Annotated in this window: 114 protein-coding genes and 1 riboswitch (2 of these 115 only partly in view); of the genes, 59 read left to right on the plus strand and 55 right to left on the minus strand. The window is 69.2% G+C overall.

Annotated elements, in window-relative coordinates; translation table 11 throughout:
- Positions 1-797: the 3' portion of an enoyl-CoA hydratase/isomerase family protein gene (locus ILP86_RS01865; protein WP_193761246.1), read on the plus strand. Its footprint begins 265 nt before the window's first position; 797 of the gene's 1,062 nt are visible here — the last part of the coding sequence; the start codon falls outside the window, past its left edge; its stop codon occupies positions 795-797.
- A gap of 79 nt (positions 798-876) precedes the next feature.
- Here the strand turns inward: ILP86_RS01865 and ILP86_RS01870 are convergent, their stop codons facing one another.
- Positions 877-1,263, minus strand: a complete 387-nt coding sequence (locus ILP86_RS01870; protein WP_308431870.1) for a GntR family transcriptional regulator — start codon at positions 1,261-1,263, stop codon at positions 877-879.
- The gene (locus tag ILP86_RS01875) at positions 1,260-2,339 is read right to left on the minus strand and encodes a hypothetical protein (protein ID WP_193761247.1); all 1,080 of its coding nucleotides are present in this window, start codon (positions 2,337-2,339) and stop codon (positions 1,260-1,262) included. The genes ILP86_RS01870 and ILP86_RS01875 overlap by 4 nt, the downstream gene beginning before the upstream one ends.
- A gap of 264 nt (positions 2,340-2,603) precedes the next feature.
- Here ILP86_RS01875 and ILP86_RS01880 point away from each other — a divergent pair, with 264 nt between their 5' ends.
- Positions 2,604-4,331, plus strand: coding sequence for an ABC transporter ATP-binding protein (locus ILP86_RS01880; protein ID WP_193761248.1), 1,728 nt, complete (start codon positions 2,604-2,606; stop codon positions 4,329-4,331).
- On the plus strand, positions 4,328-6,589 hold the full coding sequence (locus tag ILP86_RS01885) for an ABC transporter ATP-binding protein (RefSeq protein ID WP_058631686.1): 2,262 nt from the start codon (positions 4,328-4,330) through the stop codon (positions 6,587-6,589). The genes ILP86_RS01880 and ILP86_RS01885 overlap by 4 nt, the downstream gene beginning before the upstream one ends.
- A 79-nt stretch (positions 6,590-6,668) precedes the next feature.
- On the opposite strand, the gene ILP86_RS19865 is transcribed toward ILP86_RS01885, so the two are convergent.
- Complete coding sequence (locus ILP86_RS19865) at positions 6,669-8,327, minus strand: D-alanyl-D-alanine carboxypeptidase family protein (RefSeq protein WP_193761249.1); 1,659 nt, start codon at positions 8,325-8,327, stop codon at positions 6,669-6,671.
- Positions 8,328-8,408: 81 nt separating this feature from the next.
- Positions 8,409-8,518, plus strand: a riboswitch (TPP riboswitch).
- On the opposite strand from ILP86_RS19865, the gene ILP86_RS01895 reads away from it, so the two are divergent.
- The 3 genes from ILP86_RS01895 to ILP86_RS01905 all read left to right on the plus strand — a co-directional run bounded on the left by ILP86_RS01895 (position 8,511) and on the right by ILP86_RS01905 (position 11,397).
- Positions 8,511-9,167: an ECF transporter S component gene (locus ILP86_RS01895; protein WP_046747499.1), complete on the plus strand. Its 657-nt coding sequence runs from the start codon at positions 8,511-8,513 to the stop codon at positions 9,165-9,167. It overlaps the preceding riboswitch by 8 nt.
- Before the next feature lie 2 nt (positions 9,168-9,169).
- Positions 9,170-10,621, plus strand: coding sequence for an ABC transporter ATP-binding protein (locus tag ILP86_RS01900; RefSeq protein WP_374706388.1), 1,452 nt, complete (start codon positions 9,170-9,172; stop codon positions 10,619-10,621).
- Positions 10,618-11,397 carry an energy-coupling factor transporter transmembrane protein EcfT gene (locus tag ILP86_RS01905; protein WP_113680161.1) on the plus strand — a complete coding sequence of 260 codons (780 nt, stop codon included), beginning with the start codon at positions 10,618-10,620 and terminating at the stop codon, positions 11,395-11,397. The genes ILP86_RS01900 and ILP86_RS01905 overlap by 4 nt, the downstream gene beginning before the upstream one ends.
- Here ILP86_RS01905 and ILP86_RS01910 read toward each other — a convergent pair.
- From ILP86_RS01910 to ILP86_RS01935, 6 genes are all read right to left on the minus strand, one after another.
- Complete coding sequence (locus ILP86_RS01910) at positions 11,394-11,738, minus strand: CHY zinc finger protein (protein WP_230977790.1); 345 nt, start codon at positions 11,736-11,738, stop codon at positions 11,394-11,396. The genes ILP86_RS01905 and ILP86_RS01910 overlap by 4 nt on opposite strands.
- A complete protein-coding gene (locus ILP86_RS01915) occupies positions 11,735-12,460 on the minus strand; it encodes an aminoglycoside 3'-phosphotransferase (RefSeq protein ID WP_058631683.1) in 726 nt (241 codons plus the stop codon). Before ILP86_RS01915 ends, ILP86_RS01910 begins: the two co-directional genes overlap by 4 nt.
- A gap of 33 nt (positions 12,461-12,493) precedes the next feature.
- Complete coding sequence (locus tag ILP86_RS01920) at positions 12,494-13,447, minus strand: cytochrome c oxidase assembly protein (RefSeq protein WP_227750892.1); 954 nt, start codon at positions 13,445-13,447, stop codon at positions 12,494-12,496.
- A complete protein-coding gene (locus ILP86_RS01925) occupies positions 13,444-13,980 on the minus strand; it encodes a signal peptidase II (protein WP_193761250.1) in 537 nt (178 codons plus the stop codon). Before ILP86_RS01925 ends, ILP86_RS01920 begins: the two co-directional genes overlap by 4 nt.
- Entirely contained in the window at positions 13,970-14,368 is a 399-nt protein-coding gene (locus tag ILP86_RS01930; RefSeq protein ID WP_193761251.1) for a hypothetical protein, read from the minus strand. Before ILP86_RS01930 ends, ILP86_RS01925 begins: the two co-directional genes overlap by 11 nt.
- A 245-nt stretch (positions 14,369-14,613) precedes the next feature.
- Positions 14,614-15,135, minus strand: coding sequence for a hypothetical protein (locus ILP86_RS01935; protein WP_193761252.1), 522 nt, complete (start codon positions 15,133-15,135; stop codon positions 14,614-14,616).
- A 169-nt stretch (positions 15,136-15,304) separates the two neighbouring features.
- Between ILP86_RS01935 and ILP86_RS01940 the strand changes: the two genes are divergently transcribed.
- Both ILP86_RS01940 and ILP86_RS01945 read left to right on the plus strand, forming a co-directional pair.
- A complete protein-coding gene (locus tag ILP86_RS01940) occupies positions 15,305-16,063 on the plus strand; it encodes an SDR family NAD(P)-dependent oxidoreductase (protein ID WP_046747505.1) in 759 nt (252 codons plus the stop codon).
- A 47-nt stretch (positions 16,064-16,110) separates the two neighbouring features.
- Positions 16,111-16,941, plus strand: a complete 831-nt coding sequence (locus ILP86_RS01945) for an NAD(P)-dependent oxidoreductase (protein WP_058631678.1) — start codon at positions 16,111-16,113, stop codon at positions 16,939-16,941.
- Between the two features lie 206 nt (positions 16,942-17,147).
- Here ILP86_RS01945 and ILP86_RS01950 read toward each other — a convergent pair whose 3' ends face one another.
- From ILP86_RS01950 to ILP86_RS01965, 4 genes are all read right to left on the minus strand, one after another.
- Positions 17,148-17,897, minus strand: a complete 750-nt coding sequence (locus ILP86_RS01950; RefSeq protein ID WP_113680157.1) for a sulfite exporter TauE/SafE family protein — start codon at positions 17,895-17,897, stop codon at positions 17,148-17,150.
- Complete coding sequence (locus ILP86_RS01955; RefSeq protein ID WP_227750893.1) at positions 17,894-18,481, minus strand: ankyrin repeat domain-containing protein; 588 nt, start codon at positions 18,479-18,481, stop codon at positions 17,894-17,896. The genes ILP86_RS01950 and ILP86_RS01955 overlap by 4 nt, the downstream gene beginning before the upstream one ends.
- Before the next feature lie 174 nt (positions 18,482-18,655).
- Positions 18,656-19,294, minus strand: a complete 639-nt coding sequence (locus ILP86_RS01960; protein WP_141368413.1) for a bifunctional 4-hydroxy-2-oxoglutarate aldolase/2-dehydro-3-deoxy-phosphogluconate aldolase — start codon at positions 19,292-19,294, stop codon at positions 18,656-18,658.
- A 62-nt stretch (positions 19,295-19,356) separates the two neighbouring features.
- Positions 19,357-19,896, minus strand: a complete 540-nt coding sequence (locus ILP86_RS01965; RefSeq protein WP_193761254.1) for a ribosomal protein L7/L12 — start codon at positions 19,894-19,896, stop codon at positions 19,357-19,359.
- A gap of 70 nt (positions 19,897-19,966) precedes the next feature.
- Between ILP86_RS01965 and rlmN the strand changes: the two genes are divergently transcribed.
- The gene (gene rlmN / locus ILP86_RS01970) at positions 19,967-21,253 is read left to right on the plus strand and encodes a 23S rRNA (adenine(2503)-C(2))-methyltransferase RlmN (RefSeq protein ID WP_193761255.1); all 1,287 of its coding nucleotides are present in this window, start codon (positions 19,967-19,969) and stop codon (positions 21,251-21,253) included.
- Here the strand turns inward: rlmN and ILP86_RS01975 are convergent.
- Complete coding sequence (locus ILP86_RS01975; protein ID WP_193761256.1) at positions 21,202-21,879, minus strand: NAD(P)H-dependent oxidoreductase; 678 nt, start codon at positions 21,877-21,879, stop codon at positions 21,202-21,204. The genes rlmN and ILP86_RS01975 overlap by 52 nt on opposite strands.
- Positions 21,880-21,944: 65 nt before the next feature.
- Between ILP86_RS01975 and ILP86_RS01980 the strand changes: the two genes are divergently transcribed.
- Together ILP86_RS01980 and ILP86_RS01985 are read left to right on the plus strand one after the other, a co-directional pair.
- A complete protein-coding gene (locus ILP86_RS01980) occupies positions 21,945-22,508 on the plus strand; it encodes a TetR/AcrR family transcriptional regulator (RefSeq protein WP_193761257.1) in 564 nt (187 codons plus the stop codon).
- 132 nt (positions 22,509-22,640) lie between these two features.
- Positions 22,641-24,281 carry a DUF4407 domain-containing protein gene (locus ILP86_RS01985; RefSeq protein ID WP_061015089.1) on the plus strand — a complete coding sequence of 547 codons (1,641 nt, stop codon included), beginning with the start codon at positions 22,641-22,643 and terminating at the stop codon, positions 24,279-24,281.
- A 36-nt stretch (positions 24,282-24,317) separates the two neighbouring features.
- On the opposite strand, the gene ILP86_RS01990 is transcribed toward ILP86_RS01985, so the two are convergent.
- A complete protein-coding gene (locus ILP86_RS01990; RefSeq protein ID WP_193761258.1) occupies positions 24,318-24,575 on the minus strand; it encodes a hypothetical protein in 258 nt (85 codons plus the stop codon).
- 77 nt (positions 24,576-24,652) lie between these two features.
- Here ILP86_RS01990 and ILP86_RS01995 point away from each other — a divergent pair, with 77 nt between their 5' ends.
- Complete coding sequence (locus ILP86_RS01995) at positions 24,653-25,147, plus strand: hypothetical protein (protein WP_227750894.1); 495 nt, start codon at positions 24,653-24,655, stop codon at positions 25,145-25,147.
- Positions 25,148-25,201: 54 nt separating this feature from the next.
- Positions 25,202-26,215, plus strand: coding sequence for an aldo/keto reductase family protein (locus ILP86_RS02000; RefSeq protein ID WP_046747514.1), 1,014 nt, complete (start codon positions 25,202-25,204; stop codon positions 26,213-26,215).
- Between the two features lie 103 nt (positions 26,216-26,318).
- Here ILP86_RS02000 and ILP86_RS02005 read toward each other — a convergent pair whose 3' ends face one another.
- From ILP86_RS02005 to ILP86_RS02020, 4 genes are read right to left on the minus strand one after another with little or no spacing between them, the layout of a single operon-like run.
- A complete protein-coding gene (locus ILP86_RS02005) occupies positions 26,319-27,239 on the minus strand; it encodes a carbohydrate ABC transporter permease (RefSeq protein WP_197077676.1) in 921 nt (306 codons plus the stop codon).
- Positions 27,236-28,198: a carbohydrate ABC transporter permease gene (locus ILP86_RS02010; RefSeq protein WP_193761259.1), complete on the minus strand. Its 963-nt coding sequence runs from the start codon at positions 28,196-28,198 to the stop codon at positions 27,236-27,238. Before ILP86_RS02010 ends, ILP86_RS02005 begins: the two co-directional genes overlap by 4 nt.
- A 3-nt stretch (positions 28,199-28,201) precedes the next feature.
- A complete protein-coding gene (locus tag ILP86_RS02015; RefSeq protein ID WP_193761260.1) occupies positions 28,202-29,512 on the minus strand; it encodes a sugar ABC transporter substrate-binding protein in 1,311 nt (436 codons plus the stop codon).
- A gap of 60 nt (positions 29,513-29,572) precedes the next feature.
- A complete protein-coding gene (locus ILP86_RS02020) occupies positions 29,573-30,808 on the minus strand; it encodes an aminotransferase class V-fold PLP-dependent enzyme (protein ID WP_193761261.1) in 1,236 nt (411 codons plus the stop codon).
- Between the two features lie 165 nt (positions 30,809-30,973).
- On the opposite strand from ILP86_RS02020, the gene ILP86_RS02025 reads away from it, so the two are divergent.
- Positions 30,974-31,651: a FadR/GntR family transcriptional regulator gene (locus ILP86_RS02025; protein WP_046747518.1), complete on the plus strand. Its 678-nt coding sequence runs from the start codon at positions 30,974-30,976 to the stop codon at positions 31,649-31,651.
- Positions 31,652-31,769: 118 nt separating this feature from the next.
- Here ILP86_RS02025 and ILP86_RS02030 read toward each other — a convergent pair whose 3' ends face one another.
- Genes ILP86_RS02030 through ILP86_RS02050 form a run of 5 tightly spaced genes read right to left on the minus strand, consistent with a single transcriptional unit; the run spans position 31,770 to position 35,606 of the window.
- A complete protein-coding gene (locus ILP86_RS02030; protein WP_046747674.1) occupies positions 31,770-32,285 on the minus strand; it encodes a glycine cleavage system protein R in 516 nt (171 codons plus the stop codon).
- A 23-nt stretch (positions 32,286-32,308) separates the two neighbouring features.
- Complete coding sequence (locus tag ILP86_RS02035) at positions 32,309-33,367, minus strand: PLP-dependent cysteine synthase family protein (RefSeq protein ID WP_058633088.1); 1,059 nt, start codon at positions 33,365-33,367, stop codon at positions 32,309-32,311.
- 21 nt (positions 33,368-33,388) lie between these two features.
- Positions 33,389-34,201 (minus strand): GntR family transcriptional regulator, encoded by an 813-nt coding sequence (locus ILP86_RS02040; RefSeq protein WP_046747520.1) that lies wholly within the window; start codon positions 34,199-34,201, stop codon positions 33,389-33,391.
- On the minus strand, positions 34,201-34,605 hold the full coding sequence (gene rbsD, locus ILP86_RS02045; RefSeq protein ID WP_113681631.1) for a D-ribose pyranase: 405 nt from the start codon (positions 34,603-34,605) through the stop codon (positions 34,201-34,203). The genes ILP86_RS02040 and rbsD overlap by 1 nt, the downstream gene beginning before the upstream one ends.
- A gap of 38 nt (positions 34,606-34,643) precedes the next feature.
- On the minus strand, positions 34,644-35,606 hold the full coding sequence (locus ILP86_RS02050; protein WP_058633091.1) for a ribokinase: 963 nt from the start codon (positions 35,604-35,606) through the stop codon (positions 34,644-34,646).
- Between the two features lie 118 nt (positions 35,607-35,724).
- Here ILP86_RS02050 and ILP86_RS02055 point away from each other — a divergent pair, with 118 nt between their 5' ends.
- Positions 35,725-36,387: a transaldolase family protein gene (locus ILP86_RS02055; protein WP_193761262.1), complete on the plus strand. Its 663-nt coding sequence runs from the start codon at positions 35,725-35,727 to the stop codon at positions 36,385-36,387.
- Between the two features lie 18 nt (positions 36,388-36,405).
- Here the strand turns inward: ILP86_RS02055 and ILP86_RS02060 are convergent, their stop codons facing one another.
- Positions 36,406-37,083, minus strand: a complete 678-nt coding sequence (locus ILP86_RS02060) for a FadR/GntR family transcriptional regulator (protein ID WP_046747524.1) — start codon at positions 37,081-37,083, stop codon at positions 36,406-36,408.
- Positions 37,084-37,130: 47 nt separating this feature from the next.
- On the opposite strand from ILP86_RS02060, the gene ILP86_RS02065 reads away from it, so the two are divergent.
- Positions 37,131-38,042: an amidohydrolase gene (locus ILP86_RS02065; RefSeq protein WP_061017502.1), complete on the plus strand. Its 912-nt coding sequence runs from the start codon at positions 37,131-37,133 to the stop codon at positions 38,040-38,042.
- 87 nt (positions 38,043-38,129) lie between these two features.
- On the opposite strand, the gene ILP86_RS02070 is transcribed toward ILP86_RS02065, so the two are convergent.
- On the minus strand, positions 38,130-38,912 hold the full coding sequence (locus ILP86_RS02070; RefSeq protein ID WP_113681628.1) for an SDR family NAD(P)-dependent oxidoreductase: 783 nt from the start codon (positions 38,910-38,912) through the stop codon (positions 38,130-38,132).
- Positions 38,894-39,754 carry a fumarylacetoacetate hydrolase family protein gene (locus ILP86_RS02075; RefSeq protein ID WP_046747527.1) on the minus strand — a complete coding sequence of 287 codons (861 nt, stop codon included), beginning with the start codon at positions 39,752-39,754 and terminating at the stop codon, positions 38,894-38,896. Before ILP86_RS02075 ends, ILP86_RS02070 begins: the two co-directional genes overlap by 19 nt.
- A gap of 123 nt (positions 39,755-39,877) precedes the next feature.
- Between ILP86_RS02075 and ILP86_RS02080 the strand changes: the two genes are divergently transcribed.
- Genes ILP86_RS02080 through ILP86_RS02090 form a run of 3 tightly spaced genes read left to right on the plus strand, consistent with a single transcriptional unit; the run spans position 39,878 to position 42,609 of the window.
- Positions 39,878-41,173 carry an L-fuconate dehydratase gene (locus ILP86_RS02080; protein WP_193761263.1) on the plus strand — a complete coding sequence of 432 codons (1,296 nt, stop codon included), beginning with the start codon at positions 39,878-39,880 and terminating at the stop codon, positions 41,171-41,173.
- Entirely contained in the window at positions 41,160-42,158 is a 999-nt protein-coding gene (locus ILP86_RS02085; RefSeq protein WP_193761264.1) for an aldo/keto reductase, read from the plus strand. The genes ILP86_RS02080 and ILP86_RS02085 overlap by 14 nt, the downstream gene beginning before the upstream one ends.
- A 31-nt stretch (positions 42,159-42,189) precedes the next feature.
- Positions 42,190-42,609, plus strand: coding sequence for an RbsD/FucU family protein (locus ILP86_RS02090; RefSeq protein WP_058633097.1), 420 nt, complete (start codon positions 42,190-42,192; stop codon positions 42,607-42,609).
- A 40-nt stretch (positions 42,610-42,649) separates the two neighbouring features.
- Here the strand turns inward: ILP86_RS02090 and ILP86_RS02095 are convergent, their stop codons facing one another.
- The gene (locus ILP86_RS02095; protein ID WP_193761265.1) at positions 42,650-43,651 is read right to left on the minus strand and encodes a LacI family DNA-binding transcriptional regulator; all 1,002 of its coding nucleotides are present in this window, start codon (positions 43,649-43,651) and stop codon (positions 42,650-42,652) included.
- A 221-nt stretch (positions 43,652-43,872) separates the two neighbouring features.
- On the opposite strand from ILP86_RS02095, the gene ILP86_RS02100 reads away from it, so the two are divergent.
- From ILP86_RS02100 to ILP86_RS02120, 5 genes are all read left to right on the plus strand, one after another.
- Positions 43,873-44,742 carry a sugar phosphate isomerase/epimerase gene (locus tag ILP86_RS02100; protein WP_061015291.1) on the plus strand — a complete coding sequence of 290 codons (870 nt, stop codon included), beginning with the start codon at positions 43,873-43,875 and terminating at the stop codon, positions 44,740-44,742.
- Between the two features lie 179 nt (positions 44,743-44,921).
- Entirely contained in the window at positions 44,922-46,424 is a 1,503-nt protein-coding gene (locus ILP86_RS02105; RefSeq protein ID WP_046747533.1) for a sugar ABC transporter ATP-binding protein, read from the plus strand.
- Positions 46,424-47,458: an ABC transporter permease gene (locus ILP86_RS02110; RefSeq protein ID WP_179515770.1), complete on the plus strand. Its 1,035-nt coding sequence runs from the start codon at positions 46,424-46,426 to the stop codon at positions 47,456-47,458. Before ILP86_RS02105 ends, ILP86_RS02110 begins: the two co-directional genes overlap by 1 nt.
- Before the next feature lie 158 nt (positions 47,459-47,616).
- Positions 47,617-48,618: an ABC transporter substrate-binding protein gene (locus tag ILP86_RS02115; RefSeq protein ID WP_058633100.1), complete on the plus strand. Its 1,002-nt coding sequence runs from the start codon at positions 47,617-47,619 to the stop codon at positions 48,616-48,618.
- A gap of 156 nt (positions 48,619-48,774) precedes the next feature.
- A complete protein-coding gene (locus ILP86_RS02120) occupies positions 48,775-49,356 on the plus strand; it encodes a glyoxalase/bleomycin resistance/extradiol dioxygenase family protein (protein WP_058633101.1) in 582 nt (193 codons plus the stop codon).
- A 13-nt stretch (positions 49,357-49,369) separates the two neighbouring features.
- On the opposite strand, the gene ILP86_RS02125 is transcribed toward ILP86_RS02120, so the two are convergent.
- The 7 genes from ILP86_RS02125 to ILP86_RS02155 all read right to left on the minus strand — a co-directional run bounded on the left by ILP86_RS02125 (position 49,370) and on the right by ILP86_RS02155 (position 55,599).
- On the minus strand, positions 49,370-49,666 hold the full coding sequence (locus ILP86_RS02125) for a putative quinol monooxygenase (RefSeq protein ID WP_242868693.1): 297 nt from the start codon (positions 49,664-49,666) through the stop codon (positions 49,370-49,372).
- A 74-nt stretch (positions 49,667-49,740) separates the two neighbouring features.
- Positions 49,741-50,712: a phosphotriesterase gene (locus ILP86_RS02130; RefSeq protein WP_046747536.1), complete on the minus strand. Its 972-nt coding sequence runs from the start codon at positions 50,710-50,712 to the stop codon at positions 49,741-49,743.
- Positions 50,712-51,671, minus strand: coding sequence for a shikimate dehydrogenase (locus ILP86_RS02135; protein WP_179515771.1), 960 nt, complete (start codon positions 51,669-51,671; stop codon positions 50,712-50,714). Before ILP86_RS02135 ends, ILP86_RS02130 begins: the two co-directional genes overlap by 1 nt.
- Positions 51,668-52,639, minus strand: a complete 972-nt coding sequence (locus tag ILP86_RS02140) for a phosphoglycerate dehydrogenase (protein ID WP_218867285.1) — start codon at positions 52,637-52,639, stop codon at positions 51,668-51,670. Before ILP86_RS02140 ends, ILP86_RS02135 begins: the two co-directional genes overlap by 4 nt.
- Complete coding sequence (gene xylB / locus ILP86_RS02145) at positions 52,639-54,129, minus strand: xylulokinase (protein ID WP_179515773.1); 1,491 nt, start codon at positions 54,127-54,129, stop codon at positions 52,639-52,641. The genes ILP86_RS02140 and xylB overlap by 1 nt, the downstream gene beginning before the upstream one ends.
- 8 nt (positions 54,130-54,137) lie before the next feature.
- A complete protein-coding gene (locus ILP86_RS02150; protein WP_046747538.1) occupies positions 54,138-54,713 on the minus strand; it encodes a glucose-6-phosphate isomerase family protein in 576 nt (191 codons plus the stop codon).
- A 187-nt stretch (positions 54,714-54,900) separates the two neighbouring features.
- Positions 54,901-55,599 carry an alpha/beta hydrolase gene (locus ILP86_RS02155; RefSeq protein ID WP_113680580.1) on the minus strand — a complete coding sequence of 233 codons (699 nt, stop codon included), beginning with the start codon at positions 55,597-55,599 and terminating at the stop codon, positions 54,901-54,903.
- A gap of 107 nt (positions 55,600-55,706) precedes the next feature.
- On the opposite strand from ILP86_RS02155, the gene ILP86_RS02160 reads away from it, so the two are divergent.
- Positions 55,707-56,765, plus strand: coding sequence for an AraC family transcriptional regulator (locus ILP86_RS02160; RefSeq protein WP_193761266.1), 1,059 nt, complete (start codon positions 55,707-55,709; stop codon positions 56,763-56,765).
- Here ILP86_RS02160 and ILP86_RS02165 read toward each other — a convergent pair.
- Complete coding sequence (locus tag ILP86_RS02165) at positions 56,738-57,274, minus strand: CGNR zinc finger domain-containing protein (RefSeq protein WP_046747541.1); 537 nt, start codon at positions 57,272-57,274, stop codon at positions 56,738-56,740. The two genes, ILP86_RS02160 and ILP86_RS02165, sit on opposite strands and share 28 nt — an antisense overlap.
- Positions 57,275-57,313: 39 nt before the next feature.
- Here ILP86_RS02165 and ILP86_RS02170 point away from each other — a divergent pair, with 39 nt between their 5' ends.
- The 6 genes from ILP86_RS02170 to ILP86_RS02195 all read left to right on the plus strand — a co-directional run bounded on the left by ILP86_RS02170 (position 57,314) and on the right by ILP86_RS02195 (position 64,212).
- Complete coding sequence (locus tag ILP86_RS02170; RefSeq protein WP_193761267.1) at positions 57,314-58,300, plus strand: DMT family transporter; 987 nt, start codon at positions 57,314-57,316, stop codon at positions 58,298-58,300.
- A gap of 40 nt (positions 58,301-58,340) precedes the next feature.
- Positions 58,341-59,006, plus strand: a complete 666-nt coding sequence (locus ILP86_RS02175) for a GntR family transcriptional regulator (protein WP_061017003.1) — start codon at positions 58,341-58,343, stop codon at positions 59,004-59,006.
- 3 nt (positions 59,007-59,009) lie between these two features.
- Positions 59,010-60,536 carry an MmgE/PrpD family protein gene (locus tag ILP86_RS02180; RefSeq protein WP_193761268.1) on the plus strand — a complete coding sequence of 509 codons (1,527 nt, stop codon included), beginning with the start codon at positions 59,010-59,012 and terminating at the stop codon, positions 60,534-60,536.
- Positions 60,536-61,438, plus strand: a complete 903-nt coding sequence (gene prpB / locus ILP86_RS02185) for a methylisocitrate lyase (protein ID WP_058632947.1) — start codon at positions 60,536-60,538, stop codon at positions 61,436-61,438. The genes ILP86_RS02180 and prpB overlap by 1 nt, the downstream gene beginning before the upstream one ends.
- A gap of 2 nt (positions 61,439-61,440) precedes the next feature.
- The gene (locus tag ILP86_RS02190) at positions 61,441-62,574 is read left to right on the plus strand and encodes a bifunctional 2-methylcitrate synthase/citrate synthase (RefSeq protein ID WP_193761269.1); all 1,134 of its coding nucleotides are present in this window, start codon (positions 61,441-61,443) and stop codon (positions 62,572-62,574) included.
- Between the two features lie 156 nt (positions 62,575-62,730).
- A complete protein-coding gene (locus ILP86_RS02195) occupies positions 62,731-64,212 on the plus strand; it encodes an MFS transporter (protein WP_141368455.1) in 1,482 nt (493 codons plus the stop codon).
- 8 nt (positions 64,213-64,220) lie between these two features.
- Here ILP86_RS02195 and ILP86_RS02200 read toward each other — a convergent pair whose 3' ends face one another.
- The 3 genes from ILP86_RS02200 to ILP86_RS02210 form a co-directional block, all read right to left on the minus strand.
- Positions 64,221-64,724: a ClbS/DfsB family four-helix bundle protein gene (locus tag ILP86_RS02200; RefSeq protein WP_113680576.1), complete on the minus strand. Its 504-nt coding sequence runs from the start codon at positions 64,722-64,724 to the stop codon at positions 64,221-64,223.
- Positions 64,724-65,152, minus strand: coding sequence for a hypothetical protein (locus tag ILP86_RS02205; protein ID WP_211368704.1), 429 nt, complete (start codon positions 65,150-65,152; stop codon positions 64,724-64,726). The genes ILP86_RS02200 and ILP86_RS02205 overlap by 1 nt, the downstream gene beginning before the upstream one ends.
- 98 nt (positions 65,153-65,250) lie before the next feature.
- Complete coding sequence (locus ILP86_RS02210; RefSeq protein ID WP_046747548.1) at positions 65,251-65,835, minus strand: antibiotic biosynthesis monooxygenase; 585 nt, start codon at positions 65,833-65,835, stop codon at positions 65,251-65,253.
- Between the two features lie 414 nt (positions 65,836-66,249).
- Between ILP86_RS02210 and ILP86_RS02215 the strand changes: the two genes are divergently transcribed.
- From ILP86_RS02215 to ILP86_RS02230, 4 genes are all read left to right on the plus strand, one after another.
- Positions 66,250-67,752: a CoA-acylating methylmalonate-semialdehyde dehydrogenase gene (locus ILP86_RS02215; protein WP_193761270.1), complete on the plus strand. Its 1,503-nt coding sequence runs from the start codon at positions 66,250-66,252 to the stop codon at positions 67,750-67,752.
- A gap of 41 nt (positions 67,753-67,793) precedes the next feature.
- Positions 67,794-68,996 carry an acyl-CoA dehydrogenase family protein gene (locus tag ILP86_RS02220; RefSeq protein WP_046747550.1) on the plus strand — a complete coding sequence of 401 codons (1,203 nt, stop codon included), beginning with the start codon at positions 67,794-67,796 and terminating at the stop codon, positions 68,994-68,996.
- Positions 68,993-69,898 carry a 3-hydroxyisobutyrate dehydrogenase gene (gene mmsB, locus ILP86_RS02225; RefSeq protein ID WP_193761271.1) on the plus strand — a complete coding sequence of 302 codons (906 nt, stop codon included), beginning with the start codon at positions 68,993-68,995 and terminating at the stop codon, positions 69,896-69,898. The genes ILP86_RS02220 and mmsB overlap by 4 nt, the downstream gene beginning before the upstream one ends.
- Before the next feature lie 111 nt (positions 69,899-70,009).
- Complete coding sequence (locus ILP86_RS02230) at positions 70,010-70,786, plus strand: enoyl-CoA hydratase-related protein (protein WP_046747679.1); 777 nt, start codon at positions 70,010-70,012, stop codon at positions 70,784-70,786.
- A gap of 96 nt (positions 70,787-70,882) precedes the next feature.
- On the opposite strand, the gene ILP86_RS02235 is transcribed toward ILP86_RS02230, so the two are convergent.
- The 3 genes from ILP86_RS02235 to ILP86_RS02245 are packed head-to-tail and all read right to left on the minus strand — an operon-like array spanning position 70,883 to position 72,331.
- A complete protein-coding gene (locus tag ILP86_RS02235) occupies positions 70,883-71,326 on the minus strand; it encodes a YdeI/OmpD-associated family protein (RefSeq protein WP_061017017.1) in 444 nt (147 codons plus the stop codon).
- The gene (locus ILP86_RS02240; protein WP_230977796.1) at positions 71,323-71,835 is read right to left on the minus strand and encodes an SRPBCC family protein; all 513 of its coding nucleotides are present in this window, start codon (positions 71,833-71,835) and stop codon (positions 71,323-71,325) included. Before ILP86_RS02240 ends, ILP86_RS02235 begins: the two co-directional genes overlap by 4 nt.
- On the minus strand, positions 71,795-72,331 hold the full coding sequence (locus ILP86_RS02245; protein ID WP_045264412.1) for a MarR family winged helix-turn-helix transcriptional regulator: 537 nt from the start codon (positions 72,329-72,331) through the stop codon (positions 71,795-71,797). Before ILP86_RS02245 ends, ILP86_RS02240 begins: the two co-directional genes overlap by 41 nt.
- Positions 72,332-72,488: 157 nt before the next feature.
- On the opposite strand from ILP86_RS02245, the gene ILP86_RS02250 reads away from it, so the two are divergent.
- Genes ILP86_RS02250 through ILP86_RS02270 form a run of 5 tightly spaced genes read left to right on the plus strand, consistent with a single transcriptional unit; the run spans position 72,489 to position 77,613 of the window.
- Positions 72,489-73,265 (plus strand): electron transfer flavoprotein subunit beta/FixA family protein, encoded by a 777-nt coding sequence (locus ILP86_RS02250; RefSeq protein WP_058632939.1) that lies wholly within the window; start codon positions 72,489-72,491, stop codon positions 73,263-73,265.
- Between the two features lies 1 nt (position 73,266).
- Positions 73,267-74,238 carry an electron transfer flavoprotein subunit alpha/FixB family protein gene (locus ILP86_RS02255; RefSeq protein WP_058632938.1) on the plus strand — a complete coding sequence of 324 codons (972 nt, stop codon included), beginning with the start codon at positions 73,267-73,269 and terminating at the stop codon, positions 74,236-74,238.
- Between the two features lie 2 nt (positions 74,239-74,240).
- Entirely contained in the window at positions 74,241-75,965 is a 1,725-nt protein-coding gene (locus ILP86_RS02260; RefSeq protein ID WP_193761272.1) for a cytochrome b/b6 domain-containing protein, read from the plus strand.
- 4 nt (positions 75,966-75,969) lie between these two features.
- Positions 75,970-76,428, plus strand: coding sequence for an ASCH domain-containing protein (locus tag ILP86_RS02265; RefSeq protein ID WP_193761273.1), 459 nt, complete (start codon positions 75,970-75,972; stop codon positions 76,426-76,428).
- Positions 76,429-76,461: 33 nt separating this feature from the next.
- Complete coding sequence (locus tag ILP86_RS02270; RefSeq protein WP_193761274.1) at positions 76,462-77,613, plus strand: acetyl-CoA C-acetyltransferase; 1,152 nt, start codon at positions 76,462-76,464, stop codon at positions 77,611-77,613.
- Positions 77,614-77,689: 76 nt separating this feature from the next.
- On the opposite strand, the gene ILP86_RS02275 is transcribed toward ILP86_RS02270, so the two are convergent.
- Positions 77,690-78,199 (minus strand): GNAT family N-acetyltransferase, encoded by a 510-nt coding sequence (locus tag ILP86_RS02275; protein ID WP_045264712.1) that lies wholly within the window; start codon positions 78,197-78,199, stop codon positions 77,690-77,692.
- A gap of 131 nt (positions 78,200-78,330) precedes the next feature.
- On the opposite strand from ILP86_RS02275, the gene ILP86_RS02280 reads away from it, so the two are divergent.
- Entirely contained in the window at positions 78,331-78,891 is a 561-nt protein-coding gene (locus ILP86_RS02280) for an acyl-CoA thioesterase (protein ID WP_058632957.1), read from the plus strand.
- 87 nt (positions 78,892-78,978) lie between these two features.
- The gene (locus ILP86_RS02285; protein WP_127012709.1) at positions 78,979-80,379 is read left to right on the plus strand and encodes a hypothetical protein; all 1,401 of its coding nucleotides are present in this window, start codon (positions 78,979-78,981) and stop codon (positions 80,377-80,379) included.
- Here the strand turns inward: ILP86_RS02285 and ILP86_RS02290 are convergent.
- The 3 genes from ILP86_RS02290 to ILP86_RS02300 are packed head-to-tail and all read right to left on the minus strand — an operon-like array spanning position 80,334 to position 82,182.
- Positions 80,334-80,933: a hypothetical protein gene (locus ILP86_RS02290; protein WP_147251399.1), complete on the minus strand. Its 600-nt coding sequence runs from the start codon at positions 80,931-80,933 to the stop codon at positions 80,334-80,336. The two genes, ILP86_RS02285 and ILP86_RS02290, sit on opposite strands and share 46 nt — an antisense overlap.
- The gene (locus tag ILP86_RS02295) at positions 80,930-81,490 is read right to left on the minus strand and encodes a hypothetical protein (RefSeq protein WP_061017035.1); all 561 of its coding nucleotides are present in this window, start codon (positions 81,488-81,490) and stop codon (positions 80,930-80,932) included. Before ILP86_RS02295 ends, ILP86_RS02290 begins: the two co-directional genes overlap by 4 nt.
- Positions 81,487-82,182 (minus strand): hypothetical protein, encoded by a 696-nt coding sequence (locus ILP86_RS02300; RefSeq protein WP_127012707.1) that lies wholly within the window; start codon positions 82,180-82,182, stop codon positions 81,487-81,489. Before ILP86_RS02300 ends, ILP86_RS02295 begins: the two co-directional genes overlap by 4 nt.
- Before the next feature lie 180 nt (positions 82,183-82,362).
- Between ILP86_RS02300 and ILP86_RS02305 the strand changes: the two genes are divergently transcribed.
- From ILP86_RS02305 to rocD, 6 genes are all read left to right on the plus strand, one after another.
- Positions 82,363-86,013 carry a bifunctional proline dehydrogenase/L-glutamate gamma-semialdehyde dehydrogenase gene (locus ILP86_RS02305; protein ID WP_193761275.1) on the plus strand — a complete coding sequence of 1,217 codons (3,651 nt, stop codon included), beginning with the start codon at positions 82,363-82,365 and terminating at the stop codon, positions 86,011-86,013.
- 51 nt (positions 86,014-86,064) lie between these two features.
- Positions 86,065-86,529 (plus strand): hypothetical protein, encoded by a 465-nt coding sequence (locus ILP86_RS02310; RefSeq protein WP_258546558.1) that lies wholly within the window; start codon positions 86,065-86,067, stop codon positions 86,527-86,529.
- Positions 86,529-86,759, plus strand: coding sequence for a helix-turn-helix transcriptional regulator (locus tag ILP86_RS02315; protein ID WP_113681843.1), 231 nt, complete (start codon positions 86,529-86,531; stop codon positions 86,757-86,759). Before ILP86_RS02310 ends, ILP86_RS02315 begins: the two co-directional genes overlap by 1 nt.
- Positions 86,756-87,772, plus strand: a complete 1,017-nt coding sequence (locus ILP86_RS02320) for an NAD(P)-dependent alcohol dehydrogenase (protein WP_061017042.1) — start codon at positions 86,756-86,758, stop codon at positions 87,770-87,772. The genes ILP86_RS02315 and ILP86_RS02320 overlap by 4 nt, the downstream gene beginning before the upstream one ends.
- A 215-nt stretch (positions 87,773-87,987) precedes the next feature.
- The gene (gene ddaH / locus ILP86_RS02325; protein WP_046747564.1) at positions 87,988-88,866 is read left to right on the plus strand and encodes a dimethylargininase; all 879 of its coding nucleotides are present in this window, start codon (positions 87,988-87,990) and stop codon (positions 88,864-88,866) included.
- A 23-nt stretch (positions 88,867-88,889) separates the two neighbouring features.
- Positions 88,890-90,068, plus strand: coding sequence for an ornithine--oxo-acid transaminase (rocD, locus tag ILP86_RS02330; protein ID WP_374706389.1), 1,179 nt, complete (start codon positions 88,890-88,892; stop codon positions 90,066-90,068).
- Positions 90,069-90,155: 87 nt separating this feature from the next.
- Here the strand turns inward: rocD and ILP86_RS02335 are convergent, their stop codons facing one another.
- The 3 genes from ILP86_RS02335 to ILP86_RS02345 form a co-directional block, all read right to left on the minus strand.
- The gene (locus ILP86_RS02335) at positions 90,156-90,443 is read right to left on the minus strand and encodes a hypothetical protein (RefSeq protein WP_045264425.1); all 288 of its coding nucleotides are present in this window, start codon (positions 90,441-90,443) and stop codon (positions 90,156-90,158) included.
- A gap of 62 nt (positions 90,444-90,505) precedes the next feature.
- Complete coding sequence (locus tag ILP86_RS02340; RefSeq protein ID WP_082108607.1) at positions 90,506-91,840, minus strand: MFS transporter; 1,335 nt, start codon at positions 91,838-91,840, stop codon at positions 90,506-90,508.
- 5 nt (positions 91,841-91,845) lie between these two features.
- Positions 91,846-92,286, minus strand: coding sequence for a MarR family winged helix-turn-helix transcriptional regulator (locus tag ILP86_RS02345; RefSeq protein WP_046747567.1), 441 nt, complete (start codon positions 92,284-92,286; stop codon positions 91,846-91,848).
- Positions 92,287-92,345: 59 nt separating this feature from the next.
- On the opposite strand from ILP86_RS02345, the gene ILP86_RS02350 reads away from it, so the two are divergent.
- The 5 genes from ILP86_RS02350 (at position 92,346) to ILP86_RS02370 (ending at position 97,147) form a co-directional block, all read left to right on the plus strand.
- Positions 92,346-93,083, plus strand: coding sequence for a copper homeostasis protein CutC (locus ILP86_RS02350; RefSeq protein ID WP_058632928.1), 738 nt, complete (start codon positions 92,346-92,348; stop codon positions 93,081-93,083).
- Positions 93,084-93,118: 35 nt separating this feature from the next.
- Positions 93,119-93,970: an alpha/beta fold hydrolase gene (locus tag ILP86_RS02355; RefSeq protein WP_046747569.1), complete on the plus strand. Its 852-nt coding sequence runs from the start codon at positions 93,119-93,121 to the stop codon at positions 93,968-93,970.
- 263 nt (positions 93,971-94,233) lie between these two features.
- Complete coding sequence (locus tag ILP86_RS02360) at positions 94,234-94,971, plus strand: DUF1684 domain-containing protein (protein ID WP_046747570.1); 738 nt, start codon at positions 94,234-94,236, stop codon at positions 94,969-94,971.
- A gap of 38 nt (positions 94,972-95,009) precedes the next feature.
- On the plus strand, positions 95,010-96,059 hold the full coding sequence (locus ILP86_RS02365) for a biotin/lipoate A/B protein ligase family protein (protein WP_046747571.1): 1,050 nt from the start codon (positions 95,010-95,012) through the stop codon (positions 96,057-96,059).
- A gap of 137 nt (positions 96,060-96,196) precedes the next feature.
- Positions 96,197-97,147 (plus strand): site-specific DNA-methyltransferase, encoded by a 951-nt coding sequence (locus ILP86_RS02370; RefSeq protein WP_308431922.1) that lies wholly within the window; start codon positions 96,197-96,199, stop codon positions 97,145-97,147.
- 34 nt (positions 97,148-97,181) lie between these two features.
- Here the strand turns inward: ILP86_RS02370 and ILP86_RS02375 are convergent, their stop codons facing one another.
- A complete protein-coding gene (locus ILP86_RS02375; RefSeq protein ID WP_193761276.1) occupies positions 97,182-97,751 on the minus strand; it encodes a TetR/AcrR family transcriptional regulator in 570 nt (189 codons plus the stop codon).
- Between the two features lie 166 nt (positions 97,752-97,917).
- On the opposite strand from ILP86_RS02375, the gene ILP86_RS02380 reads away from it, so the two are divergent.
- Entirely contained in the window at positions 97,918-99,225 is a 1,308-nt protein-coding gene (locus ILP86_RS02380) for an MFS transporter (protein WP_193761277.1), read from the plus strand.
- 29 nt (positions 99,226-99,254) lie between these two features.
- Positions 99,255-100,763 carry a carboxylesterase/lipase family protein gene (locus ILP86_RS02385; RefSeq protein ID WP_113681569.1) on the plus strand — a complete coding sequence of 503 codons (1,509 nt, stop codon included), beginning with the start codon at positions 99,255-99,257 and terminating at the stop codon, positions 100,761-100,763.
- 24 nt (positions 100,764-100,787) lie between these two features.
- On the opposite strand, the gene ILP86_RS02390 is transcribed toward ILP86_RS02385, so the two are convergent.
- The 3 genes from ILP86_RS02390 to ILP86_RS02400 are packed head-to-tail and all read right to left on the minus strand — an operon-like array spanning position 100,788 to position 103,031.
- Positions 100,788-101,135 carry a cupin domain-containing protein gene (locus ILP86_RS02390; RefSeq protein WP_058632923.1) on the minus strand — a complete coding sequence of 116 codons (348 nt, stop codon included), beginning with the start codon at positions 101,133-101,135 and terminating at the stop codon, positions 100,788-100,790.
- Positions 101,132-102,535 carry an FAD-binding oxidoreductase gene (locus tag ILP86_RS02395; RefSeq protein ID WP_113681565.1) on the minus strand — a complete coding sequence of 468 codons (1,404 nt, stop codon included), beginning with the start codon at positions 102,533-102,535 and terminating at the stop codon, positions 101,132-101,134. The genes ILP86_RS02390 and ILP86_RS02395 overlap by 4 nt, the downstream gene beginning before the upstream one ends.
- Before the next feature lie 28 nt (positions 102,536-102,563).
- Complete coding sequence (locus ILP86_RS02400; RefSeq protein WP_046747577.1) at positions 102,564-103,031, minus strand: Lrp/AsnC family transcriptional regulator; 468 nt, start codon at positions 103,029-103,031, stop codon at positions 102,564-102,566.
- Positions 103,032-103,130: 99 nt separating this feature from the next.
- Here ILP86_RS02400 and ILP86_RS02405 point away from each other — a divergent pair, with 99 nt between their 5' ends.
- A complete protein-coding gene (locus ILP86_RS02405; protein WP_058632921.1) occupies positions 103,131-104,582 on the plus strand; it encodes a gamma-aminobutyraldehyde dehydrogenase in 1,452 nt (483 codons plus the stop codon).
- A gap of 26 nt (positions 104,583-104,608) precedes the next feature.
- On the opposite strand, the gene ILP86_RS02410 is transcribed toward ILP86_RS02405, so the two are convergent.
- Together ILP86_RS02410 and ILP86_RS02415 are read right to left on the minus strand one after the other, a co-directional pair.
- The gene (locus ILP86_RS02410; RefSeq protein WP_193761278.1) at positions 104,609-105,133 is read right to left on the minus strand and encodes a GNAT family N-acetyltransferase; all 525 of its coding nucleotides are present in this window, start codon (positions 105,131-105,133) and stop codon (positions 104,609-104,611) included.
- Positions 105,134-105,184: 51 nt separating this feature from the next.
- Positions 105,185-105,952, minus strand: a complete 768-nt coding sequence (locus tag ILP86_RS02415; protein WP_193761279.1) for a M23 family metallopeptidase — start codon at positions 105,950-105,952, stop codon at positions 105,185-105,187.
- Between the two features lie 984 nt (positions 105,953-106,936).
- Between ILP86_RS02415 and ILP86_RS02420 the strand changes: the two genes are divergently transcribed.
- From ILP86_RS02420 to ILP86_RS02430, 3 genes are all read left to right on the plus strand, one after another.
- The gene (locus tag ILP86_RS02420) at positions 106,937-108,463 is read left to right on the plus strand and encodes an HNH endonuclease signature motif containing protein (protein WP_193761280.1); all 1,527 of its coding nucleotides are present in this window, start codon (positions 106,937-106,939) and stop codon (positions 108,461-108,463) included.
- 269 nt (positions 108,464-108,732) lie between these two features.
- Positions 108,733-109,881, plus strand: a complete 1,149-nt coding sequence (locus ILP86_RS02425) for an ROK family transcriptional regulator (protein WP_061015520.1) — start codon at positions 108,733-108,735, stop codon at positions 109,879-109,881.
- 91 nt (positions 109,882-109,972) lie between these two features.
- A protein-coding gene (locus tag ILP86_RS02430) for a polysaccharide deacetylase family protein (RefSeq protein ID WP_193761281.1) crosses the window boundary here: on the plus strand, positions 109,973-110,342 show its 5' portion. 560 nt of this gene lie beyond the right edge of the window; only the first 370 of its 930 coding nucleotides appear in the window; its start codon is at positions 109,973-109,975; its stop codon lies beyond the right edge, outside the window.

Below are 110,342 nucleotides of genomic sequence, written 5' to 3' on the forward strand. Positions count from 1 at the left end.
AGTTCTTCCGTGCCGAGTACGCCTTGAACGCGATGATCGCGGAGTACCCCAAGCCCGTGGTGGCACTGGCAGACGGCATCACGATGGGTGGCGGCATCGGGTTGGCCGGGCATGCGGCTATCCGCATCGTCACGGAGCGTTCGAAGCTCGCCATGCCGGAGACCCGCATCGGTTTCACTCCCGACGTCGGGGGGACCTGGCTGCTCGGCCGCGCTCCTGGGCGCCTGGGCGAGTACTTCGGTCTCACCGGATCCACCATGAGCGGCGCTGATGCCGTGTACCTCGGCTTCGCGGATCACTTCGTGCCATCCGACCGCCTGGACGCGTTGCGCGAGGCCCTCGCCTTCCGTGCCGATCCCACCGGTCCCAGCGAGATCGTGCTGCTGTTCGACGAGACCCCTGAGCCCTCCCAGCTCCCGGATGCGCGCGCGTGGATCGATGAGGCCTTCTCCGCCCCCACCGTGAGCGAGATCGTCGAACGCGTGAAGGCGCAGGGCACGGCCGAGGCCGCCGCGACCGCCGACCTGCTCGAAGATCTCGCGCCGACCGGCTTGACCGTCACGCTCGACGCCGTCCGCGAGGCGCGCGATCTGCCGGGGCTCCGCGCGGCGTTGGAAGGCGAGTACCGCCGCGTGCTGTGGTTCGTGAACGAGCATCCCGACCTCGTCGAGGGCATCAGAGCGCAGATCGTCGACAAGGACCGCGATCCGAAGTGGAACCCGCCCACGCTCGCCGAGCTCGCGCCCGACGCCGGCGCCCCCGCGCGCGACTACGTCCCGCAGCCCGCGCTGTTCTGAGCCGTCGGGGTCAGGAAGGGCCGTCAGAGTCTGGCCGGGCCCGGTGATCGTCGATCAAGCATCGACCGCGTCGAGGTGGCTACGGGGCTGCGGGGACACCCTTGCGCGACTGCCAGACCGTGCGGAGCACGTCGATCACATCATCCGGATCCGCTTCCACGGCGACAGCTTCATCGACCAGCTCGCGGATGCGTCGGATCACCGAAGCGGGAAGGACACCGGCTGTCTCGGCGACCCGTGTGCCCGCCGCCGTGCGAGAGACGACGAGCCCCTCGCCTTCGAGCATCTTGTACGCCCGTGCCGCGGTTCCCGGCGCGACTCCCAGGTCGCTCGCCGTCTGCCGCACGGTCGGCAGCCGCTCGCCGGCGCCGAGCTGCCCCGAGACGATGAGGCCGCGGAGCTGTCGGTAGATGTCGAGCGCCGGATTGCCGTCGTCCGCCATCGACAGTCGAGGGGTCGGGGTCACTGCGCGGTCTCCCGGTCGATCGAGAGCTCGGCGGCGTCCGCCGGTTCCGCGTCGTGCCCCGGTGGGCACAGCTGCGCGCTCACGAGGAGCAGCAGGACGAACGCCACGATCTCGACCGCCGGGGCCAGCCACCCGCCGACGACCGCGACCTCTCCGTATCGCCAGACGGCTTCATAGGAAGCGTTTACGCCGTCGCCTTGGATCGTGAGCGTCGTTCCGGAACCCGCTTCCGCGATGAAGCGCCACGCCCCCGCCAGTGCGAGAAGCGCACCTGATGTCGCGACCCGGGTGATGCCCGTCGCGATGTCGCGGCGTTCATGCTGTTCGGCGAGGACGGTCTCGGGCCGCAGGAACGGGCGAGCCGCGCTGGCGTGCAGCGCGGCGACGACCACGGCGACGAGTGCGGCGGTGCAGACGAGGACGGGGAGACCGTACGCCCACCCGTAGAACCAGGGTCGGATCGGATCGATCGTCTCGTTGGGGACGTCGATCTCGAGGAACACGTACGGACCGCCGTCGATGTTCGAGGAGGCGAGCCCGGCGAGAACCGTGGTGGCCGTGAGCGCGAGGATCGACGCGGCAGCGCACGCCGACGCGATGGGCGAGGTGAACGTCAGCCAGGTGCGCCGGGCGGAGACGACCGGACGCTCCGGGGAGGAGGTGCCTCTCGTCGCGATGAGGGCGATCAGGACCGCCACCCCGACACCGGCGATGAACACGGGCAGGGCGTACCGCCACCAGGAGACGACGCCGTTGAGATTCACCGCGTAGCCGGAGACGAGGCTCTCGGTGATGACGACCGCGATCATCGTGAGGGCGACGACGCCCAGAGCGCGGTGCTCTGGCGAGTATCGCGCCGACACCCTGTCGGATGTGGTCGTCGCGAACCGTGCGCGGTTCGCCGTGCGTGCTCTCCAGAGAGGAGAGACGGAGATGCCGATCGCGATGAGCGCGGCGAGGATCAGGGAGACCCAGGGCATCGAGAGGAGGGTGAGTGCGAGCCCAGGGTCGGGCAGTGATGGGTCTGTCGCCATCCAGTCGGTGGTGACGAGCGGAGATGCGGTGATAGCGAGCATGAATGCTCCTCTCTTTGTGTCACATGTTTATCACAAGTTGTACCGGTGGTTGAGTACAAAGTTCTGGACGGCTGTCGTTCGCACTTGTTCGTCCGCGTGCAGAAACCGCAGATCGGACGGGGAAGTGGTTCGCTGTGAGCGAAGGTCCACCATGAGGGGGATACGAATGTCCGCGGATCGTGGCACTCTGTCTTGTGGCCGATTGTCGGTCGGCATCCGTCTGCCGAGAAATCCGCCGCTTCATCCTTCCTAGAAAGTCCGCCTGTGCTGGGAAAAATCCTCTTCCGTTATCTCTCCCGATACCGATGGCTGCTGCTCGCCGTGCTGGTCTTCCAGCTCGCCAGCGTGGCAGCCACCCTCTACCTCCCGCGCCTGAACGCCGACATCATCGACAAGGGCGTCGCCCGGGGCGACACCGGCTACATCTGGAGCACCGGTCTGTTCATGCTCGCGGTCTCGCTGGGGCAGATCATCGCCTCGGTCACCGCGACCTACTTCGCCGCGCGTGCAGCGATGGGTGCCGGGCGCGACATCCGCGCCGACGTCTTCGGCAAGGTCAGCGGCTTCTCCGAGCGTGAGGTGTCGCAGTTCGGTGCCGGTTCGCTCATCACCCGCAACACGAACGATGTGCAGCAGGTGCAGATGCTGGCCATGATGGGCGCGACCATGCTCGTCACGGCACCGCTGCTCGCAATCGGCGGCATCTTCTTCGCGGTCCAGACCAACGTCGGACTCAGCTGGCTGATCGCCGTCTCGGTGCCGCTGCTGCTCATCCTGGCTGCCCTCGTCATCGGCCGCATGGTGCCGCTGTTCCGCAGCTACCAGGGCAAGCTCGACAACGTCAACCGCATCATGCGCGAGCAGCTCACGGGCGTCCGCGTGGTGCGGGCGTTCGTGCGCGAGCGCATCGAGGAGGAGCGCTTCCGCGGGGCGAACACCGACATCATGGTCGTGGGCCGCAAGGTCGGCTCGCTCTTCGTGCTGCTGTTCCCGCTGTTCATGCTCATCCTCAACGTCACGGTCGTCTCGGTCATCTGGTTCGGCGGCATCGAGGTGAACAACGGCACGGTGCAGGTCGGCACGCTGTTCGCCTTCATGCAGTACATCGGTCAGATCATGGGCGGCGTCATCATGGCGAGCTTCATGGCGATGATGATCCCGCGCGCGGCGGTCTCGGCCGAGCGCATCGGCGAGGTGCTCGACTCCGAGTCCACCCTCGTGCGTCCGGAGAACGGAGTCACCGAGTTCCCGGTCCCCGGATCCGTGGCGCTCGACGACGTCGAGTTCACCTACCCCGGAGCCGACTCCCCGGTGCTCACGGGCATCAGCTTCGCCGCGCAGCCGGGTGAGACGGTCGCGATCGTCGGCTCCACCGGTTCGGGCAAGACCACGCTCATCTCCCTCATCCCTCGGCTCTTCGACGTCTCGGGCGGATCCGTGCACGTCGGGGGCACCGATGTGCGCGAGGCCGACGTCGAGTCGCTGTGGGACAGCATCGGCCTGGTGCCGCAGCGTCCGTTCCTCTTCACCGGCACCGTCGCGTCGAACCTGCGCTACGGCCGCGAGGAGGCCACGGACGAAGAGCTGTGGCACGCGCTCGACATCGCGCAGGGTCGTGACTTCGTGGAGGAGATGCCGGACGGTCTCGATTCCCGCATCGCCCAGGGCGGCACGAACGTCTCCGGCGGTCAGCGTCAGCGGCTCGCGATCGCCCGCGCGATCGTGCACCAGCCGAAGATCCTCGTCTTCGACGACTCGTTCTCCGCTCTCGACCTGACAACAGACGCGCGGCTCCGCCAAGCGCTGTGGCGGGAACTCCCGCACGTCACGAAGATCGTGGTCGCCCAGCGCATCTCCACCATCACGGATGCCGACCGCATCGTCGTGCTCGACGGCGGCACCATGGTGGGCGTCGGCACGCATGAGGAGCTGCTCGAGACGAGCGATACCTACCGAGAGATCGTCGAATCGCAGCTGGGGGTGGACGCATGAGCGCGCAGAACGACGACCAGCGCAAGGCCAAGCGGGGCCGCGGCAAGGCAGCTTCGTCCGTCGCCGAGGTCGAGCTGACCGCCGAGGAGAAGTACGAGGCCGAGCTCGCCGAGCAGGCGCGTCAGAACTCCGGCGACTGGGACAGCGTCGCACCGGGCAAGGCCGACAACTTCGGCCCCAGCTTCGCGCGCATGATCGGGCTGCTGAAGCCCTCGGCCATCTGGTTCGTCTTCGTGTCGATCCTCGGCGCGATCGGCGTGGTCCTGACGGTCGCAGCGCCCAAGGTGCTCGCCGAGGCGACCAACCTCGTCTACAAGGGCTTCATCTCCATCCAACTCGGTCAGCCCACCGACGGCTTCCCCGGCTTCCCCGCCGGCACGTCGCAGGACGTGGTGGTCGACGCGCTGCGGGCAGGCGGACAGGACGACTTCGCGAACCAGGTCGGCGCGCTGGGAGACTTCACGGTCGGCCAGGGCATCGACTTCGACGCGCTGCGGCTCGTCATCGCCGCCGTGCTCGGCATCTACGTGGCCGCCGCCTTCCTCACCTGGATCCAGGGTTACGTCATCAACGTGATCATGGTGCGCACCATGTGGCGACTGCGCGAATCGGTCGAGGCGAAGATCAACCGCCTGCCCCTGGCGTACTTCGACAAGGTGCAGCGCGGCGAGCTGATCTCGCGCGTCACGAACGACATCGACAACATCACGCAGACGATGCAGCAGTCGCTCTCGGGCGCACTCACCTCGGTGCTCACCGTGATCGGCGTGCTCGTGATGATGTTCTCGATCTCATGGCAGCTCGCCCTCGTGGCCCTCATCACGCTGCCTCTCATGGGCGTGATCTTCGGCATCATCGGACCGCGGTCGCAGAAGGCCTTCGGCACGCAGTGGCGCAAGGTCGGGCGGCTCAACGCCCGTGTCGAGGAGGCGTTCTCTGGCCACGCGCTGGTGAAGGTCTTCGGTCGCGAGAAGGACGCACTGGACAAGTTCCAGGACGAGAACGAAGAGCTGTTCCAGGCGAGCTTCAAGGCGCAGTTCCTCTCCGGCATCATCATGCCGGCGATGATGTTCGTCGGGAACCTCAGCTACGTGGGCATCGCGGTGCTCGGTGGTCTGATGGTCGCCAACGGTCAGCTCCGCCTCGGTGACGTGCAGGCGTTCATCCAGTACTCGCAGCAGTTCACGCAGCCGCTGTCCGAGCTGGGCGGAATGGCCGCTGTCGTGCAGTCCGGCACCGCCTCCGCCGAGCGTGTGTTCGAACTGCTCGACGCCGAGGAGCAGGAGGCCGACGACGCCGATGCTCCCGAGCTCGTGGAGGGCAAGGGCGTCATCGAGTTCGAGAACGTCGCGTTCTCGTACACGCCGGATCGTCCGCTCATCCGTGATCTGTCGTTCCGGGTGGAGCCGGGTCAGACCGTCGCGATCGTCGGTCCGACCGGTGCGGGCAAGACGACGCTGGTCAACCTGATCATGCGCTTCTACGAGCTCAGCGGTGGACGGATCATGCTCGACGGGCAGGACATCGCCGAGGTGACCCGCGACGAGCTGCGATCGCGCACCGGCATGGTGCTCCAGGACCCGTGGCTGTTCGCCGGCAGCATCCGCGAGAACATCCGCTACGGTCGCTCGACCGCGACCGATGAAGAGGTCCTCGCCGCAGCCAGGGCCACCTACGTCGACCGCTTCGTGCACGCCCTCCCCGAGGGATATGACACGGTGCTCGACGAGGATGCAGCGAACGTGTCGGCCGGTGAGCGTCAGCTCATCACCATCGCGCGGGCGTTCGTCGCACAGCCGTCGATCCTCATCCTCGATGAGGCCACGTCGGCGGTCGACACCCGCACCGAACTGCTGCTGCAGCACGCGATGGCCGCGCTCCGAGAGGGGCGCACGTCGTTCGTGATCGCGCACCGGCTGTCGACCATCCGCGATGCCGACCTCATCCTGGTGATGGAGCACGGCGACATCGTGGAGAAGGGTACGCACGACGAGCTCATCGCCGCGCAGGGCGCCTATTGGCGTCTGTACCAGTCGCAGTTCGAGCAGGCCGCGACCGACATCGACGCCGAAGACGCTCTCACGGGAACGACGCCGGTCGTCGTCACCGGCGAAGCGGGCGACACCGATGCTGCGGGCGCGGAGGCTGCAGCCGCTGTGGCCGGCGCGTCCGTCGGCGCACAGGTGCCGGCAGTCGAGACGGCCGCGGCGCAGGCCCTGCTGGAAGACGGCGCTGACGGCTCCGATCACCGCTCCTGACCTACGGCATCAACGCACGACGCCCCACCGCCGCTCACGCGGGGTGGGGCGTCGTCGTAGGCGATCGCCGGGGAGTGCGTCAGGGCTGGTCGGCTCTGATCCCGAGCAGCTCGAGCGGGTGGGTCAGACGCCACCAGGGACTCGGCCCCTCGACATCCGCGGCCAGCACCAGCGGAGTCGTCGTGGTGTTGACCGGTCCTGCCGTGGTCAGCGTGCCCACCGTGTCACCCTGTTCGCGTTCTTCGCCGAGGTCGAAGGCGGTCGCGGCGGTCGCGGTCGCGCTGTTCCAGAGCACCACATCGGCGTCGGATTCGGTGATGACGTCGACCTGCTCGCCCCACGGAGTCGTGACGCTGCCGACCACGGTGTCCTTCGCGACGGCCGGCGCCTGCGCTTCCAGTGCGGATTCCGCCTCGGCGAACAGGGAACGCGTGAGAGCGAGTCGCTCGTCGTCCCCGGCTTGATTCAGCGCCGCGGCGAACAGGTGCACCGTGGTGTCACCGATCACGAGGTCCTTCGCGGTGAGAAGGTTCCAGCCGACCAGGGTGCCGGTCTTGATGCCGACGACACCGGGATCGTCGAGCATGCCGTTCGTGTTCACGACGGTGCCCGCACCCGGGAGGTCGACGGACTTGGTGCCGACGATCTCGGCGAAGACCGGGTTCTGCATCGCACGCTCGCCGAGCGCCACCAGGGCCTCGGGCGTGGCCACGTTGCGCTCGTCGAAGCCGGAGGGGGTCACCACGGTGATTCCGGTCAGGCCACGTTCGCGCAACCACACCTCTGCAGCCCTCGCGAACTCGCGCTCGGAGCCCCAGATCTCGGTCGCGAGCCGATCGATGTAGTTGTTCGCGGAACCCATGAGCGTCCCCTGCAACAGCTGGTACTCCGTGAGGACTCCGCCGATGGGCACGTCGAGGGCGGACTGGTCACTGCGCCGGTAGTCCCAGTACTTCACGCTGTCGGCGCGGGTGAACGAGAACTCGGGTCCTTGCTCCCCGACAGCGAGCGGCATGCGGTCGAGCACCATCAGACTGCTGACGACCTTGGTGATGCTCGCGATGCTCACGGCGTCGGGCACCGAAGCCGCCGTCGTCATGCCCGCGATGCCGACGGCACCCGCACCCTCGGTCGGCCAGGTCACGGCGGCGGCAGCGGCGGGAGTCGTCGCGAACTCGACCGACTGCACCGTCGGCGGCACCTCGTGGAGGGGCCAGAGCAGTGTGGTGCCGGCGTAGACGGCGACGAGACCGGCGAGCGTGGCCAGCGGGACCAGGACACCCGGGCGGGCGATGGCGGGGCGAAGACGCGCACCGCGCAGCAGACCGCTCGATCGCTCGGCCTCCGAGGTGTCGTCGAGAGTGGCCGTGGCGGTGTGCTCGGCGACGGTCGCGGCGTCCACCCAGGTGAGAGCGGTGGCCGTCGTGGTGTCGTCGGCCCACTGGGGCGCGGCTGTCTCCGACGCGGTGAGTTCGCCGGAAGGATCCGGGACCGTGCGGTCGCGAGGGATGAACGGCGGCTTCGTCAGCGCGGGGGTGGCCGGTTCCGGGGCGCTCACGGCCTCCGGTGGAACGACGGGCTCCGGGTCTACGACCGTGTCCGGGGCACCCACTCGAGTCGACGTCTGCTCGGCCGTCAGCACCGATCCGCCTGTCGCGGTGTCGGCGGTGTCGGCGGGGGCAGGGCCGTCGTCGCCGACGACGCCCGTCGCCTCGTCGGCGGGATCTGATGCGGTCACTCGTTTACGGTACCCAATCCCGCGCGTGTTCCGCGGCGCCGGGCCCTGTCGCCACGGGGGTGTCGCCGACGGTAGGATCGTCAGCACAACCACGGGAGTCCGGCGAGCCGGGCTGAGAGGGAGCGAATCGCGCTTCGACCGTCGAACCTGATCTGGGTCATGCCAGCGCAGGGAGGAGTTCAGATGAGTACGCCCACGTCCGCATCCACGCAGCAGGCATCCGCCGCCGCACAGGATCCGCACCGCACATCGATCTGGCGCTGGCGCGTCGTCGACATCGTCGTTGCCGCCGTCCTCGGCGTCGCGATCGGCCTCGTGTTCTGGGGATGGAACACGATCGGCTACGCCTGGTTCGGTGCGGCCGATGCTCTGACGCCGGGACTGGGCGGTATCGCCGTCGGCATCTGGCTGCTGGGCGGCGTCGTCGGCGGCCTCGTCATCCGCAAGCCCGGTGCGGCGCTGGTCGTCGAGCTCGTCGCAGCGATCGTGTCGATGCTGATCGGCAACGTGTGGGGCGTCTCGACCGTACTGTCCGGCATCGTGCAGGGACTCGGCGCGGAGATCATCTTCGCCCTCTTCTTCTACCGGCGCTTCGGAATCGCGGTCGCAGCGCTCGCCGGTGTCGGTGCAGCGGTGGCTGCCTGGGTGTTCGAGCTGTTCTACGGCAGCTCGCCCAACATCCTGAAGTCCGTCGAGTTCAACACGATCTACCTGGTCAGCGTTGTCGTCTCCGGGGCGATCCTGGCGGGTGTCGTCGGTTGGCTGCTGGTGCGCGCGTTGGCGGTCACCGGTGCACTGAACCGCTTCGCCGTCGGGCGAGAGCACGTGCGCGAGGTCTGACCGTGACCATCGCCGCCCCGGCCCGCGTGCAGGCCGCGGGCTGGGGCTGGCGGTACGCCGGTCGGAAGCTCCCCGCCGTCGCGGACGTCTCGTTCACGATCGAACCGGGTGAGCGGGTGCTGCTGCTCGGCGCCTCCGGTGCCGGGAAGTCGACGCTGCTCGCGGGCCTGGCCGGGGTCCTCGGCGGCGACGACGAAGGGGTGCGAACCGGGTCGCTGCATATCGACGGTGCCGCCCCCGAATCCCGGCACGGTCAGGTGGGCCTCGTCCTGCAGGACCCCGATGCGGGGATCGTGCTGTCGAAGGTCGGCGACGACGTGGCGTTCGGGTGCGAGAACCTCGGTGTGCCCGCATCCGAGATCCCCGGTCGCGTCGCGGAGGCGCTGGATGCCGTCGGGCTCGATGTGCCGCTGCAACGCCCCACGAAGGCCCTGTCGGGCGGACAGAAGCAGCGACTGGTGCTCGCCGGTGTGCTCGCGATGCGCCCAGGGCTGCTGCTGCTCGACGAGCCGACGGCGAACCTCGATCCCGAGGGTGTGCGCGAGGTGCGGGCGAGCGTCGAACATGCCGTCGCCTCCACCGGTGCGACGCTGATCGTCGTCGAGCACCGCACACCGATCTGGGTCGATCTGATGACGCGGGTGATCGTGCTCGCGGCCGACGGCGGACTGCTCGCTGACGGGGAACCGGCCCAGGTGTTCGCGGCATACGGCGATGTGCTGGCGGACGCCGGGGTGTGGGTGCCCGACCGGGGGATCGACCTGCCCGTGCTGGAGCAGGTGTCGGCACCGGACGCGCTCACCGCGTCCGACCTGACGATCGGACGGGAGCATGGAGCGCCGGTGCAGCGCGGGCTCGACCTGCGCGTGCCGCGGGGGAACGCGACGGTGATCACCGGGCCGAACGGCGCCGGCAAGTCGACGCTCGCCCTCACGCTCGCCGGGCTCATCCCGGAGCAGGCGGGAGAGGTGCGGTCGGCACCGGAGCTGGCGGGGCGCAAGGGCACGCGCCCCATCCGCTGGACCTCGCGCGAGCTGCTCACCCGCATCGGGATGGTGTTCCAGGAGCCGGAGCACCAGTTCCTGGCCCAGACCCTTCGCGATGAGCTCGCGGTCGGACCGCGGGCACTCGGCTGGGATCAGGCGAAGACGGATGCGGTCGTTGACGGTCTTCTCGAACGCCTGGGCCTCGCCCCGCTCGCCCTCGCCAACCCGTTCACGCTCTCCGGAGGGCAGAAGCGGCGGCTGTCGGTCGCCACCGTGCTGGCCGGGGCGCCGGAGGTCATCGTGCTCGACGAGCCGACGTTCGGACAGGATCGCCGCGGGTGGATCTCGCTCGTCGCCCTGCTGCAGGAGGAGATCGCGCGTGGCCGGTCGATCATCGCGGTCACGCACGACGACGCGGTGATCCGACACCTGGGCGGTCATCGCATCGAGTTGGGGTCGTCGTCGTGACGGCGACCGAGACCGTGCGCCCGGTCTGGCTCGACGGTGTGAACCCGGTGACGAAGCTGCTGCTCGCCCTGCTGCTGTCCGTGCCGCTGTTCGCCTCCATCGACATCACGAGCGCGCTGGCAGCGATCGTCCTGCAGCTGCTCTGCCTGCCGTTGACGGGGCTGCGTCTGTCGACGGTGCTGAAGCGCCTGCTGCCGATCGCGATCTTCGCCCCCATCGCCGGTGTGAGCATGCTGCTGTATGCGGAACCGGCAGGGCGCATCTACTGGACGTTCGGCTTCGCGACGATCAGCGACGACTCCATCACGCTCGCGATCGCGGTGAGTCTGCGAGTGATCGCGCTCGGACTCCCCACGATCCTGCTGTTCGGCGGCACCGACCCGACCGAGCTCGCCGACGCGTTGGCGCAGGTGGCCAAGCTCCCGAGCCGCTTCGTGCTCGGCATCCTCGCGGGAACGCGCATGCTGGGGCTCTTCCTCGATGACTGGCGCACCATGAGCCTGGCCCGTCGCGCGCGCGGTGTGGGCGACCGGGGTGTGCTGCGACGGTTCTTCTCGATGGCGTTCGTGCTGCTCGTGTTCGCGGTGCGGCGCGGCTCGAAGCTGGCGCTCGCGATGGAGGCCAGGGGCTTCGGCTCCGGCATTCCGCGCACCTGGTCGCGTCCCTCCCGGTTGCACCCGCGTGATGCGGTGGCGGTGATCGGCGGAATAGCGATCATGGCACTTGCGCTCGCCGCCGCCGTGCTCGTCGGGACGTTCCGTTTCGTCTGGAGCTAGCTCCGGTCGAGCTGGAAGTAGTGCTCACGGTGCAGTGCGCACCGCTCGTTGAACAGCGCCGAACACCGTGGACATGCCGTCGCCGCGAAGTACTCGGCGATCGTGAGCTCATGCCCGCACGCACCGCAGAGGATCGCCCGTCTGTCGCGCTCATGGGCCGCCCATTGCTGCGCCGCATGCTTCACGGTCTCCTCGTGGCAGCGGTGGCACGGGTAGTACTCGCCGCAGCAGGCGAAGCGGATCGCGATGATGTCGGTCGGGCCCCGATAGTGCACGCACCGGGTCATGTCGTCGACGACCGGACCGAGCACACGCGGCCGATCGTCGGGCACGATACTCACGTCTCGTTCCAGAGTCGACGGTAGTACTCGAGGCGCTCGTGATCGGGGTCGACGCCGTAGGCCTCGATCAGTGTGTCCTCCCAGCCTTCGCCGAAGTTCCACATCGTGCTCATCGAGGCTACGGCGATGTCGGCCCAGCGGTCGGCGACACCGAGAGCGGCGAGATCCACGAAGGCGGCCGGCCGGCCTTCCGCGTCGAGAAGCGTGTTCGGCATGCAGGCATCGCCGTGGCACACCACCAACCGGTCGATCGACGGCTCCTGGAGCAGATCCTCTGGCACGACCGTGCCGCGATCGGCGGCGTTGGCGATCCGCCACTGCGTGCTCCACTCCCAGGGGCACTCGGCCACCGGCAGGGCATCGTGCAGCATCCGCAGGCCGACCCCGACCGCTCGCACCGCGGTCTCCGGCTGGTCGGCCCAGCGGGGGTCGACGGCGCTGCGGGCATCGATCGCGACCGTGACGAGCCACTCGTGCGTGTCGTCCTGGCCCTGCTCGATCACCTCCGGTACGGGGATCCACGTTCGTGCCCACCTCATGCGCTCGGCTTCGTCGCGCATGTTCGCCTCGTCGTCGAGTGGGCCCCACTTGATGTACCGCCCGTCGTCGGTGCGGAAGGTCAGCCCGCCGATCCCGTTGAGCCAGACCGGCTCGAGCGCGGCACCGCGCGCGAGCTCGCGAACCTTCATCGGCACGTCGAGGGAAGCGGAGGGAATGCTCATCCGTCCATCCTGCCCGACGGGCACCGCACCGGCTCAGCGGCGGTCGTCACGGAGGCCCTCCAGATAGGCGTTGTAGGCGTCGAGCTCAGCGGTGCCGTGCGCATCGGCATAGCGATCGGCCGCGGCGGCGCGTGCCGTGTCGTCGCGGAACCACCGGTGCATCACGTAGACGAGCATCAGCAGGGTCGGGGCTTCGCCGTACGACCATGCCAGCCCGCCGGCCAGCTGCTGGTCTTCGAGCGGATTCATCCCGAGTGCCAGAGTCGGTGCGACGAAGTGGTCGACGAGCATGGTGGTCGCCATCATCAGGAAGACGCCGAAGAACGCGTGCAGGGCCGCTTCGGCGAAGACGTCCAGGGCGCGACCGCCGTGCCCGAGCCGCACCGGGAGGGGATCGGAGCTCAGTACCGGGATGGTGAAGAGGATCCCGATGACGAGGAACCCGACCTCCAGAGCGAGGTGGCCTCCGGGTGCTGCGAGCACACGGTCGGCGAGACCGGCTAGGTACAGCCCGTAGAACGCGATCAGGTACATCGGCAGCGCGATCCACGGGCTCAGGATCCACCGGGCGATCCCGCTGCGGAGCCCTCCGTGCGCGATACGCAGCACGACGGCGCCCAGCCCGCGGTGCGGTGTCACCCGCAGGAGGAGCGTGCCCGGTGAGCCGAGGACCAGCAGCGGAGGGATCGCGATCATGAGCGTGAGCTGCTGGAACATGAACACCGACATCAGGGCATAGCCGTACACCTCGACCCCGAGGCCCGTGGTGGCGGCGAGCGCGATGCACCCCAGGAGGAAGGCGACGGTTCGCCAGACGGGCCACCGACGGTGCTGCCGCCACAACCGGAGCGCCCCGGCCAGATAGGCGACCGCCAGCATTGCCGCGACCAGGGGCAGGAGGGGGAACGGCCCAGCGGCCGGAGTGAACAAGACCGGTGTGAGGAAGTCTGCGAAGGTCGGTGGGGCATCGGGCATCCAGTCGTTCATCCGGCCGCGTCCTCCCGCGAGCCGTCCGGCCGGTCGATGGTCTGCGTCGTCCGCGCTGCCGCACGCTGGTCGAGCAAGAGCCCGACGACGAGGACGACCCCCCCGATCGCGAGCGCGACATCGGCGAGGTTCCCGATGAACCAGTTCCCGTAGGCGAGGAAGTCGGTGACGTGACCGCGACCGAATCCGGGGGGTGCGAGCAGACGGTCGAGCACATTCCCGATGGCACCTCCGAGGATGAAGCCCAACCCCCACGCCCGTCCACTCGTGTGCGCGCGCGTCGCGGCGACGAACAGCGCGGCCACCGCAGCCACGCCCGCCACCGTCAGCACCCACGTCGCCCCTGACCCGAGCGACAGGATCGCGCCGGGGTTGAAGGCGAGCTGCAGGCCCAGCGCATCTCCCAGCAGGGGTATCCGCTCCGTCCGGCTGAGTCCTGCGATCGCGGCGGCCTTGCTCGCCTGGTCGATGAGCACGACGATGCCGGCGACGACGAAGGCGATCCCGTACGGGGGACTGTTCTCACGCGACATCTGAACCCTCTTCCCTCGCAGCGGCGTCCGCGCGGTCGCGCCGACGCCGCGCGCGCCCTGAGACGAGAATGCCGAGCGCTCCTGCAGCGAGGAGGAAACCGATCCCGAAGAGGAAGGCGACGCCGAGGAAGCCGAGATCGGTGCGCTCCACCGGCTGTTCGCCGTTCTGCTGTTCATGCGTGGTGCCGGTGGTGGGTGTGGGAGTGGGGGTCGGAGCGGGAGTGGGAGTCGGAGCGGTGGTCGCTGTGCGGCTTTGGGCGTCGACGACACTGCGCTGCTCCCCGGCCGCTGCCGACTCCGCACCGATGAACACGAGCAGGGCGCTGAGAGCGGCTGCAGCGATCGCCGTGCGGACCGGCCGAGAGACCGTGCCGACCGGCCGGCTCACCGTCCTCGCCTGTCCGGAGCGAGCGGTTCGCCGTCGTTCGATGTGCGTTTCATGGGGTCTCCTTCGAAGGGGTGAGCGCGGGCGTGGCCTCGGATGTCGTCACGAGGGGGTCGCGGGATTCGGAGCGGGAGCGGGCGTGGGAGCGGGCGCGATCCGGATGTCGGGGCGTGGCCCCTCGAGGCAGGAAGCCTTGGAGCCGCGCGACACCGGCGGAAGACGCCGTTCTGGTGACGGCCCTTCGACGATCAGGTTCGGGAGAGACCCAGCCGGATCAGGGAGACCGCGGTCCCGCAGGGGTGCAGGGGAGAAGCCGGATCTGAGCGCAGCGCGCGCGGTGTCTCCCGGAGGGTCGAGAACTGTCCGGGGCGCCCGAGGACGCGAGAAAGCAGGAGCATCGCGGCGAGGCCGCACAGCACCCCGAGAATGCAGAGTGCGGCACCGACGAGGGTGCTCGTGACGGCGACCGGGAATGCGGCCTGGACCTGGGCCTCGTCCGTTTCGGCGTCGGCGCCGATCGCGGCGGTGTCGTCGAACGCGGCGGTGTCGTCGAACGCGGCGGTGTCGTCGATAGCGGCGGTGTCGTCGAACGCATCGATGGTCGCGGCGGCGAGCGAGGGGGCCGCGCCGTTCTCCCCGGCATCGCCGTGTGCGGTCACCGCGAAGGCGAAGAGGAGCAGGAGCGCCAGGCTCACGGTGGTAATGAGGCGCATCATCACCGGCTGGTCGACAGTCGCCGTGGATCGGTGGATCCCGGGCGGGCGGCGCATTCTCCGGATCCTACTCCCACGACCTATCGCGTTCCTTCGAGCGGGAGACGGGAACTAGGCTCGGTCGCGACGCAGTTGCTCAGAGTCGTGGTGATACCAGGAACCACGTAGGCTGATACTGCGTTCCATCACGGCATGTCGCACGACGGCGTTCGAAGGAGAACATCAGATGCAGATCAGTGGACAGGGTGCACTCATCACCGGCGGAGCCTCCGGGCTGGGACTCGCCACGGCGCGACGACTGGTCGCAGCGGGCGCGCACGTCACGATCATCGACCTCGCCTCATCGAAGGGCGCCGAGGTCGCGGACGAGCTCGGCGGTCTCTTCGTCGCGGCAGACGTCACGAACGCCGAGGAGGTGCAGGCGGCCGTCGCGGCCGCGCAGTCGGCGGCACCGCTGCGCGTCGTCGTGAACTGCGCCGGGATCGCCCCACCCGCCAAGGTGCTCGACCGTGAGGGCAACCCGGCCGTGCTCGCCGACTTCGAGCGCGTGATCCGGATCAACCTCGTCGGCACGTTCAACGTCATCTCCCAGGCCTCCGCCGTCATCGCGAAGAACGAGCTGCACGACGAGGAACGCGGTGTCATCGTGAACACCGCGAGCGTCGCCGCGTTCGACGGGCAGATCGGCCAGCCCGCGTACTCCGCGTCCAAGGGCGGCGTGCACGCGATGACCCTTCCGGTGGCGCGCGAGCTCGCCCGCTACGGCATCCGGGTCTGCACGATCGCCCCCGGCATCATGGAGACGCCGATGCTGATGGGCCTCCCGCAGGCGGCCCAGGACTCCCTGGGTCAGCAGGTGCCCTTCCCGTCCCGTCTCGGCCGCCCCGACGAGTACGCCGCCCTCGTGCAGCAGATCGTCGAGAACGGCTACCTCAACGGCGAGACCATCCGCCTCGACGGCGCCATCCGCATGGCGCCGCGCTGACCCCGCGGCTGTCCCTCCCCTTCGCGATCGAGAACCCAGGAGAACACATGTCCCTTGCAGGCAAGACCATCCTGATGTCGGGCGGCAGCCGCGGCATCGGCCTCGCGATCGCGCTGCGAGCCGCCGCCGACGGTGCGAACATCGCCATGCTCGCGAAGACCGACACCCCGCATCCGAAGCTCGAGGGCACGATCCACACCGCCGCCGAGCAGATCCGTGCGGCGGGCGGCCAGGCTCTCCCGATCGTCGGCGATGTGCGCGACGACGACGACATCACCGAAGCGGTCCTGAAGACGCAGGGCGAGTTCGGCGGCATCGACATCGTGATCAACAACGCCAGCGTCATCGATCTCTCCCGCTCGCTCGACCTGAGCGCCAAGAAGTACGACCTGATGCAGGACGTCAACGTGCGCGGGACGTTCATGCTCTCCCGCGCGGCGGTGCCGATCCTGAAGGATGCCGAGAACCCGCACATCCTCTCGCTGTCGCCGCCCCTCAATCCGTCACCGAAGTGGCTGGGCGCGCACACCGGCTACACCCTCGCGAAGTTCGGCATGACCATGGCGACGCTCGGCCTCGCCGCCGAGTTCGCCCGCGACGGGATCGCCGCCAACACGCTCTGGCCGCGCACCACGATCGCCACTGCGGCGGTGCAGAACCTGCTCGGCGGCGACAAGGTCATGGCCGCGAGCCGCACGCCCGACATCTACGCGGACGCCGCCTATGCCGTGCTGCTCAAGCCCGCCGCGTCGTACACGGGGCAGACCCTCATCGTGGAGGACGTGCTCGAAGCCGACGGTGTGACCGACTTCTCCCGCTATGCGGCGATCCCCGGCACCCCCGACACCGCCCTGTTCCCGGACATCTTCCTCGACTGAGCTTCCCTGCTGCCCCAGCTGCCCGAAGTCGGAGGCCGAAGTCGGAGGCCGAAGTCGGAGGCCGAAGTCGGAGGCCGAAACAGAGACCATCCGACGTCAGGGCCGCGTGTCGGGCGACGCCACGCCGCACTGAACCTGGTTCGTCTCCGTTTTGGTTCGTCTCCGTTTTGGCGGGAGGGGGGTGAGGGCGCGTGGTGTGGGTGTGGTCAGAACAGCAGGTAGACCGCGCCGAGGATGGTGAGGGCGATCACGATGCGGTCGAACACGCGCTGATTCATGCGGCGGGCGACTCGCAGTCCGAGGAGCGCGCCGACGACGACGAGCGGGGCGAGCACGGCATCCATCAGCAACACGGGTGTCTCGAACAGCCCGAGGCCCGCGAGGAAGGGGACCTTGATCACGTTGATGATGGCGAAGAACCAGGCGGACGTGCCGAGGAACACCTGCACGGGGGTGCGGGTGGCCAGGAAGTACATCGACATGACCGGGCCTCCGGCGTTGGCGACCATGGTGGTGAAGCCGCCGAGGGTTCCGTAGGCGCCCGCGAGGATGATGCCGCTGGACGGGGGAGCCACAGCGTCCGCTCTGCTCTGCCGCCACCGACGCCACAGGGTCACGGCGATCATCAGCAGCAGGATCACGCCGATCGCCCGACGGACCACCCCGTCGCCGGCGAGGGCGAGGAACGCGAAGCCGACCAGCAGCCCGGCGATCACCGCGGGAGCGAGCCGCAGCAGCGTCGGCCAGTGCGCGTGGCGACGGTAGGCGGTGAGGGCGAACAGGTCGCCGACCATCAGGAGCAGGAGGGTCGCCGCCGTCGAGGTGCGTGCCGGCAGCACGGCGGCGAACAGGGCGATGGCCAGGATGCTCCCGCCGGGCAGTGCCGTCTTCGAGATGCCGATCGTCACCGCGGCCACCGCGAGCGCTGCCCAGGCCCACGGGTCGAGGGCGATCACCGTTCGAGCTCGGCGACGATCGCGTCGTAGCCCCGTGCTGTGGCGAGATCGACCGGGAGCACGCCGTCCCCGTCGGGGATGCTCGTGTCCGCTCCGCCGTCCATGAGCGCGCGCACGACGTCGACGTAGGTGGAGGAACCGTCGCCGAGAACGATCGCCTCGTGCAGCGCCGTCCAGTTCAGGTCGTTGATGTGGTTCGGGTCGACACCGGCCTCCAGCAGGATGGCGATGGTCGAGAGGAGTCCGCGTTCGGCGGCGGGGATCAGTGCCGTTCCGCCGAAGCGGTTCGTGCTTGCGAGGTCGGCGCCGTTGTCGAGCGTCAGCAGGAGGATCTCGTCGTGTCCCCGCGCACCGGCGTACAGGTAGGCGGAGTCCTGGATGTCGTCCTTGGCGTTGACGTCCGCACCCGCGTCGATCAGAACGCGCGCCGCGTCGACGTGATCGGCCTTCGTCTCGGCGATCAGTGCGGTCATGCCCCCAGGTCCCCGTGCCTCGAGGTCCGCCCCGTCGTCGATCGCCTTCCGGACGGCGGAGGCGTCTCCGGACGCTGCGGCGGCGAGCAGATCGCGAGTGGCGTCGGTCATGGCGGGCTCCTGGGTCGATGAGCGCGGATCAGGTGCCGACGGAGGCATGGCCGACGTGCAGCCGGTCGCGGTCAAGAGCGCGATCGCGACGGCGCCGATCGACAGCATCCGTCGCGCACCCATGCATCCGGTATACCAAACGATGGGGAGTGTGCGGTGCTCGATCGCGTGGTGTCACTCGCGCGTGGCGGTGAGGGCCGCGGCGAATCGTGCGGCGCGCTGCTCGATGTCGGTCCAGTCGGCGTTCTTGATCGACGCGCCGTTCGCGAGGTCTCCGCCCGCACCGACCGCGACCGCTCCGGCGGCGAACCAGGCGGCGAGGTTGTCGGGGTTCACGCCACCGGTGGGCATCAGCGTGGCGTCGGGGAACGGTCCGCGGAGGGCGCCGAGGTACGACGGGCCACCGAGCGATGCGGGGAAGATCTTCACGACGTCGACGCCGAGCTCGAGTGCGCCCATGACCTCGGTCGGGGTCATGGCGCCGGTCATCACGACCCGGCCCGTGTCGAGCATGCTGCGCGTGAGGTGCGGCAGGGTGCCGGGGCTCACGAGGAACTCGGCTCCCGCGTCTGCAGCCTGCTCGGCCTGCGCGGCCGTGGTGACGGTGCCGGCCCCGACATAGGCGGCGTCGCCGTGGCGGGTGATGAGCTCGCGGATGACGGCGGGGGCGTCGGGAGTGGAGAAGGTCACCTCGATGCCCGTGACCCCGCCGCGGATGATCGCCTCCGAGGCCTCGAGGGCCAGTTCAGGGGAGGGGGCGCGGAGGACGGCGAGGATGCCGGTCGTGCGGGCGCGGTCGAGACGGTCGGGCATGGGGCTCCTTCATCGGGCGGGCTCGTCCATTCTCCTGGGCGCAGCCTGTAATGACAACTCGATCAGGACGTGTGGGTGTGCGGCCAGGCGTCGATCACGTTCTTGGACTCCTTGAGTCCGAGCCCCGTGTGCTCGCGGAGGGTCTTGATCGCCGCGATGGCCGAGCCGCCCGCGACCTGTGCGTCGATCGTGGAGGCCACCGACGGCGGCAGCGAGGCGCGGACCGACGAAGGAGTCGCGGTGATCGACGAATGCGGCGCGGTCGTGTGAGAGACGGCTGCGGGGTGCGGAGCCGTCGTGCTGACCGACCAGTGCTCGATACGGTCCTTCGCGTCTTTGAGCGAGACGCCGGAGTGATCGCGGTAGAGCTTGATGGCGTGGATCTTCTGACCCGCCACCACGAGGCGGTCGACCTCGGCGACGACCTCCGGGGTCAGCCCTGGAGCCGCAGCGGCGGAGGCGGAAGGGGCGGTGTGCGGGGCGGTGGAGAACGCCGGAGGATCCGGGAGTTTCGGGCGCATCCCTCGGACGGCCACGGCGAGGACCGCGACGACCACGATCAGGCCGACGACGATCGCGATGATCCACAGCACGGCATCCATGGCCTCAGTCTAGGGAGGCAGCCGCTCGCGCCCGGGGTCTTCCCATCCGCCACCGCGTACCCTGGAAGGTATGACCGAGACTCCCCGCACGCGCGAGACGCGCCCCGCAGCACCCGCGTCGTCGCGTTCGGGGGCCGTCCGCGAGACCAAGAAGCCGCAGGTGCGCCCTGCGACCGAGGGCTGGACGCAGCAGAAGGATGCCGAAGGGCGCCCGCTCCTGCAGTTCGCGAGCCCCAAGCGCGGGAAGCCCCCCGTGCACCTCGCCGACCTCACCCCGGCCGAGCGCATCGACAGGGTGAAGGAGCTCGGCCTGCCCGGCTTCCGTGCGAAGCAGCTCGCGACTCACTACTTCCGGCACTACACGTCGAACCCCGAGCAGATGACCGACCTCCCCGCGGACACCAGGGAGCAGCTCGTGGCCGGGATGCTGCCGCCGCTGCTCACCGAGGTGCGACGCCTCGAGACCGACCGCGGTGACACGATCAAGTTCCTGTGGCGCCTGCACGACGGGGCCCTGGTCGAATCGGTTCTCATGCGCTACCCCGGCCGCATCACGCTGTGCGTGTCGAGCCAGGCCGGCTGCGGCATGAACTGCCCGTTCTGCGCGACCGGGCAGGCGGGACTGACCCGCAACATGTCGACCGCCGAGATCATCGAGCAGATCGTGCGGGCCAACCGGCTGATCGCCGAGGGTGGCCTGGGCGGCAAGAAGGCCGACGACCACAGCATGGAGCGTGTCTCGAACATCGTCTTCATGGGCATGGGTGAGCCGCTCGCCAACTACAAGCGCGTGATGGACGCCGTGCGCACGATGGTCGCCCCGCAGCCCGACGGCCTCGGCATGAGCGCTCGCGGCATCACGGTCTCGACCGTCGGCCTGGTACCCGCGATCAAGAAGCTCGCCGATGAGGGCATTCCTGTCACTTTCGCCCTCTCGCTGCACGCCCCGGACGACCATCTGCGCGACGAGCTCATCCCGGTGAACTCGCGGTGGAAGGTCGACGAGGCCCTCGACGCGGCCTACGACTACTACGCCAAGACGGGTCGTCGCGTCTCGATCGAGTACGCGCTGATCAAGGACATGAACGACCACGCCTGGCGCGCCGACCTGCTGGCGGACAAGCTCAACCAGCGCGGACGCGGGTGGGTGCACGTGAACCCGATCCCGCTCAACCCGACCCCCGGCTCCATCTGGACGTCGTCGGACAAGGACGTGACGGACGAGTTCGTGCGCAGGCTCAACGACGCCGGCATCCCGACGACCCTCCGCGACACCCGCGGCAAGGAGATCGACGGGGCGTGCGGTCAGCTCGTCGCCACGACCGAGGACGAGGCGGCTTCCGCCGCACTGGCCTGAGGCGTCGAGTCGGCCTGAGGCGTCGAGTCGGCCTGAGGCGTCGAGTTGTCCTGAGGGATGCCGTCGCGGCGTCCGTCAGCGGCACCGAGTCGTTCGGCGCGGTCGAGCCACCGGGTGATGGTCGCGGGCGTCGCATCCTTGACGCCGAGCATGCGATGGGTGCGCACCGAGCGGATCCCGCAGAAGCGCATCGTTCCGCGGGCGACGTGGGTCTGCGCGGGCAGTCCCGTGAACGGTGCGAAGAACCAGGGCGTGTCCGCGAGCAGCAGCAGCCGGCCGTGCCGCGCCGGCAGCAGCCCGTCGGGGAGCCCGAGCTTGTTGTAGCGGTACTCCTGCTGAGGTAGCAGGGCCCTGTCGAAGAAGCCCTTGAGCAGCGCCGGGACGGAGCCCCACCACAGCGGCGTCGCGATGACCACGGTGTCGGCCTCCTGCAACGCACGCTTCGCGTCGACGAGGTCGGGCTCCAGCGTCATGCGCTCGCGGTAGCCGAAGCGCAGGCTTGGGTCGAAGTCGAGGTCGCGCAGGGCGAGTACGCGTGCGTCACCGTGCCCCGCCGCATAGCGCTGCGCGAGCGACGCGGTCAGGGAGCGGGCGTCGGGGTGGCCGTCGATCACGAGAGCGGGCATGGCTGATTCCTATCTGGACAGTGTCAAGCTGGTGGACACTGTCAAGATAGGAGAGGATGTTGCTCATGTCAAGTTCGAAGGACGGCTATCACCACGGCGATCTCGCCCGTGCGCTCGAGGACGCCGCGATGCAGCTGCTGGAGCGCATGCCCGCGGCTGAGATCAGCCTGCGCGAAGTCGCACGTGCCGCGAACGTGAGCCACAACGCCCCGTACCACCACTTCTCCGACCGGCTCGGACTGCTCAAGGCGATCGCCGAACGCAGCATGGCCGACCTCCTCGAACAGGTGCGTACGGCGACCGAGTCCGCGTCGACGCCCGAGGCCGCGCTCACCGCCGGCGGCGGCGCATACATCCGCTTCGCCGTCGAGCATCCGCATGCGTTCGACGCGGTGTACGACCCCACGGTCTGCATCCCCGGCTCGCCCACGGCCACGATGGCCCCGCTGATCGACGGACTCGAAGCCGTGCTCGCCCAGGCAGCCGTCGGCGCCGGCCTCGATCGTCCGACCGATGCGGTGGCGCTGTGGGGGCTGATCCACGGGCTGGGCACCCTCGCCGCCGCCGGCCACTTCACCCTCGACGCGGCACTCGAGACCTACGCTGTCGCGCTCGACCGGCAGCTCTGACGCCGCTCCGGTCGCGATATGACACCCGAATGGCCGCAGATGGCTGGAATATCGCGACGGCAGCAGCCAACCTGAGAGGCCGCAAAGGACTCTTCCACGTTTTCCACAGGCGATCTTTCGTAGATTGTTCGAATGCCCTATTCCGCCCATCGACCGGGTCGTTACGACTCGCAGGGTCGGATCATCCTCGACAGCGAACCCGACGCCGTCACGGATGACCTCGACTTCCTGCGCGAGTTCGAGCCCACCGGACCCGAAGACGCCGCCCGAGACGCGTCCTCGTCCGAGGCGACCCCGATCGCCGACGCCGTCACCGCAGAAGAGACCGCAGCGCCCGCCCCGGACGCATCCGCCCCGGTGAAGCCCGCACGTGCGCCCCGTGTCCGCCGGCCCCGCAAGAAGCGCGAACCCCGCGCTCCCGGCTCGCGCGCTCGCACCCTCGCGATCCTCGGCGGTGCGGAGGGCGAGATCCTCGACCGTGTCCCCGGTGAGACGCCCCGCTTCGTGCAGATGTTCTTCGTGCTCGCAGGCACCGCGCTGGTGTCCGCGATCTCGATGCTGTTCGCCCTGACCACCGGCGTGCAGGCGGCGGTCTGGCTGGCCGTGCCGCTGGCGCTGGTCTGGGCGCTCATCATCTTCAACCTCGACCGCTTCCTCACCTCGACCATGAGCTCGACGAGGAATGTCTGGCGCCTCATCGGGCTCGCCATCCCGCGTGTGATCATGGCTGCGATCATCGGCTTCGTCGTGGCAGAGCCGCTCGTGCTGCAGATCTTCCACAACGACATCGCCCGCGAGGTCGCCTCCACCAACATCACCCAGTCGCAGTCCGACCAGGAGGCTCTCGAGTCCGGTCCGGAGAAGATCGCGCTCGACGCGGCCTCCGCCAAGGTCGCCGAGCTCGAGAACCAGGCGGCCACGGGCATCGTCGCAGGAACCGACTCCTCGTCGGCCACCGAGTCGGCGGCTCAGGCCACGGTCGATGACGTCACCGCGAAGATGACCGCCCAGCAGGCCGTGATCGATCAGGCTCGGGTGCTGTATCAGTGCGAGCTGACCGGTGAAGGCGCCGGCACTGTTCCCGGCTGCACCGGCGTCAACGGCCAGGGTGCCAGCTCCGATGCCGCCAAGGCCCAGCTCGCCGAAGCACAGCAGACCTACGACGCGCTCGCCGCACAGCTGCGCACCGCGAACGAGGAGCTCGCCGCCGCCGGCACCGCGGCCAAGGAGAACACCACCTCGTCCGAGGCGCAGAACCGTGAGCAGGCGAAGTCGCAGCTGCCGACGGCTCGTGACTCCTACGACCAGGCGCTCGCCGCGTACAACGCGCGCGCCGATGCCGTGGCGCAGGGCAACGCGGGAGCGGTCGGCCTGCTCAGCCAGATCAGTGGACTGAACCGACTCAGCGAGAAGGAGCCCACGATCCTGTGGGCGCACATCCTGATCGCGGCCCTGTTCTTCATGATCGAGCTGCTGCCGGTGCTGGTCAAGGTGCTCACGAGCTATGGCGACCCGAGTCTCTACGAGAAGGCCGCCGCGATCCGCAAGCAGGTCGCCCTCGACAAGGTGACGGCCGAGGGGTTCCGCGACCGTGCGCAGATCGTGACGGATCAATCCCAGGAGATACAGGCGGAGTCCGGTTCCGGCGAGCCGCAGACGCGCGCGGAACGTCGGGAGGCGGCCGAGGCGCAGGAGCGGGAGCGGGCGGAGAAGCGCGCGCAGGCGCAGACGCTCGAGGAGCAGGAGCAGCTGGTTCGTCCGACGATCGGCTGAGCTGAGCCACGTGGCAGGGAGCCGGTCGGCTGGTGCTCAGAGGAGCTCAGGAATCCGCTCCGACATCGGTGGTGCCTGCTCTGGTTCGATGTCGCGGATCCGGGTGGTTCGGAGCGCCGGGTCGTCGCGGACGGCGACGGCGATGGAGCGGATCAGCGCCACGGTGGACGGTGTGCGTTCCCAGTGCGCTCCGGTGATCAGCGTCTCGATCGCCGGAAGCGCCGCGTTCGCCGTGTCGGTCTCGCCGGACGACCACATCCGCATCCCGTTCACCGCGCCCGACGATGTGCTCACCGAAGGTATCCGCCGGCTCGGTGGGGCGTGGCGCGAGTATCGGGAGACTCTCGGGATGCGTTCCTAGGATGACCCGCATGACACGGATGCAGCGCCGGACTCTGTGGATCTCGATCGTCGGCGTGCTCGCCGTTCTCGCCTACGCCGCGTTCGCCGCCGTGCAGATCCTCGTGCTCAACCCGCTCGCCGCAGCCCCCGGTCGAACGCTCGACGAGATTCGTTTCGCGATGTCGGAAGCCGGGGAGAGCCTGATGCCGGGTCAGGCTCTTCTCGTCCTCGGCATCGGCGTCGCAATCGCCGTGGTGCTCGCGGTCGTCGCGGTCCGCACGGGCGCGCACCCGCTCGTCCCGGTGATGGGATTCCTGGCCCTGCTGATGCTCGGTGCGATCGGCTACTTCGCGGCCTCGTTCGGTGCCGGCATGGGGCTCGCCGACGCCTTCGGCATCAGCGGCGGCGACTACTCGCCCTGGGCTGTGCCGCTCTATGTCGTGAGTGTGCTCTCGGGGGTCGTGCTCGTCGCTGTGGGGGCCGTGGTCTCCGCGCGCCGAAGCGGTGCCGCAGCGCCCGACTGAGGCCGTCCGCCTCCATCCGGCCCCGCCGGCGCGGGCAGCCAGTAGCGTTGGTCCATGGTCAACTATCGCTATCTCGGCAACAGTGGTCTCAAGGTCTCGGAGATCACCTACGGCAACTGGGTCACGCACGCATCGCAGGTCGAGGACGACGCCGCGGTCAAGACCGTGCACGCCGCCCTGGACGCCGGCATCACCACCTTCGACACCGCGGACACCTACGCGAACACGGCGGCCGAGGTCGTGCTCGGCAAGGCCCTGGAGGGTCAGCGTCGCGAAGGGCTGGAGATCTTCACCAAGGTCTACTTCCCGACCGGGCCCAAGGGTCCGAACGACACCGGCCTGAGCCGCAAGCACATCTTCGAGTCGATCAACGGTTCGCTGACGCGTCTCGGCACCGACTACGTCGACCTCTACCAGGCGCACCGCTTCGACTACGAGACCCCGCTCGAGGAGACGTTCCAGGCCTTCGCCGACGTCGTCCGTCAGGGCAAGGCGCTCTACATCGGCGTCTCGGAGTGGACCGCGGAGCAGCTGCGTGAAGGGCACGCGCTGGCGAAGCAGCTCGGCATCCAGCTCATCTCCAACCAGCCGCAGTACTCGATGCTGTGGCGGGTCATCGAGGGCAAGGTCGTCCCCGCGTCTGAGGAGCTCGGCATCTCGCAGATCGTCTGGTCGCCGATGGCGCAGGGTGTGCTGAGCGGAAAGTACCTGCCGGGTCAGCCGGTTCCGGAGGGCTCTCGGGCGACCGACCCGCACAGCGGCGCCGACTTCATCAAGAGCTTCCTGCAGGACGACATCCTCACCGCAGTGCAGCGCCTCAAGCCGATCGCGGAGCAGGCGGGGCTGTCGATGCCGCAGCTCGCGATCGCGTGGGTGCTGCAGAACCCGAACGTGGCGGCGGCCCTCGTCGGCGCCTCCCGTCCGGAGCAGCTCGCCGAGACCGTCAAGGCCTCCGGTGTGAAGCTCGACGCCGACACGATGACCGCGATCGACGAGGCTCTCGGCGACACGGTCAACCGCGACGCCGAGAACACCTACTCGGTCTCACCGAAGTCCCGGCTCGTCTGACTTCCTGATCCAGACCCCGAGACCCATCGGAAACGCCGAGACCCACTCCCGCTGACGTGTGCGGGGGTGGGTCTCGGCGTTGGGGGTGGGTCTCGGCGCTGGGTTACTCCTTCACCGCGCCGGCGGTCAGGCCCTGCACGATCCAGCGGCTGGCGAGGGCGAACATCACCATCGTCGGGAGGATCGTCAGCACGGCCGCGGCGCTCATGGAGCCCCAGTCGATGTTGAACGTGGAGATGAAGCCGTTCAGCGCCGATGGCACGGTGCGGTTCGCGTCGGTGTTCATCAGCACGACCGACAGGAACAGCTCGTTCCAGCAGTTCACGAAGTTGAAGATGAACGCCGCGATGATGCCGGGGGTCATCACCGGCACGAGCACCCGGAACAGGGCGCCAAGGCGCGAGCAGCCGTCGATCATCGCCGCTTCTTCGAGCGCGTCGGGGACGTTCTCGAAGAAGCCCCGCAGCATGACCGTGGAGAACGGGATGCAGATCGCGATGTAGACGAGGATGAGCCCCGGCTTGGTGTCGACGAGGCCGAGGTCGGTCATCATCGAGTACAGCGGTCCGAGGGCGATGAACGCCGGGATCATCTGCGTCAACAGGAACGCGATGAGCACCGCCCCCTTGCCGCGGAACTCGAACCGCGCCAGCACGTAGGCGCTGAGCAGCGCGATGAGCGTCGCCACCGCCCCGGCTGAAACCGCCACGATGGCCGAGTTCGCCAGGAACGTCCCGAACGAGCTCTTCTCGAACAGGCTCGTGAAGTTGTCCAGCGAGGGTTCGCTCGGCCAGTACTCGATCGGGAAGCGGTTGATGGTCCCCGGCGACTTGAACGCGGTGAGCGTGATCCAGTACAGCGGGAACAGGGTGATCAGCAGCCACAGCCCCAGGCCGACGACACGCACCACACCGCCCGCCGTGACACGGGGCTTCGGGCGCGGTGCGGCCTTCGGGTCGGGGACCGTGATGCGACGGGTCTCCGTGACCGAGGATCCGGTCCGGACGGATGAGGTGATGGTCATCGCTGCACTCTCCGCATCGCCATCAGGTAGAACGCGCAGAAGACCATGAGGAATGCCACGACGATGAGCCCGATGGCGCTCGCGATGCCGTAGTTGCCCTGCTGCGTGTAGTTGATCATCCAGGTCGTGATGATGTGGGTCTGGTTGGCCGGGCCGCCGTTCGTCATCGCGTAGATGATGTCGGGGAAGTTGAAGATCCAGATCACGCGCAGCAGGATCGTCAGCAGCAGCGTCATCGAGATGTACGGGATGATGATGGAGAACAGCTGCCGCACCTTGCCGGCGCCGTCGAGGCTCGCCGCCTCCAGCATCTCGTCCGGCACCGACTGCAGAGCTGCGAGGATCATGATCGCGAAGAAGGTCACGCCGTACCAGATGTTCGCGACGATCACGGCGAACATCGCGAGCTTCGGGTCGGCCAGCCACGGCAGCGGGGCGTCGATCAGGCCCGCTTTCATGAGCAGGTCGTTGACGACGCCGAACTCGGCGTTGAACATCCAGCGGAACAGCATGCCGATCAGGAAGCCCGACACCGCCCACGGGAAGAAGACCAGCGCCTGGTAGAGCCCGCGGAAGCGGAAACGCTTGCGCAGCGCGAGCGCGATGAGGAAGCCGATCACGAGCTGCGGCACGAGCGAGCCGACCACCCAGAGCACCGAGTTCCAGGCGACGGTCGGGAAGGCGGGATCCCGGAACACGGTGACGAAGTTGTCGAAACCCACGAACGGCGTCGACGTCAGGTCCCACAGGTTCCAGTCGTGGAAGGCCATGCGTGCGCCCTGCAGCATCGGCCAGTAGGTGAACCAGCAGACGAAGACGATCGCCGGCGCGAGGAACGCCAGCAGCGTGAGCGCCGTGCGACCCCGGAAGGGGCGGCGACGCGATGCCGGGGAAGCCCCGCCGGCCGGCTGCTGCGAAGCAGTGCCGACGGAGCCTCCCTCATGAGCGGTGCGGGCCACGGATCAACCCTTCTCCGCGGCGTACTTCTCGGTCCAGAACGCATCCCACGACGCGAGGAGATCCTTCGTGGACATGTTGCCGAGCAGCACGTTCTGCACGTCCTGGTCGGACTTCTGGATCCACTCGGTCCACCAGCTGACCCCGCGCGGCTGGCGCACGTTGACGTAGGTCTCCGGGTCCTCGGTCATGGTGACGTAGCTGGTCCACGGGCCGGACGAGTAGAAGTCGTCATCTGCGGCGGAGGCGATGATGGGCACCAGGCTGTTGGCCTGCGCGAACTCGGTCGCGGGCTCGGCGGACGACAGGAACTCGACCAGCTTGACCGCCGCCTCCTTGTTCTCGCTGTTCTCCGCGACGCCCCAGCCGGCGACGGCGAGGGGCTGCGCGGCCTTGCCGGACGGGCCGACGAGCAGCGGGGCGGTGTCCCACTGGTCCTCGGTCAGCGATGAGTCCTGCACCGTCGCGATGACCTCCGGGTCCTGCAGGAGGAAGGCCGTTGTGCCGTTCGTGAACCCGGCGACCATCTCGGGGTAGCCCCACGACACGGCGGACGGCGGCGACGCCTCCTTGAAGAGGTCGAAGTAGTCGTCGACGGCATCCTGTGCCTCGGGAGCCGCGAAGATCGTCGAGCCGTCCTTCATGAGGAACGCGTCCTCCGTGTCGAGGCCGTCGATCGTGTAGGCCTCGATCGCCGCGACGACGTTGCTGTTCGCGTTCTGGCCGCCGCGGAAGGCGTACCCGTAGATGTTGTTCGACGGGTCCTGGATCGCCGACGCCTGCTCCAGCAGGTCCTTCCAGCTGTGCGGCGGGCCGTCGAAGCCGGCATCCTTCACGAGGTCGGTGCGGTAGAACAGCGACAGCCCGTAGAAGCCGTAGGGGACGAAGTAGCTCTTCCCGTCCTCCGCGACCGAGGCGGACTGCGCGTTCTCGGTCAGCGCGTCCCAGCCGTCCCACTTCTTCAGGTCGGGGCCGAGGTCGTACAGCCAGCCGTTGTTCGCGAACGGCCCGACGGTGATGTCGCGCACCTCGAGCACGTCGACGCCCTTGCCGGACTGCAGCATCTGCTGGATCTTCTGGTCGGCCTGTTCGGTGGGCGGGGAGACGAGGGTGACGGTGATCTTCGCGTTGGCCTTCTCGAAGTCGTCGAGCAGCCCGCGCAGCAGTTCCGTACGGGCGGGGTTGGTCAGGCTCTCGACCATCTGCAGCTGGACGGAGCCGTCGTCGGAGGGGCCGGAGCCTGCGGAGCAGCCGGTGAGTGCGAGGACGGCGACGGTGCCGAATCCCGCTGCGGTCGTCAAGATCTTGTTCTTCACGATGTGCCTCTCGATGGGGGTGGGGGTGGGTGTTGCGGTCGGGTGGACGGACGTTCGCGTTCAGGGAAGGACGAGGGAGTCGGCCTGGCGGATGCCGGCGCGACGGAGGATCTGCGGGATGCAGCGTTCGACGAAGGCCTCGTAGTCGGATGCCTCGTTGTAGAGGTGTGCGGACAGCCGGAAGTAGCCGACGCCGCGGAAGCTCGTGAAAGCCGTCTCGACACCGACCTCGTCGAGCAGATCCATCCGGAGCGCGTCGGCCTCCTCTCTCGTCGCGCCCAGGCCGAGCGGGAGGCGCACGAGGCGCATCGACGGCACTGGGGAGGGGAGGGGAGTGAGGGGGTCCTCGTCGCTGTACGGGCGCAGAGCCTCGGCGATCAGTTCGGCGCCGGCGTCGGCGATCTCCGCCATCGCCGTGCGAGCCGCTGCCCATCCGAACTCGCTCTCGATGAAGTGGATGGCGGTCGGAGTGGCCAGGTACGTGGTGGCGTCGATCGTGCCCTGCGTGTCGAAGCGGGAGGGGTACGGCTCGCGCGCGGCCCAGGAGTCGATCAGCGGCCAGAGCTCGTCGCGGTCGGGCGCCGTCGTGACCAGAAGAGCCGAGCCCCGCGGCGCGCACGGCCACTTGTGCATGTTGCCGAACCACCAGTCGCCGCCGGCGACAGCGGCCGCGTCGGGGACCAGGCCGGGGGCGTGAGCGCCGTCGACGAGGGTGCGCACGCCGTGTTCGGCTGCGGCGTCGGCGATACGTCGGGTGGGCAGGAGGCGGGCGGTCGGCGAGGTGATCTGGTCGACGACGATCAGTCGGGTACTCGGCCTGAGCTCGTCGGCGAAGAGCTGCACGATCTCGTCGTCGGAGGCGAGCAGCGGCACCGCGACGGCGCGGACCGTCGCGCCGAAGCGCCGGGCGAGGCGTTCGGCGCCCATCGTGATCGCGCCGTACCCCTGATCGGTCACGAGGATCTCGTCGCCGGCGTCGAGTCGCAGGGCATTGAAGACCACGGTCGCGGCGGCGGAGGCGTTGGGCACGAAGGCGCTGTCCTCGGCGCGGGCACCGACGAACGGGGCGGTGCGCTCGCGGGCCTCTTGCACGCGCTCCGCGATGCGCGGGAACCACTCGACGGGGCTGAGGTCCGCGCGGCGGCGCAGAGCGTCCTGCTGCGCGACGACGACGGACGGGACCGCGCCGAAGGACCCGTGGTTCAGGTGGATCACGGACGGGTCGAGGGGCCAGGCGTCGCGCGCTGGCATGCCGGAGGTCAGCGTGAGCGGTGCGGGGAACAGCGGTGCGGGCATCGGTCCTCATCGGTGAGTTCGGGCGAGTTGTTGCACAACTTTGCCACAGGGCTGCCGATTCCGCTACAAAACTCCGGTGATGAAACATACTTGTCATACGAGTTTGCGGAAACACCGCCTTCCGACAGACTTCACGAAGAACGGCGGAGTGTCTGGAGGACGACGATGAGCGCACTCGACACGGCGCTGCACGGGCTGCGGGCCTTGATCGCGGACGGCGCGCTGCGGCCGGGCGACCGGCTTCCCAGCGAGGGAGAGCTCTGCGAGACCCTCGGTGTCTCCCGCGGATCCCTGCGCGAGGCGATCCGTACCCTCGCCGCCCTCGGGGTGCTCGAGACGCGACACGGATCGGGCAGCTACGTCAGCGAGCTGCGCGCCGCCGACCTGATCGGCAGCCTCTCGCTCACCGTCGGACTGCTGCCGATGGCGGGCGTGCTCGAACTGACGGAGCTGCGCCGAGTGCTGGAACCCCACGCCGCTGCACTGGCCGCGGCGCGCATCGACGACGAGACGGTGGAGTCGCTGGACCGCGTGCTCGACGAGATCGAGGCGACCACCGACTTCGAGGCGCAGTCACGACTCGATCACGAATTCCACATGGCGATCTCCGCGGTCGCGGGCAACGAGGCGCTGACCAGCCTCATCGACGTGCTGCGCTCGCGCTCCCGGGCGTATCGCATCTCCGACCCCGAGGATGCCGCGGAGCTCAAGATCCACTCCGATGCCGGGCACCGCGCCATCCTGCGCGGCCTGGCCGCGGCGGATCCGGTGGCTGCGAGTGCCGCGGCCTCCGCGCACGTCGCGTACACGGAGTACTGGGTGCGCAAGTACTCCGGACTCTGACGTCCCCGACACCCAGCGTCGAAACCCATCGTTGTCGCCCAGACCCACGCCCAGCGGCGGCTTTCACCGTGGGTCTCGGCGCGGACCGTGGGTCTCGGCGGGGAGGGGGCGGGAGACCTCAGCCGAGGGTGATGTCGACCTGGATCTCGGCGGCGATGCGCTCGAGGTCGGCGCGCAGGGCGTCGAGGTCGACGTCGGCCGGCACCTTCGCGGTGACCGACGCCTCGAACAGGCGCCCGCCCGCCATCGCGGCATCGCGCGTCTCGGTGGCGAGCTCCTCGATGCTCAGGGCGTGAGCGTTCAGCACGCCGGAGACCTCGCGCACGATGCCGGGTCGGTCGTTGCCGAGCACCTGGATCTCGAGCAGCCGATCGTCGGCGGCGGCTGCGTCCGGGCTGCCGGTGAGCACGGCGAGGGTGAGCAGCCCTTGACCCTGGAGGCCGCGGAGCGCCGACGTCAGCTCGGCCTCCTTGTCGTCGGCGACCGAGACCTCGATCACGCCCGCGAACGTGCCGGCGAGCTCGGCCAGCGAGCTGTTCTCCCAGTTGCCGCCGTGCGCATCCACGACATCGGCGACGGCGGCAACGAGGCCAGGACGGTCTGCACCCGCGACGGTGAGGATCAGAGTAGTCATGCGGCCAGCGTAGCCCGCTGCCCTCACTCCACCCAGACCCCGGTCTCCAGGAACCGCTCCAGCAGGGCGCGGTGCGGGGCGAGGTCCCAGCCCTGCCGTGCGACCCACTCGTCGGAGTAGTAGGTGCCGGCGTAGCGGACGCCGCTGTCGCAGATCAGGGTCACGACGCTGCCGGTCTCGCCCGCAGCTCGCATCCGGGCGATGAGCTGGAACGCGCCGTAGAGGTTCGTGCCCGTCGACCCGCCGGCCCAGTGCAGGGTGCGTTCACGAAGCAGGCGGATCGCGGCGATCGACCCCGCATCGGGGACCTGGATCATCTCGTCGATCACGGTGGGCACGAACGACGCCTCGACGCGCGGGCGGCCGATGCCCTCGATGCGGCTCGGGCGTCCGGCCGGCGGATCCACCGTGCCGGCCCATCCGTCGTAGAAGGCTGAACCCTCCGGGTCGACGACCGCGACCTTGGTGTCGTGCATCCGGTACTTCACGTAGCGGCCGAATGTGGCGCTGGTGCCTCCCGTGCCCGCACCCGTGACGATCCAGGTGGGGATGGGGTGGCGCTCCTGGGAGAGCTGGCTGAACACGCTCTCGGCGATGTTGTTGTTGCCGCGCCAGTCGGTCGCGCGCTCCGCGAACGTGAACTGGTCGAGGTAGTGGCCGGTGCAATCCGATGCGAGGCGCTGCGCCTCGGGCGACATGTCCTCCGCGCGGTCGACGAAGTGGCAGGTGCCGCCGTAGAACTCGATGAGGTCGATCTTCTCCTGCACCGTCGAACGCGGCACGACGGTGATGAACTTCAGGCCCAGCATCCGGGCGAAGTACGCCTCGGAGACCGCGGTCGACCCACTCGACGATTCCACGAGCGTGGTGTCTTCGCGGATGCGTCCGTTCACCAGCCCGTAGAGGATGAGTGACCGCGCGAGGCGGTGTTTGAGGGACCCCGTCGGGTGCACCGACTCGTCCTTGAGGTACAGGTCGATGCCCCATTCGGGCGGCAGCGGGAACAGGTGCAGGTGCGTGTCGGCGCTGCGGTTGGCATCGGCTTCCAGCAGGGCGATCGCGGTGCTGGTCCAGTCGCTCATGCCCTCGAGACTACCGGGCGGTCAGCCGACCGTTCCGGCGCGCGATGCCCCGCCCTCGCCGTCCACGTGCAGCAGCGAGGCCTGCGACTGCTCCTGCTGCAGCTGGAACTCGAAGCGCGACCGGTCGCCGCGGTGATACGCGATGAAGTACTCGATGGGCGTGCCGTCGGCGCTGCGGCTGATGCTGCGCAGACGCAGCAGGGCCGAACCAGCGCTGACGCCGAGATGCTGCGCCTGCTCGTGCGTGGCCACGGTCGCCTCCGCCGAGCGCACGCCGTGCGTCGCGACGATGTCGTTGTCGGCGAGCAGCCGGTACAGCGACGCCTCGGTCAGGTCGGCGCCGAGCGTCACCGAGCCCACGGCTTCGGGCATCCAGGTCGTCGAGAGCGACCACGGCTCGCCGTCGACGTGGCGCAGACGCTCCAGCACGACGACGGCAGAGCCGACGGGCACCTCCAGGGCGAGCGCGATCTCTTCATCCGCCGTCGTCCGCTCGTGGCGCAGCACGTCGCTGTGCACGTGGCCACCACGGCGCTCGACGTCGTCGTACAGGCCCACGAGGGTGTGCACCAGGCTCTCGCTGGTGCGGGGCCGGGAGACGAAGGTGCCCTTGCCCTTCACGCGCTCGACGAGCCCCTCGTGTTCGAGCTGGGCGAGCGCTTGACGCACCACGGTGCGGGAGATGCCGTAGCGCTCGCACAGCCGGTGCTCGCCAGGGAGCGGATCGCCGGGCTGCAGGCCGTCGCGGGCGATGCCGTCGATGATCAGCTGGCGCAGCTGGTCGTACATGGGCGCGGCGGAATGCCGATCGATCGCGTCGTCGACGATGGCCATCAGTACGCCACCCCCGCGTGCAGGATCACGTTCGCGTAGGGGGTGAACTCCCCGGAGCGCACGAACGCGCGGGCGCCCTGGCTGAGCTTCTTGAAATCGACGTGCGGGATGAGCTCGATCTCGAAGCCCTCACCGGCGAACCGCTCCCGCAACGCCTCGAGCACTTCGGGACTCTGCTCCGCCACCTCGGCCGAGACGGTGGCGCCCTCGACCACCAGCTCGGCGAGCACGGTGTCGAGCACGTCGAGGAAGGCCGGAGCCCCCGGTCGATACGCCAGGTCGATGCGCTCAGAGCCTGGCGGGATGGGCAGGCCCGCATCGGTGACGACGATCAGGTCGGTGTGCCCGGTCTCGCTGATCACGCGGGAGAGCGCGGGGTTGATCGTGGTGGCGGTCTTTCGCATGGGTCTCCTCGGTTCTCCGGATGCGCGGATCGCGGAGTTCAGCTCGCGACGGATGTGGTGGTGCGCTCGGCCAGGAATGCCTCGACCTCCGCGCGGTGGGGAAGGCTCGGCGATGCGCCCTGCTTGGTGACCGTGAGCGCGCCCGCCGCCGTTGCCAGCCGCACGGCGTCCTCCAGGCTGCTCCCGCTGGCGAGAGCTGCACCGAGATAGCCCGCGTAGGCGTCTCCCGCTGCTGTCGTGTCCACGGCGTCGACGGGGAACGGCGGGATCACGGCGGCGCCCTCCGCCGTCACGACGCATGACCCCTGGCCCGCGAGTGTGATGACCGCGGCGCCCACCCCCTGTGCGAGGAACCAGCGGCCGGCGCGCTCGGCCGAGTCCGCGTCCGTGACCTCGATGCCGCTGATCAGCGTCGCCTCGGTCTCGTTGGGGGTGACGATGTCGATGCTCCGCCAGATCTCGGCGTCGAGCTCGGCGGCAGGGGCGGGATCGAGGATGACCGTCATCCCGTGTTCGCGTCCCCGCGCGGTGATGTGCGCGGTGAGTGCGGAGGGGGTCTCGAGCTGCGTGAGCAGCACCGACGTGGTGGGAGCGAGAGCCGCGAGTGCCTCGTCGATCTGTGCGGCACTCAAGGCCGCATTGGCCAGCGGCACCATCACGATGTCGTTCTGCGCCGAGGAGTCGACGCGGATGTGCGCCACACCGGTCGGGCCGGGAACCGTGCGCAGGTGCGCCAGGTCGACCCCGGCGGCCGTGAGCCCGTCGACGACGAGATCGTGGAAGAGGTCGTCGCCCACGCAGCCGACGAAGCTCGTCCGTGCACCCGAGCGCCCGGCGGCGACGGCCTGGTTGGCACCTTTGCCTCCCAGCATGAGGGTGAACTCGTCGCCCAGGATGGTCTCGCCCCTGGCGGGGAGGCGTCCGGAGAAGGTGGTGACATCGGCCGTGACGCTTCCGACGATCACGACGCCGGTGCGATCCTGGGGGTGTGCGGGGGTCATCTCGCTCCTGATCTCCTTCGACGGCAGGCGTAGCCGACGCTTTGACAGACCGCGGTGGCTGTCATTACATTAGCGGAATCCGCACCTGTAACGACAGGTTGTCCGCGAGGAGACCCCGATGAACCCGATCGCGCCACGCCTGTACGTCGACAGTGCCGACGTCGACCGCGTCTCCCGCCTGCTCGCCGCCGGGGTGGTGCACGGCGTCACCACGAACCCGACGATCCTCGAGCGCGGCGGTCGCACCGCAGCCGACATCCCCGAGCTTTACGCCCGATGGGAGGCGGAAGGCGCGCGTGAGATCTTCTTCCAGACGTGGGGAGGCGACACGGACTCCTTCCTGCGCAATGCCGAGGGCATCCGCGCGCTGGGCGAACGGGTAGCGGTGAAGGTGCCAGCGACCACTGCGGGTTTCGCCGCGGCATCGAACCTCGTGCGCGACGGCGCGACCGTGCTCGTCACCGCGGTGTACTCGGTCGCGCAGGCGCTCGCGTGCGCCTCGATCGGCGCCCAGTACATCGCGCCCTACCTCGGTCGGATGCGCGACGCCGGCCTCGACGGCGACCACACCATCGCACGGATGCAGGAGGTGTGTGCGGGCAGCGGCTCGAACGTGCTCGCCGCCTCGCTGCGTTCGGCCGACGACATCACGGGGCTGCGCCTGGCCGGAGTGCCGTACTTCACCGCAGCGCCCGACGTGCTGGACGAGGTGCTCTTCCACGAGGTGAGCGACAGCTCCGCCACCGAGTTCGACGCCGCGATGGTGCGCCTCGGCGCCTAAGCGACGCCTCGGAGCGGATCAGTTCGCCGCGGCCTGACGCAGCCAGCGCTCGACACCCGCGATGTGCGCGGTGGCGAGCGAGGTCGCGAGGGCGGAGTCGTGCTGGGCGATCGCGTCGGCGATGGCCCGGTGCTCCGACAGGGTGCGCTCGACCGCGCCGGCCTCCGTGAGACCGCGCCAGACCCGCGCACGCACGGTCTGGCTGCTCAGGTGCTCGATCAGGCTCGCGAGATACGCGTTGCCCGACATCGCGACGATCTCACGGTGGAAGCGGATGTCGTGGTCGACGAGCGCCTCGATCGTGACGGCCGCATCGACCGCGTCGACTTCGTCACGCAGCTCGGAGATCTGCTCCTCGGTGCCGAGCGTGGCCGCCAACCCCGTCGCCTGCGACTCCAGCATCCGACGGACCGCGAAGATCTCGAGCATCGAATCGTCGTCGTGCATGTCGACGACGAACGAGATCGCCTCCAGCAGCAGGTGGGGTTCCAGGCTCGTGACATAGGTGCCGTCGCCTCGTCGCACGTCCAGCACCCGGATGACCTCGAGCGCCTTGACCGCCTCGCGCATGGAGTTGCGGGAGAGGCCGAGCCGTTCGGACAGCTCCTTCTCCGGGGGAAGCCGATCGCCCGGGGCGAGTTCGCCCGCCACGATCATCGCCTTGATCTTCTCGATCGCCTCGTCGGTGACTGCCATGGCGTCATCCTAGCGATTGATCGGATGTCTCCGGCAGGATGGGAGCCATGCGTGTTCTCGATTCACATCTGCACCTCTGGGATCCGGAGGCCCTGACCTACACGTGGCTCGACGGGCCGCTCTCAGGACGTTTCGCCGGGGCGGAGCTGGAGCGTGCCCGTGTGGCGCGTGCGGAGACCGAGCGGTCGATCTTCGTGCAGGCGGAGACCGTCGAAGACGACTTCCTCGACGAGGTGCGCTGGGTCGAGGAGCTCGCCCCCGCGGCGGGCGTGATCGGGATCGTGGCCGGCATCCGTCTGGATCGGGGTACCGACACGGTGGTGCACCTGGAGAGTCTCGCGGCGGAGCCTCTCGTCGTCGGCGTGCGTCACCTCCTGCAGGACGGCCCTGACGGGTTGGCCCTCTCCGCCGCATTCGTGACCGGAGCGCGGGAGGTGGCTCGGCGCGACCTCGCCTTCGACGCCTGCGTCCGTGCCGAGCAGCTGCCCGAGGTGGCGCGTCTCGCGGCAGCGATCCCCGAGCTGCGGATCGTGCTCGACCACCTCGGCAAGCCGGCGGTCGGCACGGCTGCTGCGCCGCTCGCGCCCTCAGCCGAATGGGTGCGCGACCTGACGGAGGTGGCGGGCCACGCGAACGCGTTCTGCAAGCTCTCCGGTCTGCAGGCGGAGGCAGGGGGAGACTGGGCGGCTGAGCAGCTGGTGCCGTTCCTCGACGTGGCCGCCGATGCCTTCGGCGTCGAGCGCCTGATGTGGGGGAGCGATTGGCCCGTCTCGGCGATCGGTCCGGCCGAGTCCGCTGCGCCCGACGCACCCGAGCGCGAGAAGGTGGCCTACCAGCCCACGGCACGATCGCGCGGGGCCGATGTCGTCATCGCGTGGGCGGAGGCGCGCGGCCACGATGTCGACGCCCTGTTCTGGCGCAACGCCGAGCGGTTCTACCGGATCGACGCCTCGGCCTGAGGTTTTCGAATCGCGCAACCGGTCCGGACCATGCTTCGGATGTCCAGGGTGCGGATGGAGCCGGTTGCGCGATTCGAAAGCGAGGGGCTACTCCGCGCGCAGGCGCAGCTGGGCCATGCCGCCGTCGACCTCGATGAAGGTTCCGGTGGTCGAGCCGGCTGACGGGCCCACGAGGTAGGCGACCGCCGCAGCGACCTCGTCGGGGCTGACCAGGCGTCCGTGGGGCTGGCGCGCTTCGAGGGCGGCGCGCTCCGCGGCGGGATCGGTGGCCGAGTCGAGAAGTCGCCCCACCCATGGGGTGTCTGCCGTTCCCGGGTTGACGGCGTTCACGCGGATGCCTTCGCGCAGGTGATCGGCGGCCATCGCACGGGTGAGGGCGGAGACCGCACCCTTCGACGCACTGTAGAGCGCGCGCTGCGGCAGGCCGGTGGTCGAGGCGATGGAAGCCGTGTTGCAGACCGCGGCCGCCGGCGACTTCCGCAGCCAGGGCAGGGCGGCAGACGTGACGCGGGCGATGCCGGTCACGTTGACCGAGAGCACTCGGGCCCACTCGTCGTCGTCGTTCGCGGCGATGTCGCCCTGCGCGCCGATACCGGCGTTGTTCACGACGATGTCGATGCGTCCGAACTTCTCGCCGACGGCAGCCACAGCGGCGTCGACGCTCGCGCGGTCGGAGACGTCGGCCGTGAAGGCGGCGAAGGCGGGGTCGGCCGTGGCGGTGTCGCGATCGAGCACCGCGATCGTCGCTCCGTCGGCGTGCAGGCGCTGTGCGATCGCCGCGCCGATTCCGGATGCTCCGCCGGTGACGATCGCCACCAGCCCGTTCAATCCATCCAGTCCGTTCAATGCGCTCACTTCCGGGCCTCCCATGCCACGAACTCCTGTCGCTGACGACCGAGGCCGTCGATCTCGATCTCGACCACGTCGCCCGCGGCCAGGTAGGGGTACTTGCCCGACAGTGCGACGCCCTGCGGGGTGCCGGTGAGGATCAGGTCTCCGGGCTCGAGCGTCACGTACTGCGACAGGTGGTGCACGATCTGCTCGACCGTGAAGATCATGTCGCTCGTGTTCGAGTCCTGCCGCGGCTCGCCGTTCACGAAGCTGCGCAGGCCGAGCGCCTGGTGGTCGACCTCGTCGGGGGTGACCAGCCAGGGTCCGGTCGGATTGAAGCCGGCGGCGATCTTGCCCTTCGACCACTGCCCCCCGGAGACCGCCATCTGGAAGTCGCGCTCGGACACGTCGTTCGCGGCGACGAAGCCGGCCACGTGCGCCATCGACTCCTCCGGCGAGTCGAGGTACGCGGTGCGGGTGCCGATCACGATGCCGAGCTCGACCTCCCAGTCGGTCTTCTCGCTGCCGCGGGGGATCGTCACCGTGTCGTCAGGGCCGACGACCGTGTTCGGCGTCTTGAGGAAGAGGATCGGGATGGTGGGCGGCTCCGATCCCGACTCGGCCGCGTGGGCGGCGTAGTTCATGCCGATGCAGATCACGGCGCTCGGCCGTGCGATCGGGGCGCCGACGCGCAGGGAGGAGGCATCCGCGAGCTCGGGGAGTTCTCCGGCATCGCGGGCGGCGGTGACGCGGGAGCCGAAGTCGCTCTCGAGGAAGGCTCCGTCCACATCGGATGTTACGGGGCGGAGGTCGAGGTATCGGTCGCCCTCCACGAGGACGGGGATCTCATTCCCGGGGGTGCCGAGCCGCGCGAACTTCATGTTTCTCCTGATCGGTCGGGAGGCCGCGACGAGGCGGCCGGTCTCGTTGACAGTATAGACATCGGATGTTTACACTCCAAGAGATCCGCACGGAGAAATCACCCGTGCATGGAGAGGAATCCCGTGAGCCGTATCGTCGCCCTCGACACCACCGACATCCGCTTCCCCACGTCTCTGAGCCTGGACGGGTCGGATGCGATGAACCCCGACCCCGACTACTCGGCCGCGTACGTCATCGTGCGCACCGACGCGGACGACGACATCGAGGGGCACGCCTTCGTCTTCACGATCGGCCGCGGCAACGACGTGCAGGTCGCCGCGATCGACGCGCTCGCCGGCCACCTGGTCGGACGCGAGATCGAGCCTCTGCTCGACGACATGGGCGGCACGTTCCGTGACATCATCGGCGACTCGCAGCTGCGCTGGCTCGGCCCCGAGAAGGGCGTCATGCACATGGACATCGGCGCGGTCATCAACGCGCTGTGGGACATCAAGGCCAAGCGTGCGGGCCTCCCGCTCTGGCAGCTCCTCGCCCGCATGACGCCGGAGGAGCTCGTCGACCTCGTCGACTTCCGCTACCTCACCAACGCCCTCACCCGCGAGGACGCCCTCGGGATCCTGCGGGCCGCAGAGCCCGGTAGGGCCGAGCGGGAGCAGCAGCTGCTCGCCACCGGCTACCCGGGCTACACGACCAGCCCCGGCTGGCTCGGCTACTCCGATGAGAAGCTCGAACGCCTCGCCCGCGAGGCCATGGCCGACGGTTTCACCCAGATCAAGCTCAAGGTCGGCGCCGACCTGCAGGACGACATCCGCCGCTTCCGCAAGGCGCGCGAGGTGTGCGGCCCGGACTTCCCGATCGCGATCGACGCGAACCAGCGCTGGGAGGTGTCCGAGGCGATCGAATGGGTGAACGCGCTCGCCGAGTTCCACCCCGCGTGGATCGAGGAGCCCACGAGTCCCGACGACGTGCTCGGTCACGCCGAGATCGCCAGAGGCATCGCCCCGATCCGCGTCGCCACCGGTGAGCACGCGCAGAACCGCGTCATCTTCAAGCAGCTGCTGCAGGCCGAGGCCATCTCCGTCATGCAGATCGACGCCGTGCGCGTCGCGGGCGTGAACGAGAACATCGCCAACCTGCTGCTCGCCGCCAAGTTCGGGGTGCCGGTCTGCCCGCATGCCGGCGGTGTCGGCCTGTGCGAGGCCGTGCAGCACCTGTCGATGTTCGACTTCGTCGCCGTCGCCGGCACGCGCGAGGGCCGGATGATCGAGTTCGTCGACCACCTGCACGAGCACTTCGTGGTGCCGACCGACATCCAGGGCGGCTCTTACATGGCTCCCACCGCACCGGGCACGGGCATGGAGATGAAGGCTGAGAGCATCGCCGAGTACACCTGGACGGGCGCGCATGTCGGCGTCTGACGGTGTGATCGTGCCGGACCGCCTGACCGTCCCGACTCTCGGCTATGGTGCCGCGAACGTCGGCAACCTCTTCCGTGAGCTGTCCGACGACGACGCGTGGGCCGTGTTGGACGCGGCGTGGGAGAACGGCATCCGCTTCTACGACACCGCTCCGCACTACGGCCTCGGGCTCTCCGAACGTCGCCTCGGCACCTTCCTGCAGACCAAGCCGCGCGACGAGTACGTGCTCTCGACCAAGGTCGGCCGGCTGCTGCGCCCGAACCCCGACCACGCCGGCGGCCTCGACACCGCGAACGACTTCCATGTGCCTGACGACCTCCAGCGCGTGTGGGACTTCTCGGCGGACGGCATCCGGAGGAGCCTGGACGAGTCCCGCGAGCGGCTCGGCATCGAGCGCATCGACCTCCTCTACCTGCACGACCCGGAGCGGCACGACCTCGACCTCGCGCTCGCCGAGGCCCTTCCGGCCCTGGAGCAGCGGCGCGCGGACGGCGAGGTGACCGCGATCGGTATCGGCTCGATGGTGTCGGAAGCCCTCGCGGCATCCGTGCGTTCCGCCGACCTCGACCTCGTGATGGTGGCCGGCCGCTACACGCTGTTGGAGCAGCCCGCAGCGGTCGACGTGCTGCCCGCGTGCCGGGAGACCGGGACCGGGATCGTCGCGGCGTCGGTGTTCAACTCCGGACTGCTGGCCTCGAACGAGCCGCGGAGGGATGGCCGCTACGAGTACGGGCAGCTCCCCGACGAGCTGTGGGACCGCCTGGTGCGCATCGCCGCGGTGTGCGCCGACCACGATGTGCCCCTGCCGGCCGCGGCGATCCAGTTCCCGTTGCAGTCCGAGGTCGTACGCTCGGTCGTGGTGGGTGGCAGTCGTCCGGCGCAGCTGCAGCAGAATGCGGAGTATGCCGCCCTCGACATCCCGGCCGCGCTGTGGGACAACCTCGCAGCGGAGGGGCTCATCCCGGCCGGCTCAGGCGTCTCCTGAACCACCCGACGGCTCGACGAGAGGAGCACTCGTGCTCGAAGGAATCCATCCCCTGCTGACGGGAGAGCTGCTGCTGCACCTCGACCGCATGGGGCACTCCGATGCCGTGGTCGTCGCCGACGCGCACTTCCCCGCGTGGGGTCTGGGCGCACGTGTGATCGACCTGCCCGGCACCACGACGCCTGAGGTGGTGGCTGCCATCCGCACCGTGCTGCCGCTGGACGACGCCCCCGGCCTCGATCTGATGACCTCGGCCGACGGCGAGGTGCTCGACGTGCAGCGCGAGCTCATGGCGGCGGCGGGCACAGCCGTGGACACGACGGCCTTCGTCGAGCGGTTCGCCTACTACGAGGTCGCGAAGACCGCGTATCTGATGGTGCGCACGGGTGAGACGCGCAAATACGGCAACGCGCTGCTGCGCAAGGGTGTGGTCGGCCACCCCTCGGCCTGACGAAGGAGCGAAGCCTCGCGGCAGCCAGAGAACGACCGTCTCAGCGACCGACGGTCGACTCCCGCACGATGAGCTCGGCGGGGAACGGCGTCGTCGCGGGCGGGGGTGCCGAGGGGTCGGCGAGCTGTGCCAGCAGGGCGATCCCGGCGGCGCGGCCGATCTCGTAGCCGGGCTGGCGCACGCTGGTGAGTGGGACGACACCCTGGTGCGCCTGGGCGACGTCGTCGAACCCGATGAGTGCGATCTCCTCCGGCACGCGGACGCGGTGGCGCAGGAGCTGCGTGAGCACGCCGAGCGCCACCATGTCGTTCGCGGCGAACACCGCGTCGGGCCGCTCGGCGGGGGGCAGGGCGATGATCCGCATGCCGGCCTCCAGGCCGTCCTCGGTCGCCAAGTGCGGCACTTCGACCGTCGACACCGTCGCGTCCGTGTCGGCGACGGCTTCGCGGAGCCCGGCCAGACGATCGTTCGACTGGCTCACCGCCGGGTTGCCGAGGAACAGGATGCGTCGTCGCCCGAGATCGACGAGGTGCTTCCCCGCGAGGCGGCCGCCGGCACGATCGTCGAACAGCACGGATGCGACCTTCGATGAGTCGGGGATCGGTCCCACCACGGCCGAGCGGATGCCGCGATCGGCGAGCGCCTCGAGGCGCGGTACGACGTCGCCGAGCGGATAGATGACGATGCCCTGCACACGGTGCGCCTCGAACATGTCGAGGTTGCGTCGCTCCTGTGTCTCGTCGCGGTCGCTGTTGCTGAAGAAGAGCGACCAGCCGCCCTCGCGCGCCACGTCCTCGACGCCGCGCGAGAGGTCGTGGAAGTAGGGCAGCCAGGCATCGAGGAGGATGAGCGCCAGCGCCTTGCTGGAGCCGGCCCGCAGCTGCCGAGCGGATTCGTTGGGCACGAAGTCGAGCTCTTCGATCGCGGCCCGTACCCGCTCGCGGCTCGCGGCTCCGAGCACGTGCGGGTGATTGAGGTAGTTCGACACGGTGGAGGAGGAGACTCCCGCGAGGGCGGCGACGTCCTTGACGCTCGCTGGCATGGGGCTCCTTCATCTTCTTCGTCTTCGTCGTCTTCGTCGTCGCCGCGGCGATCGGGGCTCCTGACCGCGGTGGCGGCCTCAGGATATCGGAGGAGTTGCAACGTGCCAAGAAAGTTCTTGACACCGCTGCCGCCCCCGACGTAGCGTGACTCGCACACCGGACTTGGCACGTGCCAAGTCCGGGGCGGCGACGGTGCCGGACACCCGCTGTGAGAGGTCACATGAACATCGGCTGTCACGGTCTGGTCTGGACGGGGAATTTCGATGCCGAGGGCATCCGTCTGGCGGTGCAGAAGACCAAGGAGGCGGGCTTCGACCTCATCGAGTTCCCGCTGATGGATCCGTTCTCCTTCGACGTCGCGGTCGCGAAGGATGCTCTCGAGGAATACGGCCTCGACGTCAGTGCGTCGCTCGGCCTGTCCGAGGCGACCGACGTCACGAGCTCCGACCCCGTGATCGTCGCGGCCGGTGAAGCCCTGCTCATCAAGGCCGTCGACGTGCTCGCGGATCTCGGAGGGAAGCACTTCTGCGGCGTGATCTACAGCGCGATGAAGAAGTACATGGAGCCGGTGACCACCGAAGGGCTCGCGAGCAGCCGGGACGTGATCGCGCGGGTGGCCGACCATGCCTCCGAGCGCGGAGTGTCGGTCTCGCTCGAGGTTGTGAACCGCTACGAGACGAACGTGCTCAACACGGCGCGGCAGGCTCTCGCGTACGTCGCCGAGGTCGACCGGCCGAATCTCGGGATCCACATCGACACGTACCACATGAACATCGAGGAGTCGGATATGTTCGCGCCGGTCCTCGATGCCGCCCCCGCCCTGCGCTACGTGCACATCGGCGAGAGCCACCGCGGCTATCTGGGAACCGGCACCGTCGACTTCGACGCGTTCTTCAAGGCGCTCGGGCGCATCGGGTACGACGGTCCGATCGTGTTCGAGTCGTTCTCGTCGGCGGTCGTCGCCCCTGACCTCAGCCGCATGCTCGGCATCTGGCGGAACCTCTGGAACGACAACGTCGAGCTGGGTGCCCACGCGAACGCCTACATCCGCGACAAGCTCGTCGCGGTCGAGTCGATCCGCCTGCACTGAGTCGGTGAAGCGCGGGAAAGATCAAGATGTCATTACAGGTCTTCCCAACCTCGTCGACGTTAGATACATTTAGATACAACTTGCGCTGCCCGTAGCGTAGGACGCAGAATTGATCCGATGTTTGCGGCGGAATGATCCGTCGACATCGAAGCAGAACCTTCAAGGAAGCAGGTGAGCGCATGAGTGGACCCATCCTCCGGGTCGAGGGGATCAGCAAAGGATTCCCCGGCGTGCAGGCGCTGAAGGACGTGCACCTCGAGGTGCACGCCGGCGAGGTGCTCGTGCTCGTGGGTGAGAACGGCGCGGGAAAGTCGACCCTGATGAAGATCCTCTCCGGGATCTACACCAAGGACGAGGGGACGATCACGTTCGAGGGTCAGGAGGTCGAGCTCACGAGCCCTCTTCAGGCGCAGGAGCTCGGCATCACGATCATCCATCAGGAGCTCAACCTGATGCCCGATCTGACCGTGGCGCAGAACATCTACGTGGGGCGGGAGCCGACGACGGGCCCGTTCCTGTCGGAGCGCAAGCTCAACGCCCAGACCGCAGACCTGCTGCAGCGCCTCGACATCCACCTGAACCCGCGGCAACTCGTCGGCGAGCTCACGGTGGCCGAGCAGCAGATGGTCGAGATCGCCAAGGCCCTGTCGTTCAACGCCAAGGTGCTCATCATGGACGAGCCCACCTCGGCCCTCACCGACACCGAGGTCGAGACGCTGTTCGTGCTGATCGAGCAGCTCAAGGCGCGTGGCACCGGGATCGTCTACATCTCGCACCGCATGGACGAGCTGCGTCGCCTGGCCGATCGGGTGACCGTCCTGCGTGATGGCACATACATCGGATCACTCGACCGGTCCGAGATCACCATCCCGACGATCATCGAGATGATGGTCGGACGTGTGATCGACGAGGGAACCCGTCCTCAGGCCCGCGAGCACGCCAACGACCCGATCGTCCTCGATGTGCAGGGGCTGTCGACCAGGAACCTTCTCAAGGACGTGTCCTTCCAGCTGCACAAGGGCGAGATCCTCGGGTTCGCCGGGCTGATGGGTGCGGGACGCACCGAGACCGCGAGGGCGGTGATCGGCGCCGACCATCGCGACGGCGGCACCATCGCGATCGACGGTCGCACCGTGAAGATCGCCCAGCCCGCCGACGCGGTGCAGCACGGCGTCGGCTACCTCTCGGAGGACCGCAAGCTCCTCGGGCTGATGCTCGAGCAGGACGTGACGTTCAACACCGTGCTGGCCTCGCTCGGCTCCTACGCCAACGCGATCGGCTGGATGGGCGACAGCAAGGCCAAGAACCGCACCAAGGAGTACGTGCAGCAGCTGCGGGTGAAGACCCCCTCGGTCAACCAGGTGGTCAAGCTCCTCTCCGGAGGCAACCAGCAGAAGGTCGTCATCGCCCGGTGGCTGATGCGCGACTGCGACATCCTCATCTTCGACGAACCGACGCGAGGCATCGACGTCGGAGCGAAGGAGGAGATCTACCGCCTCATGCAGCAGCTCGCTGATGCAGGCAAATCCATCATCGTCATCTCATCCGAGCTCCCGGAGATCCTCCGCGTGGCGAACCGCATCGCGGTGTTCGCCAACGGCCGCATCACCGGGACGCTCCGCAACGAGGAAGCAAGCCAGGAGAAGATCATGCAACTCGCAGCCCACGGGGAGGAAGACTGATGAGCGCTCCGCAGCAGCCCGGATCGTCGACGACGACGATCATCCAGACCGCCGTGAACGAGAACACGGACAAGAGAGACGTCGGCGCGTTCCTGAAACGTCAGTTCCAGCAGTCGCTGGCGTTCGGCACGCTCATCGTGCTGATCATCTTCTTCTCGATCGCCAGCCCGAACTTCTTCACCTTCAGCAACATCGCCACGGTGCTGCTGTCGACGGCGGTCATCGGCATCCTCGCCCTCGGCACCACCTTCGTCATCATCACCGGCGGCATCGACCTGTCGATCGGCACCGGCATGGCGCTGTGCGCCGTGATGACGGGTGTGTTCGTGACCAACATGGGGCTCCCGGTGTGGGTCGGCGTGATCGGCGGCATCCTGACCGGTGTGCTGATGGGGCTCGTGAACGGTGTGAACATCACGTTCCTCCGCCTCCCGCCGTTCATCGCCACCCTCGCGATGATGATGATCGCGGGCGGCCTCGCCCTCGTGATCTCGGGTGTCGCACCGATCTACTTCTCGACGTCGGCCCCCGACTTCAAGAAGATCGCCCTCGGCGTGATCATCCCCGGCATCCCGAACGCCGTGCTCGTGACAGCGGTGCTCGCGGTCATCGCGTACCTGGTGCTGTCGAAGACGCTTCTCGGCCGGTACACGTTCGCGATCGGCTCGAACGAGGAGGCCACGCGCCTCTCGGGCGTCAACACGCGTCGTTGGACGATCCTCATCTACATGTTCGCCGGAGCTTTCACCGGGGTCGCCGGCATCGTCATCGCCTCGCGGCTCGATTCAGCCCAGCCGCAGATCGGCACCGGATACGAGCTGCAGGCGATCGCCGCGGTCATCATCGGCGGCACCTCGCTGCTGGGAGGACGTGGATCCATCCTCGGCACCGTGATCGGCGCCCTCATCATGAGCGTGCTCGTGAACGGGTTGCGCATCATGTCGATCCAGCCCGAGTGGCAGAACATCGTCGTCGGCGTGGTCGTGCTGCTCGCGGTGTTCCTCGACTCGCTGCGCAACCGACAGCGCACCTGAGACCTGGACGGCGGCGAAAACCCGTGCCCGTCGTCGTCCTCCGGCCCCGGCCGACACCCCGCGGAGACATCCGCACAGGCACCTGGAATGTCCACAGCGCCGGCTCGTCCGGCATCCACACAGAACAAACCGAGTCGTACCCAAACAATGGAGTTTTCATGAAATTCGGGAAGAAGACCGCACTCGTGGCCCTGGTGGCCGCATCCGCACTGGTGTTCGCCGGCTGTGCCGGCGGAGGCGGCGACGTGATCGAAGAGGGCTCGAGCAGCGGCGGCAGCAGCGACGGCGAGATGTACATCGCCATGGTCTCGAAGGGCTTCCAGCACCAGTTCTGGCAGGCCGTCAAGAAGGGAGCGGAGGACAAGGCGAAGGAGCTCGGCGTGAAGATCACGTTCGAGGGTCCTGCCGCCGAGACCGAGATCGCGCAGCAGCTCGAGATGCTGACCGCCGCGATCGACAAGAACCCGGACGCCATCGCCTACGCCGCCCTCGACCCCGAGGCGTGCGTCGCCCCGCTCGAGCAGGCCAAGGCGAAGGACATCCCCGTCGTCTACTTCGACGCCCCCTGCAACGGCGACGTCGGGCTCAGCCTGTCGGCCACCGACAGCAAGGTCGCCGGTGCGCTCGCTGCCGAGCACATGGCCGACCTGATCGGCGGCGAGGGCCAGGTCGCCATCGTCGGTCACTCGCAGATCAACTCGACCGGTGTCGAGCGCCGCGACGGCTTCGTCGACAAGATCGAGGCGGACTACCCCGACATCGAGATCGTCGACATCCAGTACGGTGACGGCGACCACCTCAAGTCGGCCGACATCGCCAAGACCCTGATCGCGGCCCACCCCGACCTCAAGGGCATCTACGGCACCAACGAAGGCTCCGCCATCGGTGTCGTGAACGCCGTGAACGAGCTGGGCCTCGAGAAGGGCAAGATCACGATCGTCGGCTTCGACTCCGGCGCAGCGCAGATCAACGCCATCAAGGACGGCACCATGGCCGGCGCCATCACGCAGGACCCGATCGGCATCGGCGCACAGGTCGTGCAGGCCGCCTACGACGCCGCCAACGGCGACTCCGTCGAGAAGTTCTACGACACCGGTTCGTACTGGTACGACAAGAGCAACATCGACGATGAGAAGATCGCGGCCGTGCTCTACGAGTGACACCGCAACGCTGAAGAAGCCCCTCACCTCCGGGTGGGGGGCTTCTTCGTGTCCGGACGCGGGCGGGGGATGGAATTCCACGATCGAGTCCGGGAATCGAGGTCAGGATCTGTCCGCGGTGACTGTCAGAGTGATCGCGACGAAAGGACTCACACCATGAGCAGCACACCCGCCCGCCCGGCTGGATCGAACACCATCAACCCCTTCCTCATGACCGATGACGCCGCCCGCATCATCGACTTCGTGATCGAGGTCTTCAGGGCGACCGATGTCCCCGAGGCCCGCACCGTCGACACCGACGGACTCATCCTGCATTCCGAGCTGCGCATCGGCGACTCCGTCATCACGGTCGCCGACCGTAAGCCGGACTGGCCCTTCACCCCCGGATTCATACAGGTGTACGTCGACGACGTCGAGGGAACGCTCGCACGAGCCGTCGGACTCGGCGCCCGTATCGTGACCCGGCCGACGGACTTCTTCGGAGACACGTTCTCGCGCTTCGCCGATCCCTCGGGAAATCTCTGGTGGGTATACGCCCACGTTCCGCAGGAGCAGACGTGGGACGCGGACGGAACGGACGCATCCACGTGGAACGGATCGGCGGAAGACGCGGGCGCGGACGACCGCGATGCCGCCGAGGCGGACTGGTCGAGCTTCACGTCACCCGAGCTCGAGTACATCCACGAAAGCCTCGTCGAGGCGATGGCGTCCTTGCGGGATCCTCGGCTCGATCGCTGACGGCGACGGATCGTCAGATCCGACGGAGGAAGGTGAGCTGCGACGAGGGTTCGACGATGAGCTCCTGCAGCGCGGTGTTGAAGGGGACACCGGCGGGGGCGGAGAGATGGGCGTGGAAGGCCGCCTCATCGCGGTAGACCTCGTACACGAAGAAGCGGTCGGGATCGTCGACGAGCCGGGACGCGTCGAAGACGAGGTTGCCCTCCTCGGCGCGCACGACATCGGCGAACGCACGCAGCAGGGTGGCCACCATGTCCCCGGTGCCTGGTCGTGCAGTGAAGGTGGCATGCAGGACGGTCGGCTCTGACACGGTGTCTCCTCGGGGCTGTCGGATGCGGATGTGGATGCCCATGTGCATGCTCTTGTTCCGGCCCATGCTCGGGTTCAGGTGGAGAGCGTCAGCAGTCGGGCCGGTGTGGTCGCGAGCATCCGGTGCACGGCTTCGTCGCCGATCGCGTCGCGCAGGCGTGGGAGGTAGCGCTCGCCGAGGTAGGCGAGTCCTGGCATGCCGCCGTAGGCGACGTACCGCGTGCGACGAGCCACGTCGCCACCGAGCACGATCCGGTCCCCGGCGCCGCGCTCCACGACAGCGACCGTCAGGGCGAGCAGCTCGGCATCGGAGCGGGTGCGGGGTCGTGCGAAGCCGTCGTAGCCGAGGTGGGCTCCGCGTTCCGCGAGGGAGACGTGCAGGCCGGGATCGGGGTCGCGGTCGGCGTGTGCGAGCACGACGCGGTCGGCGGACACCCCCTCGGCCGCGAGCAGATCGAGCACCTCGTGAGCCGCCGTGCCGAATTCCAGGTGCACCATGACCGGCGCCCCCGTCGCGCGGTGCGCCTCGGCCACCGCGACCAGCGTGGTGCGCTCGAACGGGCTGATGCGCCAGTAGTCGGCGCCGCCCTTGAGCATCCCGGCGCGCACGGGTGCGCCGTCGGGCGCTGCGGCGATGGACACCTCTGGGGCCTCGAAGAGCTCCGCGTCGTCGGCGGGCATGCCGCGTGTGATGTCGGCGATGAAGAGGGCGGCCAGACGGTCGGCGGTCCACACCTGCATCGGATGGTCTGCGCCGTAGTGGGCTTCACGGTGTCGGCCGGTCGTCGCGACGATGTGCAGTCCGGTCGACGCACTGATCCGCGCCAGGGCGGAGGCGTCGCGGCCGACACCGAAGGGGGTGGCATCCACCATCGCCTCGAATCCGCTCGCCTGCAGCAGCGCCGCCTCTTCGCCCGAGGCCTTCTCGTCGTCGAGCTCGTCTCCCGGCAGCAGCGGCGACACCTGGAACAGGTGCTCGTGGTAGTCCACGCGCCCGAGCAGCGCCGGGGCGATGTCCCCGAGCACCGTGCGGACGACGGCGGACATCAGCGCACCGACTCCGCGGCCTCGGCGAGTCGCTCGACGGTCTCGGGTGTGAGATCGAGCTCGAACACGTCGGCGACGACCTGCGACCAGCCGTGGATGAAGTAGCGCCAGCCGTCGACCACGTGCAGGTCGCGAAACGTGGCCTGCGCTTCGGCCTGATGGAGGAACTCGAGCGAGCCGCGGTAGTTGAACTCCCACGCGTACGCGCCATCGGGGAACACCACCGCGTCGGTCAGGGGGGAGCCGGGGCGGTCCTTCCCGAGTCCCGTCGCATTGGCGATCACCGAGCCGGCCGGCGCAGCCGCGACGAGGGCATCGGCTTCTTCCGGCGTCGTGGTGACGACGTATTCGATCAACCCCTCACGGGTGCCGTGCTGGCGGTGCACCTCGCGCAGGTGGTCGAGCTTGTCCTGCGTGCGGGCGGTCACTGTGATCCTCGACGGGGCGTCGGGGCGTTCGGCGAGAGCCCAGCTGAGCGCGGTGCCCGAGCCTCCGGCCCCCAGGATCACGACCGCAGCCCCCGTGCGGGTGAAGTGGTCCGTGGGCAGGAAGTCGTTCAGCGCGAGGTCGACCGTGATCGGGTCCTTGGCCCTCCCCGACAGCGTCCGCCCCCGCTTGGAGATGCTGGAGATCTCGGAGCACGACACCGCGAACGGGTCGAGTTCGTCGAACAGGTCGGAGGCGGCGGCGAACACGTTCATCTTGTGCGTGGTCACCAGGGCCCCGCGGTGGTGCGGATCGTCGCGGATCTGCTCGACCATCGCGCGATACTGCGCCGGGTCGGCATCCATCGGCAGGTCGTGACCGACCAGGGTGCGCGTCGGCAGGTCGAGGATGTCGGCCCAGAGCGGGAACACCTTCATGATCGACGACGAGGCGGTGGTCACCCCGACGAAGCCCATGTAGTCGGCGGAGGCGGTGCCGGATGCGGAGGTCACGGCGTCGGAGGCGGTGGTCATCGGGTCTCCTCGGAGGCGGGGATCGGGACGGGATGCGCGGGCTCGCCGCCGGAGAGGACGGCGATCACGTCGGCGAGCGAGAGGGAGCCCATGTTGTCGACCGCCTGGGTGGTCTGCGCGCCGAGGTGCGGGGTCACGATGACCCGGTCGGCGAGCTCCGGCGCGAGCAGGGGACTCGCGTGCGCTGCGGTGTCCCCGTCGAGCGTGTCGGCCGCGTAACCGGCGAGCACGCCGTCGTGCAGTGCCCTGGCCACTGCGGCCTCGTCGACCAGGTCCCCTCGGGCGGTGTTGACCAGCACCGTGCCTGGCCGCATGCCGGCGAGGCGCTCCGCATCGACGAGTCGCTGGCCGCCCGGGGCGTGCAGAGTGATCACGTCGGCCGCGCGGAACAGGTCGTCGACCGAGGCGGGTTCCGCCCCGCGGGCGCGCACCACGTCGTCGGGCACGAACGGGTCGGCCGCGAGCACGCGCGGACCGAAGCCGCTCAGACGCGCAGCGACGCCCTGGCCGATCCGGCCGAAGCCGACGATGCCGACCGTGGCGGCGCCGAGCTCCCGTCCGCGCCGAACCCCCCAGTCGCCCGCGCGCACCCGGCGGTCGCCGTCCGGCACGAACCGCAGCGCGGCCAGCATCAGACTGACCGCGTGATCGGCCACGGCGTCGGCGTTCGCGCCGGGGGTGTTCGTCACGGGGATGCCGCGAGCACGCGCGGCAGCGAGGTCGACCGACTCGGTGCCCACTCCGTAACGGGCGACGATCTTGAGCTTCGGGGCCGCGGCGAGGTGCGCATCGGTGATGGCGCCGGTTCCTGCGATCCAGGCATCGGCGCCGTGCAGCAGCGACCGCAGCTCGTCCATGTCGTGGTGCGCGGGCCCGCGGAGGACGCGGTGTCCGGACTGCGCTGCCCGCTCCACCAGATCGAGGTCGCCGTCCGAGAAGGATCGGCTGGTGACGAGGATCACAGCCATCAGCGCGGCCGTCCGGCGAACCACGGCGCGAGGGCCGCGTAGGCATCCGTGAACCGCGCGTGCCGTTCGGCGTACACGGCATGGCGGCCGGCATCCGGGGCGAACTCGGCGGTGACCTCGCTGAGGGCACGTGCTGCCGAGAAGTCGGTGATCCCGAGCCCGACCGCGGCCGTCACGGCGGCTCCGAGGCTGTTCGCCTCCTCGACGATCGTGCGGCGACGAACGGGAACTCCCCAGACGTCGGCGAGCACCGACAGGTACACGTCGCTCTGCGCTCCGCCGCCGACCGCATCGATGCGGTCGATCACGGCGCCCGACGCGCGGAATGCCTGGATGCAGCTGAGCAGGTTGAACGCGGTGCCCTCCAGCACGGCGCGAACGAGGTGGGCCCGACCGTGGTGTCGCGAGAGACCGACGAATGCGCCACGGGCGTCCGGGTCCCACAGCGGGGAGCGCTCACCGAGCAGGTACGGGAGGAAGTAGAGGTCGTCGGTGTCGACATCGGCGGAGGCCTCGGCCGTCAGCCGTCCGGTCTCCGGGTGGGCGGGGTCGGGGGAGAGGGCCTCGGCGATCCACTGCACGGAGGCACCGCCGGCCTGCATGGTCGCCGTGGGCACGAACGAGCCGGGGACGACGTTGTCGAACGTGAAGGTGCGCATTCCCGGATCGTGCAGCGGAGCGTCCGCTGCGAACGAGATCCACGACGAGGTGCCGAGGCACACGTAGGCGCCGTCCTCCGGAGCGACCACGCCCGATCCGACCGCGGCCAGGGGGCCGTCGCCGCCGCCCATCACCACACGCACGCCCGTGTGCAGCCCGAGCGAGGTCGCAGCGGCATCCGTCAGCGCTCCCGCGATCTGCGTCGACTCGAGGATCTCGGGGAACAGCGCGCGGTCGAGGCGTGCGGCCCGCAGCACCTCGTCCGACCAGGTGCCGGCCGCCTGGTCGTAGGCGTTGGTGCCTGACGCGTCGGAACGGTCCGTCGCCAGACGCCCGGTGAGGCGCAGCACGATGAAGTCCTTCGCGACACAGACCCGGCGCACGCGCGCCCAGACGTCGGGCTCGTTGTCGCGCACCCACATGATCTTCTCGACCGAGTAGGTGGGGTTCAGACGGTGCCCCAGGATCCCGTACGCGCGTTCGGCGCCGATCGCGTCCTCGAGCTCGCGCTGCTGGGCTCCGGCTCTCGTGTCGGCCCAGATGATCGCCGGTCGCGCGGGCTCGCCCTCGGCATCGAGGAGGACGGCGCCCATCATCTGTCCGCTCACCACGAGTCCGACGATGTCGCTCGTGGGCGTGCTGGTGCGGGCGATCAGGTCACGTGTGGCGGCGACGACCGCGTTCCACCAGTCGTCCGGGTTCTGCTCGGCGACGCCGCCCGCGGCGAAGTGCGCGGGGTAGGCGACGGTGACCGAGGCGACGATCCGGCCGTCGTCGTGGTGCAGGGAGGCCTTGTTCCCCGTCGTGCCCAGGTCGTGCGCGATGATCATGGCGGCGCCTATCCCGCGTACGGACGCAGCTCGACGCCCTCGGGCGACCGGTAAGCCCGCGAACCCATCCCGTGCTCCAGCACCCAGCCGTAGTCGTGGCCCGCTCCACCCGGGTACACCGCGAGGAAGGAGTACGGCTCGTCGCCGGTGTTCACCGAGCGGTGCGCCCACCCAGGCGGGATGTAGCCGATCGTGCCAGGGAGCATGTCGAGCCATTCGGTGCGCTCGCCGTCGAACATGAGCAGTCCGCCGCGACCTTTCAGCGCCAGGTAGATCTCGCCCTGATGGTTCGGGTGCTGGTGGCCCTTGGTCATCCAGAGCTCTCCGCTCGTGTCCCCGGGCATGATCGTGGTGATCGACTGGGGCAGCTCGCGGTCGACCTCGGGCACGGGGGAGCTGACCACGGTGTAGACCACGGGGTTCTCGCCGGCTGATGCCGTTGCCCAGGCCTCTGCGTCGAGGAAGAGCCCTTCGAGGTCGGACATCCGCCGGGTGAGAGTCGGCCCTTCGGGCGAGAGCGTGAGCTTCTCGGCGTCGAAGGCGATCGCCAGGGGGGAGATCGGCGGGGCGTGGAACTCGGGCATCGGTGCTCCTCGTAACGGGTGCTGCGACGCTGCGCAACCTGTAATGACAGGTTCACCCTACCTGTTATGACAGGTGGCGTCCAGAGCGGGTTGCACCCTCGCACGCGATGAGGATGAGCGCGCGCGCAGCGACGGGCTCCCCGGTCCGGTGCACGGCACACCGCGGAGAGCCCGCCCTGTACTCGGGTCAGCTCGCGCCCGACCCCGCGACCGCAGCATCGATGAGGTCGGCGATCGCCGCCGGCTGCGAGGCCAGCGAGGCGTGGCTGGCGTCGAGCTCGACGACCTGACGCGGGTTCATGCGCGTCGCCATGCGTCGTTCGTTGTCGGGATTGATCATCCGGTCGGCGGTCGAGACCTGGTACCAGGTGGGCTTCGCCTTCCATGCGGGCGTCGTCACGGTGTCACCGAACGTCGACCCCAGGGGGGCCTTCTGGGTGACGGCCATGACCAGCGCGTCGTCGGCGGAGAGGTCCTGGGCGAAGCTCTCGTGGAAGCGGTCCTGTGCGATCCACAGATAGCCGTCCGAGTCGGGGGCGATGGCGTCGACCGCGGCCGGTGGGTTCTCCTGAGTGATCTGCCCTGCGCTCTCGCCGGCGTCGGGAGCGAACGCCGCCACGTAGACGAGGCCCACCACGTTGGGCAGGTCGCCGGCCTCCGTGATGACGGCGCCGCCGTAGGAGTGCCCGACGAGGAGGACGGGGCCGTCGATCTGACGGACCATCTTCTGCGTGCGCTCTGCGTCGTCGGCGAGGGAGGTGAGCGGGTTCTCGACCGCGTGCAGATCGTCGTAGCCGCGGCGACGGAGTTCGAGGATCAGGGGACCCCAGTGAGCCGCCCCTCCCCAGAAGCCGTGGACCAGGACGATGGCGGGCTTGTCGGACATGTTCGTCTCCTGTCTTTCGCGGTCGCTCGTGCAGTGCGCGCGTGACCTTCGGTTGGTTCCTGGTCTGGAACCAAGAAGAGAGTAGGTTGGACTCTGGGGCAAAAACCATGACTGATGACCTGCGAAAACATGCCGATCCTGCATCGACTGCCGATCATGCCGTGGACGCGCTCTCGGAAGCACTCCTGCACGCTCGCCTGGACGGGCGGGACGCGATGCTCTACGCGCCGCCCGCTCCTTTCCACGTGGACATCCCCTCGGGCGTCACTCGAGTGCACTTCGCCGTCGACTCGCGGCTGATCGTCCGGGTCGACGGTCAGGCGATGCCGATCGTGCTCGAGCCCCGTGATTTCGTGCTGGTCCGTCAGGGGCTCGCGCACAGCATTGCCACCGCCGATTCGACGGTCCCTGCCCGCGAGCTGGTCGAGTCCGACCGCGGCACCGGCGCGGAGGCGGCGCCGGGCTGGGTCACCGGCGAGTTCCGCGCGCAGAGCGAGCTCGGCGGCCCGTCGATGGCTGCTCTTCCCCCGGTGGTGCACATATCGTCGGCCCGGCCGGGAAACGAGTGGCTGGGGCTGAGCCTGCGACTGCTGCTCGATGAGCTCGGACAGCGCCGACCCGGCGCGTGCATCATGATCTCGCGCATCCTGGACCTGGTCTTCATCCATGCCCTGCGGGAGTGGTCGGCCTCCGACAAGGTCGAGCCGGGGTGGCTGGCCACCGCGCTCGACCAGACCCTCGCGCCGGCCTTGGCGGCGATCCACCGTAATCCCGAGCATCCGTGGACGGTCGACGACCTCGCAGCCCTGACGCACCAGTCACGGTCCGCCTTCGCCCACCGGTTCACCGCCGTCGTCGGTCAGTCGCCTGCCGCCTACGTGGCGGAGCGTCGGATGCTTGCCGCCTCGAAGCTTCTCGAGACCACGGCGATGGCGGTCGGTGCCGTCGCGCATGCGGTCGGGTTCGAATCGGAGGCGGCGTTCTCGCGAGCCTTCCGCCGGCGCTTCGGTCGTTCACCGCTGGCCTGGCGGAAGCACTCCCGCCCGCGCATGGCGGGTGTCGGCGCGGGTGCGTCGGAGGAGGCTCCTGCGCCGGCTCAGGCTCAGGACTCTGCGTCGGCTCAGGATTCGGCGTCGGCTCAGGACTCGGCGCGGCGCGCGCGGTAGGCGGCGACGGCGTTGCGGTTCGCGCACGTGGTGGAGCAATAGCGCTTCGAGCGGTTGCGGGAGAGGTCGAGCGCGATGGCCTGGCAGGTATCGTCCTCGCAGACCGTGAGGCGCGAGCCCTCGTCAGCACGGATGACGTCGATCAGGGCCATCGCGGTCTCGATCAGGATGCGTTCGGCAAGGGGCTGTTCGTCCGCCACCGCGTGCAGATGCCAGTCCACGCCGTCATGACGGCGCAGCGCGGGGGTGAGGCGGGACTCCGCAAGGGCGTCGTTGACGTGCGCGGCCATCTCGTCGCGCGGCGCCAGCAGCATCGCACGGAGCCGGGGACGCAGTCCGCGAAGCGAGGCGACCTCGGCCTCATCGCGGTCCAGGCGGCCGGTGTAGGGGAACTCGTGGAGGAAGGTGCCCTCGTCGTCGATGTCGGTGAGTGTGTCCGGCTGCTCCGCCGAGTTCGCGAGCCAGACCGCGGAGCGCAACGCCTCTTCCGTGTCATCGGTGAAGATCATATTGACATGTTACAACGCGCGGGAGTAGCGTCATCGATCATGAGTACGGTGAGCAATGACGCGGTTGTGCACTCCGCCAGGGGCGTGCGTCTCGGGCTGCCGCTCGCCCTCGCCGCGGCCTTCGCCTTCGGCATGTCCGGCGGATGGGCGCGGGGGCTCATCGACGCAGGGTGGAGTCCCGGTGCCGCCGTCACCGCGCGCATCTGGGTCGCCGCCCTCGTGCTGCTCGTCCCCACGATCCTGTCGCTGCGAGGACGGTGGACGCTGCTGCGGCGCAATGCGGGCATGATCCTCGCCTACGGGCTGCTCGCGGTCGCCGCGACCCAGCTGTTCTACTTCCAGGCGGTCGCGGTGATGGACGTCGGGCTGGCGCTGCTCATCGAGTACACCGCCCCGGTCGCGGTACTGCTGTGGCTCTGGCTGCGGAGAGGGGAGCGGCCGAGCCGCAAGAGCCTGCTCGGTGCGGCGATCGCTTTCGTCGGGCTCGTGCTCATGCTCGACGTCCTCACGGGTGCCGACGTCAACGTGCCCGGAATCCTGTGGGCCCTCGGCGCCATGGCGGGCGCTGCCGCCTACTTCGTGCTGTCCGCCAAGGCCGACACGGGTTTGCCGCCCCTCGCCCTGGCCGGCAGCGGGCTCCTGCTCGGAGCGCTCGGGCTCACTGCGGCCGGCGCGATCGGCGTGCTGCCGATCGCATGGACGACCGACGACATCTCCTACCGGTTCGGCAGTGTTCCCTGGTTCGTCCCGGTGCTCGCGATGGGGGTGGTGGCGACCGCTCTCGCCTATCTGCTGGGCATCGCCTCGACGCGCATGCTGGGGTCGCGGCTCGCTTCCTTCGTCGCACTCGCGGAGGTCGTGGCCGCGCTGCTGTTCGGCTGGCTGCTGCTCGGCCAGCTCCCCGACCTGCTGCAGGCCTTCGGCGGTGTGCTGGTGTTGATCGGCGTGGTCGTGGTGAAGCTCGGCGAGCCCGCCCCTCGCGACCGGAGCGGGGTTTTGTATACGTACAGTCGGCGCAGGGGGTGAGAGGAGGAGCGCAGGGCGGGTTTATGTATACACTGAGGGGATGAGTCTCGTCGCTGAACGCACCTCCGCGGGTGACCGCGCGTATGCGGCGCTGCTCGACGGCATCCAGTCCGGTGCCCTGCCGGCCGGCTTCGTGCTCGGCGAGGTCGAGCAGGCCGAGCGCCTGGGAGTGAGCCGTACACCGATGCGCGAGGCGCTCCGTCGCCTGATCGCCGACGGGCTCGTGGTGCAGCAGTCTCCGCGCGTCACCGTCGTGGCAGACCTCGACGCCGACGACATCCGCTCCCTCTTCGAGATCCGTCGGGCGCTCGAGGAATCCTCGGCACGCCTCGCCGCCGCCCGGGGCGACGCGCAGCTCTTCGCAGCCCTCGCCGACGAGTTCGCGCATGTCGACCTCGACGCCGTCGAGGGTCGAGACGCCTATTACGCGCTCATCGCCCGCTTCGACGCGGCCCTCGACGCGGCCGTCGCCAACGACTACATCGCCTCCGCGCTGCGCACCGTGCGCACCCACCTCGTGAGAGTGCGGCGGATGGCCAGGGACAAGCCCGCCCGACTCGCCGCCTCCGCCGCCGAGCACCGCACCATCGCGGAAGCACTCGCCGCCCGCGACGGCGACCTCGCCGCCCATGCCACGCACGTGCACCTGCACAACGCGCTCGCCGGCATCCTCGACTCCCTCGATTCCCGTAACAGTGAAGGATAAGAAATGACCGTCAGCCACCACGTCCGTGTGCACCGCAGCGACGAGAACCTCGCCAGGGAAGACCAGCTCGCCTGGAAGATCGCCGAGGTCGCCGCCGACCGGGTCGAGGTCGAGCAGCCCGTCGTCGACATGATCATCAACCGCATCATCGACAACGCGTCGGTGGCCGCCGCTTCCCTCACCCGTGCGCCGATCAACGCGGCTCGTGCGCAGGCGTTCAGCCACCCCGTCTCGACCGGCGGCGTCGGCGCGAACCTCTTCGGCGCCGCGCTCGATCACCGCACCAGCCCCGAGTGGGCGGCCTGGGCGAACGGCGTCGCCGTGCGTGAACTCGACTACCACGACACATTCCTCGCAGCCGAGTACTCGCACCCCGGCGACAACATCCCGCCGATCCTCGCGGTCGCTCAGCACACCGGCAAGGACGGCCAGGCTCTCGTGCGCGGCATCGCCACCGGCTACGAGATCCAGATGGACCTGGTGCGCGCGATCTGCCTGCACAAGCACAAGATCGACCACGTCGCCCACCTCGGCCCGTCCGCGGCCGCCGGTATCGGCACTCTCCTCGGTCTCGACGTCGAGACGATCTACCAGGCGGTCGGCCAGGCGCTGCACACCACGACCGCCACCCGCCAGAGCCGCAAGGGTGAGATCTCCACCTGGAAGGCGCACGCCCCGGCCTTCGCCGGGAAGATGGCCGTCGAGGCGGTCGACCGGGCGATGCGCGGTCAGACCAGCCCCGCGCCGATCTACGAAGGTGAAGACGGCGTGATCGCGTGGATGCTCGACGGCAAGGACGCCGCGTACGACGTGCCGCTGCCCGCCGCCGGCGAGCCCAAGCGCGCGATCCTGGACTCGTACACGAAGGAGCACTCCGCCGAGTACCAGGCGCAGGCGCTGATCGACCTCGCCCGCAAGCTCGGCCTGCAGAACCCCGCGCTGCGCGACCCTGCGAACATCGAGTCCATCGTCATCCACACCAGCCACCACACGCACAACGTGATCGGCTCGGGCGCGAACGACCCGCAGAAGTACGACCCCACCGCGTCGCGCGAGACCCTCGACCACTCGGTGCCGTACATCTTCGCGGTGGCCCTGCAGGACGGCGGCTGGCACCACGTCGACTCCTATGCCCCCGAGCGCGCTGGTCGCGCCGACACGGTCGCGCTGTGGCACAAGATCACCACGGCCGAGGATGCCGAGTGGACGCGCCGCTACCACTCCGAGGACCCGGCCGAGAAGGCGTTCGGCGGTCGCGTCGAGATCCGCCTCACCGACGGTGAGGTCGTGGTGGACGAGATCGCCGTGGCCGATGCGCACCCCCTCGGAGCGCGCCCGTTCGCCCGCGAGAACTACATCGCGAAGTTCCGTCTGCTGGCGGAGCCCGTGCTCGAGCCCGCCGAGATCGAGCGTTTCCTCGCCCTCGTGCAGCGCCTGCCCGAACTGACCGCTGCCGAGGTCGGCGAATTGTCGATCGTCGCGAAGCCCGGACTGCTCGAAGCCGCCGACGCCCCGAAGGGTCTGTTCTGATGCTGTACTCCACCGTCACACCTGCCGAGAAGAGGCGCCTCTTCCGGGAGCGACTGGCCTCCGGGGAGCTGCTGCGCTTCCCCGGCGCGTTCAATCCGCTGAGCGCCCGACTGATCGAGCAGAAGGGCTTCGACGGCGTCTACATCTCCGGCGCCGTGCTCTCCGCCGACCTGGGGCTCCCCGACATCGGCCTCACCACGCTCACCGAGGTCGCCGGCCGCGCCAAGCAGATCGCCCGCATGACCGACCTCCCCGCGATCGTCGACGCCGACACCGGCTTCGGGGAACCGATGAACGTCGCCCGCACGATCCAGGAGCTCGAAGACGCGGGTCTCGCCGGCACCCACATCGAGGACCAGATCAACCCGAAGCGCTGCGGTCACCTCGACGGCAAGGCCGTGGTCGACGAGAACACCGCGATCAAGCGGATCCGTGCCGCGGCCGACGCCCGCCGCGACGAGAACTTCCTCATCATGGCGCGCACCGACATCCGGGCCGTCGAGGGGTTGGACGCCGCGATCGACCGCGCGAAGGCGCTGGTGGATGCCGGCGCCGACGCCGTGTTCCCCGAGGCGATGCGCACCCTGGGCGAGTTCGAGGCGATGGCCGAGGCGCTCGACGTGCCGATCCTGGCGAACATGACCGAGTTCGGCAAGAGCGAGCTGTTCTCCGTCGACAGCCTCCGCGACGCCGGAGTGAACCTGGTCATCTGGCCGGTGTCGCTGTTGCGCATCTCGATGGGGGCCGCCGGCCGCGCACTGGATACTCTGAACGACGAGGGGCACCTGACCTCGAAGCTCGGCGAGATGCAGCACCGCGCCGATCTCTACGATCTGATCGACTACGAGTCGTACAACCACTTCGACTCGGGCGTCTTCAACTTCACCATCACGAAGGAGTGACCATGACCGAGCCGGACATCAAGAAGGGCCTTGCGGGCGTCGTCGTCGACACGACCGCGATCTCGAAGGTCAACCCCGAGACGAACAGCCTGCTGTACCGCGGCTACCCGGTGCAGGAGCTGGCGGACACCCAGCCCTTCGAGGCGGTGGCGTATCTGCTGTGGAACGGCGAGCTGCCGACCCCCGACGAACTCGCCGCGTTCCGGCTGGAGGAGCGGAAGCACCGCGCGCTCGCCGACAACGTGAAGGCGGCGATCGACCTGGTGCCGCTCGAGGCGCATCCGATGGACGAGGTGCGCACCGCGGTCAGCCTGATCGGCGCGTCCGATCCCGGCGCCGGGGGTTCGGTGCTCGATGCGGGCGGCAGCCCGGAGCAGAACCTCGAGCGCAGCATCCGGCTGTTCGCCGCGCTGCCGGCCATCGTCGCGTACGGTCAGCGTCGCCGTCGCGGTCAGGAGCTCATCGCCCCGCGCGACGACCTCGACTACTCGGCGAACTTCCTCTGGATGACCTTCGGGGAGGAGGCGGGCGACGTCGTGGTCGACGCCTTCAACCGGTCGATGATCCTCTACGCCGAGCACTCCTTCAACGCTTCGACCTTCACCGCGCGGGTGATCACCTCGACGCTGAGTGACATCTACTCGGCCGTCGTCGGTGCCATCGGTGCACTCAAGGGTCCGCTGCACGGAGGGGCCAACGAGGCCGTGCTGCACATCTTCGACGAGATCGGGTCGGCGGACGCGGTGGAGTCCTGGCTCGACAAGGCCCTCGCGGAGAAGCGCAAGATCATGGGCTTCGGGCACCGCGTCTACAAGAGGGGCGACTCCCGCGTGCCGACCATGAAGGCCGCGCTCGACACCCTGGTGGAGCACTACGACCGCCCGGAGGTCGCGGCTCTGTACGACGCGCTCGAGTCGGAGTTCGTCGCCCGCAAGGGCATCTACCCGAACCTCGACTACCCCTCTGGTCCCGCGTACAACCTGATCGGCTTCGACACCCTCACCTTCACGCCGCTGTTCGTCGCGGCACGCGTGACCGGGTGGACGGCCCACGTGATCGAGCAGGCGGGATCGAACGCGCTGATCCGTCCGCTGTCCTTCTACGACGGACCGGACGAGCGGCACATCTCCGCCTGACCCGATCGACGAAAGGCCCTGATGCGTCGACCGCATCGGGGTCTTTTCGTCGTGCTTAGCGCGGTGGGATCCCCGCGGTCAAGGCGGTGCACCGAATTCCTCCTCGGAGTAAGACAGATGCCGGGGTGCTTCCGCCCCGCGCACGAAGGAGGGTCCATGTCCGCATCCGACGCCGCCGTCAAGGAGGTCAGGTCACTCGTCCCCGCACGTATGGACCGGCTGCCGTGGTCGCGATTCCACTGGTTGATCGTCGTCGGGCTCGGGTTCTCGTGGATCCTCGACGGCCTCGAGGTGCAGATCGTCGCCGCGAACGGATACGCCGCGACCCTCGGCATGGGCCCGGCCGAGGTGGGGCTCGCCGGAACGTGCTACCTGCTCGGTCAGGTCTTCGGTGCCCTCTTCTTCGGACGCCTCACCGATCGCCTGGGACGCAAGAAGCTCTTCCTCGTCTCCCTTGCCGTGTACCTCGTGGGCTCCGCGGTCGCAGGGCTCGCCTTCGCGCCGTGGTTCTTCTACATCTGGCGCTTCGTGGCCGGCGCCGGTATCGGCGGCGAGTACGCGGCCATCAACTCGGCGATCGACGAGATCATCCCGGCGCGCTACCGCGGACGTGTCGACATCGCGATCAACGGCACCTACTGGGGTGGTGCGGCGCTCGGTGCCGTGGCCAACGTGTTCTTCCTGAACACCGACATCCTTCCCGAGGACATCGGGTGGCGGCTCAGCTTCTTCCTCGGACCCCTCCTCGGACTGCTGCTCATCTACATGCGCCGGCACATCCCGGAGAGCCCGCGCTGGCAGATGACGCACGGACGCGAAGAGGCGGCGGAGCGCAATGTCGACGAGATCGAGGAGCGCATCCGCAAGGAGGGCAAGACGATCCCACCCGTCGACGAGAGCAAGGCCATCACGGTCAAGGAGTACGGCCGCGTGCCGTTCCTCGTGATCGCGAAGGTGCTGTTCAAGAAGTACCCGCGGCGCACGCTGGTGGGCATCACGATGATGGTGACGCAGTCCTTCCTCTACAACGCCATCTTCTTCACGTACGCGCTGGTGCTGGAGAACTTCTACGACACCCCGCCCGCTTCGGCGTCGCAGTACTTCATCGTGTTCGCCGTCGGGAACCTCGCCGGGGCGCTCATCCTCGGGCACTTCTTCGACACCTGGGGTCGCCGTCGCATGCTGTTCGGCACCTACATGCTCGCCGGTCTGATCCTGCTGGTCAGCGCCTTCCTGTTCAACGCCGGGGTGCTGAACGCCGCGACGCACACGGCGTTCTGGTGCGCGTCGTTCTTCTTCGCGTCGGCCGGAGCATCCGCCGCCTATCTGACGGTCAGCGAGATCTTCCCGCTGGAGCTGCGCAGCCAGGTCATCTCGTACATCTTCTCGATCGGTCAGCTGGTCGGCGCGATCGCTCCGGTGCTCTACGGTGCCTTGATCGGGCAGAGCGCCGAGAGCGGCGACCGCGGTCCGCTCTTCTGGGGCTATGTGCTCGGCGCGTCGATCATGATGTTCGGCGGCATCGTCTGCGGAGTCTTCGGGGTCAGCGCCGCGGGCAAGTCGCTGGAGGACATCGCGGATCCGCTCTCGCTCGTGGATTCGCCCGATGAGGGGGTCTCGCCGGGGAAGGGGACCTGAGCCGGCGCTCAGCGGGCCCGGAGCCAGCGGCGGATGCGACCACGCGCGTTCCGGTAGGGGGATGAGGTGTTGAGCGAGATCATGCGCCCCATCGTCCAGGTGCGGTACCACGGGGCGCCGTAGAGCTCCTGGTCCGAGCGACTCAGGACGAGGGCTTCGATCCGCTGCTCTGCGTCGTCGAGGCGTGCACGCAGCTCCACCCAGGACGCGTTCTCGTGGTCGCGGGAGAAGTGCTGAGCCAAAGCCCCGAGGTCGTTCCAGCCGAAACCTGCCGCCGGCAGCTCGTCGGGGAGCCCGGCGGCGCGACGCTCGTGCCAGGTGAGCACCTGCTCGTTCCAGCCGATCAGATAAGCGAGAAGGTCCGCCGGACTCATCATGGTGTCCTTGACATGACCGGGCAGCACGAGTTCGCGGGCGGAGTCCGTCGGCACCCGATCGAGGTCGGCGCACAAGCGCGCGTACTCCGTCCGGATCGCCGTGAGCAGGTCGTCCTTCGTCGCGGGGACAGCCATCAGTGCGTCCGGCTGTCCCGCGCGAAGAAGGGTCGGGGCCAGGCGCCCAGCGCGAGCACCGCCAGCACGGTCTGGATCAGGCCGGTCGCGAAGAAGATGCCGTGCAGCGGCGACCAGACGAGCATCATGGCGATCTCGACGAAGATCCAGATCATCATCGTCAGCCCGGCCGCCGCGTGCATCGCCCACGCGACGCCGAATCGGCCGAACTGCGCGACGAGAGCCAGCGCCTGCACGCCGCCGACGACGACGCCCAGGATGATCCCCGGCCAGACGTAGGAGTCGAAGATGCTGCCGTCGAGCCATTCGGGCGGCAGTCCCATCCCGCCGCCGACCGTCAACCCGACCATTCCGATCAGAGCCGACAGGAGGTTGAGCGCCGCGACGGTGGCGAGAGCGATGCGGAGGGCGCGGGGTGTCGATCGCATGGGCTCACCGTACCGGCCGGTGCCCGCGTGGCGCGGGAGCGGCGGGCGTGGAAAACCGATGCTCGCGGTCGCTCAGGAGCACGACGCCGAGCGCGCGGTCAGCGGGCGAGCCAGCTCCGCAGCGACCGGGTGACGAACGGGAGAACCCAGTACGCCATGATCGGCGTGAGCACGAGCGTGGTGACGAGCACCCGCAACCAGATCGGCAGTTCGTTCCATCCCGGAACCGGGCTCATCGCGTAGGTGAAGGCGAGGTTGACGGGGAAGAAGCCCAGCCAGATCGAGGTCGCCTGCTTCCAGCGCGGCGGGGCGGGTGCGACAGTGACCGTCTCGGTGGTGCCGTCGGAGGACGGAAGCGTGATAGTCCCGGTGGTCGGCTCGTCGAACCAGCCCTCGATCCCGGTGCGGCGCTTGGAGCGCTCGCTGCGCACGAAACCTTCGCCCATCGACAGCCACCATGCCCGCTCGGCCGACTGCTCCCACGCGGTGAGCGAATCCTCGCTCGCGAAGCGGTAGAGCATGTGCCAGACCTGCGAGTCTTCGCCGGCGCGCACCCAGCCTGAGCCGAGGAAGCCCGGATACTTCGTCGCGAGGTTCACCCCCGTCTGCACCCAGGCGGTCGCCTCGACGATGCGCTCGGGGTCGACTTCGCGGCGGATGGACACGGTGAGGGGTTCGGACATGGTGCGGTCCTCGGGAACGGGCGCCAGGGGTCGGGGCGCCGGAGCGGATGCGCCAGGGTGACGGCGCTTGGTCGATTCTAATTCGGTTGCGGGAGGTTCCCGGCCGGATCCGCCCGTGCACAGAGAGACCCCCGCCGACCCGATTCGGCGGGGGTCTCGCGGCGTGGGAGCCGCGACGGGAGCAAGAGCGCTCACCGTGCGCGCGGTAGACGTGACACCCGATCCGGTCTGAGTCTCTGTCCGCGCACCTGCAGTTCTACCCGGGCGAGATGGCCGGACGGTGAACGCGATGCGAACACCCAACACTGCCGAGGGCGAGGTCGATCCGGAAGATACAAGGATGTCCTAGTAAATGTCCGGTCCTCCGAGTAAACTCCCCAATGTGCCAACGACGGCACGGAGGGATGTCACACAATGACTCGTACTATCCCGCACTTCGTGGGCGGATCGCTTCTCACTCCCGATTCGGGTCGCTTCGCCGACGTGTTCGATCCGAGCACGGGCGCTGTGCAGGCCAGGGTTCCGCTCGCATCGGCCGACGAGGTGCGCCGCGTGATCGCGAACGCCGAAGAGGCGCAGGTGGCGTGGGCAGCGACCAACCCGCAGAAGCGCGCCCGCGTGCTGCTGCGCTTCCTCGACCTGGTGCAACGTGAGATGACGTCTCTGGCCGAACTCCTCGCGAGCGAGCACGGCAAGACGGTCGACGACGCGAAGGGCGACATCCAGCGGGGGCTCGAAGTCATCGAGTTCGCCGCCGGTGCTCCGCACCTCCTCAAGGGCGAGTACTCCACCGGCGCCGGAACCGGCATCGACGTGTACTCGATGCGGCAGCCGCTCGGGGTCGTCGCCGCGATCACGCCCTTCAACTTCCCCGCCATGATCCCGCTGTGGAAGGCCGGCCCCGCGCTCGCCGCAGGCAATGCGGTCGTGCTCAAGCCCAGCGAGCGTGACCCTTCCGTGCCGGTGCGCATCGCCGAACTCTTCCTCGAGGCGGGCCTGCCCGCCGGCGTCCTCAACGTGGTGCACGGCGACAAGGAGGCGGTCGACACGCTGCTCACCGACGACCGCATCCGCGCGGTCGGCTTCGTCGGGTCCACGCCCATCGCGGAGTACATCTACGCGACGGCCGCAGCCCACGGCAAGCGCGCACAGTGCTTCGGCGGTGCCAAGAACCACATGATCGTGATGCCGGATGCCGACCTCGACCAGGCCGTCGACGCGCTGATCGGCTCCGGCTACGGCTCGGCGGGCGAACGCTGCATGGCCATCTCGGTCGCCGTACCGGTGGGGCAGGAGACCGCAGACGCCCTCGCCGCGAAGCTCACCGAACGTGTCGCCCAGCTGCGGGTGGGGCCTTCCCTCGCCGCGGACGTCGACTACGGACCTCTGGTCACGCGGGCGGCCGTCGAACGGGTGGAAGGCTACATCCAGCAGGGGATCGACGAGGGTGCGACGCTGCTCGCCGACGGTCGCGGCTTCACGGTCGAAGGGCACGAAGAGGGGTTCTATCTCGGACCGACCCTGTTCGACCACGTCACCACCGACATGGCGATCTACCGCGAGGAGATCTTCGGCCCTGTGCTCGTGATCGCCCGCGCCGCCGACTACGAGGAGGCGCTGCGCATGGCCTCGGAGCACGAGTACGGCAACGGGGTCGCCATCTTCACGCGCGACGGCGACGCGGCTCGTGACTTCGCCGCCCGCGTCGAGGTCGGGATGGTCGGGGTGAACGTGCCGATCCCCGTGCCGATCGCCTATTACACGTTCGGCGGGTGGAAGCGCAGCGGCTTCGGCGACCTCAACCAGCACGGCACCGATGCCTTCCGCTTCTACACGAAGACCAAGACGGTGACGAGTCGCTGGCCCGCGGCAGGCATCCGCGACGGCGCCAGCTTCGTCATCCCCACGATGCACTGACCCTTCGACAAGCTCAGGGACCCAACTTCTAAGGAAAAGCGATGACCATGACCACCGTCACCACCACCGCCGAGGAGCGCGAGGCGATCATCGGCGCCGTCCGCGAGTTCGCCGAGACCGAGCTCGCCCCCTACGCCGCGGAACGCGACGAGAAGCACCTGTTCCCCCGGGAATCGCTGAACCGTGCAGGAGAGCTCGGGCTCGGCGGTATCTACGTCGACGAGGAGTTCGGGGGCAGTGGACTCAGTCGGCTCGACACCGTCGCGATCTTCGAGGAGCTCGCGAAGGGTGACCCGGCGGTCGCGGCGTACATCTCCATCCACAACATGGTCGTGTGGATGATCGACACCTACGGTGATGACAGCCAGCGCGCGACGTGGCTGCCGCAGCTCACCGCGATGTCGGAGTTCGGCGGCTACTGCCTCACAGAGCCGGGGGTGGGGTCTGATGCGGCCAACGTCGCGACGAGTGCGGTCCGCGACGGCGACGATTACGTGCTCACGGGAGTGAAGCAGTTCATCTCCGGTGCGGGCGAGGCCGCCGTCTACGTCGTGATGGCGCGCACGGGAGAACCGGGAGCACGCGGTATCAGCGCGTTCCTCGTGCCGGGAGACTCCGAATCCCTCAGCTTCGGCGCACCGGAGAAGAAGATGGGGTGGCATGCGCAGCCCACCCGACAGGTGATCCTCGACGGCGTCCGAGTCCCGGCATCCGCCATGCTCGGCGACGAGGGACGCGGGTTCGCGATCGCGATGTCCGCGCTCAACGGCGGTCGGCTCAACATCGCCGCGTGCTCGCTGGGCGGGGCGCAATGGGCGCTCGACAAGGCTGTGCAGTACGTCCACGAGCGGATGGCGTTCGGCGAACCGCTCGCCGAGAAGCAGTCGATCCTGTTCGCGATCGCCGACATGCGCACCGACCTGCACGCCGCACGCCTCATGGTGCGCGATGGCGCGCAGGCGGTCGACGAGCACGCGCCGGACGCGACGATGCGTTGCGCCATGGCCAAGCGGTTCGCGACCGATGCCGGATTCGACGTCGCCAATCGCGCCCTGCAGCTGCACGGCGGCTACGGCTACCTGCAGGACTACGGGATCGAGAAGGTGGTCCGCGACCTGCGGGTGCACCAGATCCTGGAAGGAACGAACGAGATCATGCGTCTGATCGTCGGACGCGAGATGCTGCGACCGGCGGGCTCGGCGTCCGTGCAGCGTGGCGGAGATCAGATGCGGAGCGCATCATGACCGGGTCGTCGTCGAAAGCGGCCGTGGCCTTCCTCGGACTCGGGCACATGGGACTGCCGATGGCGAAGAACCTCGTCGCCGCCGGTCATGAGGTGCACGGCTTCGACCTGGTTCCGGCGGCGATCGAGGCAGCGCGGGCGGCCGGCATCGCGGTGGCGGCGAGCGGGGCGGAGGCCGTGGCGGAGGCGGATGTCGTCATCACGATGTTCCCCGCCGGGAAGCACGTGATCGAGGCGTATCGCACCGAGCTGCTCGCGGCTGCGCGACCCGGCACGCTGTTCATCGAGTCGTCCACCATCCCGGTCGACGAGGCCCGTGCCGCGCACGCGCTCGCTCTCGCCGCCGGACACCGCAACGTCGATGCCCCGGTGTCCGGGGGAGTGGTCGGCGCGGAGAACGGCACTCTCGCGTTCATGGTGGGCGGGTCGGACGAGGACTTCGCCGCGGCACTTCCGCTCCTCGAGGTGATGGGAAAGCGCATCGTGCACTGCGGCGGATCTGGGCTCGGACAGGCGGCCAAGGTCTGCAACAACATGGTGCTCGCGGTCTCGCAGATCGCCGTCGCGGAGGCATTCGTGCTGGGGGAGCGCCTCGGGCTCGAGCACCAGGCGCTCTTCGACGTCGTGTCCCAGGCGTCAGGGCAGTGCTGGTCGATCACGACGAACTGCCCCGTGCCCGGACCGGTGCCCACGAGCCCGGCGAACCGCGACTACCAGCCCGGATTCGCCGGTGCATTGATGGCGAAGGACCTCGGTCTCGCGCTGCAGGCGATCGAGCAGACGTCGACGGATGCGCGGATGGGCCGACTCGCCCAGGAGATCTACGCCGCGTTCGCTGCCGGAGACGGGGCGAGCCGCGACTTCTCCGGCATCATCACCGACATCCGCGACGACCGCGTGTGATGACGGCCGTTCGAATCGCGCGAATGGTTCCATCGGGCACCTGAGAGCCACCATTTGCGCGATTCGAACGCAGGGGTGAAGGTGGAACGCAACCACGACGGAGAGGGCGACATGACCGAGTACGAGACGATCCTGGTCGAGCAGCGCGGACGGGTGGGGTGGATCACCCTGAACCGGCCGGAAGCGCTGAATGCGTTGAACAGCAGAATCGCCGAGGAGGTGACCGCCGCCGCGCTCGCTTTCGATGCGGACGAGGGCGTCGGCGCGATCGTGGTCACCGGGTCGGAGAAGGCGTTCGCCGCGGGTGCCGACATCAAGGAGATGGAGGGCATGTCGGCGGCGCAGATGCTCGAGACCGATCACTTCGGTGTGTGGCATGAGTTCGCCGCGGTGCGCACCCCCGTGATCGCGGCCGTCTCCGGGTTCGCGCTGGGCGGCGGGTGCGAGCTGGCCATGATGTGCGACATCATCCTCGCGGCCGACAACGCCAAGTTCGGGCAGCCCGAGATCAACCTCGGCGTGATCCCCGGCATGGGTGGCACGCAGCGTCTGATCCGTGCAGTCGGCTACTACAAAGCAGCCGAGCTCGTGCTCTCCGGCCGGTTCATGGGGGCGGAGGAGGCCGAGCGCTCCGGCCTCGTGTCCCGTGTCGTGCCGACCGCGGAGCTCCTGACCGAGGCGACGAAACTCGCCGACACCATCGCCTCGAAGTCGCTCCCGTCCGTGTTCGCCGCCAAGGCCGCGCTGGACGCGGCGATGGAGACGACCCTCGCCGAAGGGCTCGCGCACGAGAAGCAGGCGTTCGCCGCGCTGTTCGACACCGCGGATCAGAAGGAGGGCATGTCGGCCTTCCGGGAGAAGCGGTCACCGGACTTCCAGAACCGCTGACCGCTCGTGGACAACTCCGCAGAACTGAGGACGCCATGCCGGAAGCGGCGCTCTGCGTGGTGCCCGATGAGTACTTCTGCGGAGTTCGTCACGCCGTCAGCTGCGGAGTGCGTCGACGATCTTCGTGATCCGGCGTTCGCGCGTCGCCTCCTGCTTCGCCTCGGCCACACTTCGCGCGTGCTCCTTGCGCACCGAGTACGACAGGGCGTCGAAGGCGGAGCGCAGTGCGGGGTCGGCGTCCAACGCGGCGGCGAGCTCGGGCGGAACGTCGACCGTGCGCTCGGCCGCATCCACTCTGATCACGGCGTCGATCTCCTGGCCGATGTCGAGCCCCAGGTCGGCGCGGACGGCCTTGCTGAAGCCGATCATGTTCTCGCTGCCCATGCGTGCCAAGCGCAAACGCGCGGTGCGCCCACCGATCGTCACGGCCACGGGGAACGCCTTGCCCGCACCCAGGGACGCGACCTGATCGTCGGTGAGCAGGATGGCCGCCGCGGGGCCGCGGCCGGTGAGGACGGTGTGCAGGCGCAGTTCGCTCATGCCGAAAGAGTACGCCCGGGCTCCCCGAACTCGGCGGCGAGAATCGCGTTGCGCTCGGAGATCAGGCGGCGCATGTACCTGCCGAGGACCAACGCGTCGACCAGCCGACCGAGCGGACCGAACGGTGAGCGGAACGTCACGGTGTCGCGCATGAGCGTGCCGTCCGGATGCTCCTCGAAGCGGTGCTCGTGCAAAAACGCGGCGAACGGCCCGGCGATCTGCCGATCCGAGAACCCGTGCGGCGGATCGACGTCGAACACCCGCGAGCGCAGTCGGAACGGGATGCCGAAGTGGCGTGCTCGCCAGGTCGCCGTCGTCCCCTCGGTGAAGACGCCGCCCGCCGGCGCCTCGACCATCGTCTCGCCGAATCGGGCCATGCTCTTCACGTGCAGTTCGGGGTCGAGCGAGGCGGCGAACACCTCGGCGGGCGGCGCGCCGATGACCGTCTCGAGCGCGAACCGCGGCATGTCAGAGCGCTTCGGGCTGCGGACGCGGGTCGGCGAAGTCACCGGCGTCCTTGCGCAGCCGGGCCACGATCGCCACGAGCTCCGCCGCGTCGTCGCGGCTCAGGCCGGGCTCGGCGAAGACGTCGGCGTTGAGAGCCCGGGTGGCGCGCTCCACGAGTTCCCGACCGGATTCGGTCAGCACGAGGAGTGCGGCGCGTCCGTCGTGCGGGTGCGGCTCACGCGCGATCAGACCATCGCGGACCAGACGCTCGGCCGTGCTCGTGACCGTGGTCGGGTGCACCTGGAGGCGGGCGACCACGCTGGACAGCGGAAGGCTGCCCGCGCGGCTGAACGCGAGCAGTCGCAGCACCTCGTAGCGGGCGAAGCTCAGGGCGAACGGCTTGAGCGCCGCGTCGACGCGTGCGAGCAGCAGCTGCTGGGCCCGCATGACCGAGGTGACCAGGGCCATGCCGTCGGCGGCCTCCGTCCATCCGTGCGCGAGCCACTGCCGCTTCGCCTCGGCGAGCGGATCGATGGGGAGCGGACGGGGTCTGGCCATCTCTCTACGGTAGTGGCGGGAGTGCGGGGCGCGGCGACGGCGCGCGACGCACTCGGTCTCGGCACATCTCAGCCCTGGTCAGCGCTGAGTCTCAGTCGCAAGTGGGTTGGTACTCAGTATCGCGGTCTAGAATTGCAGGAGTCGTGAGGAGCAATCGATGAAGATCTTCGTCCTGGTCAAAGAGGTGCCGGACACCTATGGCGATCGCAAGCTGAATCTCGAGACCGGACTCGCCGATCGCGCGGCGGGCGACGTCGTGCTCGACGAGATCACCGAGCGGGCCCTCGAGGTCGCGCTCAGCTACGCCGACAAGAACGACGGCACCGAGGTGGTCGCGGTCTCGATGGCTCCGGAGAGCTCGACCGCGTCCGTGCGCAGGGCTCTCGCGATCGGTGCCGGATCCGCCGTGCACATCGCCGATGAGCAGCTCACCGGCGCCGATCTCGGACTCACCGCCGAGGTACTGGCCGCAGCCATCCGCCGCGGCGCTCCCGACCTCGTCATCACCGGCAACCTGTCGACGGACGGCTCCGGTGGAGTGATCCCCGCGATGCTCGCCGAGCACCTCGGATTCGCCCAGGCCACCGCTCTCACCTCGGTCGAGATCGCCCCCGACGGCATCTCCGGAGTGCGAGGCGCCGACGCCGGGAGCCAGCCGGTCTCGGCGCCGCTGCCCGCCGTGATCTCCATCACCGAGGCGCTCCCCGACGCACGCTTCCCGAACTTCAAGGGCATCATGGCGGCGAAGAAGAAGCCGCTCGAGGTGCTCTCCCTCGCCGACCTCGACGTCTCGGCCGATCCGTCCGTCGCCCCGCGCACCATCATGACCGCGGTGGCGGAGAAGCCCCCGCGCGCGGCCGGAGTGAAGATCATCGACGAGGGCGACGCCGCCGACAAGCTCGTCGACTACCTCGTGCAGAACAGGCTGGTGTGAGATGACCTCTTCCGAGAACCCGATCCTCGTCCTCGTCGACATCGACCCCTCCGGTTACGTCGCGACCAGCACGGCCGCCCTCATCGGCGCCGCCTCCACGATCGGTTCGCCGGTGGCCCTGATCGTCGGCGGCGGTCCCGCGGCCGTGGATCAGGCAGCGGCGGCGGGGGCATCCGTGGTGCTGACCGCCGACGGGGACCCGGCTGCGCTCACGGTGCCGATCGTCGACGCACTGCAGGCAGCCGCAGCCCAGGTGCGACCCGATGCCGTCCTCATCTCGAACTCGATCTCCGGCCGCGACGTCGCCGGGCGCTTCGCGGTGCGCACGAAGAGTGCGCTGTCGGTCGATGCCGTCGGGGTCTCGCGCGATGACGAAGGCGTCGTGGCCCACCACTCGGTCTACGGCGGGGCGTACCTGGTCGATTCGGCTCCCACGTTCGGGACTCCGGTGATCACGGTGCGTCAGGGAGCTGTCGACGCGCGCGCCGAAGCCGTCGCATCGCACTCGGTCGAGGTGCTCGATGTCACTCCGTCCGGGGCCGTCGCGGCCACGGCGGGCCCGGTCGAGGCGGTGGAGGTCGCCTCCTCCCGTCCCGAGCTGCGGGGAGCCACGAAGGTGGTCTCCGGTGGCCGAGGTCTCGCGTCGAAGGAGAAGTTCGTGCTCGTCGAAGAGCTCGCCGACGCGCTCGGCGCGGCCGTCGGTGCCTCGCGCGCGGCCGTCGACGCGGGCTACATCCCGCAGTCCCATCAGGTCGGACAGACCGGCGTCTCGGTGTCGCCGCAGCTGTATGTCGCACTCGGCATATCCGGAGCGATCCAGCACCGCGCGGGCATGCAGACATCGAAGAACATCATCGCCATCAACAAGGACGCGGATGCGCCGATCTTCGACGTCGCGGACTTCGGCATCGTCGGCGATGTGTTCACCGTGGTCCCACAGGTGATCGCGGCACTCGAGGCACGGAAGAAGTAGCTATGGCGACGCGGATGCTGCGACGCGGTCTGCCGCGCGTGCCTGGAGGAGATCCCTGGCCTCCCGCTGATGCGGTGGCGGAGGATGCCACGGTGGATGATCGGGCGGCGGACGCGGTGACGAGCGCGGCGCCCGACGAGCCCGCGACAATTCCGGAGGTCGCGGTGTCTTCGGACGTTGACGTGCCTGTCCGGGCCACCGGCCCCGGCGGCCCGGCATCGCCGGCGACCGTGACGGCTGCTGTTGCAGCGGCCGCTCCGGCAACGGCCGGTGGGGCAGCGCGGATCCGTCGCGGTCTGCCGCGTGTGCCGGGCGGGGAGCCTTGGCCGCCGTCGACGTCGCCGACCGCTCCCACTTCTCCCGCCGAGGTGCCCGAACCCGCTGCGGCAGTACCCGCTCCCTCTCCGGGGTCGGCGGTGTCGGACCCCGTGCCGGCTGCGTCAGCATCCGTGCCAGCGCCCGCGGCGTCGACCGCCACAGCGGACATCTCTGCGGCAGAGACCTCCGCCCCCGTCGCGGTGGCCACGGCCGACGGCACCGGTGTCCGACGCGGCTTGCCTCGTGTCGCCGGCGGAGACCCGTGGCCGCCCGCCGACACTGTTCCCCTCTCTGCTGCCGCCCCAGCCGAGCCCGTCGCGCCCGAGCCCGTCGCGCCCGAGTCCGTCGTGCCGGCCGCAGTCGTTCCCGTCGCGGCTGCCGCGACTCCTGCCGTTGCGACCGGACCGTCGTCCGTGCTCGCCGACGTCTCGACTCCGCTCCCGTGGACGCAGACCGTGTGGAACGGACGAGCGCCCCGACGCCTCCCACAGACGTCGGCCCCGACGACCGGCCGCCCGCGCCCGACGTGGACCCAGGTGATCGGCGTGCTGTTCGGAGCCGCTGCGCTCGGGGTGCTCGCCGGAGCCGCCATCGCGTTCGTGCGCACGCTCCTGAGCTTCCCGTTCATGCAGGACTTCCTGGCGGCCTTCCCCGGCGAGTACGAGCCCGGGATCGCCGTCGAGCCGGGATTCGCCCCGTGGATCGGGTGGCAGCACTTCTTCAACATGTTCCTGATGGTGCTGATCATCCGCTCGGGGTTGCAGGTGCGCACCGAGAAGCGCCCGACGGTCTTCTGGACCCCTCGCAACAACGCGAAGGGCAAGATCAGCCTCAACCTGTGGTTCCACCAGTCGCTCGACATCCTGTGGCTCGTCAACGGCGTGATCTTCGTCGTGCTGCTGTTCGTCACGGGGCACTGGGTGCGCATCGTCCCGACCAGCTGGGAGGTGTTCCCGAACGCCCTCTCGGCGGCCCTGCAGTACATCTCGTTCGATTGGCCGCACGAGAACGGCTGGAACAACTACAACAGCCTGCAGCAGCTCGCCTACTTCGCCACCGTGTTCATCGCGGCGCCGCTCGCCGCGATCACCGGCTTCCGCATGTCGGGGCTGTGGCCGAAGAAGGCCGAGAAGCTGTCGAAGGCGTACCCGGTCGAGTGGGCGCGGGCGCTGCACTTCCCGATCATGCTGTACTTTGTGGCGTTCATCATCGCGCACGTGGCGCTCGTCATGTTGACCGGGTTCCTGCGCAACCTGAACCACATGTTCGCGTCGCAGGACGCGGTGACGTGGACCGGATTCTGGGTGTTCATCCTGTCGCTCGTGGTGATCGCAATCGGATGGGCGGCTGCGCGTCCGCTCGTGCTCGCCCCCATCGCCAAGGTGTTCGGCAAGGTCTCGGGTCGGTGAGCAGATGAGCGACGAGGTCATCGCCGAATACTGGCGCACCGTGCGGACCGCCCTGCCTCACCTCCCGGAGACGCGGCCGGACGCCTGGGGGTTCGGGGCGACGCCCGAGCACGCCGACGAGTTGCTGGCACTCGTGCTCGACGGCATCAAGGTCGGCACCGCGTCGTCCCTCTGGGATTACGACGCGACCGGCGACCCTCTCCCCGCTGTGGGCGAGCTCAGCATCATCCTGGACGGCACCGGCGCCCCGCGGGCTGTGATCGAGACCACGACGATCGACATCACGCCGTTCGACGAGGTCGACGAGGCCCATGCCTTCGCCGAGGGGGAGGGCGACCGCACGCTGACGCACTGGCGCGAGGTGCACGAACGCTACTGGCGCACCCACTCCGAGAACCCGCGCGGCTACGAACCGGACATGCCGGTGGTCTGCGAGCGGTTCCGGCTGGTGTTCCCGGCCTAGAGAGTCCCGAGGGACTGGAGGAGAGGCGCGATCATGGCTGAGGCATACATCGTCGACGCGGTCCGTTCGCCGGTCGGCAGGCGCGGCGGATCGCTCGCCGAGGTCCACCCTGTGGACCTCGGCGCCCACAGCCTTCGGGCGCTCGTCGACCGGACGGGGATCGACCCCGGTGCGGTGGACGACGTGATCCTGGGCGTCATCGACGCGATCGGCGGCCAATCCGGCAACGTGGCCAGGACGGCCCTGCTCGCCGCCGGATTCCCCGAGCACGTTCCCGGGGTGACCATCGACCGGCAGTGCGGGTCGAGCCAGCAGGCCGTGCACTTCGCGGCGCAGGCCGTGATGAGCGGCACGAGCGACCTCGTGATCGCGGGCGGACTGCAGAACATGTCGCAGGTGCCGTTGACCGCCGCGGCCACCGTGGGGGAGTCCTACGGCTTCACCACGCCGTACGCGCAGTCGCCCGCCTGGACCGACCGCTACGGCGATCAGGAGATCTCGCAGTTCGCCGGTGCCGAGCTGATCGCCGAGAAGTGGGACATCTCCCGCGAGGAGATGGAGCGGTTCGCCCTGGAGAGCCATCGTCGTGCAGCCCTGGCGCAGGACGAGGGTCGCTTCATCGGCGAGATCGCTCCGCTGAACGGTCTCGACCACGACGAGGGTGTGCGCCGCGACACGACGCTGGAGCGGATGGCGGGGCTCGCGCCGCTGCGGGAGGGTGGACGGATCACCGCCGCCGTGTCGTCGCAGATCAGCGATGCGTCCAGCGCCGTGCTCATCGCCAGCGGGCAGGCCGTGCGTGACCACGGGCTCTCGCCCCGTGCCCGCATCCATCAGATGACGGTGCGCGGCGACAGTCCGATCCTCATGCTCACCGCTCCGATCCCCGCCACGAAGCTCGCGCTGGAGCGCGCGGGGATGCGGGTCTCCGACATCGACCTGTTCGAGGTGAACGAGGCCTTCGCTCCCGTGGTGCTCGCCTGGATGCGCGAGCTCGATGCTCCGCACGAGAGGGTGAACGTCAACGGCGGAGCCATCGCGCTCGGTCACCCCATCGGCGCGACCGGGACCAGGCTGATGACCACGATGCTCAACGAGCTCGAACGCACGGGCGGACGCTACGGTCTGCAGGCCATGTGCGAGGGCGGCGGGGTCGCGAACGTGACCATCGTCGAACGGCTCTGACGCCCCTGATCCCGCGGTGACGACAGAGCGGGCCGCCTCCCGGAGGAGACGGCCCGCTCTGCACGTGCTCGGAGGGTCAGGGGCGGACGAAGCGCACTTCGGTCAGCGTCTCGCCCAGGAACGGCTCGGTGTGCGATGCGCCGTCGAGGTGGAAACCGTTGCGGGTGTAGAACCGGTGCGCGCGAGGGTTGTCCTCGGCGACCCACAGGTACAGCGGCTCGTCCTTCTCCACGGCGGCGTCGAACAGCTTCTGGCCGATGCCGGTGGAGTGATAGGCGTCGAGCAGGTAGATGAAGTAGAGCTCGCGGAACGCCGGAGCGTCCTTGTCGCGGGCGGGGCCGGAGCCGACGAAGCCCACGATCTCCCCGTCGACCAGCGCGGCGTTCATCTTGAACTCGGGGCCCTGCGAGGCCCAGTGCGTCCACAGTTCGGCCATGCGGCGGGGCGAGACCTTCTCCAGCGCCGCCTTGCTGATCAGGTGGTCGTAGGTCTCGTGCCAGCACTGCGCATGCACGCGACCGAGGGCTTCCGCATCCACATCACGGACCGGACGGACGATGACTTCAGGCTGGGCTTCGGCGCTCATGGTCGTGACTCTACGCGCGGCGTCCGCGAAGGGGAAATCGAGGGGATGTCCGATGACACCCTTCCCGCGGTCATGGAGGTTTCGCACAACGATGTTCGCCGATCGTGCACTCCTGGCTACGATCGATGCTCGTGAACGTGATCTGGCGGACCCTCCTGGTGATCCTCGGTGCTCGCCGCCGCGTGCGACGGGGGAAGGCCCTCGACCCCACCGCCGTCGGCAGCATCACCCTGACCACGCTGCCCACCGACATCGACATCCTGCGCCATATGAACAACGGCCGCTACCTGTCGTTGTTCGACCTCGGGCGCTGGGACCTGCTCATCCGCACCGGACTGTTCGATGCGATGAAGGACCGGGGCTGGTATGCGGTCGTCTCCAGCGAGACGATCACGTTCCGCAAGTCGCTGCAGCTCTGGCAGCGGTTCGAGGTGCAGTCGCGTTTCATCGGGCACGACGACAAGGCGCTCTTCATGGAGCACCGCGCCGTCGTGGACGGCGAGGTCTACGCACGGGCGATCGTGCGGGCCAGGATGCTGCGACGCACCGGAGGGACCGTCAGCAACGAGGAGCTTTTCGCGGCCGTGGGCAAGCCGGAGGGTGTTCCGGAGATCGACGCCTGGGTGCACGACTGGGCAGCGGCCTCGGCGCTTCCTCCCGTGCGGGCGAAGGCCCCGAGCGTCTGGGGCTGAGCGTCTGGGGCTGAGTTCGAAAACCCCTAGGGGCTGAGCGGCAGAGGAACGTTCTCTCCGTCCGCACCGGCGCGGTAGCTTAGGCGTGTGCTGGCGATCCTGACGACGACCGGGCGAGTGCTGTGGCGGCACTGGCCTGCGCTGATGGCGTGGTACCTCGCGGGCGTCCTGGTGCACTACGGGGTCACAGAGATCGCCGGCTTCATCGGAGCCTCGTCGGCGACGTTGGGCTTCCTGGTGCTGCCGATCGCGATCCTCGCCCGGCTGGTGAGCCTGGTGGCGATGTTCCTCGTGCTGCGCGACGGTCTGCGCAACCTGCAGGAGGTGGCACCGCTGCCGGAGTCGCCGGTGGAGCGTCGGCGTACTTTCCTCTCGGCCCTTCTCGCCGGCATCCTGCCGTTCTTCGCGGTGTACTGGGCGCAGGGGCTGCTCGGCGAGGACGTGCGGGCTTACTCGCTCCGCGCTCTCGAGGTGCGCAACGGCATCGTGTGGACGGCGAGCGTGAACGGCGAGCCGCCCGTGAGCTCGGACGACACCGTGCTCAACCTGCCGATCAACGTGTGGACCATCGCGATCATCGTGCTCGCGTTCGCCGGTCGATGGGCGTGGTCGAAGTGGTCGCCGAAGCTCGCGGCCTGGTTGTCGCCGGTGGCGGTGTACTTCGAGGTCGTCTGGGTCTTCTTCTCGGTGATGGTGCTCGGCGACATCTTCGACGCGATCAAGGCCTGGGTCGACAGTCGCGCGGCGATGGCGTACCTCGAGACGGTGCGGGAGGGCATCCTCGACGCCGTGGCTCCCCTGCGCTGGCTGTGGGAGGGGATCGGCTGGGTCCTCTCCGAGGCGGGCCCCGTGCTGCTGGCGCCGCTGGCCTGGCTCACGATCGCCGGAGTCGTCTTCGGACAGGCGATCGTCGCCGAGAAGCTGCGCGTCGAGAGTGAACTCGTCTCGCGGTTCCGTCAGCACACGGAGGCGATCCCCAACCCCCTGGTGCGACGGCTGCGCGACCTCGGCGACGAGCTGGGAGCGCGCTTCCGGCCGATCGGTCGCGCCCTGCTGCTGATGTGGCGAGCGGGTCCCCTGCTGGTCGCCTCCTACGCGCTGCTCTACGTGGCGGTGAAGGCGCTCGAATCGGTCCTCGGCTTCGGTGTCACCCGGCTGATCGGACCGCAGGACTACGTGTTCTGGGCGGTCGCGGCCCCGCTCGTCTCCCTCGTGCCGCTCCTGCTCATCGAACCCCTCCGCATCGCCGTGATCAGCGGCGCCTACGACGCCACGCTCGGACGGCTGCGACGTCGCCAGCAGGCGCGGCCGGACGCCTCGGCCTCCACGGAGGCGGAAGCGGAGATGCGTGCCGTCGCGGATGCGGCCGGACTGCTGCCCTCGTCGGTCGATGCGGTGGCAGCCGCTGTGGTCTCGGCGCCGCCTCGTGACGCCGTCGGCGGTCAGGGTTCGAACTCGAACCTCACGAACGAGCCGCCGGCGCGATAGGGCCGGATGTCGACCCAAAACGGGCCCTCCACGTCGGCAGGAACCACGAACGGCACGATCAACTCGTAAGGGCTCGCCTGCTCGCTGAGGCACGTCTCGGGCTCGTCGGCGCTCCAGTCGAGTCCGATCTCGGCGCGCACCGGACTCCACTCCCGCCCCGTCGACTGCTCCACGAGCACGGGAGCCTCGCACCCGACGCCCTCGGCCTCCGGGTCCACGGGCACCGCGACCGCGATCAGCCGCGTCTTCTCCGGTACGTCGAGGCCGGAGACGTCGTCGATCTCCCCGCCGCGGATCGGGCCCCAGGCTGCGCCGGCGAGGTCCGTCGTCTCGTCTTCCGGCACGACCACCGGGGCGACCGCGCGGGCACCGAACCCGAAGTACTGGTACCACTCCTGCCAACCCACGGCGGCCGCCGTCGCGGGCACGAGGAGGGCGAGTGCGATCAGGGCGACGGTGTTGCGCCGCCACCAGGAATCGCGCTTCGTCGGAACAGCTGCGGCTGCGGGGTCTTCCTGAGGGGCGGGAGGAAAGAGCGGAGGAGGGATCGTCATCGCGCCCACCCGTTCTCGACCAGGAGCACCTCGGCCTCGACGGGGAGAGTCGCCAGGTCGATCGGCAGGTCGATCACGCCGTCGCGCAGCACCTCGAAGCCGCCCGATCCCGGCACGCCCAGGCGCAGGGTGGCCCTGTCACCCACGACGTCGTCGGGGAGCTCGAACGCCAGACTGCCGCTGCGGGGAACCGCGGTGACCAGACGCTGAGCGAGGAAGGTGGTTCCGCGATCCGTGGCGCTGAACGTGCGCTCGCCGATCGTGAGCTCGGCGAGCCTGAGGGTGCTCAACCGCTGCGTGACCCCGCTCGCGGCGTCGAGGTCGATCACGAGCCAGGTGCCCTCGGCGGACCAGCCCTCGGCATCGGTGACCCGATTCGTGAGATGGACATCGGTCACGGTCGCGACGAGGTTGCGTGTGACGGCCTCCTCGCCGATCTGCGCGACCGCGGGGAAGGGGGCATCCGGAGCGTCGTCGGGGAGCGTGACCTTGACGAGGACCCACGCGCACGCGAGCAGCGCCGTGGTGAGCAGCCAGACGAGCACGTGCTTCTTCATCCGGCGCTCACCTCCTCGATCGTGGTCGTCAGCGTCGCGCCGACGCGGGGATCGTTCCAGTAGTCGCCGCGGATCAGGCTCTGCCCGACGTAGTGGTCGGAGTCGGGGAGGGTGAGCGAGACCTCGTCGCCGTCGCGGAAGTCGTCCGGTCCCACGGCCCAGGTGATCAGCACACGGGCCGGAACGTCGGGCTGGAGCGTGGGCGCGAGCTTTCCGTCGTCGGCGCGCGACACCACCCCCTTGGCATCGAGCCCTTCGATGCGGATGCCGTCCAGGAGAGGAGACACCTTCGCGGGTGATCCGGAAGCACGCGGCTGCGAGAAGGTGTTCACCACGTCCACGGTCACGACGAGCAGGCGCTCCCCCTTCTCCTCGTCGGGATAGATCGCCGCCATTCCGCGCTCGTCGCGCAGCTCGACGCCCACCACGGTCATCTCGAATTCGGAGCCGGAGAACGTCTCGCCGATCGTGAGATCGGGGATCGGGTCGACCGCGGCGGCCTCGAGGCCGCCGAACAGGGCGGTGGTCGCCAACAGCGCCGCCCCCGCGCCGGTGATCAACCACGAGGTCGGGATGAGGTCGATGCTGCGCCGCGCCCACCCCAGCACCTTCGCGCGGGCTCCCGCGTTCGAGGCGGTGACCTCCGCCTCACCGCGCGATGCGGAGGTGCTGTCGGGCGGGGTCGTGGTCACGGCAACAGCTTAGGACCGCGCCGTTCGGCGGTGCGGCATGATTCGCACCCCGCCCGGCCGCGCTCCTCCGCTCCGGGGCCGCACCGGGCGGCGAGAACGGCCGCATGCGAAGCGGACGCGGATGGCGGAAAGCGGCGGCGCGGCGCGGAATCCGGGGTGTCCAGACCTAGGCTGAAATCCATGGCAGACCTCCCGCCGGATGCCGTGGCATCCGCATCCCTCGCAGACCGTGCCGTCGAGCTGGCTCGGCGGTGGACGATCGAGGCCGCGGCCACAGAACCAGACCCTGCCGCCGCCCGGCTCGCCGGAGTGCTGCAGGACGCGAACGGACTCCCGTTCACCCTGGGGTTCGTCGACGGCGTCATGCGTCCGGAGAGCCTGACCGCCGCGGCCTCGCAGCTGCACCGCATCGCCCCGATCGTGCCCGAGTTCCTGCCCTGGTACCTGCGCTCGGTGGTGCGCCTGGGTGGCGGGGTCGCGCAGATCCTCCCGACGCCCGTGGTGCCGATCGCCCGTCGGGTGCTCCGGGACATGGTGGGGCACCTGGTCGTCGATGCGCGCCCTGCCAAGCTCGGCGCCGCGATCGAGCGGATCCGCGCCGACGGCTCCCGGCTCAACCTCAACCTGCTCGGCGAGGCCGTGCTCGGGGAGGCGGAGGCCCGACGACGGCTCGACGGCATCCACGCGCTCGTCCGCCGTCCGGACGTGGACTACGTCTCGGTGAAGGTCTCGGCGATCATCAGCCACCTGTCGATGTGGGCTTTCGACGAGGTCGTCGACGAGGTGGTAGAGCGGCTCCTTCCGCTGTATCTCGCGGCGGCGGCCGACGGCACCTTCATCAACCTGGACATGGAGGAGTACCGCGACCTCGACCTCACGATCGCCGTCTTCACGCGCATCCTCGAGGACCCCCGACTGGCCGGGCTCGAAGCCGGGATCGTGCTGCAGGCGTACCTGCCGGACGCGCTGCCCGCCCTGCAGGAGCTCGCCGCGTGGGCGCAGGACCGCGTGGCGCACGGCGGCGCCCGCATCAAGGTGCGTCTCGTGAAGGGGGCGAACCTCGCGATGGAGCACGTCGAGGCGCGGATGCACGGGTGGACGCCTGCGACCTACGACACCAAGCTCGACACCGACGCGAACTACCTGCGCTGCCTCGACTGGGCGCTGCGGCCGGAGCACACGGCTGCGGTGAAGATCGGCGTCGCGGGGCACAACCTCTTCGGCATCGCCTACGCCTGGCTGCTGGCGGGCGAGCGGGGCGTGCGGGAGGCCGTGGAGTTCGAGATGCTGCTCGGCATGGCCCAGGGGCAGGTGCGAGCCGTCTCGCGCGAGGTCGGACCGGTGCTGCTCTACGTGCCGGTGGTGGAGCCAGCGGAGTTCGACGTGGCCATCAGCTACCTGGTGCGCCGGCTCGAGGAGAACGCCTCGCCGGACAACTTCCTCTCCGCCGCCTTCCGGCTCGGCGAGGACGAGTCGCTGTTCGTCCGCGAGCAGGATCGCTTCCTCGATGCGCTCGACAGGGCGGGCGACCCGACGCTGCGCATCGGACCCCGTCGCACGCAGGACCGTCTCGCCCCCGTGCACGAGTCGCTGCGCCCTGCACCCGTCGCCCCGGTGCCGGAGACCGACCTGACCAAGGCGGTGCTCGGCATCTCCCGCGGCTCGGACGACGGCGGCCGGGAGGCGTTCCTGGAGACCGCGGTCTACTCCGCCCGCGAGCTGGAGCAGGACACCGGCGGAGCCCCGGGCTTCGCGAACACCGTCGACAGCGACCCCGCGCTTCCCGCCAACCGCGAATGGGCGCGCGAGGTGCGCGAGCGCATCGCGACCTCCGACCTGGGGTCTGCCACGATCGCGGCGGCGCAGGTGTCCGATGCGGACGAGCTCGAGCGGGTCGTGCACGGTGTGCGTCGCGCGGCCCCGGCCTGGGGCGGGCGACCTGCCGCCGAGCGTGCCGAGGTGCTGTTGCGTGCCGCGGCTGCACTCGAGGCCCGTCGCGGAGACCTCATCGAGGTCGCGGCCTCCGAGACCGGCAAGGTCTTCGCAGAAGCCGACATCGAGGTGAGCGAGGCCGTCGACTTCGCGCGCTACTACGCAGCCAAGGCCAGGGAGCTCGACGCGATCGCCGGCGCCGTGTTCGTCCCGGCATCCGTCACGGTCGTCACGCCGCCCTGGAACTTCCCCGTCGCCATTCCCGCCGGAGGAGTGCTCGCCGCGCTCGCCGCAGGTTCCGGTGTGGTCTTCAAGCCCGCACCACAGGCCCGTCGCTGTGCGGCGGTGATCGCCGAGACGCTGTGGGAGGCAGGGATCCCCCGCGACCTGTTGGCGCTCGTCGACGTCGAAGAGGGGGAGCTCGGCCGCGAGCTGATCACGCACGCGGCGGTCGACCGGGTGATCCTCACCGGCGCGTGGGACACGGCGGCGCTGTTCCGCTCCTGGCGCCCGGATCTGCCGCTGCTCGCGGAGACCAGCGGCAAGAACGCGATCATCATCACGCCCTCCGCCGATCTCGACCTCGCGGTCGCCGACCTCGTCAAGAGCGCCTTCGGACATGCCGGGCAGAAGTGCTCGGCGGCGTCGCTCGCGATCCTCGTGGGGCCGGTCGGACGCTCGGCCCGGTTCGCCCGCCAGTTGGCCGACGCCGTGCGCTCGCTGCACGTCGGTCCTCCTACCGATCCGCTGGCCGAGGTGGGGCCGGTGATCGAGCAGCCGCAGGGCAAGCTCGCCTGGGCGCTGAGTGAGCTCGAGGGCGACGAGCAGTGGCTGATCGAGCCGTCTCTCGCCGCGGCGGACGACGGCAGCCGACGGCTTTGGCGTCCCGGCGTGCGCGTCGGGGTGCAACCGGGATCGCGTTTCCACACCGAGGAGTTCTTCGGCCCCGTGCTCGGGGTGATGCACGCCCCGACCCTCGCGCGCGCCGTGGAGATGCAGAACGCCGTCGCCTACGGACTCACCGCAGGGCTGCACACCCAGGATCCGGAGGAGCTGTCGTACTGGCTCGACCGGGTGCAGGCGGGCAATCTCTACGTGAATCGCGGCATCACCGGCGCGATCGTGCAGCGTCAGCCCTTCGGCGGCTGGAAGCGCTCCTCGGTCGGCCCCGGCGCGAAGGCGGGTGGGCCCAACTATCTCATCGGCCTGGGATCGTGGCGCTCGCAGTCGGCAGGGCCGGCCTCCAGCACCCTGCACCTGCGCGGGCTCGATTCGCGCATCACCGCGGTGATCGAGGCGGCACAGTCCTCGCTCGCGTATGAGTCGTTCGAGTGGCTGCGGCGCTCGGCTCTCTCGGATGCGCTGGCCTGGGATCGGGAGTTCGGCCAGGTGCGCGACGTGTCGCGTCTGGGAGTCGAGCGCAACCTGTTCCGATATCGCCCCGTGCCCGTCGAAGTGCGCGCGACCGACGACGCCGCGCTGCACGACCTGCTGCGCGTGGTGATCGCCGGGGTGCGCTCCGGCGCCAGGTTCGTCATCTCCACCCCTTCCGGATTGCCCGCCGAGGTGCGCCGAGCGCTCGGAGACCTCGACGCCCCGGTGTTCCTCGAGAGCGACGACGAGTGGTTGCAGCGGCTGCTCCGTCAGGACGCCGACCTCGAAGGCGTCACACTGCCGGCGAGCGATCGAGTGCGACTGGTCGGCGGTCGTGAGGGTGTCGCCGCTCTCCGCGCGAAGCTGGCCTCGGCTTCCGCTGGCGATCCCGACCTCGCGGTGTACGACGGCGAGGTGACGGCGGCCGCCCGCATCGAGCTGCTGCCGTTCGTGCACGAGCAGTCGATCTCGATCACCGCGCACCGCTACGGCAACCTCGACGCGTGGAGCAGCGACGTGATCTGAGCCGCATGTAAAGAATTCTTGACACACCTGGTAAGCGGTCGTACGCTGAGCGTGTCAAGAATCTTTTACATCGGAGGCGTCGTGGTCTACGAAGAGCGCAATGCGTGGGCGGGACTCATCGTGAGCCCCATCGTGATGGTCGTGTACGTCGTGCTGGTCCTCCAGCAGGCTGGAGGAGGGCCGCTCACCGATGTGGACTGGTTCCCGCTCATGCTGTGGGTGATCGGCGGGGGCATCGTCGCGACCATCGTGCTCAGCGTCGTCTGGGGCATGATCGCCGGAATGCGCGACCCCGACGGTGTAGGGCGCTCCGACATCCGCGACCGCGACATCAGCCGCATGGGTGGGCGGGTGGAGCAGGCCTTCATCGTGATCGCCGGCCTCGGGGTGATCGCGCTGTGCGCTGTCGGGGCCGACGTCTTCTGGATCGCGAACACCATGTTCGCGGGCTTCGCGGTAGCCGCGCTCGTCGGCGGTGTCGCCAGGGTGATCGCCTACCGGCGAGGCCTCGTCTGATGGTCAAGCCCACTCTCGTCTCCAACACCATCCGCGCTCATCGCGAGAGGGCGGGACTCACTCAGGCCGAGCTCGCGCGCACGGTCGGCGTGACGCGCCAGACGCTCATCGCCATCGAACAGCAGAGGTACTCGCCGACGCTCGAACTCGCCTTCCAGATCGCCCGTGCGTTCGGCGTGGGCCTCGACGACATCTTCGAGTATCCCGACACGTCAGGAGCAGCATCATGAGCCGGTCGATGAAGGCGTGGACCAGGAAGACGTACGGGCCCGCCGACGGCGTCGCCCTCGAACACACCTCGATGCCGGTTCCTCGACGCGGCGAGGTGCTGCTGCGCGTGCGCGCCACGGCCCTGAACGCGGGCGACGTGCGTCTTCTGCTCGGCGATCCGCTGCTCGTGCGGCCGGTGTTCGGGCTGACACGTCCGAAGCACCCGGTGCGCGGCATGGAGGTCGCTGGCACCGTGGTGGCGCTCGGGGCCGATGTCGTCGGTGCTGAGGTCGGCGAAGAGGTGGTCGGTGAGCTCGTCGGCGGGGGAGGGCTCGGCGAGTATGTCCGGGTTCCCGCCGCTCGGCTGGTGCCGATCCCCACCGACATCGCGGCAGACACCGCTGCCTGCCTGCCGGTCGCCGGTGGTACCGCCTGGCAGGCCCTCGACCTCGCCGGGGTCGGACTCGCAGACGGTGGCCACGCGGCGGGTGGGGCGCCGCGCGTGCTGATCATCGGTGCATCCGGAGGCGTCGGCACGTTCGCCGTGCAGCTCGCGACTCTCCGCGGAGCCGAGGTATGGGCGACCTGTCGCGACCGCAACGCGCCGCTGATCGAGCAGCTCGGCGCGGTGCGCACGTTCGACCACAGGGAGTCGCCGTTGAGCACGCTCGCGGACGGCCGATTCGACGCGATCATCGACATCGCGGGAGGGATGCCGCTGCGCGAGCTGAAGCGTCTCGTCGTTCCCGGCGGCACAGTCGTGCTGGTCACCGGCGACGGCGGCCATGTGCTCGGCCCCGTCCCACGGATGCTGCGCGCGGTGTTCCTGTCGATCGGCTCGCGGAGCATCCGACCGCTCGCCGCGACGCCACGCCCCGAGGTGCTGGCGAAGCTGCTCGACCTCGTGGCCGAGGGGCGGATCGTCCCCGTCATCGAGCGCGAGTATCCCTTCGCCGAGGCATCGGCGGCTCTCTCCCGACTGGAAGCCGGCCACACGGTGGGCAAGCTCGTGGTCGCCGGCACCGCGGTCTGAGCGCTCATCGGCGGTGTTCTGGTGCCGCACCGACAGCGGTGTGGCGGAGCACCCCCCCACCGCGCTCTGGCGGTGCACAGGGGGCGGGTGACAGAATGGACCCCGGCGTGCCCGAGTCGCATCTTCCCCGACGCCCGCTCGATCGAGCGAAGGGTCGAAGGACCGCCGGGCCCCTGGACAGCGTCCGCCGCGCCCGTCCTCCGAGGAGAGCTCCCATGTCGACGCCTGAAGCCGCCGTCTCCACCGCCCCCGCCCGCACCGCGCACCACCGCCACTACCTGATGTGCAAGCCGGAGCACTTCACCGTCAACTACTCCATCAATCCGTGGATGGAGCCGTCGAAGCCCACCGACACCGCGAAGGCGGTCGCGCAGTGGCAGAAGCTCCACGACCTGTACGTCGAGCTGGGCCACGACGTCGAGCTCATCGAGCCGCTCGCCGGATACCCCGACATGGTCTACACGGCCAACGGCGGGTTCCTCATCGACGGCCGCGCCTATGTGCCCGAGTTCCGCTTCGTCGAGCGCCAGGGCGAGGCTCCCGCCTTCGCCGACTGGTTCCGCGGCGCGGGCTACGACACCGTGATGCCGAAGGAGGTCAACGAGGGCGAGGGCGACTTCCTGCTCGTCGGTGACGTGATCCTCGCCGGCACCGGCTTCCGCTCGACCGGCGACAGTCACCGCGAGGTCGGCGAGGTCTTCGGCCGCGAGGTCGTGTCGCTCAACCTGGTCGACCCGCGCTTCTACCACCTCGACACCGCGATCGCCGTGCTCGATCCGGTGCAGGGTCTCGAGAACGGCGGCCCGGAGCACGCGAACATCGCGTACCTCCCCGGTGCCTTCGACGACGCGAGCCGCGCCGAGCTCGAGAAGCGCTTCCCCGACGCGATCCTGGTGTCGGACGAGGACGGCTCGGTGTTCGGTCTGAACTCGGCGAGCGACGGCTACAACGTGATCATCTCCCCGCGCGCGAAGGGCTTCGAGAAGCAGCTGCGCGAGCGCGGTTACAACCCGATCATGATCGACCTTTCCGAGCTGCTGCTCGGCGGCGGCGGCATCAAGTGCTGCACGCTCGAGCTTCGGGGCGCGAAGTGACCGCGCTGGAGGCAGGAGCCGATGTGAACACCGAGCCGCACGTCGCACACAACTACCACCCGCTGCCAGTGAACATCGCCCGCGCAGAGGGCGCGTGGGTGACGGATGTCGAGGGCAAGCGCTACCTCGATCTGCTCGCCGCGTATTCCGCCGTGAACTTCGGACACCGGCACCCGGCACTCGTCGCCGCGCTCACCGAGCAGCTCGGGCGGGTCACGCTCGTCAGCCGTGCGTTCCAGAGCGACCGCCTCGAACCGTTCGCCGCGGCGCTGGCGGAGCTCGCCGGCAAAGACCTCGTGCTGCCGATGAACACCGGTGCCGAAGCCGTCGAGACCGGCATCAAGGTCGCCCGCGCGTGGGGCTACCGCGTCAAGGGCATCGCCGAGGGCAGGGCACGCATCATCGTCGCGGCCGGGAACTTCCACGGACGCACGACCACGATCGTCAGCTTCAGCGACGACGAGCAGGCGCGCGACGACTTCGGGCCCTACACGCCCGGCTTCGACGTCGTGCCGTACGGCGACGCGGACGCCATCGCCGCAGCCATCACCGACGACACTGCCGCCGTGCTCGTGGAGCCGATCCAGGGCGAGGCAGGGGTCGTGATCCCGCCGGAGGGATACCTGCGCCGCATCCGCGAGATCTGCGATGAGAAGAACGTGCTGTTCATCGCCGACGAGATCCAGGCCGGTCTCGGTCGCGTGGGGGAGACTTTCGCATGTGACCGCGAGGGCGTCGTGCCCGACCTGTACCTGCTCGGTAAGGCTTTGGGCGGCGGCATCCTCCCGGTCTCGGCCGTGGTCGGCGACTCCGATGTGCTCGGTGTGATCCGTCCCGGCGAGCACGGCTCGACGTTCGGCGGCAACCCGCTCGCCGCAGCCGTGGGCCTGCGCGTCGTCGAGATGTTGCAGACGGGGGAGTTCCAGGAGCGCGCCCGTGCGCTGGGAGCCCATCTGGAGCAGGCGCTGCAGCCGCTGATCGGCCACGGCGTCACGGCCGTGCGCATCGCGGGACTCTGGGCCGGGGTCGACATCGACCCCGCGAACGGCACAGGGCGGGAGATCGCCGAGAAGCTGCTCGAACGCGGCGTGCTCGTGAAGGACACGCATGGACAGACGGTGCGCATCGCGCCGCCGCTGGTGATCCGTGCGACCGAGCTCGACTGGGCGGTGGAGCAGCTCAAGCTCGTGCTGGGCGCCTGACCGACCCGCCGACACGGACAGCGCCACCGCTGTCACGGCCGTCGACTGGGGATGAGACGGCTGGCGGTGGCGCTGTCCTCGTGCCGCTCAGGCCGGTGGGGAATCCGGGTCGAGCGTCTTGAGGGTGTCCTCTTCGGCGGCGTTGTCGGCGTCGAGCTGGTCCTCGGTGTTCTCGTCGCCGCCGAGGGCCGCACGATGGCCCTGGCCGGCGTCGCCCTGGATGGCTCCTCCGGTGGACTCGCCGCGCGAGGCATCACCCTGGATGGCTCCGCCGGTGCCGTCGCCCTGGCCGGAGTCCTCGTCCGGTGCTCCGACTCCGGGTGCGCCCTCTGCCGGGTCCTGCGGGTGGGGGGTGCGTTCCGTGTTCTCGTCCATGCGACGACGCTACGTCGGGTGCGGCCCTCCGCAGAGGGCATTGACAAACAGGCCGAGGATGCTCAGTCGTCGGGGTCGCGCCGCTTGGCGGTGCGGATCGGCGTGGTCACGGCGGCCTCGTCGCTGAACTCGATCGGGTCGACCTCGATCACGCTGAGCGGGCGGGTCTCGTCGAGTGTGAGCAGGAAGCGGCGGTTCTCGTCGCGTCGCAGGCGCCCGGACGTCGCCACCCAGATCACGCCGATCGCACAGGCGACGAATCCGGCCGTGCCGCCGAGCATGATCGCAGCGCGCGGCCCGAACGTGTCGGCGACCCACCCCGCGATCGGAGCGCCCACCGGGGTCGAGCCCATGATCACCGCCATGTAGAGCGCGAGCACACGGCCGCGCAGGGCGGGATCGGTGGTGATCTGCACGTAGCCGTTGGCGGTGGTGAGCAGCGTCACGATCATGAAGCCGGTGAACGTCAGGGTCACGGCGTACGACGCGTAGCTGGGCATCACGGACGACACGAAGGCGGCGATCCCGAACCCGCCGGCAGCCAGGATCACCACCCGTACCCGGGCCCGGTCGCGACGTGCGGCCAGCAGGGCGCCGATCAGCGACCCGATGGCCAGCACCGAGCTGAGCACACCGTATCCGTCGGCTCCCGCACCGAACTCGAGTGCCATGGTCGAGGCGAAGATCGGGAAGTTCATGCCGAAGGCGCCGATCAGGAAGACCGTGACGAAGACGACCTTCAGGTCGCTGCGTCCCCATACGTACCGGAAGCCGGCTGCCAGGCCACCGCGGCTGCGGTTCTTCAGCCGAGGGGCGAGCAGGCTGCGCCGCATCAACAGGAGCGCGAGGAGCATCGCCAGGAAGGTCGCGGCGTTCACGATGAACACCCAGCCCGAGCCGATCGCCACGATCAGCAGGCCTCCGACGGCCGGCCCCACCATGCGGGCGAGGTTGAACGACGCCGAGTTGAGGGCCACCGCGTTCGAGGTGTCGCCGGTGGAGACCATGTCCGAGACGAACGCCTGCCTGGCCGGGGCGTCGAAGGCGTTCACGATGCCGAATCCGAGGGCGAACCCGAACATCATCGGCAGCGTCATGAGGTCGTTGAGCAGCAGCACACCGACCGCGATGGCCAGGGCCAGCAATGCCGACTGTGTCGCGAAGAGGATGTGCCGGCGGTCGAAGCGGTCGGCCACCCACCCCGTCATGCTCACGAGCACGAGGGGAGGCCCGAACTGCAGGGCCATGGTGACGCCCATCGCCGTGGCGTCGTTGTCGGTGAGCTCGGTGAGCACCACCCAGTCCTGCGCGGTGGCCTGCATCCATCCGCCGACGTTGGAGATCAGGGCGCCCGCGAACCAGATCCGGTAGTTGATGTTCGCGAACGAGCGGAACATGGCGCTCATCTCTCCACCACCCGCCGCATCAGGGCGCTCGCTTCGCGCAGTGTGGTCAGCTCGGCCTCGGTGTAGTCGACCTCGCGCAGCATGTCGGCCAGCAGCTCGTCGCGCCGGCGGATGGTCTCGACCACGATCTCGGCACCGGCCGGGGTGATGTCGACCTGCACGCGTCGCCGGTCGTCCTCGTCGGGGGTGCGCACGACGAAGCCCTGCTCCTCGAGGCCGTTGATCGTGCTCGTCATCGACGGCGCGGTCACGCGTTCGCGTTCGGCGAGGGTCGAGACCGTGCGTCGGCCGTTCATGCGCAGGTCGGCGAGCACCGCCAGCTGCGCGTCGCTCATCGAGTCGGCGGCGCGGGCGCAGCGGAGGCGGCGGGCCAGCCGGAACGTGGCCATGCGAAGGTCTGTGGCGGTGAGGCGGAGGGATTCATCAGACGCAGACATTACTTAGATAGCCTATCTAATTTTCCGGATGCCGTCGCGGCAGCGGGCACAATGGAGGGGTGACCCGAACGCTCGCCTTGGAAATCGCCGTGCAGGACCCCGCCGGAGTGCGCATCGCCAAGGAGGTCGGCGCGGCACGCGTCGAGCTCGCGACGGCTCTCGCCCTCGGTGGACTCACCCCGTCGCCCGCGACGATCGAGCTCGCCGTCGAGACGGCAGGGGTCGATGGCCCCGAGGTGCACGTGCTGATCCGCCCGCGCGCGGGCGGCTTCCACTACGACGACGACGAACTCGCCGTGGCCGAGCTCGATGTGCGCCGCGCGATCGCCGCCGGTGCTGCGGGCGTGGTCATCGGCGCCCTCGACGCCGAGGGGCGACTCGACCTGTTCGCCATGGCGCGCCTCCGAGATGCCGCAGCCGGCGCACCCGCGACGCTGCACCGCGCGATCGACGTGACGGCCGATCCGGTCGCGACGCTGCGAAGCGCCCGCGAGCTGGGCCTGCGTCGGGTGCTCACCTCGGGGGGAGCGTCGGCCGCGATCGACGGCATCGACACGTTGCGTGCGCTCGTCGCGGCCGCAGAGGGCGAGATCGAGATCATGGCGGGCAGCGGCGTCGATGTGGCGAGCGCTCCGCTGCTCGCAGCCGCGGGCGTGGACGCGATCCATTTCTCCGCGAAGCGTGCCGTGAACGAAGACGGCGGGGTGCGGATGGGGTCGGCCTCCGACGGGGTCGGCGGCTACGAGGTGACCGATCGCGACACCGCCTTCGCGATCCGCGACGCCCTTGCACGGTAGCCGCCTCTTCCGGTGATGGGTAGGCTCGCAGCGTGATGGATACCCGCGAGTTCACCGATGCCTATGGTGTCGACATCGTCTACGACGTCCATCCCGCCGAGGGGACCCCGCGCGGCGTGGTGCAGCTGCTGCACGGCGTCGGAGAGCATGCAGGGCGGTATGGTGCGCTGATCACCGCGCTCACGGCTGCCGGATTCCACGTCTACGCCGACGACCACCGCGGTCATGGCCGCACCGGCATCCGCCAGCACGGCGGCCCGGAGAAGCTCGGCCGTCTGGGCAAGGGCGGGCTGCGTGCGGCCGTGGAAGCCGTCTGGCAGCTGACGGGCATCATCCGCGAGGAGAATCCCGATCTGCCGCTCGTGCTGCTCGGGCACTCGTGGGGATCATTCCTCGCACAGATGCTCGTCAACGAGCACCCGGACGCGTGGGACGCCGTGATCCTGTCCGGCTCTGCCCTGCGCATGCCGGGCTCACTGAACGCCGCTCCGCTGAATGCGCGCTGGGCAGGTGAGGGCGCGACCGGGCTGGAGTGGCTCAGCCGAGACCCCGCCGTGTGGACCGCGTTCGACGAGGATCCGCTGACCACCGATGTGCCGCTGCTCAAGCTGTTCGGCCCGATCGAGGCGGCGAAGCTGTACGGCCGCCCTGCCAAGGACCTGGGGCACGACATCCCGATGCTCCTGCTGGTCGGGCGGGACGACCCGGTGGGCGGACCGCGCAGCGTGCACAAGCTCGCCGACGAGTACCGCAACCGTTCAGGTCTCACCGACGTCACCACGCTCGTCTACCCCGACGCGCGCCACGAGATCTTCGCGGAGCTGCAGCAGGACGAGGTGCGCGCCGACGTGCTCGCCTGGCTCGACACGCACATCCCCGCACGCTGAGCTCCCGGCTCCACCGCCGAGACCCATGCTCCTCGTCCACACCCACTGTGGCGACCGCTCGCCGTGGTGGGTCTCGGCGGGGAGCGTGGGTCTGGGGCGAGATGTTCCCGCGTGGTGCGGATGTAACGCGACGTTACGCGCGGTGAAGGCGTGTGACACGGGCGTCTCGCGCGCCGCGGGGTCACCGTAGATTCGGGGCAATATTCCGCGCATGAGCGAGGAGTGCCCGCTCGGCGGCACCCCGCACGGGAGGGAGCGCTCCGATGAGCTTCGTGAAGGACTGGCAGGACTGGCACGCGTCCAGGGAGCGGTACGCGGGATCGGAGTACGGCCCGTCGGCACTCGAGTCGACGAACTGGCTCATCACGGAGGCCGCGGCCGTGGACGGCATCCCCGGGCTCTGGGCGCTCACCGGCGACGGCGGCATCCGCGGCAGCGAGCTGGGCCAGGCGGGATCCACCGTCACGCTGCGGGGCACGCAGAGCATCCGGCTCGGGCGCCGCGAGCTGCGCGTGTTCGAGCGCCACGGCACGATAGCGCTGCGTGTGCTGAATCCGGCTCGTCCGCAGCGCGAGTGGTTCACTGCGATCGATGCCTATGCCCCCGACGAGCGCTGGCGTCTGCCGGCTGTCTTCGAGGAGACACCCGACGAGCAGATCGTGATCACGTCGGTCGACGGCGATGCGCGGGAGACGCCCGTCGCCGGTCGGCTGCGCTTCGAGCTGGCGGGCGCGCCGCAGACGCTCACCGTGACCCGAGGTGCTCAGGGCGGGCTGAGCGCGGTGTTCGCAGACGGGACGAACGGCCTCGAGACCTACCGCTTCCGGTTCCTTCCGGTCGACGAACCGGCCGTGGACGGCACTGCCGTGATCGACTTCAACCGCGCCTATCTGCCGCCGTGCGCATTCTCCGACCAGTTCGTGTGCCCGCTGCCGCCCGCCGGGAATCGATACTCGACCCCGATCCGCGCGGGTGAGCGCGTCGTCGTGCTCGGAGGCTGACCCGCCGTAACAGGGGCCGCGCGCCTTAAGCTGGAACCGTGCACGGTGAATACAAGGTCCCAGGTGGAAAGCTCGTCGTCGTCGACCTCGAGATCGAGGACGACCGGATCTCCCGCTTCCGGCTCGCCGGCGACTTCTTCCTCGAGCCCGACTCGGCGCTGGACGACATCAACGCCGCCGTCGACGGACTGCCCGTGGAATCGGACGCGACGGCGATCGCCGCAGCCGTCCGCGCCGCGCTGCCCGACGGGGCCCAGCTGCTCGGGTTCACACCGGAGGCCGTCGGAACCGCGGTGCGTCGCGCACTCGTGACCGCCCCTGGGTGGCGCGACTTCGACTGGGAGATCGTGCACGAGAAGGCTGCGTCGCCACGCATGAACCTCGCGCTCGACGAGGTGCTCACCTCCCGCGTCGGCGAGGGGCGTCGCCGTCCCACCCTGCGCATCTGGGAGTGGGACCAGTCGGCCGTGGTGATCGGATCGTTCCAGTCGTACCGCAACGAGGTCGACCCCGAGGGAGCTGCGAAGCACGGATTCGACGTCGTCCGTCGTATCTCGGGCGGTGGGGCGATGCTCATGGCCGCGGGGCAGATCATCACCTACTCGCTGTATGTGCCGGCTTCACTCGTGGCGGGGATGACCTTCGCCGACTCCTACGCCTTCCTCGACGACTGGGTGCTGCAGGCGCTGCGTTCGCTCGGCATCGATGCCGTCTACCAGCCGCTCAACGACATCGCGAGCCCGACCGGCAAGATCGGCGGCGCCGCCCAGAAGCGGTTGGCGAACGGCGGAGTGCTCCACCATGCGACCCTGTCGTACGACATCGACGGTCAGGTGATGACCGAGGTGCTGCGCATCGGACGCGAGAAGCTCAGCGACAAGGGAACCGCCTCTGCCGCCAAGCGCGTCGACCCGCTGCGCAGCCAGACCGGCCTCGAGCGAGCGGAGATCATCGAACGGTTCAAGGACACCTTCCGCTCGCTGACCGACGCCGAGACCGGGTCGATCTCGGCCGACGAGTACGCCGCCGCCGAGGCGCTCGTAGAATCGAAGTTCGCCACCGAGGCCTGGCTGCATCGGGTGCCGTGACGGCGCCGGACACTCACCTCCCCCCTGCGGCGGACACCCCTGACGTCGTGTCAGACACCGTGTCCGTGCCGCAGCCGGTCGTGCCCCACCCGGTCGTGCCGGAGCCGGTCGTGCCGCAGCCGCTCGTACCGGGTGCGGTGACGATCGTCGAGGGCGACAACCTCGCCGTCGCCGCGACCCTGCCTTCCGGTTCGTTCACGCTCGTGTACCTGGACCCGCCGTTCAACACCGGCCGCACGCAGGAGCGTCAGGTGGTGACCGCACGGCGGACGTTGGCAACTCCTCAAGAATCGGTGCCGGCCACGGAACCGGTCCCGGGGATCCACGACCTCGGGGGAGTGACCGGCACGGATCTGCGGAGTTCTTCACCGGAGCCGGGAGAGACCGCGCCGGCCGCTGACACCGAGGTGCGGCACGGCTTCCACGGCCACGCCTACGAGCGGGTGCGCGGGATGCTGCGCGCCTATGACGACCGCTTCGACGACTACGGCTCGTTCCTGATGCCACGGCTCGAAGAGGCCTGGCGGTTGCTCGCCGACGACGGCACGCTGTACCTGCACCTCGACTACAGGGAGGCGCACTACGCGAAGGTCATGCTCGACGCGGTGTTCGGGCGGGACTGCTTCCTCAACGAGCTGATCTGGGCGTATGACTACGGCGCCAAGTCGCGCAGCCGCTGGCCCACCAAGCACGACACGATCCTGGTGTACGTGAAGAACCCTCGAGGGTACGTGTTCAACTCCGACGAGGTCGACCGCGAGCCGTACATGGCGCCTGGGCTCGTCACCGCCGAGAAGGCGGCGCGCGGCAAACTGCCGACCGACGTGTGGTGGCACACGATCGTGCCCACCACCGGTCGGGAGAAGACCGGCTATCCCACGCAGAAGCCCGAGGGGATCCTGCGGCGCATCGTCACGGCGTCGAGTCGTCCTGGCGACCGTGTGCTCGACCTCTTCGCGGGCAGTGGGACGACGGGAGCGGTGGCCTCGGCCCTCGGACGCGACGCCGTGCTGGTCGACGACAACCCCGAGGCCGTCAGGATCATGAAGGCGCGGATGCCGCACGCCGAGGTGACGTCGCTTCGTTGAACCACACTCGGCCGGAGTAGCCGCGGCCGTTCCGTCAGGAGGGGCGGAGCAGCACGAGGAACCGCTCGATCTCTGTCGCCATGTCGAGCGAGGGATCGAGCATCCACGCAGCCTGCAGCCCATCGGCCAAGGCATGCAGGGTGCGGACGACCCATGCCGGGTCGAGGTCGGCGCGGATCCGCCCCTGTTCCTGGTCGATGATGAGCTGAGCGCGGGTGAAGGTCTCGATGCGCTCGGTGCGCTCGCGGAAGTAGGCGTGGGCGGGGTGGGCAGGATCCCCGGCTTCGGCGGCCAACTGCGCGTAGAGCTGCACGAGACCGGGGACGGATGCGTTGTGACGGATGACCGCGAGGAACGCGGCCGAGGCGTCTTCGCCGGCGTACTGCTGCTCGTCGCGGTCGTCTCTGGCGCGGAGGATCGCGACGAACAGCTCCTCCTTGCTGCCGAAGTAGTGCAGCAGGCCCGCCGCGCTGAGTCCGGCGGCGTCCGCGATCTCCCGGACCGACGCCTTGCGGTAGCCGTGCTCGGCCACGACGGCGAGTGCGGCCTCGAGGATCTCCTCGCGCTTGGCGACGCCCTTCGCGTATGCCCCCCGTGTAGCCATCGCTCCAGGGTAACCGTCACGCTCGGATCACAAAAACCAAACAACGTTCGTGAAACGCTTGCGCGGACAGTCGACGATCTGTCAGCATGTCCGACGAATACCAAACACCGTTTGGTATTGACCTGATCACGCTCACCGACCCGATCACGCTCAACGAGGAGCCGACATGTCCGTGTCCCCGCTCGACCCCGCCGCTGAAATCGCCCCGACCGGCACCATCCGCGCCGTTCCGCCCGCCGCGGGGGAACCGGCGGCGAGTCCGCCCGCGAATCGGCGGCTGCTGCCCAGCCTGCTGATCGCCTCGCTGACCCTGTTCGCCACCTACGGCGGACTCATCGCGATCCTGCTGCCCAGCCAGGTGCTGATGATCGACGAGGCGAACAAGGTCGGCAACCTCGCCGTCGTGACCACGATCTCCTTCGTCTTCACGCTGTTCGCGCAGCCGATCGTCGGGGCGTTGAGCGATCGCACGCGCTCGCGGTTCGGACGCCGGGTGCCGTGGATGGTGCTCGGCGCGATCATCGGCGGCATCTTCCTGTTCGGCATGGGCTCGTTGACCGACATCCTCTGGATCACGGTGTTCTGGGTCATCATCCAGGTGGCGCTGAACTTCTTCCAGGCTCCGCTGACGGCCATCACCGCCGACAGGTTCCCGCGGTCTAAGCGCGGCGGCGCGAGCGCGATGATCGGTATCGGCACGCAGGTCGGCATGACGGTGGGCATCATGCTCGCCGGGGCGTTCGCCGCGCAGATCGGCATCGGCTACGCGGCGTTCGGCGGTGCCGTGATCGTGGCGGCGCTGCTGTTCGCCGTGGTGAACCGCGACTGGTCGTCGAAGCACGCCGCGGTGGCCCCGTTCCGATGGGGCGCCTTCTTCCGGGGCTTCTGGATCGACCCGCGCCGCCACCCCGACTTCGCCTGGGCGTTCGGGGCGCGGTTCCTGCTGATCCTCGGCTACTTCGTCGTCAGCTCGTACCAGCTCTACATGCTCACCGACTACATCGGGCTGCCCCTGGCGGAGGCCCAGGGCGCCGTCGTCACGCTCACCCTCGTGGCCTTCATCCCGACCCTGGTCGCCATCGGGCTCTCCGGGTGGTGGAGCGACAGGGTCGGTCGCCGCAAGGTCTTCATCTACGCTGCATCCGTCGTGATGGTGGCAGGGCTGGCGATGCCGCTCCTGCAGCCGAACATGACCGGCATGATCCTGATGAGCATCATCAACGGCGTCGGGTTCGGGTTGTACATGTCGGTGGACGCCGCGCTCATGACCGAGGTGCTGCCGAACGAGGGCGTCTCCGCGGGGAAGGACCTCGGCATCCTGAACGTGGCGACCAACGTGCCGCAGGCCCTGAGCCCCGCGATCGGCGGTGTCATCATCACGGCGCTCGGAGGCTACGCGATGCTGTTCGTCTTCGCGATCGTGTTCGTGATCCTCGCCGCCGTGGCGACCGCGCCGATCAAGGGAGTGCGCTGATGACCGGGAACGACCGGGAGAATACTGTCATGACCGATACCGATTCCGAGACGACCGCCGACTTCGTCGAGGTGGCCACGGCCGCGGGACGAGTGCGTGGCCGCTGGCGTCCGACCACGGGAGGGCGGGGCAATCCCCGATCGGCGGCTTTCCTCGGCATCCCGTTCGCCGAAGCACCGATCGGAGCGCTGCGCTTCCAGGCGCCCGTGCCGAAGGCGCCGTGGGAGGGCGTGCGCGATGCGCTCGAGTTCGCGGCGACCGCGCAGCGCGGAGACCCCGGCGTCACGCTCATCCCCGAGCCGAGCATCGAGGGTGACGCCACGCTCAACGTGAACGTGTTCACCCCGAACCCGAGCCGCGCGGGGCAGGGGGACGGGCTCCCGGTACTCGTGTGGATCCACGGCGGCGGCTACTTCGCGGGCTCGCCTGCCAGCCCCTGGTACGACGGCCGCAACTTCAACCGCGACGGTGTCGTCACGGTCTCGCTCTCCTACCGGCTGGGCTTCGACGGCTTCGGCTGGATCGAGGATGCGCCCTCGAACCGTGGTGTGCGCGACTGGCTGCTCGCCCTCGAATGGGTGCAGCAGAACATCGCGGAGTTCGGCGGGGATCCGTCACGCGTCACGATCGCCGGACAGTCCGCGGGCGGCGGTGCGGTGCTCACCCTGCTCGGCATGGAGCAGGCGCAACACCTGTTCCACGGCGTCTACGCGATCTCGGGCGCGCTCGCCGATGTGAGTGCCACCCGGTCGGAGGCCTTCGGGCGTGCGCTCGCCGCGGCGGCGGGGGTCGAGCCGACCGTGGCTGGGTTCTCGTCGCTGCGCGAAGAACGCATCCTCGAACTGCAGAAGAAGGCCACGGAGCTCGGTCCCTCGTCCCTGGGCAGCGTGATCGACGAGGGGCTCCCACTCGGGCCGACGGTCGACGGTGATCTGCTGCCGCGCTCCACGCGCGAGGCTCTGCGGGCCGGCGTCGGCGCAGACAAGCCGCTCGTCCTCGGGGCGACGGACGACGAGTTCACGATGGTCCTCTCCGGGGCCGAGAAGAAGCTGCGCTGGGTGCCGAGGTCGCTCCTGCTGAACAAGCTGGGACTGCCGAAAGCCGTACGGAGGGAATACCTCGCCGCGAACGCCGACATCGCCGGCCTCGGCAAAGCGCGCCTGGGCGGGCGTCTGCTGACCGACCGGATGTTCCGGACGGCGCTGCTGAACGTGCTCGCCGACCGCGGCTCGGCACCCACCTGGCTGTACCGGTTCTCCTGGCCGTCAGGGCACTTCGGCTTCGCCGAGCACTGCCTCGACGTGCCGTTCTTCTTCGACTGCCTCGACGGCCCCGCCATGGAGCCACTCGCCGGACCGAACCCTCCACAGGAGCTGGCCGACGAGGTGCACGGAGCGGCCGTCGCGTTCATCGCCGGAGGTGACCCCGGGTGGCCGCGCCATCGGGGTGCCGCGGGCATCGCCCGGGTCTACGACGTGCCGACGCGCGACGTCGCCGATGCCTACGCGTCCGTGCGTCCGCTGCTGCGCGCGACCTGATTCGAGAGCGCCCGCGGTGCGGACTCAGGCGACGTAGATCTTGCGGAGGGTCTCGGTGACGGTCCAGGTCGTGCGCATTCCCTCGGCGAGCCGCACGACGGAGCCGGGTCCGACCTCCAGATCGGGCAGCCCGGACGAGGCGAACGCGATCGTGGCGTGACCGGACAGCACCACGAACACCTCATCGGCCTCGGTGTCGGTCGCGGTGCCAGGGGTCATCTCCCAGACGCCGATCTCGATGCCGCCCAGAGTCGCCAGCTCGCGGATCGCGGTCGTCGGCGTGCCGGAGAGCACGTCGTCGGAGGGCAGCGGCTCATGCGCGAGGGGCAGGGCCCCGACATCCACCGCACTCCCCGCGGCGAGACCGTTCACGAGTCGAAGCCCATGCCGACGGCGTCGAGCGCCTTGAGGAACAGGTTGCGCCTGCCCTGGTTGTGGTCGGCCTGGTTCATGGCGGCGCGCACGAGATTGACGCCGATCGACGCCGCGGGCTCCGGCGGGAACGGGATGGGCTTCTCACGTACCATCCGAAGCTCCGTGCGCTCCGTCTGCTCCCCGGACAGCTTGTCGAGCATGACGTCGGCGGCGAAACGCGCCGCGCCGACCCCCAGGCCCGTGAAGCCGGTCGCGTACGCCACGCGTCCCTTGCGGGCAGTGCCGAAGAACGCGCAGAAGCGGCTCGACGAGTCGATGGCTCCCGCCCAGCGGTGCGTGAATCGGAGACCCTCCAACTGCGGGAAGGTCGTGAAGAAGTGGGAGGCGAGCTTGCGGTGGCTCTCGATGCGGTCCTCGTACTCCGCACGCACCTTGCCGCCGAAGTGGTAGATGGCGTCGTAGCCGCCGAACAGGATGCGGTTGTCCCCGGTGAGCCGGTAGTAGTGGAACTGGTTGGCGCTGTCGGCCAGACCCTGACGATTCGACCATCCGATGGATGCCAGCTGCGCGGTCGAGAGCGGCTCGGTCATCAGCACGTAGTCGTACACCGGAACGGTCATCAGCCGGTTGCGCTTGAGGAGCGAGGGGAAGACGTTGGTGCCGAGGGCGACGGCGTCCGCGACCACACGGCCGTCCGGAGTGACCAGGGTGATCGGACCGGACCCGTCGCCCTCGATCGCGCGGACGATGCTGTGCTCGTGGATCTCGACGCCGAGGTCGGCGGCCACACGTGCCAGCTCGACGCCGAGCTTGGCGGGGTGCACCATGGCGCAGCCGTCGCGATCCCAGTCTCCGGCGAGGAAGGTCTCCGAGTGCACCTCGGCCTGCACGGCTTCGCGGTCGAGGAAGCCGGGCTCTTCGCGATACCAGTCCACCTGGTGCGGCTCGACGGCGACCGCCAGCTGACCCGTGCGCTCGAACTCCGCATCCATGCCGTACCGCTCGACCGTCTCACCGATCCCATCGAGGTTCGCGTGGCCCAGCTCCTCGAGCCGATCGATCTCCTCCGGCCATCGGTTGACGCCGTTCTCATGGCCGTGGGTGAGGCTCGACTCGCAGAATCCGCCGTTGCGCCCGGAGGCGGCCCAGGCGATGCGCGAGGCTTCGAGCAGGACGACACGACGTTCGGGGTCGCGTTCCTTGGCGCGCACCGCGGTCCACAGTCCGGCGTACCCTCCGCCGACGATGGCGAGGTCGGCGCGGACAGTGCCGTTCAACGGCGGGTGCGTCGGCCGCTCGACGTCGTCGAGCCAGAACACCCGCAGGGCGGTGTCCCGGAGCGAGGCGTCGATGACGCTCGCTGAAGGTCGTTGGCGTTCGAAGACGGTGGTGCCCATCGTTCTCTCCGTTCCTCGGAGGCTCGCGTCAGCGCGTGCCCCAGTTGTAGAGGTCCTTGTACAGGCCGGCGTAGAGCAGGCTCTCGGTGTGCGTGATGCCGGGGATCGTGCGGATGCGGGTGGCGATGAGTTCGATGAGGTGCTCGTCGTTCTCGCACACCGCCTCGACGAGGATGTCGAAGGTGCCGAGCGTCACGACCACGTAGGCCAGCTCAGGGATCGTTGTGAGCTCCTGCGCGATCTCGCGCGGGTTGCCGGAGACCCGGATGCCGATCATCGACATGCGGTGGAAGCCGAGCTGCATCGGATCGGTGACCGCCACGATCTGGATGATGCCCGCCTCGGTCATCCGCTGCACGCGCTGACGAGCGGCGGCTTCGCTCAGCCCGACCTCCCGCGCGATCTCGGCGTAGGGGCGGCGGCCGTCCTCCTGCAGAAGTTCGACGATGCGCTTCGAGATGTCATCAAGGGCAGGCTGGGACGGCTTCGTGCTCATGTGTCGATATTGTCAGTCGATGTGTGATCCCGCAACTGATTCAGTCGAATCTACGGGAGGTATCTTCAGATTCCGCAGGGAAGTCGATACCATGACCCCATGTCGACTCATCTTCTGAAGGATTCAGCGCCGTTGCAGAACTTCATCGGCGGACAGTACGTGCCCGCACACGGCGCCGGTCGGATGCCGCTTCTGGATCCTGTCACGGAAGACGCGTACGGCGAGCTCCCGGTGTCGGACGTCACCGACGTCGATGCCGCCTACGCAGCTGCGGCTGCGGCCTTCCCGATCTGGCGCGACACCACGCCAGGGGAGCGGCAGCTGGCGCTCTTCCGCATCGCCGACGAGATGGAGTCGCGCGCAGACGAGTTCGCCGACCTCGAGTCGCAGGACACCGGCAAGCCGCGCGCGAGCCTGGTCTCGGACGAGATCATGCAGTCGATCGACCAGCTGCGCTTCTTCGCGGGTGCCGCCCGCAGCCTCGAGGGCAGGGCCGCGGGGGAGTACCTCGCCGGACACACCTCGTTCGTGCGTCGCGAGCCGGTCGGTGTGATCGGCCAGGTGACCCCGTGGAACTACCCGCTGAACATGGCGGTGTGGAAGATCGCGCCCGCGCTCGCCGCCGGCAACACGGTCGTGCTGAAGCCCGCCGAGTCGACACCGCTCACGACGCTGCTTCTCGCCGAGATCGTCGCGCTGCACACGCCGGTGGGCACCCTCAACGTGGTGCTCGGCGACCGCGACACCGGTGTCGCCCTGGTGGAGCACCCCACGCCGCAGATGGTCGCGATCACGGGTTCGGTGCGGGCGGGCATGGCTGTCGCACGCTCGGCGGCGAACGACGTCAAGCGGGTGCATCTCGAACTCGGTGGCAAGGCTCCGGCGATCGTGTTCGCCGACGCCTCGATCGAGAAGGCCGTCGAGGGCATCACCACCGGCGCCTTCTTCAACGGCGGACAGGACTGCACCGCCGCCACCAGGGTGCTGGTGCACGCCTCACTCCACGATGAACTGGTCGCCGCGCTGGTCGCGAGGGCGCAGACGCACGCCCGCACCGGGGGGCCGCGCGAGGAGGGTGTGCTCTACGGGCCGCTGAGCAGTGCGGCCCAGCTCGCACAGGTGCAGGGCTTCATCGACCGCCTCCCCGCGCACGCGACGATCGAGACCGGTGGACGCCGCCGGGGAGATCGCGGCTACTTCTGGGAGCCCACCATCATCTCCGGTGTGCATCAGGACGACGAGGTCGTGCAGGGTGAGATCTTCGGACCCGTTCTCACGGTGCAGTCGTTCACCGAGGACGCCGAGGCCCTGGGGATGGCCAACGACGTGCCCTATGCGCTCGCCGCCTCGGTGTGGACCACCGATCATGCTCGAGCGATGCGCTTCTCGCGCGACCTCGACTTCGGGTGCGTATGGATCAACACGCACATCCCGTTCGTGTCGGACATGCCCCACGGCGGATTCAAGCACTCCGGCTACGGCAAGGACCTCTCGCAGTACGGCTTCGACGACTACACGCGCATCAAGCACGTGATGAGTGCGCTCGACTGAAGGGGCCGGCGAGGGGCCCCGGGCGCTCAGGGGGCGAGCTGCTTCACACGACGGTGCTCACGCAGGGTGAGCTGGGGGCGCTCCTCGATCTTGACCGCGCCGTCCTCGTCCCAGCCGTGGCGTGCGTAGAACGCATCCGCGCGATCGTTCCCATCGAGCACCCACAGGTACGCGCGTGCGTACCCGGCCTCGGCGATCCGCTGCTCCGCCGCCTCGAGCAGGGCGTGGCCCGCACCCGTCGACCAGGCGGCGGGGTCTGCGTAGATGCCGTAGACCTCGCCGTCGGCGAGCCCGTCGGGGTCGCGGCCGGAGCCCAGCGATGCCCAGCCGACCAGGCGGTCGCCCCGCACGGCGACGAGGGTGCCGAGGCCCGTGGGCAGCGGCTCCGCGATGATGCGCTGCCAACCCTCGGCTCGCTCCTCGACGGACAGTCCGTCGAGGACGGACTGATCGATGAGTCCACGGTAGGCCGCCTGCCAGGAGCGGACGTGCACGCCGGCGATGCTGTCGGCATCTTCGGCGCGGGCGTCGCGGATCACCAGCGGAGTCATCCATCCAGCCTAGGGGGATCGCCGTGGCCGGAGGGGGGTGGACGCTGCGGGTCAGCTCACGTTCTTCTTGAGCCAGGGCAGGGGATCCACGGCGACGGTGTTGATGTGGACCTCGAAGTGCAGGCACGACCCGAAGACGTAGCCGGTCGATCCGACGTCTCCGATGTACTGGCCTTCGTCGACGCAGTCGCCGACCTCGACAGCCCGGCTTCCGTAGGTCATATGCGAGTAGACGGTGCTCACGGCCTGTCCGTCGACGATGCTCTCGATCTGGATCGTCACGCCGTAGCCCTGGTAGCTCTCCGTCGATCGGGAGACGCAGCCCTTCATGGCGGCGTTGATCGGAGTGCCGACCGGCGCGGCGAAGTCCTGTCCGAGGTGCGATCGACCCGGTCGTGAGGCGCCGAACCCGTCGGTGAAGGAATATGTTCCGTCGGCCATCGGCATCATGATGCGTCCGACGAGGGGGATGTCCAGCGCGCTTCCCAGCGGCATGCCTGCGGCGATCGCGGCGGCCGCGGCACGGGAGCGCGTCTCCTTGATCTCCTCGGGCGTCGTCGCCGAGAAGTTGCCGCGCGGGGCGATCTCCGCCCGGATCTCGTTCTTCGATGTGTAGGACTGGGACATTCCGTCGGCAAGAGTCGAGACGGGGGCGCTGGCAGCAGCCGCGGGGCCGCTGGTGGGGTTCAATGCAGGAAGCGCGGCTCCGGTGATCAGGACCCCGATCGCCAGGGTGGCGCCGAGCGCCTTGGACTTCGCCCACGTGCGCTTCTCGCGGCGGACCCGGGTCTGAGGAGTCGACGCCGCGCGAGGAGCCATGTGTCGGGGGCGCAGGCGAGGATCCCAGGAACGGGGGCCCTGTGTTGCCTGGGGCTGGGGGTCCGTGGTCTGGGGCTGTGTTGCCTGGGACTGCGTTGTCTGGGGTGCCGCGGTCTGGGGTGCCGCGGTCTGGGGTGCCGTCGTCTGGGGCTGCGTTGCGCGCGGTGCCGTCGCTGGGGTCGGCTTCGTCTGAGACCGTGCCTGAGTCTGCGTCGCCTGCGAGTGGAGGGCTGTCTCGTCCTGGGTCGAGTCCGCGGCTGCGGTCGCTGTGTGAGCTGCCGCGGCTCTGCGGCGTGCGCGCGAGGACCTGAGTGACGGGGCGACAGGCGCGGCGTCTGCGTCGAGCGCGAGGTCGGCTGCGGGTGCGGGGTCTGCTTCGGGTGCGGGGCGGGCTTCGGGTGCGAGGCGGGCTTCGGGCACGAGGGCTTCGGCGGACGAAGAGGTCGCGTCGGCGAGGGGGAGCGTGTCGGCGGCGTTCGACGGAAGGGGGGAGTGCGCGTCTGCGGTCGCCTGGCGTCGACGATGACGACGGAGAAGCGGTCGAGTCGGATCGGGGACTTCTGTCGGAGCTTCCGAGGCTTCGTGAGCGCGCTCGGGGGGCAGGGAATTCGTGACGGGATCCTTCCGGGAGGCAGATGTACGCGGCGGTCGATCCCCCCGGATGCCACCGTTACCGATCTGTAATTTAATTCGTGAACTCGCGAGCGTCAAATCGAGATCGGACACGTCGGCATCGATGTGGCCTTCGCCGTGCTCTGTCGTCCATCGATATCCGCGGAGAGCGTGACGCCAGGGGGTGTGTCGATTCTGCATCCGGTGCGGAGTGCTCGGGGTGCCCTGGCTTCTCGGTGCGCGGCAGCTGTGGAGTACTCCCAGTCCACCGGCTTCGTGGAGTGTTGGAGGCCTCTATCTGTGTTCTGGAATACTGCTCTGAACTGGGCTTATCCCGGGATGAATGTCGGTGGCCCCGAGTTGACTTCGGGTATGAACACTCCTGTGGATGCGCTCATCCAAGTCGTCGCCGACCTGGATGCGGTGCTGCGTTCCGAGGCGGTGGTGGGTTTGAGCGACGCATCGAAGATGGAGCTGCTGCGAATGGCGGGCGAAGCGCAGCGGCGCGTGGAGGCCGTGGTGGTGGAGGTTGTCGCATCGGTGGAGTCACGCCCAGCGGGTTCGGGCGACCTCGCGTTCTGCGGCCTCTTCGGGTGCCGAACGGTCGGCGAGCTTCTGCAGCGGGTGCTGCGGGTGGATGCGACGGGTGCCACCCGGGTCGTGAAGGCCGCGAGGGCGGTGCGGCGGGAGGTCGATCTGACGTCGGGCGGCTGGCTGCCGTCACGGTGGCCGGCATTGCGCGCGTCCCTCCTCGACGGGACGGTGGGGGTCGACGGGGTTCTCGCGGCGATCGGTCCGATCGAACGGGCCGGCGCCAGGGTGGGGACGGCGGACAGGTTGCGGGCCGATGCGGAGTTGGCGGCGTATGCGCGCGGGCTTCCGGTTGCCGAGCAGCGCGCGGATGACCACGGCGGTGCGGAGTCGGGGGTCGACGACGACACCGCTCCTCCGGCGACTCCGGAAGACCTGCGGGTGCTGGCGCAGGTGATGATGCAGTATCTCGATCCGGATGGTGCCGAGCCTGCGGACGAGATCGCCATGCGGGCGCGGGGGATCGTCCTCGGTCGGGCCAAGGACGGGGTGATCCCGATCCGGGGTGGGCTGCTCCCCGAGGTCGCAGGACAGCTGCGACGCCTCTTCGACGCGTACCTGAACCCGAAGGTCGACGGCCCGCCGCAACCTGGTGTCGCTTTCCGGCCCTCCGACACGGCGCGCACCTCTTCGCCGGAGGTCGAGGGGGCGGATGATGGCTTCCTGCCATCCGAGGACCCGGTGCGGACGATCGACCCCCGGACGCGCGCGCAGAAGCAGCACGACACGCTCGCCGCCGTGCTCTCCATCGCTGCACGTCACGATGACACGCCCCGCCTGGGAGGTGCCGCACCGACGCTGGTCGTCACCGTCACCGCCGAGGACTACGCCACCGGTTCCGGATGGGCTCGCATCGAAGGGATCGACACCCCCGTGTCCACCGGAGTCGCCGCGCACACCGCGTGCGGGGGCGGCGTGCAGCGGGTCCTGTTCGACCCGGCTGGGCGCATCATCGGAATCCACGCCTCTGACCGCATCTTCAACGCCCATCAACGTCGGGCGATCACTCTCCGCGACCGTGAATGCCTCATCCCCGGCTGCCATGTGCCCGCGGCCTGGTGCGAGATCCATCACGTGGACGAGCACGCCCGCGGTGGAGCGACTCATACCGACAACGGCGTCGCGCTGTGCTGGCACCACCACCGAACCCTCCCCACCAGTGGATGGGAGATCCGGATGCGACATGGCACCCCTTCCGTCCGCGGCCCTGCCTGGTGGGATCCGAGCCGGCGATGGCGAACACCACGACCGACCAGCGCTGCTCGTTCCGGACCGACGGTTCGACGCAAGGAGCTGCTGCGGACATGAAACCCGGTGGCAGCGGAACCTTTGGTGATGGTGGCAGTGGAGGTGGAGGTGGAGGTGGAGGTGGAGGTGGTGGAGGAGGAGATGTGCCTGTGCCTGTGCCTGTGCCTGTGCCTGTGCCGGCGCCGGTGCCTGGTTCTGCGCGCATGCGGTCCGACGGAATCGGTCCGGGGTGTCGACTGGTGCGACACGATGTGGCATGCTTGCGGGCACTGCGCCCGGCACAGCCAGTGGTGCACGACGCGACGAAGAGAGGCGACCCCGCAACCCCTATGTCCAGACCACTCGCGGGACCGCAGGGCCTGCTCCGCACGCTCAACGGCCGCGCGATCCTCGAAGCTCTCGCGCGCAGCGGTCCGCAGACCCGTTCGGACCTGATGTCGACCACCGGACTCTCACGGACGGCGGTGACCCAGGTGCTGCGGATGCTCGAGAATGCCGGTGCCGTCGCCCCCGCGGGCATCGACCGTGACACGAGGGGTCCTGCTGCAGGACGCGTCGCCCTGCACCCCCGGCTCGGTTTCGCCGCGGCGGTGCACGTCGATCATCACGCCGCCCACGTCGTGCTGGTCGACGCGACCGGCACTGTGCAGGCGGAGGAACACGGGCCCTTCGCCGAAACGGATGACCGCGTGGCCCACATCGTCGGGCTCGTGGAACGCTGCCGGCGCTCGGTGAATGCGGCGAAAGCGGCCGTGCACCTGGCGGTGGTCGGAGTCCCCGGCATCGTCACGGCGGACGGAGGCATCCGAGACGACTTCGGCCCCGACGGCGGCCTCTTCCGCTCGGCTCTTTCCACGGCCCTGGACTGCCCCGTCCGCGTCGAGAACGACGTCAACCTCGCAGCCCTCGCCGAGCTCACGGGCGGTGAAGGCGGCACGCTCGCGAGCTTCGCGCTGCTGCTGCTCGACGACGGGCTCGGTGCAGGCATCGTCATCGACGGGGAACTCCACCGCGGGTTCTCCGGCGTCGCAGGCGAAGTCATGTACTTGCCGCAGACGCCCATCCCGATCGGTGCGCCCCTCGCCGGCGACGCGGTGGTCGGAGACCTGGCTCTCGGCGTCGGACGAGACCCCGATGCGTCGCTCGACGACCATCTGGAAGCAGCCGAGCGCGGAGACGAGGCGGCTGTCCAGATCGTGTCAGAGCTCGCCCGCCGCATCGTCCTCGTCGCGGGCACCGTGGGGCTGGTGCTCGACCCCGAGGCGTTCATCCTCAGCGGCAAGGCCGCACACCCGGCCCTCGTCGCCGCGATCGAGCGCATCGCCGCCGAGTACGAGGCGCAGCTTCCGCTCCGGTTCCTGGTCTCGTCGTTCGGCACCGAGGCTCCGCTCATCGGTGCGGTCGACCAAGCCGCGGCAGCGCTCCGCAGCGACCTCTTCAGCCGCATCCTCACGCCCGCACCCAAGGGTGGCCGCTGAACGACCACCCTGACTCGACCGCCGAAGCCCACTCACCGGCACCACGCCACGCCTCCGAGCAACGCCGCTCGACCACCGACAGGATCATCCGATGACCGCACCCTCCGACCTCGCCGACCGCCTCGGACTCGCGCCCGGCACGTGGGCCATCATCCTCAATGCGGATGACTTCGGCATGTGCCATGCCGCGAACACCGCCATCGTCGACCTGCTCACGTCCTCGCGCATCGACTCGAGCACCGTGATGGTCCCGTGCTCCTGGTCGCCCGAAGCGCTCGCCTTCGCCGCCTCCCGTCCGGATCTCGACGTCGGTGTGCATCTTGTGCTCACGAGCGAATGGGCGCGCTACCGGTGGCGTCCGCTCACCGGCTCGGACACGAGCCTCGTCGACGCTGCGGGTTTCTTCCCGACCGATGTGCTCTCCGTCGAGCAGAACGCCTCAGACGAGGATGTCGCCGCCG

Source organism: Microbacterium sp. R1, from assembly GCF_015159725.1.
Classification (GTDB): Bacteria; Actinomycetota; Actinomycetes; order Actinomycetales; family Microbacteriaceae; genus Microbacterium; species Microbacterium oxydans.

Coding starts and splice junctions, on each gene's coding strand:
- ddaH (WP_046747564.1), top strand. CDS start 87,988: ATGTCGACGCCTGAAGCCGCCGTCTCCACCGCCCCCGCCCGCACCGCG.
- ILP86_RS02340 (WP_082108607.1), bottom strand. CDS start 91,840: ATGTTCCGCTCGTTCGCGAACATCAACTACCGGATCTGGTTCGCGGGC.
- ILP86_RS02420 (WP_193761280.1), top strand. CDS start 106,937: ATGAACACTCCTGTGGATGCGCTCATCCAAGTCGTCGCCGACCTGGAT.
- ILP86_RS01895 (WP_046747499.1), top strand. CDS start 8,511: ATGAGTACGCCCACGTCCGCATCCACGCAGCAGGCATCCGCCGCCGCA.
- ILP86_RS02095 (WP_193761265.1), bottom strand. CDS start 43,651: ATGCCAGCGAGCGTCAAGGACGTCGCCGCCCTCGCGGGAGTCTCCTCC.
- ILP86_RS01960 (WP_141368413.1), bottom strand. CDS start 19,294: ATGCCCGACCGTCTCGACCGCGCCCGCACGACCGGCATCCTCGCCGTC.
- ILP86_RS02165 (WP_046747541.1), bottom strand. CDS start 57,274: ATGATCTTCACCGATGACACGGAAGAGGCGTTGCGCTCCGCGGTCTGG.
- mmsB (WP_193761271.1), top strand. CDS start 68,993: ATGACCGGGTCGTCGTCGAAAGCGGCCGTGGCCTTCCTCGGACTCGGG.
- ILP86_RS01955 (WP_227750893.1), bottom strand. CDS start 18,481: ATGACCGACGCCACTCGCGATCTGCTCGCCGCCGCAGCGTCCGGAGAC.
- ILP86_RS02150 (WP_046747538.1), bottom strand. CDS start 54,713: ATGCCCGAGTTCCACGCCCCGCCGATCTCCCCCCTGGCGATCGCCTTC.
- ILP86_RS02040 (WP_046747520.1), bottom strand. CDS start 34,201: ATGGCCATCGTCGACGACGCGATCGATCGGCATTCCGCCGCGCCCATG.
- xylB (WP_179515773.1), bottom strand. CDS start 54,129: ATGATCATCGCGCACGACCTGGGCACGACGGGGAACAAGGCCTCCCTG.
- ILP86_RS02005 (WP_197077676.1), bottom strand. CDS start 27,239: ATGACCATCACCTCATCCGTCCGGACCGGATCCTCGGTCACGGAGACC.
- ILP86_RS02195 (WP_141368455.1), top strand. CDS start 62,731: ATGTCCGCATCCGACGCCGCCGTCAAGGAGGTCAGGTCACTCGTCCCC.
- ILP86_RS02075 (WP_046747527.1), bottom strand. CDS start 39,754: ATGAAGTTCGCGCGGCTCGGCACCCCCGGGAATGAGATCCCCGTCCTC.
- ILP86_RS02230 (WP_046747679.1), top strand. CDS start 70,010: ATGACCGAGTACGAGACGATCCTGGTCGAGCAGCGCGGACGGGTGGGG.
- ILP86_RS02155 (WP_113680580.1), bottom strand. CDS start 55,599: ATGTCCGACAAGCCCGCCATCGTCCTGGTCCACGGCTTCTGGGGAGGG.
- ILP86_RS01920 (WP_227750892.1), bottom strand. CDS start 13,447: ATGAACGACTGGATGCCCGATGCCCCACCGACCTTCGCAGACTTCCTC.
- ILP86_RS02380 (WP_193761277.1), top strand. CDS start 97,918: ATGTCCGTGTCCCCGCTCGACCCCGCCGCTGAAATCGCCCCGACCGGC.
- ILP86_RS02130 (WP_046747536.1), bottom strand. CDS start 50,712: ATGTCCGCCGTCGTCCGCACGGTGCTCGGGGACATCGCCCCGGCGCTG.
- ILP86_RS02320 (WP_061017042.1), top strand. CDS start 86,756: ATGAGCCGGTCGATGAAGGCGTGGACCAGGAAGACGTACGGGCCCGCC.
- ILP86_RS02055 (WP_193761262.1), top strand. CDS start 35,725: ATGAACCCGATCGCGCCACGCCTGTACGTCGACAGTGCCGACGTCGAC.
- ILP86_RS02425 (WP_061015520.1), top strand. CDS start 108,733: ATGTCCAGACCACTCGCGGGACCGCAGGGCCTGCTCCGCACGCTCAAC.
- ILP86_RS01985 (WP_061015089.1), top strand. CDS start 22,641: ATGCCCTATTCCGCCCATCGACCGGGTCGTTACGACTCGCAGGGTCGG.
- prpB (WP_058632947.1), top strand. CDS start 60,536: ATGCTGTACTCCACCGTCACACCTGCCGAGAAGAGGCGCCTCTTCCGG.
- ILP86_RS02190 (WP_193761269.1), top strand. CDS start 61,441: ATGACCGAGCCGGACATCAAGAAGGGCCTTGCGGGCGTCGTCGTCGAC.
- ILP86_RS02205 (WP_211368704.1), bottom strand. CDS start 65,152: ATGCGATCGACACCCCGCGCCCTCCGCATCGCTCTCGCCACCGTCGCG.
- ILP86_RS02305 (WP_193761275.1), top strand. CDS start 82,363: ATGGCAGACCTCCCGCCGGATGCCGTGGCATCCGCATCCCTCGCAGAC.
- ILP86_RS02100 (WP_061015291.1), top strand. CDS start 43,873: ATGAACATCGGCTGTCACGGTCTGGTCTGGACGGGGAATTTCGATGCC.
- ILP86_RS02180 (WP_193761268.1), top strand. CDS start 59,010: ATGACCGTCAGCCACCACGTCCGTGTGCACCGCAGCGACGAGAACCTC.
- ILP86_RS02220 (WP_046747550.1), top strand. CDS start 67,794: ATGACCATGACCACCGTCACCACCACCGCCGAGGAGCGCGAGGCGATC.
- ILP86_RS02245 (WP_045264412.1), bottom strand. CDS start 72,331: ATGGCCAGACCCCGTCCGCTCCCCATCGATCCGCTCGCCGAGGCGAAG.
- ILP86_RS02405 (WP_058632921.1), top strand. CDS start 103,131: ATGTCGACTCATCTTCTGAAGGATTCAGCGCCGTTGCAGAACTTCATC.
- ILP86_RS01980 (WP_193761257.1), top strand. CDS start 21,945: ATGTCAAGTTCGAAGGACGGCTATCACCACGGCGATCTCGCCCGTGCG.
- ILP86_RS02175 (WP_061017003.1), top strand. CDS start 58,341: ATGAGTCTCGTCGCTGAACGCACCTCCGCGGGTGACCGCGCGTATGCG.
- ILP86_RS02315 (WP_113681843.1), top strand. CDS start 86,529: ATGGTCAAGCCCACTCTCGTCTCCAACACCATCCGCGCTCATCGCGAG.
- ILP86_RS02085 (WP_193761264.1), top strand. CDS start 41,160: ATGTCGGCGTCTGACGGTGTGATCGTGCCGGACCGCCTGACCGTCCCG.
- ILP86_RS02385 (WP_113681569.1), top strand. CDS start 99,255: ATGACCGATACCGATTCCGAGACGACCGCCGACTTCGTCGAGGTGGCC.
- ILP86_RS02035 (WP_058633088.1), bottom strand. CDS start 33,367: ATGAGCGACTGGACCAGCACCGCGATCGCCCTGCTGGAAGCCGATGCC.
- ILP86_RS02400 (WP_046747577.1), bottom strand. CDS start 103,031: ATGAGCACGAAGCCGTCCCAGCCTGCCCTTGATGACATCTCGAAGCGC.
- ILP86_RS02110 (WP_179515770.1), top strand. CDS start 46,424: ATGAGCGCTCCGCAGCAGCCCGGATCGTCGACGACGACGATCATCCAG.
- ILP86_RS02255 (WP_058632938.1), top strand. CDS start 73,267: ATGACCTCTTCCGAGAACCCGATCCTCGTCCTCGTCGACATCGACCCC.
- rbsD (WP_113681631.1), bottom strand. CDS start 34,605: ATGCGAAAGACCGCCACCACGATCAACCCCGCGCTCTCCCGCGTGATC.
- ILP86_RS01995 (WP_227750894.1), top strand. CDS start 24,653: ATGACACGGATGCAGCGCCGGACTCTGTGGATCTCGATCGTCGGCGTG.
- ILP86_RS02375 (WP_193761276.1), bottom strand. CDS start 97,751: ATGGCTACACGGGGGGCATACGCGAAGGGCGTCGCCAAGCGCGAGGAG.
- ILP86_RS02215 (WP_193761270.1), top strand. CDS start 66,250: ATGACTCGTACTATCCCGCACTTCGTGGGCGGATCGCTTCTCACTCCC.
- ILP86_RS01935 (WP_193761252.1), bottom strand. CDS start 15,135: ATGCGCCGCCCGCCCGGGATCCACCGATCCACGGCGACTGTCGACCAG.
- ILP86_RS02335 (WP_045264425.1), bottom strand. CDS start 90,443: ATGGACGAGAACACGGAACGCACCCCCCACCCGCAGGACCCGGCAGAG.
- ILP86_RS02235 (WP_061017017.1), bottom strand. CDS start 71,326: ATGAGCGAACTGCGCCTGCACACCGTCCTCACCGGCCGCGGCCCCGCG.
- ILP86_RS02120 (WP_058633101.1), top strand. CDS start 48,775: ATGAGCAGCACACCCGCCCGCCCGGCTGGATCGAACACCATCAACCCC.
- ILP86_RS02135 (WP_179515771.1), bottom strand. CDS start 51,671: ATGACCACCGCCTCCGACGCCGTGACCTCCGCATCCGGCACCGCCTCC.
- ILP86_RS02025 (WP_046747518.1), top strand. CDS start 30,974: ATGAGCGCACTCGACACGGCGCTGCACGGGCTGCGGGCCTTGATCGCG.
- ILP86_RS02070 (WP_113681628.1), bottom strand. CDS start 38,912: ATGGGAGGCCCGGAAGTGAGCGCATTGAACGGACTGGATGGATTGAAC.
- ILP86_RS02290 (WP_147251399.1), bottom strand. CDS start 80,933: ATGACGATCCCTCCTCCGCTCTTTCCTCCCGCCCCTCAGGAAGACCCC.
- ILP86_RS01875 (WP_193761247.1), bottom strand. CDS start 2,339: ATGCTCGCTATCACCGCATCTCCGCTCGTCACCACCGACTGGATGGCG.
- ILP86_RS02210 (WP_046747548.1), bottom strand. CDS start 65,835: ATGTCCGAACCCCTCACCGTGTCCATCCGCCGCGAAGTCGACCCCGAG.
- ILP86_RS02115 (WP_058633100.1), top strand. CDS start 47,617: ATGAAATTCGGGAAGAAGACCGCACTCGTGGCCCTGGTGGCCGCATCC.
- ILP86_RS01925 (WP_193761250.1), bottom strand. CDS start 13,980: ATGTCGCGTGAGAACAGTCCCCCGTACGGGATCGCCTTCGTCGTCGCC.
- ILP86_RS02275 (WP_045264712.1), bottom strand. CDS start 78,199: ATGAGCGCCGAAGCCCAGCCTGAAGTCATCGTCCGTCCGGTCCGTGAT.
- ILP86_RS02060 (WP_046747524.1), bottom strand. CDS start 37,083: ATGGCAGTCACCGACGAGGCGATCGAGAAGATCAAGGCGATGATCGTG.
- ILP86_RS02265 (WP_193761273.1), top strand. CDS start 75,970: ATGAGCGACGAGGTCATCGCCGAATACTGGCGCACCGTGCGGACCGCC.
- ILP86_RS02360 (WP_046747570.1), top strand. CDS start 94,234: ATGAGCTTCGTGAAGGACTGGCAGGACTGGCACGCGTCCAGGGAGCGG.
- ILP86_RS02355 (WP_046747569.1), top strand. CDS start 93,119: ATGGATACCCGCGAGTTCACCGATGCCTATGGTGTCGACATCGTCTAC.
- ILP86_RS02020 (WP_193761261.1), bottom strand. CDS start 30,808: ATGCCCGCACCGCTGTTCCCCGCACCGCTCACGCTGACCTCCGGCATG.
- ILP86_RS01975 (WP_193761256.1), bottom strand. CDS start 21,879: ATGCCCGCTCTCGTGATCGACGGCCACCCCGACGCCCGCTCCCTGACC.
- ILP86_RS02410 (WP_193761278.1), bottom strand. CDS start 105,133: ATGACTCCGCTGGTGATCCGCGACGCCCGCGCCGAAGATGCCGACAGC.
- ILP86_RS02345 (WP_046747567.1), bottom strand. CDS start 92,286: ATGTCTGCGTCTGATGAATCCCTCCGCCTCACCGCCACAGACCTTCGC.
- ILP86_RS02050 (WP_058633091.1), bottom strand. CDS start 35,606: ATGACCCCCGCACACCCCCAGGATCGCACCGGCGTCGTGATCGTCGGA.
- ILP86_RS02270 (WP_193761274.1), top strand. CDS start 76,462: ATGGCTGAGGCATACATCGTCGACGCGGTCCGTTCGCCGGTCGGCAGG.
- ILP86_RS02260 (WP_193761272.1), top strand. CDS start 74,241: ATGGCGACGCGGATGCTGCGACGCGGTCTGCCGCGCGTGCCTGGAGGA.
- ILP86_RS02160 (WP_193761266.1), top strand. CDS start 55,707: ATGACTGATGACCTGCGAAAACATGCCGATCCTGCATCGACTGCCGAT.
- ILP86_RS02250 (WP_058632939.1), top strand. CDS start 72,489: ATGAAGATCTTCGTCCTGGTCAAAGAGGTGCCGGACACCTATGGCGAT.
- ILP86_RS01945 (WP_058631678.1), top strand. CDS start 16,111: ATGTCCCTTGCAGGCAAGACCATCCTGATGTCGGGCGGCAGCCGCGGC.
- ILP86_RS02295 (WP_061017035.1), bottom strand. CDS start 81,490: ATGAAGAAGCACGTGCTCGTCTGGCTGCTCACCACGGCGCTGCTCGCG.
- ILP86_RS02000 (WP_046747514.1), top strand. CDS start 25,202: ATGGTCAACTATCGCTATCTCGGCAACAGTGGTCTCAAGGTCTCGGAG.
- ILP86_RS02140 (WP_218867285.1), bottom strand. CDS start 52,639: ATGGCTGTGATCCTCGTCACCAGCCGATCCTTCTCGGACGGCGACCTC.
- ILP86_RS02200 (WP_113680576.1), bottom strand. CDS start 64,724: ATGGCTGTCCCCGCGACGAAGGACGACCTGCTCACGGCGATCCGGACG.
- ILP86_RS02105 (WP_046747533.1), top strand. CDS start 44,922: ATGAGTGGACCCATCCTCCGGGTCGAGGGGATCAGCAAAGGATTCCCC.
- ILP86_RS02030 (WP_046747674.1), bottom strand. CDS start 32,285: ATGACTACTCTGATCCTCACCGTCGCGGGTGCAGACCGTCCTGGCCTC.
- ILP86_RS01885 (WP_058631686.1), top strand. CDS start 4,328: ATGAGCGCGCAGAACGACGACCAGCGCAAGGCCAAGCGGGGCCGCGGC.
- ILP86_RS02065 (WP_061017502.1), top strand. CDS start 37,131: ATGCGTGTTCTCGATTCACATCTGCACCTCTGGGATCCGGAGGCCCTG.
- ILP86_RS01940 (WP_046747505.1), top strand. CDS start 15,305: ATGCAGATCAGTGGACAGGGTGCACTCATCACCGGCGGAGCCTCCGGG.
- ILP86_RS01965 (WP_193761254.1), bottom strand. CDS start 19,896: ATGGATGCCGTGCTGTGGATCATCGCGATCGTCGTCGGCCTGATCGTG.
- rlmN (WP_193761255.1), top strand. CDS start 19,967: ATGACCGAGACTCCCCGCACGCGCGAGACGCGCCCCGCAGCACCCGCG.
- ILP86_RS02395 (WP_113681565.1), bottom strand. CDS start 102,535: ATGGGCACCACCGTCTTCGAACGCCAACGACCTTCAGCGAGCGTCATC.
- ILP86_RS02415 (WP_193761279.1), bottom strand. CDS start 105,952: ATGGCTCCTCGCGCGGCGTCGACTCCTCAGACCCGGGTCCGCCGCGAG.
- ILP86_RS02170 (WP_193761267.1), top strand. CDS start 57,314: ATGAGTACGGTGAGCAATGACGCGGTTGTGCACTCCGCCAGGGGCGTG.
- ILP86_RS01915 (WP_058631683.1), bottom strand. CDS start 12,460: ATGAGCATTCCCTCCGCTTCCCTCGACGTGCCGATGAAGGTTCGCGAG.